Annotated in this window: 105 protein-coding genes, 4 tRNA genes, 1 other RNA gene and 2 pseudogenes (2 of these 112 cut by a window edge); 43 read left to right on the forward strand and 69 right to left on the reverse strand. The window is 59.7% G+C overall.

Features of this window, described 5'->3' with window-relative positions:
- Positions 1 to 774: the 5' portion of a hypothetical protein gene (locus tag PAB09_RS09120; protein ID WP_271033368.1), read on the reverse strand. It extends 99 nt beyond the left edge of the window; 774 of the gene's 873 nt are visible here — the first part of the coding sequence; its start codon is at positions 772 to 774; the stop codon falls past the left edge of the window.
- 160 nt (positions 775 to 934) lie between these two features.
- Between PAB09_RS09120 and PAB09_RS09125 the strand changes: the two genes are divergently transcribed.
- The 4 genes from PAB09_RS09125 to PAB09_RS09140 all read left to right on the forward strand — a co-directional run bounded on the left by PAB09_RS09125 (position 935) and on the right by PAB09_RS09140 (position 8,636).
- Positions 935 to 1,300, forward strand: coding sequence for a zinc ribbon domain-containing protein YjdM (locus tag PAB09_RS09125; RefSeq protein WP_271033369.1), 366 nt, complete (start codon positions 935 to 937; stop codon positions 1,298 to 1,300).
- A 149-nt stretch (positions 1,301 to 1,449) separates the two neighbouring features.
- Complete coding sequence (locus PAB09_RS09130; protein WP_271033370.1) at positions 1,450 to 2,334, forward strand: ADP-ribosylglycohydrolase family protein; 885 nt, start codon at positions 1,450 to 1,452, stop codon at positions 2,332 to 2,334.
- 180 nt (positions 2,335 to 2,514) lie between these two features.
- On the forward strand, positions 2,515 to 7,095 hold the full coding sequence (gene gltB, locus PAB09_RS09135) for a glutamate synthase large subunit (protein ID WP_271033371.1): 4,581 nt from the start codon (positions 2,515 to 2,517) through the stop codon (positions 7,093 to 7,095).
- Positions 7,095 to 8,636 (forward strand): glutamate synthase subunit beta, encoded by a 1,542-nt coding sequence (locus PAB09_RS09140; protein WP_271033372.1) that lies wholly within the window; start codon positions 7,095 to 7,097, stop codon positions 8,634 to 8,636. The genes gltB and PAB09_RS09140 overlap by 1 nt, the downstream gene beginning before the upstream one ends.
- A 375-nt stretch (positions 8,637 to 9,011) precedes the next feature.
- On the opposite strand, the gene PAB09_RS09145 is transcribed toward PAB09_RS09140, so the two are convergent.
- Positions 9,012 to 10,358, reverse strand: coding sequence for a Na+/H+ antiporter family protein (locus tag PAB09_RS09145; RefSeq protein WP_271033373.1), 1,347 nt, complete (start codon positions 10,356 to 10,358; stop codon positions 9,012 to 9,014).
- 198 nt (positions 10,359 to 10,556) lie between these two features.
- Here PAB09_RS09145 and PAB09_RS09150 point away from each other — a divergent pair, with 198 nt between their 5' ends.
- The 3 genes from PAB09_RS09150 (at position 10,557) to PAB09_RS09160 (ending at position 12,999) form a co-directional block, all read left to right on the forward strand.
- Positions 10,557 to 10,964, forward strand: a complete 408-nt coding sequence (locus PAB09_RS09150) for a VOC family protein (protein WP_271033374.1) — start codon at positions 10,557 to 10,559, stop codon at positions 10,962 to 10,964.
- 134 nt (positions 10,965 to 11,098) lie between these two features.
- Positions 11,099 to 11,737 carry a GntR family transcriptional regulator gene (locus PAB09_RS09155; protein WP_271033375.1) on the forward strand — a complete coding sequence of 213 codons (639 nt, stop codon included), beginning with the start codon at positions 11,099 to 11,101 and terminating at the stop codon, positions 11,735 to 11,737.
- On the forward strand, positions 11,734 to 12,999 hold the full coding sequence (locus tag PAB09_RS09160; RefSeq protein ID WP_442873663.1) for an MFS transporter: 1,266 nt from the start codon (positions 11,734 to 11,736) through the stop codon (positions 12,997 to 12,999). The genes PAB09_RS09155 and PAB09_RS09160 overlap by 4 nt, the downstream gene beginning before the upstream one ends.
- An 18-nt stretch (positions 13,000 to 13,017) precedes the next feature.
- Here PAB09_RS09160 and PAB09_RS09165 read toward each other — a convergent pair whose 3' ends face one another.
- From PAB09_RS09165 to thrC, 3 genes are read right to left on the reverse strand one after another with little or no spacing between them, the layout of a single operon-like run.
- Positions 13,018 to 13,554 carry an NUDIX hydrolase gene (locus tag PAB09_RS09165; RefSeq protein WP_271033376.1) on the reverse strand — a complete coding sequence of 179 codons (537 nt, stop codon included), beginning with the start codon at positions 13,552 to 13,554 and terminating at the stop codon, positions 13,018 to 13,020.
- The gene (locus tag PAB09_RS09170; RefSeq protein ID WP_271033377.1) at positions 13,554 to 13,694 is read right to left on the reverse strand and encodes a hypothetical protein; all 141 of its coding nucleotides are present in this window, start codon (positions 13,692 to 13,694) and stop codon (positions 13,554 to 13,556) included. Before PAB09_RS09170 ends, PAB09_RS09165 begins: the two co-directional genes overlap by 1 nt.
- Positions 13,695 to 13,728: 34 nt before the next feature.
- Positions 13,729 to 15,156, reverse strand: coding sequence for a threonine synthase (thrC, locus tag PAB09_RS09175; protein ID WP_271033378.1), 1,428 nt, complete (start codon positions 15,154 to 15,156; stop codon positions 13,729 to 13,731).
- 283 nt (positions 15,157 to 15,439) lie between these two features.
- Between thrC and PAB09_RS09180 the strand changes: the two genes are divergently transcribed.
- On the forward strand, positions 15,440 to 16,747 hold the full coding sequence (locus tag PAB09_RS09180) for an MFS transporter (protein ID WP_271033379.1): 1,308 nt from the start codon (positions 15,440 to 15,442) through the stop codon (positions 16,745 to 16,747).
- Between the two features lie 39 nt (positions 16,748 to 16,786).
- Here PAB09_RS09180 and PAB09_RS09185 read toward each other — a convergent pair whose 3' ends face one another.
- The 3 genes from PAB09_RS09185 to glnA all read right to left on the reverse strand — a co-directional run bounded on the left by PAB09_RS09185 (position 16,787) and on the right by glnA (position 21,764).
- Positions 16,787 to 17,104 (reverse strand): hypothetical protein, encoded by a 318-nt coding sequence (locus PAB09_RS09185; protein WP_271033380.1) that lies wholly within the window; start codon positions 17,102 to 17,104, stop codon positions 16,787 to 16,789.
- Between the two features lie 105 nt (positions 17,105 to 17,209).
- Positions 17,210 to 20,338: a bifunctional [glutamine synthetase] adenylyltransferase/[glutamine synthetase]-adenylyl-L-tyrosine phosphorylase gene (locus PAB09_RS09190; RefSeq protein WP_271033381.1), complete on the reverse strand. Its 3,129-nt coding sequence runs from the start codon at positions 20,336 to 20,338 to the stop codon at positions 17,210 to 17,212.
- Positions 20,339 to 20,423: 85 nt separating this feature from the next.
- The gene (gene glnA / locus PAB09_RS09195; RefSeq protein WP_271033382.1) at positions 20,424 to 21,764 is read right to left on the reverse strand and encodes a type I glutamate--ammonia ligase; all 1,341 of its coding nucleotides are present in this window, start codon (positions 21,762 to 21,764) and stop codon (positions 20,424 to 20,426) included.
- Between the two features lie 273 nt (positions 21,765 to 22,037).
- On the opposite strand from glnA, the gene PAB09_RS09200 reads away from it, so the two are divergent.
- Complete coding sequence (locus tag PAB09_RS09200; protein ID WP_271033383.1) at positions 22,038 to 23,741, forward strand: CYTH and CHAD domain-containing protein; 1,704 nt, start codon at positions 22,038 to 22,040, stop codon at positions 23,739 to 23,741.
- A 98-nt stretch (positions 23,742 to 23,839) separates the two neighbouring features.
- On the opposite strand, the gene PAB09_RS09205 is transcribed toward PAB09_RS09200, so the two are convergent.
- Positions 23,840 to 24,064 carry a hypothetical protein gene (locus PAB09_RS09205; RefSeq protein ID WP_271033384.1) on the reverse strand — a complete coding sequence of 75 codons (225 nt, stop codon included), beginning with the start codon at positions 24,062 to 24,064 and terminating at the stop codon, positions 23,840 to 23,842.
- Positions 24,065 to 24,255: 191 nt separating this feature from the next.
- Here PAB09_RS09205 and PAB09_RS09210 point away from each other — a divergent pair, with 191 nt between their 5' ends.
- Positions 24,256 to 25,473, forward strand: coding sequence for a galactokinase family protein (locus PAB09_RS09210; RefSeq protein ID WP_271033385.1), 1,218 nt, complete (start codon positions 24,256 to 24,258; stop codon positions 25,471 to 25,473).
- Between the two features lie 23 nt (positions 25,474 to 25,496).
- Here PAB09_RS09210 and PAB09_RS09215 read toward each other — a convergent pair whose 3' ends face one another.
- From PAB09_RS09215 to cobC, 6 genes are all read right to left on the reverse strand, one after another.
- Positions 25,497 to 26,906: an RNB domain-containing ribonuclease gene (locus PAB09_RS09215; RefSeq protein ID WP_271033386.1), complete on the reverse strand. Its 1,410-nt coding sequence runs from the start codon at positions 26,904 to 26,906 to the stop codon at positions 25,497 to 25,499.
- Positions 26,907 to 26,960: 54 nt separating this feature from the next.
- Positions 26,961 to 27,362, reverse strand: an RNA gene (gene rnpB, locus PAB09_RS09220) — RNase P RNA component class A.
- Positions 27,363 to 27,499: 137 nt separating this feature from the next.
- The gene (locus PAB09_RS09225) at positions 27,500 to 28,648 is read right to left on the reverse strand and encodes a bifunctional RNase H/acid phosphatase (protein WP_271033387.1); all 1,149 of its coding nucleotides are present in this window, start codon (positions 28,646 to 28,648) and stop codon (positions 27,500 to 27,502) included.
- 50 nt (positions 28,649 to 28,698) lie between these two features.
- The gene (locus tag PAB09_RS09230) at positions 28,699 to 29,418 is read right to left on the reverse strand and encodes a zinc ribbon domain-containing protein (RefSeq protein ID WP_271033388.1); all 720 of its coding nucleotides are present in this window, start codon (positions 29,416 to 29,418) and stop codon (positions 28,699 to 28,701) included.
- A gap of 117 nt (positions 29,419 to 29,535) precedes the next feature.
- Positions 29,536 to 30,660 carry a Nif3-like dinuclear metal center hexameric protein gene (locus PAB09_RS09235; protein ID WP_271035359.1) on the reverse strand — a complete coding sequence of 375 codons (1,125 nt, stop codon included), beginning with the start codon at positions 30,658 to 30,660 and terminating at the stop codon, positions 29,536 to 29,538.
- Between the two features lie 117 nt (positions 30,661 to 30,777).
- Positions 30,778 to 31,857 (reverse strand): Rv2231c family pyridoxal phosphate-dependent protein CobC, encoded by a 1,080-nt coding sequence (cobC, locus tag PAB09_RS09240; protein ID WP_271033389.1) that lies wholly within the window; start codon positions 31,855 to 31,857, stop codon positions 30,778 to 30,780.
- A 30-nt stretch (positions 31,858 to 31,887) separates the two neighbouring features.
- Between cobC and PAB09_RS09245 the strand changes: the two genes are divergently transcribed.
- The 3 genes from PAB09_RS09245 (at position 31,888) to PAB09_RS09255 (ending at position 34,018) form a co-directional block, all read left to right on the forward strand.
- A complete protein-coding gene (locus tag PAB09_RS09245) occupies positions 31,888 to 32,538 on the forward strand; it encodes an HAD hydrolase-like protein (protein WP_271033390.1) in 651 nt (216 codons plus the stop codon).
- Positions 32,522 to 33,019: a low molecular weight protein-tyrosine-phosphatase gene (locus tag PAB09_RS09250; protein ID WP_442873664.1), complete on the forward strand. Its 498-nt coding sequence runs from the start codon at positions 32,522 to 32,524 to the stop codon at positions 33,017 to 33,019. The genes PAB09_RS09245 and PAB09_RS09250 overlap by 17 nt, the downstream gene beginning before the upstream one ends.
- 63 nt (positions 33,020 to 33,082) lie before the next feature.
- Positions 33,083 to 34,018, forward strand: coding sequence for an SURF1 family cytochrome oxidase biogenesis protein (locus tag PAB09_RS09255; RefSeq protein WP_271033391.1), 936 nt, complete (start codon positions 33,083 to 33,085; stop codon positions 34,016 to 34,018).
- On the opposite strand, the gene cbiB is transcribed toward PAB09_RS09255, so the two are convergent.
- Entirely contained in the window at positions 33,997 to 34,902 is a 906-nt protein-coding gene (cbiB, locus tag PAB09_RS09260; RefSeq protein WP_271035361.1) for an adenosylcobinamide-phosphate synthase CbiB, read from the reverse strand. The two genes, PAB09_RS09255 and cbiB, sit on opposite strands and share 22 nt — an antisense overlap.
- A gap of 112 nt (positions 34,903 to 35,014) precedes the next feature.
- On the reverse strand, positions 35,015 to 36,295 hold the full coding sequence (locus tag PAB09_RS09265; RefSeq protein ID WP_271033392.1) for an alpha/beta hydrolase: 1,281 nt from the start codon (positions 36,293 to 36,295) through the stop codon (positions 35,015 to 35,017).
- 222 nt (positions 36,296 to 36,517) lie between these two features.
- On the opposite strand from PAB09_RS09265, the pseudogene PAB09_RS09270 reads away from it, so the two are divergent.
- Positions 36,518 to 36,928, forward strand: a pseudogene (locus PAB09_RS09270) (IS1249 family transposase); the annotation flags it as partial.
- A gap of 685 nt (positions 36,929 to 37,613) precedes the next feature.
- On the opposite strand, the gene PAB09_RS09275 reads toward PAB09_RS09270, so the two are convergent.
- From PAB09_RS09275 to PAB09_RS09335, 13 genes are all read right to left on the reverse strand, one after another.
- A complete protein-coding gene (locus tag PAB09_RS09275) occupies positions 37,614 to 38,285 on the reverse strand; it encodes a hypothetical protein (protein WP_271033393.1) in 672 nt (223 codons plus the stop codon).
- A 13-nt stretch (positions 38,286 to 38,298) separates the two neighbouring features.
- Positions 38,299 to 38,682: a DUF2190 domain-containing protein gene (locus PAB09_RS09280; RefSeq protein ID WP_271033394.1), complete on the reverse strand. Its 384-nt coding sequence runs from the start codon at positions 38,680 to 38,682 to the stop codon at positions 38,299 to 38,301.
- A gap of 12 nt (positions 38,683 to 38,694) precedes the next feature.
- A complete protein-coding gene (locus PAB09_RS09285) occupies positions 38,695 to 39,582 on the reverse strand; it encodes a major capsid protein (protein ID WP_271033395.1) in 888 nt (295 codons plus the stop codon).
- A 3-nt stretch (positions 39,583 to 39,585) separates the two neighbouring features.
- On the reverse strand, positions 39,586 to 39,816 hold the full coding sequence (locus tag PAB09_RS09290) for a hypothetical protein (RefSeq protein WP_271033396.1): 231 nt from the start codon (positions 39,814 to 39,816) through the stop codon (positions 39,586 to 39,588).
- Between the two features lie 4 nt (positions 39,817 to 39,820).
- On the reverse strand, positions 39,821 to 40,300 hold the full coding sequence (locus PAB09_RS09295) for a hypothetical protein (RefSeq protein WP_271033397.1): 480 nt from the start codon (positions 40,298 to 40,300) through the stop codon (positions 39,821 to 39,823).
- A complete protein-coding gene (locus tag PAB09_RS09300; RefSeq protein WP_271033398.1) occupies positions 40,269 to 40,637 on the reverse strand; it encodes a helix-turn-helix domain-containing protein in 369 nt (122 codons plus the stop codon). Before PAB09_RS09300 ends, PAB09_RS09295 begins: the two co-directional genes overlap by 32 nt.
- A complete protein-coding gene (locus PAB09_RS09305; protein WP_271033399.1) occupies positions 40,634 to 40,840 on the reverse strand; it encodes a hypothetical protein in 207 nt (68 codons plus the stop codon). The genes PAB09_RS09300 and PAB09_RS09305 overlap by 4 nt, the downstream gene beginning before the upstream one ends.
- Positions 40,841 to 40,852: 12 nt before the next feature.
- Complete coding sequence (locus PAB09_RS09310; RefSeq protein WP_271033400.1) at positions 40,853 to 42,880, reverse strand: AAA family ATPase; 2,028 nt, start codon at positions 42,878 to 42,880, stop codon at positions 40,853 to 40,855.
- Positions 42,881 to 43,091: 211 nt separating this feature from the next.
- Positions 43,092 to 43,328: a hypothetical protein gene (locus tag PAB09_RS09315; protein ID WP_271033401.1), complete on the reverse strand. Its 237-nt coding sequence runs from the start codon at positions 43,326 to 43,328 to the stop codon at positions 43,092 to 43,094.
- Between the two features lie 41 nt (positions 43,329 to 43,369).
- Positions 43,370 to 43,582, reverse strand: a complete 213-nt coding sequence (locus tag PAB09_RS09320) for a hypothetical protein (RefSeq protein WP_271033402.1) — start codon at positions 43,580 to 43,582, stop codon at positions 43,370 to 43,372.
- Positions 43,583 to 43,679: 97 nt separating this feature from the next.
- A complete protein-coding gene (locus PAB09_RS09325) occupies positions 43,680 to 44,411 on the reverse strand; it encodes a hypothetical protein (protein WP_271033403.1) in 732 nt (243 codons plus the stop codon).
- Between the two features lie 12 nt (positions 44,412 to 44,423).
- Positions 44,424 to 44,696, reverse strand: coding sequence for a hypothetical protein (locus PAB09_RS09330; protein ID WP_271033404.1), 273 nt, complete (start codon positions 44,694 to 44,696; stop codon positions 44,424 to 44,426).
- Between the two features lie 51 nt (positions 44,697 to 44,747).
- Positions 44,748 to 44,990, reverse strand: coding sequence for a helix-turn-helix transcriptional regulator (locus PAB09_RS09335; RefSeq protein ID WP_271033405.1), 243 nt, complete (start codon positions 44,988 to 44,990; stop codon positions 44,748 to 44,750).
- 182 nt (positions 44,991 to 45,172) lie between these two features.
- On the opposite strand from PAB09_RS09335, the gene PAB09_RS09340 reads away from it, so the two are divergent.
- The 3 genes and pseudogenes from PAB09_RS09340 to PAB09_RS09350 form a co-directional block, all read left to right on the forward strand.
- A complete protein-coding gene (locus tag PAB09_RS09340) occupies positions 45,173 to 45,769 on the forward strand; it encodes a helix-turn-helix domain-containing protein (protein ID WP_271033406.1) in 597 nt (198 codons plus the stop codon).
- Positions 45,738 to 46,625, forward strand: coding sequence for a tyrosine-type recombinase/integrase (locus tag PAB09_RS09345; RefSeq protein WP_271033407.1), 888 nt, complete (start codon positions 45,738 to 45,740; stop codon positions 46,623 to 46,625). The genes PAB09_RS09340 and PAB09_RS09345 overlap by 32 nt, the downstream gene beginning before the upstream one ends.
- Before the next feature lie 43 nt (positions 46,626 to 46,668).
- Positions 46,669 to 47,367 (forward strand): annotated as a pseudogene (locus tag PAB09_RS09350) (DDE-type integrase/transposase/recombinase); the annotation flags it as partial.
- A 101-nt stretch (positions 47,368 to 47,468) separates the two neighbouring features.
- Here the strand turns inward: PAB09_RS09350 and PAB09_RS09355 are convergent.
- Both PAB09_RS09355 and istA read right to left on the reverse strand, forming a co-directional pair.
- Positions 47,469 to 48,227 carry an ATP-binding protein gene (locus PAB09_RS09355; RefSeq protein ID WP_271033409.1) on the reverse strand — a complete coding sequence of 253 codons (759 nt, stop codon included), beginning with the start codon at positions 48,225 to 48,227 and terminating at the stop codon, positions 47,469 to 47,471.
- 16 nt (positions 48,228 to 48,243) lie between these two features.
- Entirely contained in the window at positions 48,244 to 49,851 is a 1,608-nt protein-coding gene (gene istA / locus PAB09_RS09360) for an IS21 family transposase (RefSeq protein ID WP_271033410.1), read from the reverse strand.
- Here istA and PAB09_RS09365 point away from each other — a divergent pair.
- The gene (locus tag PAB09_RS09365) at positions 49,829 to 50,782 is read left to right on the forward strand and encodes an integrase core domain-containing protein (RefSeq protein WP_271033411.1); all 954 of its coding nucleotides are present in this window, start codon (positions 49,829 to 49,831) and stop codon (positions 50,780 to 50,782) included. The two genes, istA and PAB09_RS09365, sit on opposite strands and share 23 nt — an antisense overlap.
- A gap of 138 nt (positions 50,783 to 50,920) precedes the next feature.
- Positions 50,921 to 51,286, forward strand: a complete 366-nt coding sequence (locus tag PAB09_RS09370; protein WP_271035362.1) for a tyrosine-type recombinase/integrase — start codon at positions 50,921 to 50,923, stop codon at positions 51,284 to 51,286.
- 36 nt (positions 51,287 to 51,322) lie between these two features.
- Here the strand turns inward: PAB09_RS09370 and PAB09_RS09375 are convergent.
- Positions 51,323 to 51,395, reverse strand: a tRNA-Val gene (locus tag PAB09_RS09375).
- 108 nt (positions 51,396 to 51,503) lie between these two features.
- Positions 51,504 to 51,938, reverse strand: a complete 435-nt coding sequence (locus PAB09_RS09380; protein ID WP_271033412.1) for a DUF3052 domain-containing protein — start codon at positions 51,936 to 51,938, stop codon at positions 51,504 to 51,506.
- Positions 51,939 to 52,336: 398 nt separating this feature from the next.
- Here PAB09_RS09380 and aceE point away from each other — a divergent pair, with 398 nt between their 5' ends.
- Positions 52,337 to 55,075 carry a pyruvate dehydrogenase (acetyl-transferring), homodimeric type gene (gene aceE / locus PAB09_RS09385; RefSeq protein ID WP_271033413.1) on the forward strand — a complete coding sequence of 913 codons (2,739 nt, stop codon included), beginning with the start codon at positions 52,337 to 52,339 and terminating at the stop codon, positions 55,073 to 55,075.
- Positions 55,076 to 55,131: 56 nt separating this feature from the next.
- On the opposite strand, the gene PAB09_RS09390 is transcribed toward aceE, so the two are convergent.
- A complete protein-coding gene (locus tag PAB09_RS09390) occupies positions 55,132 to 56,211 on the reverse strand; it encodes a glycosyltransferase (RefSeq protein ID WP_271033414.1) in 1,080 nt (359 codons plus the stop codon).
- Positions 56,212 to 56,368: 157 nt separating this feature from the next.
- Between PAB09_RS09390 and PAB09_RS09395 the strand changes: the two genes are divergently transcribed.
- Positions 56,369 to 57,574, forward strand: coding sequence for a hypothetical protein (locus tag PAB09_RS09395; protein ID WP_271033415.1), 1,206 nt, complete (start codon positions 56,369 to 56,371; stop codon positions 57,572 to 57,574).
- Here the strand turns inward: PAB09_RS09395 and PAB09_RS13360 are convergent.
- The 5 genes from PAB09_RS13360 to PAB09_RS09415 all read right to left on the reverse strand — a co-directional run bounded on the left by PAB09_RS13360 (position 57,571) and on the right by PAB09_RS09415 (position 63,381).
- The gene (locus tag PAB09_RS13360) at positions 57,571 to 57,777 is read right to left on the reverse strand and encodes a hypothetical protein (RefSeq protein ID WP_442873665.1); all 207 of its coding nucleotides are present in this window, start codon (positions 57,775 to 57,777) and stop codon (positions 57,571 to 57,573) included. The two genes, PAB09_RS09395 and PAB09_RS13360, sit on opposite strands and share 4 nt — an antisense overlap.
- A 369-nt stretch (positions 57,778 to 58,146) precedes the next feature.
- On the reverse strand, positions 58,147 to 59,505 hold the full coding sequence (locus PAB09_RS09400) for an alpha/beta hydrolase (protein ID WP_271033416.1): 1,359 nt from the start codon (positions 59,503 to 59,505) through the stop codon (positions 58,147 to 58,149).
- 155 nt (positions 59,506 to 59,660) lie between these two features.
- Entirely contained in the window at positions 59,661 to 60,791 is a 1,131-nt protein-coding gene (locus PAB09_RS09405) for a hypothetical protein (RefSeq protein WP_271033417.1), read from the reverse strand.
- A 33-nt stretch (positions 60,792 to 60,824) separates the two neighbouring features.
- The gene (locus tag PAB09_RS09410; protein WP_271033418.1) at positions 60,825 to 61,841 is read right to left on the reverse strand and encodes a glycosyltransferase; all 1,017 of its coding nucleotides are present in this window, start codon (positions 61,839 to 61,841) and stop codon (positions 60,825 to 60,827) included.
- A gap of 70 nt (positions 61,842 to 61,911) precedes the next feature.
- Complete coding sequence (locus tag PAB09_RS09415; protein WP_271033419.1) at positions 61,912 to 63,381, reverse strand: sugar transferase; 1,470 nt, start codon at positions 63,379 to 63,381, stop codon at positions 61,912 to 61,914.
- Positions 63,382 to 63,522: 141 nt separating this feature from the next.
- Between PAB09_RS09415 and PAB09_RS09420 the strand changes: the two genes are divergently transcribed.
- The 4 genes from PAB09_RS09420 to PAB09_RS09435 all read left to right on the forward strand — a co-directional run bounded on the left by PAB09_RS09420 (position 63,523) and on the right by PAB09_RS09435 (position 66,185).
- Positions 63,523 to 64,686, forward strand: coding sequence for a glycosyltransferase family 4 protein (locus PAB09_RS09420; RefSeq protein ID WP_271033420.1), 1,164 nt, complete (start codon positions 63,523 to 63,525; stop codon positions 64,684 to 64,686).
- A 19-nt stretch (positions 64,687 to 64,705) separates the two neighbouring features.
- The gene (locus tag PAB09_RS09425; RefSeq protein WP_271033421.1) at positions 64,706 to 65,038 is read left to right on the forward strand and encodes an acyl carrier protein; all 333 of its coding nucleotides are present in this window, start codon (positions 64,706 to 64,708) and stop codon (positions 65,036 to 65,038) included.
- Between the two features lie 706 nt (positions 65,039 to 65,744).
- A tRNA-Asn gene (locus PAB09_RS09430) sits at positions 65,745 to 65,817 on the forward strand.
- Positions 65,818 to 65,942: 125 nt separating this feature from the next.
- Positions 65,943 to 66,185 (forward strand): hypothetical protein, encoded by a 243-nt coding sequence (locus tag PAB09_RS09435; protein ID WP_271033422.1) that lies wholly within the window; start codon positions 65,943 to 65,945, stop codon positions 66,183 to 66,185.
- A 531-nt stretch (positions 66,186 to 66,716) separates the two neighbouring features.
- Here PAB09_RS09435 and dnaG read toward each other — a convergent pair.
- The 3 genes from dnaG to PAB09_RS09450 form a co-directional block, all read right to left on the reverse strand.
- On the reverse strand, positions 66,717 to 68,609 hold the full coding sequence (gene dnaG / locus PAB09_RS09440) for a DNA primase (protein ID WP_271035363.1): 1,893 nt from the start codon (positions 68,607 to 68,609) through the stop codon (positions 66,717 to 66,719).
- 70 nt (positions 68,610 to 68,679) lie between these two features.
- Positions 68,680 to 70,545, reverse strand: a complete 1,866-nt coding sequence (gene glmS / locus PAB09_RS09445) for a glutamine--fructose-6-phosphate transaminase (isomerizing) (RefSeq protein WP_271033423.1) — start codon at positions 70,543 to 70,545, stop codon at positions 68,680 to 68,682.
- Between the two features lie 192 nt (positions 70,546 to 70,737).
- Positions 70,738 to 70,810 (reverse strand) — tRNA-Asn (locus tag PAB09_RS09450).
- Positions 70,811 to 71,561: 751 nt separating this feature from the next.
- Between PAB09_RS09450 and PAB09_RS09455 the strand changes: the two genes are divergently transcribed.
- From PAB09_RS09455 to PAB09_RS09500, 10 genes are all read left to right on the forward strand, one after another.
- Positions 71,562 to 71,635 (forward strand) — tRNA-Ile (locus PAB09_RS09455).
- A 136-nt stretch (positions 71,636 to 71,771) separates the two neighbouring features.
- A complete protein-coding gene (locus PAB09_RS09460; protein ID WP_271033424.1) occupies positions 71,772 to 72,989 on the forward strand; it encodes a tyrosine-type recombinase/integrase in 1,218 nt (405 codons plus the stop codon).
- 381 nt (positions 72,990 to 73,370) lie between these two features.
- A complete protein-coding gene (locus PAB09_RS09465; protein ID WP_271033425.1) occupies positions 73,371 to 73,574 on the forward strand; it encodes a helix-turn-helix domain-containing protein in 204 nt (67 codons plus the stop codon).
- Between the two features lie 31 nt (positions 73,575 to 73,605).
- Positions 73,606 to 73,794, forward strand: a complete 189-nt coding sequence (locus PAB09_RS09470) for a helix-turn-helix domain-containing protein (RefSeq protein WP_271033426.1) — start codon at positions 73,606 to 73,608, stop codon at positions 73,792 to 73,794.
- A complete protein-coding gene (locus PAB09_RS09475) occupies positions 73,791 to 74,531 on the forward strand; it encodes a hypothetical protein (RefSeq protein ID WP_271033427.1) in 741 nt (246 codons plus the stop codon). Before PAB09_RS09470 ends, PAB09_RS09475 begins: the two co-directional genes overlap by 4 nt.
- Entirely contained in the window at positions 74,528 to 74,674 is a 147-nt protein-coding gene (locus tag PAB09_RS09480; RefSeq protein ID WP_271033428.1) for a hypothetical protein, read from the forward strand. The genes PAB09_RS09475 and PAB09_RS09480 overlap by 4 nt, the downstream gene beginning before the upstream one ends.
- A 333-nt stretch (positions 74,675 to 75,007) precedes the next feature.
- A complete protein-coding gene (locus PAB09_RS09485; protein WP_271033429.1) occupies positions 75,008 to 75,205 on the forward strand; it encodes a helix-turn-helix transcriptional regulator in 198 nt (65 codons plus the stop codon).
- A gap of 596 nt (positions 75,206 to 75,801) precedes the next feature.
- Positions 75,802 to 78,192 carry a DUF3987 domain-containing protein gene (locus tag PAB09_RS09490; RefSeq protein ID WP_271033430.1) on the forward strand — a complete coding sequence of 797 codons (2,391 nt, stop codon included), beginning with the start codon at positions 75,802 to 75,804 and terminating at the stop codon, positions 78,190 to 78,192.
- A gap of 456 nt (positions 78,193 to 78,648) precedes the next feature.
- Positions 78,649 to 79,146: a hypothetical protein gene (locus PAB09_RS09495; protein ID WP_271033431.1), complete on the forward strand. Its 498-nt coding sequence runs from the start codon at positions 78,649 to 78,651 to the stop codon at positions 79,144 to 79,146.
- A gap of 149 nt (positions 79,147 to 79,295) precedes the next feature.
- Positions 79,296 to 79,667 carry an NUMOD4 domain-containing protein gene (locus tag PAB09_RS09500; protein ID WP_271033432.1) on the forward strand — a complete coding sequence of 124 codons (372 nt, stop codon included), beginning with the start codon at positions 79,296 to 79,298 and terminating at the stop codon, positions 79,665 to 79,667.
- A gap of 67 nt (positions 79,668 to 79,734) precedes the next feature.
- Here the strand turns inward: PAB09_RS09500 and PAB09_RS09505 are convergent, their stop codons facing one another.
- The gene (locus tag PAB09_RS09505) at positions 79,735 to 80,250 is read right to left on the reverse strand and encodes an excalibur calcium-binding domain-containing protein (RefSeq protein WP_271033433.1); all 516 of its coding nucleotides are present in this window, start codon (positions 80,248 to 80,250) and stop codon (positions 79,735 to 79,737) included.
- A 462-nt stretch (positions 80,251 to 80,712) separates the two neighbouring features.
- Between PAB09_RS09505 and PAB09_RS09510 the strand changes: the two genes are divergently transcribed.
- Positions 80,713 to 81,183 (forward strand): ribonuclease domain-containing protein, encoded by a 471-nt coding sequence (locus PAB09_RS09510; RefSeq protein WP_271033434.1) that lies wholly within the window; start codon positions 80,713 to 80,715, stop codon positions 81,181 to 81,183.
- Position 81,184: 1 nt separating this feature from the next.
- A complete protein-coding gene (locus PAB09_RS09515) occupies positions 81,185 to 81,418 on the forward strand; it encodes a hypothetical protein (protein ID WP_271033435.1) in 234 nt (77 codons plus the stop codon).
- Between the two features lie 33 nt (positions 81,419 to 81,451).
- On the opposite strand, the gene PAB09_RS09520 is transcribed toward PAB09_RS09515, so the two are convergent.
- Positions 81,452 to 82,729, reverse strand: coding sequence for a deoxyguanosinetriphosphate triphosphohydrolase (locus PAB09_RS09520; protein ID WP_271033436.1), 1,278 nt, complete (start codon positions 82,727 to 82,729; stop codon positions 81,452 to 81,454).
- Positions 82,730 to 82,785: 56 nt separating this feature from the next.
- Positions 82,786 to 83,460, reverse strand: coding sequence for a YdcF family protein (locus PAB09_RS09525; protein ID WP_271033437.1), 675 nt, complete (start codon positions 83,458 to 83,460; stop codon positions 82,786 to 82,788).
- A 114-nt stretch (positions 83,461 to 83,574) separates the two neighbouring features.
- Between PAB09_RS09525 and PAB09_RS09530 the strand changes: the two genes are divergently transcribed.
- On the forward strand, positions 83,575 to 85,623 hold the full coding sequence (locus PAB09_RS09530; RefSeq protein WP_271033438.1) for a TPM domain-containing protein: 2,049 nt from the start codon (positions 83,575 to 83,577) through the stop codon (positions 85,621 to 85,623).
- Between the two features lie 5 nt (positions 85,624 to 85,628).
- Here PAB09_RS09530 and PAB09_RS09535 read toward each other — a convergent pair whose 3' ends face one another.
- The 3 genes from PAB09_RS09535 to PAB09_RS09545 are packed head-to-tail and all read right to left on the reverse strand — an operon-like array spanning position 85,629 to position 88,050.
- Positions 85,629 to 86,078, reverse strand: coding sequence for a hypothetical protein (locus PAB09_RS09535; protein WP_271033439.1), 450 nt, complete (start codon positions 86,076 to 86,078; stop codon positions 85,629 to 85,631).
- Positions 86,079 to 86,126: 48 nt separating this feature from the next.
- Positions 86,127 to 86,660: a hypothetical protein gene (locus tag PAB09_RS09540; RefSeq protein WP_271033440.1), complete on the reverse strand. Its 534-nt coding sequence runs from the start codon at positions 86,658 to 86,660 to the stop codon at positions 86,127 to 86,129.
- Positions 86,661 to 86,664: 4 nt separating this feature from the next.
- Positions 86,665 to 88,050, reverse strand: coding sequence for a glycine--tRNA ligase (locus tag PAB09_RS09545; RefSeq protein WP_271033441.1), 1,386 nt, complete (start codon positions 88,048 to 88,050; stop codon positions 86,665 to 86,667).
- A gap of 447 nt (positions 88,051 to 88,497) precedes the next feature.
- On the opposite strand from PAB09_RS09545, the gene PAB09_RS09550 reads away from it, so the two are divergent.
- Positions 88,498 to 88,869 (forward strand): ArsR/SmtB family transcription factor, encoded by a 372-nt coding sequence (locus tag PAB09_RS09550; protein ID WP_271033442.1) that lies wholly within the window; start codon positions 88,498 to 88,500, stop codon positions 88,867 to 88,869.
- Positions 88,870 to 89,303: 434 nt separating this feature from the next.
- Positions 89,304 to 89,732: a Fur family transcriptional regulator gene (locus PAB09_RS09555; RefSeq protein WP_271033443.1), complete on the forward strand. Its 429-nt coding sequence runs from the start codon at positions 89,304 to 89,306 to the stop codon at positions 89,730 to 89,732.
- Positions 89,733 to 89,896: 164 nt separating this feature from the next.
- On the opposite strand, the gene PAB09_RS09560 is transcribed toward PAB09_RS09555, so the two are convergent.
- The 15 genes from PAB09_RS09560 to PAB09_RS09630 form a co-directional block, all read right to left on the reverse strand.
- Complete coding sequence (locus PAB09_RS09560) at positions 89,897 to 91,000, reverse strand: VIT1/CCC1 transporter family protein (RefSeq protein WP_271033444.1); 1,104 nt, start codon at positions 90,998 to 91,000, stop codon at positions 89,897 to 89,899.
- 2 nt (positions 91,001 to 91,002) lie between these two features.
- Positions 91,003 to 91,737: an isoprenyl transferase gene (locus tag PAB09_RS09565; protein ID WP_271033445.1), complete on the reverse strand. Its 735-nt coding sequence runs from the start codon at positions 91,735 to 91,737 to the stop codon at positions 91,003 to 91,005.
- Between the two features lie 24 nt (positions 91,738 to 91,761).
- A complete protein-coding gene (recO, locus tag PAB09_RS09570; RefSeq protein ID WP_271033446.1) occupies positions 91,762 to 92,514 on the reverse strand; it encodes a DNA repair protein RecO in 753 nt (250 codons plus the stop codon).
- Position 92,515: 1 nt separating this feature from the next.
- Positions 92,516 to 93,433, reverse strand: a complete 918-nt coding sequence (gene era / locus PAB09_RS09575; protein WP_271035364.1) for a GTPase Era — start codon at positions 93,431 to 93,433, stop codon at positions 92,516 to 92,518.
- 75 nt (positions 93,434 to 93,508) lie between these two features.
- Positions 93,509 to 94,444 (reverse strand): NAD-dependent epimerase/dehydratase family protein, encoded by a 936-nt coding sequence (locus PAB09_RS09580; protein WP_271033447.1) that lies wholly within the window; start codon positions 94,442 to 94,444, stop codon positions 93,509 to 93,511.
- 105 nt (positions 94,445 to 94,549) lie between these two features.
- Entirely contained in the window at positions 94,550 to 95,401 is an 852-nt protein-coding gene (pdxY, locus tag PAB09_RS09585) for a pyridoxal kinase PdxY (protein ID WP_271033448.1), read from the reverse strand.
- Between the two features lie 83 nt (positions 95,402 to 95,484).
- Positions 95,485 to 96,807, reverse strand: a complete 1,323-nt coding sequence (locus PAB09_RS09590) for a hemolysin family protein (RefSeq protein ID WP_271033449.1) — start codon at positions 96,805 to 96,807, stop codon at positions 95,485 to 95,487.
- On the reverse strand, positions 96,804 to 97,370 hold the full coding sequence (gene ybeY / locus PAB09_RS09595) for an rRNA maturation RNase YbeY (protein ID WP_271033450.1): 567 nt from the start codon (positions 97,368 to 97,370) through the stop codon (positions 96,804 to 96,806). The genes PAB09_RS09590 and ybeY overlap by 4 nt, the downstream gene beginning before the upstream one ends.
- A 60-nt stretch (positions 97,371 to 97,430) precedes the next feature.
- Positions 97,431 to 98,435, reverse strand: coding sequence for a PhoH family protein (locus tag PAB09_RS09600; RefSeq protein ID WP_271033451.1), 1,005 nt, complete (start codon positions 98,433 to 98,435; stop codon positions 97,431 to 97,433).
- Between the two features lie 140 nt (positions 98,436 to 98,575).
- The gene (locus tag PAB09_RS09605; RefSeq protein WP_271033452.1) at positions 98,576 to 99,334 is read right to left on the reverse strand and encodes a 16S rRNA (uracil(1498)-N(3))-methyltransferase; all 759 of its coding nucleotides are present in this window, start codon (positions 99,332 to 99,334) and stop codon (positions 98,576 to 98,578) included.
- 51 nt (positions 99,335 to 99,385) lie between these two features.
- Positions 99,386 to 100,510 (reverse strand): molecular chaperone DnaJ, encoded by a 1,125-nt coding sequence (dnaJ, locus tag PAB09_RS09610; protein ID WP_271033453.1) that lies wholly within the window; start codon positions 100,508 to 100,510, stop codon positions 99,386 to 99,388.
- A 331-nt stretch (positions 100,511 to 100,841) separates the two neighbouring features.
- Positions 100,842 to 101,876 (reverse strand): heat-inducible transcriptional repressor HrcA, encoded by a 1,035-nt coding sequence (gene hrcA, locus PAB09_RS09615; protein WP_271033454.1) that lies wholly within the window; start codon positions 101,874 to 101,876, stop codon positions 100,842 to 100,844.
- A 124-nt stretch (positions 101,877 to 102,000) separates the two neighbouring features.
- Positions 102,001 to 103,176: a radical SAM family heme chaperone HemW gene (gene hemW / locus PAB09_RS09620; RefSeq protein WP_271033455.1), complete on the reverse strand. Its 1,176-nt coding sequence runs from the start codon at positions 103,174 to 103,176 to the stop codon at positions 102,001 to 102,003.
- Positions 103,176 to 103,862: a hypothetical protein gene (locus PAB09_RS09625; RefSeq protein ID WP_271033456.1), complete on the reverse strand. Its 687-nt coding sequence runs from the start codon at positions 103,860 to 103,862 to the stop codon at positions 103,176 to 103,178. Before PAB09_RS09625 ends, hemW begins: the two co-directional genes overlap by 1 nt.
- Before the next feature lie 130 nt (positions 103,863 to 103,992).
- Complete coding sequence (locus PAB09_RS09630) at positions 103,993 to 105,822, reverse strand: AMP-dependent synthetase/ligase (RefSeq protein WP_271033457.1); 1,830 nt, start codon at positions 105,820 to 105,822, stop codon at positions 103,993 to 103,995.
- A 644-nt stretch (positions 105,823 to 106,466) separates the two neighbouring features.
- On the opposite strand from PAB09_RS09630, the gene malQ reads away from it, so the two are divergent.
- Positions 106,467 to 108,602, forward strand: coding sequence for a 4-alpha-glucanotransferase (malQ, locus tag PAB09_RS09635; protein ID WP_271033458.1), 2,136 nt, complete (start codon positions 106,467 to 106,469; stop codon positions 108,600 to 108,602).
- A 96-nt stretch (positions 108,603 to 108,698) separates the two neighbouring features.
- On the opposite strand, the gene PAB09_RS09640 is transcribed toward malQ, so the two are convergent.
- From PAB09_RS09640 to PAB09_RS09650, 3 genes are all read right to left on the reverse strand, one after another.
- Entirely contained in the window at positions 108,699 to 108,839 is a 141-nt protein-coding gene (locus PAB09_RS09640; RefSeq protein WP_271033459.1) for a hypothetical protein, read from the reverse strand.
- 105 nt (positions 108,840 to 108,944) lie between these two features.
- Complete coding sequence (locus tag PAB09_RS09645) at positions 108,945 to 109,196, reverse strand: hypothetical protein (protein WP_271033460.1); 252 nt, start codon at positions 109,194 to 109,196, stop codon at positions 108,945 to 108,947.
- An 84-nt stretch (positions 109,197 to 109,280) separates the two neighbouring features.
- The gene (locus PAB09_RS09650) at positions 109,281 to 111,332 is read right to left on the reverse strand and encodes a M3 family metallopeptidase (RefSeq protein WP_271033461.1); all 2,052 of its coding nucleotides are present in this window, start codon (positions 111,330 to 111,332) and stop codon (positions 109,281 to 109,283) included.
- A gap of 139 nt (positions 111,333 to 111,471) precedes the next feature.
- Between PAB09_RS09650 and PAB09_RS09655 the strand changes: the two genes are divergently transcribed.
- Both PAB09_RS09655 and PAB09_RS09660 read left to right on the forward strand, forming a co-directional pair.
- Entirely contained in the window at positions 111,472 to 112,881 is a 1,410-nt protein-coding gene (locus PAB09_RS09655; protein ID WP_271033462.1) for a carboxylesterase family protein, read from the forward strand.
- 5 nt (positions 112,882 to 112,886) lie between these two features.
- A complete protein-coding gene (locus PAB09_RS09660; RefSeq protein ID WP_271033463.1) occupies positions 112,887 to 113,801 on the forward strand; it encodes a phosphotransferase in 915 nt (304 codons plus the stop codon).
- On the opposite strand, the gene idi is transcribed toward PAB09_RS09660, so the two are convergent.
- Together idi and PAB09_RS09670 are read right to left on the reverse strand one after the other, a co-directional pair.
- Positions 113,798 to 114,364, reverse strand: a complete 567-nt coding sequence (gene idi / locus PAB09_RS09665) for an isopentenyl-diphosphate Delta-isomerase (RefSeq protein WP_271033464.1) — start codon at positions 114,362 to 114,364, stop codon at positions 113,798 to 113,800. The two genes, PAB09_RS09660 and idi, sit on opposite strands and share 4 nt — an antisense overlap.
- A gap of 34 nt (positions 114,365 to 114,398) precedes the next feature.
- Positions 114,399 to 115,343, reverse strand: partial view of a hypothetical protein gene (locus PAB09_RS09670; RefSeq protein WP_271033465.1) — the 3' portion only. Its footprint extends 180 nt past the window's final position; 945 of the gene's 1,125 nt are visible here — the last part of the coding sequence; the start codon falls outside the window, past its right edge — the gene reads right to left on this strand; its stop codon occupies positions 114,399 to 114,401.

The following is a 115,343-nucleotide window of genomic DNA, read 5'->3' on the forward strand; positions in this document are numbered from 1 at the left end:
ATCTTCGCTGAGGTCGTCGGCGGAGCCTAGCGTGTAGGCCACGATGACGTAGCCGTTGGCAAAGCTTGCCGAAGAGTGAGCAGCGAGGTCATCGGACCAGCCGAATTTGGTGCCGACCACGCCGGGCAGCAAGGCAGTGCCATAGCTTTGGCGGTAGCCGTCGGCCGCGATCGGTGCCACGTTGGCCATGGCGTACATGAGTGGCTTGCTTGCCTCGTCATCGCGGATGAGGTGCAAGAACTTAGCGAGGTCGTTGGTGGTGGTGGTCACCTCACCCCAGTAACCGGAGTAGGCGGTCTCATCGAGGCCGAAGGCTTCGATGACGTCATCGATGGCAGTGGGGTATTCGGCATCGAGTTGATCGGCGATGGAGTCGTCGGAGTTTTCGATCATATCGACTACCAGGTCGGTGTCGTCCGGCTCATGGTGCAAGACCCAATAGGCCAGAAACAGCTTGGCCTGCGACAAGGCGGCGATGGGTTCATCGCTGCCCTCGGTGGTGGCGGTGCCGCCGTCGTCTTCGACAATGGTGATGATGGTGCGGGGGTCGGGTTCAGCCACGATGCGGGCGAGGTCGACCGGCTCAGGTTGGCTAAAAAGGCTCGGCGCGACCTCGCCGAAGGAGGAAGTGCTAACTGCGGCGGGAGTGCTTTCACGCTGCGCGGAGTTATCGGTGGTGGCAGCACAGCCTGTCAGCGCGATGGCTGCGGCAACGGCGAGCCCAACGAGCCGTGGACGTCGGAAAGCAAAGGCGCCGGTGGGGTGGTCGGTCATTCGTTCAAGCTTAGAGCGCAACCTTGCGTTTGAGGAAAAGAAAGCATGGGAAACCCTACTGGTTTGCTGGGACAACGGAATGAACCCGCCCTTCCGGCACGTTGCGGGAATTATCGTTGTCTGGCAGGTGCTGCGGCCGGTGGTCATCTACAGTGTTCGTATGACTGACACCAGTGCCACTGCCCTGCCAGCCTGCCCCGAGTGCGGCAGCGAGTTCACCTATGAAATGCCGCCACTTTTCGCGTGCCCGGAGTGCGGCCACGAATGGCCTCAGGAGGCGGCACCTGAGGAGGAATTCCTCATTACGGATGCGGTGGGCAATATCCTCAGTGAGGGCGACTCGGTCACTATCACTACCACCGTCAAGGTCAAGGGCGCCTCCCAGCCGCTCAAGGCAGGCACAAAGGTCCGCGGAATTCGACTCAATCCCGACAAGGGCACAGGTCCACACGATCACTGCATTGACTGTAAAATCGACGGCTTCGGGGCGATGAGCCTCAAGCCCGCGGTGGTCAAAAAGGCGTAGTCACCCCGGGGAGCATCTTTGCTCGCGATAGATCAATCTTGTGCAGCTGGCGGTGGTTTTCCGCCTCCGAGATCCATGAGTCCGCAGGTTGTGGCCGATTTCTCGATCGCCGAGGTTTTCGTGTCGCGTGGACTTATTAAGGTAAAGGCATGAGCGGATTACTCTCCCAAGAGGTCTACGACCGCGCCCTCGGCGCCTGGTACGGCCAGATTATCGGCGACAATCAGGGCGCCCATTTTGAATTCAAGGAACCGTCCCAAATTGACGTCAGCACGCTGCATACTATGCACGATGGTGGCTATTGGAAGCTGATCGCAGGCCAAGGCACAGATGACACCGAGATGGCCCTCGCCTTGGCTCGCAGCCTGCTGCGCCGCGGCGGCTTTGACAAGGACGATGTCCTCGCTTCTTACAAAAGGTGGGCACGAGATGCCTTCGACATCGGCGCGACGTGCAGTGCCGCTTTGCTTTCCGACGTCTACAGTCCCGAAAGCCAGGCCAACGGCGCGCTCATGCGGTCAAGCCCCATCGGCATTGCCTTTGAACCACAGGAGGCGGCCCGCATTGCCGCCCTCGATTGTGTGCTCACCCACATCCACCCCCACTGCGTGGAGCTCAATTCCCGCTATGCCCGCGCGCTGTCCACGCAGATCCGCCAGGGCATCGGTCGAATGGCGCTGGTCCAGTTGCTCGGCGGTGAGCGGGAGCTGCCCGAGGACTTTGTCACGCACATGGGCTTTGTGGACCTTGCCTTTGGTGTCACTGTCTTCGAGGTCGCCCACGCGCGAAGCTTCGAGCAGGGACTTTTAGACGTTATCGCCCGTGGCGGGGACACCGATACCAATGCCGCGATCGCGGGGGCGATGCTCGGTGCCCTCTTCGGAGCGGAGGCCATCCCGCTTGCCTGGCGTGAGGCGGTGGATCACGCTCGCCCGGGGCCTGCAACCTCGCACCCGCGCCCGGAGGAATATTGGACCTGTGACGCGCGCGAGCTTGCGTATGCGCTCGTGGAGCTTGAAACCGTGGCGTCGTAAAGCAAAAAAATGCACGCGGAGGGGACAACTATAGCGCCAAAGGCCGCGCCACAAAAGTGGGATATCTCACAGACCACCCCGTGAGTACCAAATTTTAGGCTGCCCTAACTTTACATATGAATAATAAACCTGTTGATTAATAGATAGATTCTAAGCACATCTGAAAGCGTGAGGGGATTTATGAAAAGACAGGGATTGTATAACCCGGGCTTCGAGCACGATGCCTGTGGTGTCGCTTTCGTCGCTGACATGTATGGTCGCGCCACGCGCGCAATGGTAGATAAGGCCCTCCAGGCTCTGGTCAACCTCGATCACCGCGGCGCCGCCGGTGCCGAAAAGAACACCGGTGACGGTGCGGGCATCTTGATTCAGATCCCAGACAAGTTCTACCGCGAGGTCGTCGACTTCGAGCTGCCCAAGGCCGGCTCCTACGCCACCGGCATCGCCTTCCTGCCACGCGCGCGCATGTCCATGCTCGACGCCAAGCGCGAGATCGAAGCCATCGCCGTCGAAGAGGGCGCAACCGTTTTGGGCTGGCGCAAGGTGCCCTGTCACTCCTCCATGCTGGGCGAGATGGCCAAGGAAGCCATGCCGCACTTCGAGCAGATCTTCCTCTCCGTCGAAGACGACAACGGACTAAAAAAGGACATCGACCTCGACCGGGTGATGTTCTTTATCCGCAAGCGCTGCGAGCGCGAGCTGGGAACCAAAAACGGCGAGGACACAGTGTACTTCCCATCGTTGTCCGCGCGCACCATCGTCTACAAGGGCATGCTGACCACCCCGCAGCTGTCCGAGTTCTATGAGGATCTTACCGACCCGCGCATGGAGACCGCCATCGCGCTGGTTCACTCTCGTTTCTCCACCAACACCTTCCCATCGTGGCCGCTGGCACACCCTTACCGCCTCGTGGCTCACAACGGAGAAATCAACACCGTCCTCGGCAACGAGAACTGGATGCACGCCCGCGAGGCACTCATCCAGTCCGAGAAGCTCGGCCCGCTCGACCGTGTGCTGCCGATCTGTACCCCATCCGGCTCCGACACCGCCCGCTTCGACGAAGCCTTGGAACTGTTGCACCTCGGTGGGCGATCCCTGCCGCATGCGGTCATGATGATGATCCCACAGGCCTGGGAGCACGCCGATAACATCGACCCGCAGCTGCGCGACTTCTATGAGTACCACTCCTGCCTCATGGAACCGTGGGACGGCCCGGCGGCCGTAGCCTTTACCGACGGCACCCTGGTCGGCGCCACCCTCGACCGCAACGGCCTGCGCCCGGGACGCATCTGGATCACCGACGACGGACTGGTCGTCATGGCCTCCGAGGCTGGCGTGCTCGACATCGACCCCGCGCACGTGGTCAAGCGCACCCGCGTGCAGCCGGGACGGATGTTCCTGGTGGACACCAAGGCCGGCCGCATCATCGAGGATGAGGAAATCAAGGCCGAGCTGGCAACCGCCCAGCCCTATGGTGAGTGGATCAAGGCCAACTTCGTCCACCTCGAGGACCTGCCGCAGACCAAGTACAACTACATGCCACACAATCGCGCCGTGCTGCGCCAGCGCGTCTTCGGCATCACCGAGGAAGACGTCGACCTCATCATCCAGCCGATGGCGCTCAACGCCGCCGAGGCCATCGGATCCATGGGCTCCGACACCCCGATCGCGGCGCTGTCCTCGCGCCCGCGCATGCTGTTCGACTTCTTCGCGCAGCGCTTCGCCCAGGTGACCAACCCACCGCTGGACTCCATCCGCGAGAAGCCGGTGACCTCCATGTTCACCCTGCTCGGCGCGCAGTCCGACGTGCTCAACCCCGATGCTGAGGCCGCACGCCGCATCCACCTGGATCGCCCGATCATCGACAACCACGAGCTGGCCACCCTCATCCACGCCAACGACGGCAACGATTGGGAAGCCTTCGGGGCCACCGTCATCTACGGCCTGTACCCCGTCGCCCACCACGGCAAGGGCATGCGCGAGGCCATCGCCCGCGTGCGCCGCGAGGTCTCCGAGGCCATCCGGGCGGGCAAGACGCTCATCGTCATCTCCGACCGCGAGTCCGACGAGCGCTACGCGCCGATCCCGTCGCTGCTGTTGACCTCCGCCATCCACCAACACCTGGTGGAGGAGCGCACCCGCACCCGCGCCTCGCTGGTCATCGAGTCCGGCGACGCCCGCGAGGTCCACCACCTGGCCATGCTGATTGCCTTCGGCGCCGATGCCATCAACCCCTACATGGCCTTCGAAACCATCGACGAGCTGCGCATGAAGGGCCAGCTCGGCGACCTGACGCTCGATGCCGCCTGCCGCAACTACATCAAGGCGGCCACCTCGGGCATCTTGAAGGTCATGGCCAAGATGGGTATCGCCACCGTCGCTTCCTACCGTGGCGCCCAGCTTGCCGACGTCACCGGCCTGCACCAGGACCTGCTCGACGAGTACTTCGGCTCCATCGTGTCCCCGATCTCCGGCATGGGCTTGGAAGACATCGCAGCCGATGTGGAGGCGCGCCACCGCCAGGCATTCTTGCCACGCCCGGAGGAATACGCCCACCGCGAGCTGGATCTTGGCGGCGAGTACAAGTGGCGCCGCGAGGGCGAGTACCACCTGTTTAACCCGGAGACCATCTTTAAGCTGCAGCACGCCACCCGCACGGGCCAGTACGCGATCTTCAAGGACTACACCCGCAAGGTCGACGATCAGTCCAAGCGCCTGGCCACCATCCGCGGCCTGTTTGAGTTCGCGCCGGATCGCCCGTCGATCTCCATCGACGAGGTCGAGTCGGTGGCCGACATCGTGCAGCGCTTCTCCACCGGCGCCATGTCCTACGGCTCCATCTCCGCCGAGGCCCACGAGACCCTGGCTATCGCGATGAACCGACTGAAGGGCATGTCCAACTCCGGTGAGGGTGGCGAGGACGCCCGCCGCTTCGACGTTGACCCCAACGGCGACTGGCGTCGCTCGGCCATCAAGCAGGTGGCCTCCGGCCGCTTCGGCGTGACCAGCAACTACCTCACCAACTGCACGGACATCCAGATCAAGATGGCCCAGGGTGCTAAGCCGGGTGAAGGTGGCCAGCTGCCGCCGAACAAGGTCTACCCGTGGATCGCCGAGGTGCGCATCACCACCCCGGGCGTGGGTCTCATCTCCCCGCCTCCGCACCACGACATCTACTCGATCGAGGACCTGGCACAGCTCATTCACGATCTGAAGAATGCCAACCCGGATGCCCGCATTCACGTCAAGCTCGTCGCCGAGCAGGGCGTGGGCACCGTCGCCGCCGGTGTCTCCAAGGCACACGCGGACGTCGTACTCATCTCCGGCCACGACGGCGGCACCGGTGCTTCGCCTTTGACCTCGCTCAAGCACGCCGGCGGCCCGTGGGAGCTGGGACTGGCCGAAACCCAGCAGACCCTGCTGCTCAACGGCCTGCGTGACCGCATCCGCGTCCAGTGCGACGGCCAGCTCAAGACCGGCCGGGACGTGGTTATCGCCGCCCTTTTGGGTGCCGAGGAGTTCGGCTTCGCCACCGCCCCGCTGGTGGTCGAGGGCTGCATCATGATGCGCGTGTGCCACCTGGACACCTGCCCGGTGGGCGTGGCAACCCAGAACCCGGAACTGCGCAAGAAGTTCACCGGCCGCGCCGAGCACGTGGTCAACTTCTTCACCTTCATCGCCCAGGAGGTCCGCGAATACCTGGCGGAGTTGGGCTTCCGCTCCATCGACGAGGCCGTCGGCCAGTCCCAGGTCCTGAAGATGACCGAGGCTGCCGCCACCGAGCGCGCCGGAAAGCTGGACCTGTCCCCGATCTTCGAACGCGTGGAGTCGAAGTTCTTCCGCAACCAGAACCTGCGCTGCACCAAGAAGCAGGAGCACGGCCTGGAAAACGCACTCGACAACCAGATCATCCGCGACACCCAGCTCACGATCGATGCCGCGGCGGCCAAGAACTCCGCCAACGCCCCGAGCTGGATGGCCGCAGGCGAGGACCCGCAGGTCAAGCTCTCCTACCCGATCACCAACGTCAACCGCTCGGTGGGTACCATGACCGGCTCGCGCGTCACCCGCGCTGCCGGCGGCAAGGGCCTTCCCAGCGACACCCTGCACCTGACGTTTACCGGCTCCGCGGGTAACTCCTTCGGTGCCTTCGTCCCCGCGGGCATGACCCTGGACCTGGTCGGCGACGCCAACGACTTCGTGGGCAAGGGCCTATCCGGCGGCCGCATCGTGGTGCGCCCGGATACCAATACCCCGGCTCAGCTCAAGGCGAACCCGGACATCATCGCCGGAAACGTGGTGGCCTTCGGCGCCACCAGCGGCGAGATGTACATCGCGGGTTCGGTCGGCGAGCGCTTCTGCGTTCGTAACTCCGGCGCCACGGTGGTCGTCGAGGGCATCGGCAACCACGGCTGCGAGTACATGACCGGCGGCACCGTCGCCATCCTCGGCGAGGTCGGCGACAACTTCGGCGCCGGCATGTCCGGCGGCGTGGCCTACATCGCCCCGCAGGACGGCCTGGAAAACAAGCTCAACCCGGACGTGGCAAACGGCATCGAGCCGTTGCTGCCGGAGGACGTCGATAAGCTCAAGGCGCTTTTTGCCGCTTTTGAACAACGCACCGGCAAGCCAGTCACCATCGACCCGACCCAGATGGTCAAGATCCTTCCTGCGCCTTATCGCAAGGTGCTCGACGTCATCGAGGTCGCAACCCGCGAGGGCCGCGACGTCAACGAAGCAATCATGGAGGCAGTGAACTAATGGCTGATCCACACGGTTTTCAGAAGTTTGACCGCGCAGAGCCCGCACACCGCCCGGTTCCGCTGCGCCTCATGGACTGGCGCGAGGTCTACGAAAAGGCCCCCGAGGGCCAGATCCAACAGCAGGCCACCCGCTGCATGGACTGCGGCGTGCCGTTTTGCCACGAGGGCTGCCCGCTGGGCAACATCATCCCCGAGTGGAACGACCTGGTGCGCCAGGACCGCTGGCGCGAGGCCTTCGACCGCCTGCACGCCACGAACAACTTCCCCGAGTTCACCGGCCGCCTGTGCCCCGCTCCCTGTGAGGGCGCCTGCGTGCTCGGCATTGCCGACGACGCGGTGACCATCAAGAATATCGAGCTGGCCATCGCCGAGCGCGGCTTCGAAGAGGGCTGGGTCGTACCCATCAAGCCGTCCCTGGACACCGGCATGCGCGTGGCCGTGGTCGGCTCCGGCCCAGCGGGTCTGGCCGCCGCCCAGCAGCTGACCCGCGCCGGCCACAACGTCACCGTCTTCGAGCGCGACGACCGCCTCGGCGGCCTCATGCGCTACGGCGTGCCCGAGTACAAGATGGAAAACAAGTGGATCGACCGTCGCCTGGAGCAGATGCGCGCCGAGGGCACGGAGTTCCGCGTGGGCGTTTCCCCCACCGCGGCCGATCTGAACAACTACGACGCCGTGGTGCTGGCCACCGGCACCCCGGTGCCGCGCGAGCTGCCCGTCGAGGGCCGTGAGCTCGAGGGCATCTACCCGGCGATGGACTACCTCAACCTGCAAAACCGCGTGTGCGAGGGCGACATGGAGGCCCCAGCGATCACCGCGCACGGCAAGAAGGTGGTCATCATCGGCGGCGGCGACACCGGCATCGACTGCTTCGGTACCGCGCTGCGCCAGGGCGCTACTTCGGTCACCCAGTTCGACATTCACGCCCGCGCCCCGCACTCGCGCGCCGCGTCGACCCCGTGGCCGATGTACCCTAAGATCTACCGCACCGCCACCGCCCACGAGGAGGGCGAGTACGTGGTCACCGGCAACGAGTCCGCCGCGGAGATCGAGGCGCTCGGCCTAGCCAAGCGCGCACCGGGTGACACTCTGGGCGAGCGCACCTACTCGGTCAACACCGTCTCCTTCCACGGCGAGAACGGCCACGTGACCAGCCTGCGCGGCAACGAGGTCAAGGTCGTTGACGGGCGCCGCGTGGCCATCGAGGACACCGACTTCGAGTTGGACGCCGACTTGGTGCTCTTGGCCCTTGGCTTCGCCGGTGCTGAGCGCGGTGGCGTGGTCCACGAGCTGGGAGTCGCCTTCGACGAGCGTGGCCGCATGGTCCGCGACGAGGCCTATCGAGCTCAGATCAAGCCGCTGTTCCCGAACTTCAAGCCGCGCGTCTACGTCGCCGGCGACAACGGCCGCGGCCAGTCGCTCATCGTCTGGGCCATCGCCGAGGGTCGCGCCTGCGCCGCCGCCGTCGACGCCGACCTCATGGGTGAGACCTCCCTTCCGGTCGCAGTCACCCCTGCGACCACGCCGCTTGGCATTTAGCTTGCCGACGCCCACGGTGTAGCACCCACCGGTACTAGGTGGCGATCGCGAAAGGCCCGGCTTCTGGCGACAACCTTCTTTGCGAGGAGGTCAACCGCTAGAAGCCGGGCCTTCTGTTGTGTCTTACTGAACTTTGGATCCTCCACGACGCTTGGCTTCACTTTTGTGGTCGAAAGGAGTCGGTCGAAAGGAACCAGTTTTCGGGCGGCGGCGAAAGGGGGCTCCTTTCGACCGACTCCTTTCGACCTTCAGATTCGAAGCACAACTAGGCAGCGTGATGGGACACCCGCTGTCACACTCACTTGGTCGCTAAAACTCACAAAGCCCGCAACCTTCACACGAAGGCGGCGGGCCACAATCTTTTGTGTTTGCTTGTTAGAGGACCATCGCTGCAACCCAGCCGGAGACGAGCAGCGGCAGGTTGTAGTGCAAGAAAGTGGGGATCACGGAGTCACGGATGTGATCGTGCTGACCGTCGGCGTTGAGACCTGCGGTGGGCCCGAGGGTGGAGTCCGAGGCGGGCGAGCCCGCGTCGCCAAGGGCGCCGGCCGCGCCGATAATGGCCACGGTGGCGGCTGGGCTAAAGCCCATCGCCATACACAGCGGCACGTAGATGGTGGTGATGATGGGCAAGGTGGAGAAACTGGAGCCGATGCCCATCGTAACCACGAGGCCGACGACGAGCATCACGGCGGCACCCGCGGCATGATTATCGCCGAACAGGTTGGCCGACGAATCCACCAGGGTTTCCACCTCACCGGTTGCGCTCATCACGGCGGCGAAGCCCTGCGCGGTGATCATGATGAAGCCGATGAGCGCCATCATCTTCATGCCGGCGCTAAAGACGTCGTCGGCCTCGCGCCAATTGACCGCACCGGTGAGCAAGAAGATGCCAAGTCCCACGAGGGCACCGATGAGCAGAGAGTCTGCTTCCGTTTCCTTGGCCTGCATGACAACCTGGACGACGAATGTCGCGATGATGGCCACCACTGCTACCCAGATCTTGTAGGCGGAGATCTCTGGCTCCTTGCCCGCGGTGATGGTGTAATTCTCATAGTCGCGTGGCTTGCGGTAGGAGAAGAACACGGCGATGAGGAGGCCGGCGACCATGCCCAGTGCCGGGATGCCCATCACCGTCATGATGTTGATGCCGGAGGTGTCCATGCCGGCCTTTTCGATGTTGCCGAGCAAGATGTCGTTCAAGAAGATCGAACCGAATCCCAGAGGAACCCACATGTAGGTGGTCACCAGGCCGAAGGTGAGCACACAGGCGACCAAGCGACGGTCGAGGCGCAGCTTGTTCATCACAGTCAACAGCGGCGGGATGATCAACGGAATGAAAGCGATGTGCACGGGGATGAGGTTTTGGCTCATGATGGACATCGCGAGGATACCGGCGATCATCAGCCATTTGGTCACATAGACCGCGCGCTGGTTGGCCACCTCGGATTCGTTGCCGATCTTTTTCATGATGAACTGGGCAAGCAGGGCAGGCAGGCCGGAGCTGGCCACCGCCATGGCGAATGCACCGAGTAGCGCATAGCTCAGCGCGATCTTCGCGCCGCCGGAGAGACCGTCTTGGAAGGCCACCATCGTGGCGTCAAGACCGATTCCGGACAACAGACCGCCCACGAGCGCGCCGATGAACAACGCGAGCACCACGTGGACCCTTAAGACAGACAGCACGAGCATCACGAGCACGGCGACCAAAACAGCATTCATGCTGCATAATTTACGGGACTACTCATGCTTTTAGTTAATGAGGTCGGGCATTTCCGCACTATGTCACACCCCTAGACGGAGCATGCATCCCTAGCGAACACATTTTCCTGCATAAACGCCCATGAAACTCACAGGTAATTGGTGACTTCGCGCCAGCTACGGGGCGTTCGGCGCACCGACACGCTGGTAATTAGCGAAATGCAATCTGATTTGACTCCCTACCTCATGTTTCGTGGTCAGGCCCGCGAGGCCATGGAATTCTACGCCGAGATTTTCGGTGGCGAGCTGAAAGTCATGACCTTCGGCGAGATGCCAAATATGCTGGCCGAGGTGGCAGACCTGGTCATGCACGCTGAGATGCACGTGGACGGAAAGAAGTTCCTCTTCGCCTCCGACGGCGCTGATTCCGAGGAGGCTGCCGCTAACAAGGGCACCCCGTTGTCGCTCACCGGCGGCACGGATACCGAGGTGGAGATCCGCGGCTATTGGCAGGCGCTGTCCGAGGGTGCGACCATCATCCAGCCGCTGGAGCAGTCGCCGTGGGGCGCTGCCTACGGTAGCCTCATCGACCGTTACGGCACCTCCTGGATGTTCAACATCGGCTAATTTTCCCCTCTCCTTTTTTAGGCAGTCTCCCCGTCGGGCGGCTACCTTTTGTTATCTCCACCACAGGGCGGGAATCCATTCCTATCGCTCACAAAAACTTCCCCCAGCCCCAATCTTGGATGCAAGATAGATACATGTTGCATCCAACACCTGCCGCCGAGCGCGCCTACGACCACGTCAAGCAGGCCATCATCACAGGCGACATCCGCGGAGGCGACATGCTATCCGAGGGCGAGGTGGCCACCAGCCTCGAGATGAGTCGCACCCCAGTACGCGAGGCCTTCCTCCGCCTCGAGGTCGAGGGATTCTTGACCCTCTACCCCAAGCGCGGCGCCTTGGTCACCCCGATCAGCGAGGCCGAGATCCGCGATGTCTACGATGCCCGCGCGCTCATCGACGCCCACGCCGCCGCCCACATCTGCGGCCTTAATGCGCCTGCGCGCACCGCGGTGGCTAAGGCGCTGACGGAGCTCGTCGGCAAGCAGAATGCAGCATTAGAGGAAGCCGACCTCGCCGAATACGCGCGGCTGGACGCCGAGTTCCACCAGGCGATCATGGATCACGGCGGCAATGCCATCCTGGCGCAGCTCGGCCGCAGCCTGCGCGAACGCCAGCAACGATTCACCGCCGCCGCCATCGGGCGCAACGTTACGACCGCGCAGGCGTTCGTGGCCTCCCACACCCGCCTCGTCGAGGCCTTGCGAGCAGGCGACCTAGCCGCTTACGACAAAGAAATCACCCAACACCTCAACCTTTCAAGGAATCAGCTATGAGCACGGCTCTAGCCACTCAAACGGAAACTCGCCCCGTCACCCGCACGTCCTGGCTCGCCGTGGCCGCCACGATGGTCGCGGTGGCCTGGGGTGGCAACGAATTTACTCCCCTGCTGGTCATGTACCGGGAGACCAGCCACTTTAGCCAAGTCACCGTCAACGGCCTGCTGGGGGCCTACGTGTTGGGGATTATCCCGGCGCTGTTGATAGGTGGCCCCATGTCGGATCGCATCGGCCGCAAGCCCATGCTGAGCCTGGCCGCGCCCCTGTCGCTGCTCGGCTCCCTCCTGCTCTCGCTGGCGCCGAATGAGCCGTTGGTCATCGCCCTCGGGCGTGTTTTGTGCGGCATGGCACTCGGCCTGGTGATGGCCGTGGGTTCGACCTGGGTGGCAGAGCTGACCGCCGCGGCCGGAGGCGACCCGGCTAAGGGCGCGCGCCGCGCCGCGTTGTGCCTGACCGCGGGCTTCCTCATCGGCGCGGGCCTTGCCAGCGTGCTCGCACAGTGGGGCCCGTGGCCGACCCACACCGCCTACCTCATCCACATGACGCTGACGATCGGCACCGCGATCTGGTTACGGGGTGTGCCGGAGACCCGCCAACCCGCCCGCGGCACGGTCGGGCGCACGATCTCGCTGCTGACCTTGGGCGAGCTCGCCGGGCTACTGAAGGTTCCAACGGCCGCTCACAAGCGCTTCCTGCGCGTGGTCGTTCCGGTTGCCCCGTGGGTTTTCGGCTGCGCGGGTGCTGCCTATGCCCTGCTGCCGCAGCTGTTGTCGGGGTCTGCGGGGGATGCGCCGATCGCCTTTTCGGGCCTGATGACCGTGGTGACCTTGGGCTGCGGCGCGCTCATCCAGATCGTGGGTAAGGCGATTGATACTAATCGCTCGGCGCGCGCGTCGGCGATCGCTATGGCAATCATCGCCGTGGGCGTGGCGCTGGCGTCGGTGGCCAGCCGCACGCTCGAGCTAGGCTTGGGCATCGCCGCGGCCGCCGTCATGGGCGCGGGCTATGGCCTGGCGCTGGTGGCAGGCCTATCGGAGGTCCAGCGCATCGCCGGTAAGGAGGATCTCGCGGGGCTTACGGCCGTGTACTATTCGGTCTCCTACCTGGGCTTTTTCATCCCGATGGCGTTTTCCGCGCTGAGCAAGGTGGTCAACTTCACCCACCTATTTGAGATCGGCACGGTGCTAGCGCTTTTGTGTCTGGCCGGCGTGGTCACGGCGTGGCGCGCTCACCTGCCCGGCGCGCGCCCTGCCTGCTAGTTTCTTGCTTGCCGACGCCTAACGGCGCCGGTCACGCTTCTGATAGCCCATACGCGGGCGGAAGCCCTCGGGGCGGCGCAGCTGGGCGACGCCGTCGCCGACCAGCAGTCTGAAGCGCGGTTTCATCGGCGGCATCTGCATGACCGAGAACCACCGGGCCTCGGTGTTTTCCCCGTCGCCTAACCCTGGGGTGGGATCGCCTATCACCGAGCAGCGGATGGCGGTGTCCATGTAGTTGGACACATCCCCGTTGTCATAGGTGACCGGTCCCACCTGCCCCACTCCCAACAGGGCCTCGACTTCGACGTCGAGGCCCGTCTCCTCTTTGACCTCGCGCACGGCGGCCACATGCGCCTCCTCGCCGGGGTCAATGATGCCGGTCACCGGGGTCCACTCGCCATTGTCGGCGCGGCGCACGAGCAGGACCTTGGGCACCTCGGTGATCGGGGCGCCGGCGGGGACGTCTTCTAAGACGATGGCGGTGACCCCGGGAAGCCACAGCTCGTCGTGGCCGATCTTCTCGCGCAGCTTGAGAATGAACTCTGGGGTGGCCACTACTGCTCGGCTTCCTTTTCTTCCTGTGCTGCGTCGTCTGACTTGGCGGCTGCTGCCTTTTGTTCCAGCAACTGCTTTGCGAAGGCCTCCGGGTCGAAGTCGGTGAAGTACTCCGGGCCTGCGAATTGCTCCTGTGCCATATTTTTGTCTCCCCTTCGGGCTGTTGTGAACCGTCTAGATGTGCTGCGCGATAAACGCCTTGACTACCTCGGCGTCGTTGGGCAGGTCGAAGACCTGGCGTGGGGCGTCCATGATGCCCGCGAAGCGCTCCGGGACTGGTGGCAGGTGCCCGGTGGCTTCCTTGATCGTGTCGGCGAACTTCACCGGCAGTGCGGTCTCGAGCACCACGATCGGGGTGTCCACCTTGTCGGCCCAGTCGCGGGCGACCTTGACGCCGTCGGCGGTGTGCGGGTCGATGAGCACGCCCAGGCGGGAATCGCAGTCGCGGATGGTGGCGATGCGGTCGGCGTGGGTGGACTTGCCCGAGCCGAAGCCGTAGCGGGCGGCTGCCTCGCCGAAGGCCGGGTCGTCGGCAAGCGAGAAGCCGCCCTGCTTGACCTGGGTGCCGAACAGGTCGGCGGTGCGCGCGGCGTCCCGGCCGAGCAGGTCGAAGATGAAGCGCTCAAAGTTGGAGGCGCGCGAGATGTCCATGGACGGCGAGGAGGTCTCGAAGGTGTCCGCGGAGCTGCGCACGCGGTAGTCGCCGGTGCGGAAGAACTCGTCGAGGACGTCGTTTTCGTTGGTGGCGACGATCAGGCGGTCAATGGGCAGGCCCATCTGCTTGGCGATGTGTCCGGCGCAAATGTCGCCGAAGTTGCCCGTGGGCACGCAGAAGCTGACCTTTTGGTCATTGGACTCGGTGACCTTGATCCACGAGGAGATGTAGTAGACCACCTGGGCCATCAGGCGCGCCCAGTTGATCGAGTTGACCGCGCCGATGCGGTTGTTCTTCTTAAACTCCGCGTCGGCGCTGACGGCCTTGACCACGTCCTGGCAGTCGTCGAAGACGCCGTCGAGGGCGATGTTGAAGATGTTGGGGTCGCTCAGGCCGAACATCTGAGCCTGCTGGAAGGGCGTCATGCGCCCTGCCGGGGTGAGCATGAACACGCTAATGCCCTCGCGCCCGCGCATGGCGTACTCGGCCGAGGAGCCGGTATCGCCCGAGGTAGCGCCGAGGATATTGAGCGTTTCGCCGCGGCGGCGCAGCTCGTATTCGAACAACTCGCCAAGCAGCTGCATGGCCATGTCCTTGAAGGCGGCCGTGGGGCCCTCGGACAGGTGCCCTAAGTAGATGCCGTCCTCCAGCTTGGTCACTGGAACGATCTCCTGCGAGGAGAACTTCGGGTAGGTGTAGGCGCGGGCGGTGATCGCCTCGATGTCCTCGGCGGGGATGTCGTCGATAAACAGCTTGAGCACCTCTGCGGCCAGCGCCGGGTAGCCGCCCTTGTCGAGGACGCCGCGCAGGCGGGTCAGGTCAGCGTCACCGAGCTGCGGATAAGACTCCGGCAGGTAGAGGCCGCCGTCTGGGGCGAGGCCGCCGAGCAGGATGTCGGTGAAGCGGGCAGGGGTCTTGTTTACATCGCGAGTTGAAATAAAGTGCACGCCGTCTACCCTAGCGCGAATGACCTCCGCGGCTCGACTTTATCCCCCGGTGACTTTTCGCATCCTTGCCACGACTTCCCCAGGCTTTCGCACCCCTGTACGCCCCTGCCCAGCCGGGCCGGGATGGACCGATCCGTGCCCGATGCCGAGGCCACCTCACGCGCCTGCCCCGGCTACATGCCACATCCACCTTGCGAACCCACCTCTGGCCCCACCTTTGAACACCCTGCAGCCCCCACCGTTAGCTAAGGCCGCAACAGCGCGGGGTCCTATTATTAATCGGGTGAAAAATGAGGCGAAATCATCCCAGGTGCCGTTTGGCAAGGCGGTAGCGCTGTGGGCCACCGCATGCGCTGTCTATATCGTGGCGATCACGGGACGAACCTCTTTCGGCGTGGCCGGGGTGGAGGCCATCGATCGCTTCCACATCGACGCCTCCAGGCTTGCGGTATTTACCTCGGTGCAGGTGGGTGTCTATGCCCTGGCGCAGGTCCCGGTGGGGATGCTCATCGATCGCCTCGGCGCGCGCAGGCTGCTGTTTTATGGCGCGTTGGTGATGGCGGCCGGACAGATGGTGTTGGGGCTGGCGCCTAGCTACGCGGTGGCCATTGCCGCACGCGTGTTGGTCGGGGCCGGCGATGCCACCGCCTTCTTGTCGGTGATGCGGCTGCTTCCGCTGCTGTTTCCCGTTCGGCGCACGCCCTTGTTTTCGCAGCTGACCGGCGGCATGGGCCAGATTGGGCAGTTTTTGTCGGCGGTGCCTCTTTTGCAGGCAGTTCATGCCTTTGGCTGGTCGTGGGCGTTCGTCGGCTTGGGCGCGGTCGGGGTGATCGTGGCCGCGGCGGGCTATGTTTTCCTTTCCGGTACCGACCAGGCGGCGTCGGCAAGCAAGAATGCAGGCGGCCGCGGCATGCTGGGTGCGGTGCGGCAGGTGCTTGCACGCCCGGTGGTGTGGCAGGCGGTGTTTATTCACTGGACGGCGATGATGCCGATTTCGCTGTTTTTGCTCATGTGGGGCGTGCCGATGATGCGCCTGGGCATGGGGCTGTCGACCGCGCAGATCGGCACGGTGCTCACGCTGGTCACGGTGGCCAGCGTTGCCGCAGGTCCCGTGCACGGGGTGATTTCGGCGCGCCTGGGCCTGCGCCGCGACGATGCGGCCGGCTGGTGTGCGCTTGCCATTTGCTTGACGACGCTCGCCTTCTTCGCTCCCCGCACCGCCCCCAGTGCCGCGTCAGGCGCCGGGCTGGGCGCTAGCCCGGCCGTTACGTCCGTGACCGTCATGCTCGTGGTGGTGGCATTTCTGACGCCTGCAGCCAACTATGGTTTCGATACCATCCGCGAGCGGGTGGATCACGCCGTGCTGGCCACGGCCACCGGGGTTGCCAACATGGGTGGTTTTACCGCCATCATGATCGCAGCGCAGCTGCTGGGCATCGGCCTCGATCACCTAGCCCCCGACGGTAACTACACGTGGGCGGATTTTCGCCAGGCCTGGCTTGCGGTGGGCCTGACATGGGGTATCGGCATGATCGGCTACCTTGCCAGCCGCCAAAAGGTGCGCGCCCGACGCCGCGGAAACCACGCCTAGGGCTTCCGGACCGGATGACGGCCGGGCGCAGTTGGTGTGTTAGCGACGCTTGTTGTTGAAGGCGTCGATGAAGGCCCCCATGACGGCATCCCCAAGCTTGGCGGTATCCACGTGGGCAAGGTTGCTTGCCGCGGCGCTTGCAGCGTGGCTCACTGCGGAGCTTACCGCGGATCCCGCGGTGCCAACTCCGGCTGCCCCGCTGCCAGACTGCGCCTCATCGATGCTGAAATGAAGGGTGGATCCTTCCACACGTCCCTGCGTGCTGCGATGGGCGCCGGCGGATTCCACGGCATCGACGAAGGCCAGGAGCTGACCGAAGGTGCAGTTATCCAGGTCGAGCGAGATGTGAACAGCCATGAGTTTTCTCCTTGAAGTATCGAGGGCGGCTTGCAAGCTTCAAGGCTAGGCGCACTGTGGCCCACCCCGCCTCGGGGATCACCCGGATTTTTCCACCCCTAGGGGTTACCTGCCCAACTCCGCGCTGGATTCGCCCCAGAAGACCTCATCGACCACCTTGCGGGCGCGCCTGGTGACCTTCAGGTAGTTGTCCAGGAACTCCTGGTACTCGCTGGGATCCCAGCCCGCGGCGCCGGCGACGGCGGCCAGCTGCTGGGCCTGGTGCGGGATCTGATCCATCCGCTTGCCGCGCACGAGCACGATCGCGTTGCGGGCCCGCGTCGCGGTGTTCCAAGCTTCCTCTAGGATATCGACCTGCTCGGCGGGGATGATCCCCTCCTCGCGGATGACGTGGAGCGTTTCGATCGTGGAGGTGTTGTGCAGGCCCGGGTACTCGTGGGCGTGCATCATGGTCAAAAGCTGCACCGTCCACTCGATGTCCGAGAGGCCACCGCGGCCGAGCTTGGTGTGGGTGTTGCGATCGGCGCCGCGCGGCAGGCGCTCGTTGTCCACGCGCGCCTTCATGCGGCGCACCTCGCGGATGGTCTTGTCGCTGATCCCGCCTGCCGGGTAGCGGTACTTATCAATCATGCGCAAGAAACGCTCGCCGAGATCGGGGTCGCCCGCGATCCAGGTGGCCCGCAGCAGCGCCTGGATTTCCCAGGACTCGCCCCAGCGCTGGTAGTACTGGTCATAGGACTCCAGGGTGCGCACCACCGCGCCCGAACGCCCCTCGGGGCGCAGGCCCAGGTCGACCTCCAGCGGCGGATCCCCGGTGGGCTTGGACAGCCGGGTGCGCATCCGATCGCAGACCTCAATAGCCCAGCGCACGGCGTCGTTTTCGGGCACGCCCTCAGCCGGGTCGCACACAAACATCACGTCCGCATCCGATCCGTAGCCCAGCTCCGCGCCGCCCAGGCGGCCCATGCCGATCACGGTGATCGCGGCGGGCGCGGTCTCCCCCAGCCCCTCGGCTGCGCGATCGCGCAGGGAGGTGGCGATTTCGGCATTGAGTGCCGCCTCGAGCACGGCGTCCCACACCGAGGACAGGCGCTTGCACACGTCGTGCACGCTGAGCATTCCCAATAGGTCCGCCGAGGCAATGCGCGAGAGCTCCGCCCGGCGCATCGAGCGGGCGACGTTGATGGCAAAGTCCGGGTCATCGTGGCGCCCGGCGGCGCGCACCAGCGAGGTGCAGGCCTGATCGAAGGGGGTTTCCAGGAGTTTGGGGCCGTGGGCGCCGTCGCCCAACAGCTTCACCGAGTCCGGCGCGGAGATGATGAGGTCGGCGGTGAAGGGCGAGTTACCCAAGATTCGCATGAGCCTTTTGCCCACGATGCCTTCGTCGCGCAGCATGCGCAGAAACCACGTGCGATCGCGGGCGGCGTCGGAAAGCTTGCGGTAGTTGAGCAGGCCCGCATCCGGGTCGGCGGTGCCCGAGAGCCACTCCATGAGCGTGGGCAGCAGCATTTCCTGGATCTTAGCCTTGCGGGAGGCGCCGGTGGCCAGCGCGGTGAGGTGTTCGACCGCGCGATCCGGGAAGCGGTAGCCGAGCGCCTGCAGCTGCAGCTTGGCGGCCTCCGGGGACAGCTTGAGGGTGTCCACGGACATCGAGACCACGGAGTTGAGCAGCGGCCGGTAGAACAGCTGATTGTGCAGCTGGGAGATCTGGATGCGCACCCGGCGCAGCTTCTCGCCCAGGACTTCGATGGAGCTGTGTCGTCCGTCGCCGCGGAAGCCGGCGGCATGGGCCAGCCAGCGCATGTTCTTCTCGTCCTCCGGCGCCGGCAGGGTGTGGGTGCGCTTGACTTTTTGCAGCTGGAGGCGGTGTTCGAGCATGCGCAGGAAGGCGTAGGCATCGATGAGCGCCTGCCCGTCCTCCCGGCCGACGTAGCCGCCCTCAACCAGGGCCTTCAGCGCGTCCACGGTGGCGAGCGTGCGCAGGGATTCGTCGGAACGCCCGTGGACGAGCTGGAGTAGCTGCACGGCGAACTCCACGTCGCGCAGGCCGCCCACGCCCAGTTTCAGCTCGCGCTCCTTGAGTGCCTTGGGCACGTTTTCCAGCACGCGTCGGCGCATGGCTTGGACGTCATCGACGAAGGACTCGCGCTGGCTGGCGGTCCACACCATGGGCTCGAGTAGGTTGCGGTAGTGCTTGCCCAGCGGGATCGAGCCGGTCATCGGCCGGCCCTTGAGCATGGCCTGGAATTCCCAGGTCTCCGCCCAGCGCTTGTAGTAGGTGATGTGCGATTCCACCGTGCGCACGAGCGCGCCGCGTTTGCCCTCCGGGCGCAGTGCGGCGTCGACCTCGAAGTAGCAGCGGCAGCCGATGCGGATGAATTCGCTGGCGAGGTGGGTGGCAGAAGGGCTGGCCGGTTCGGCGACGAAGATGACGTCCACGTCGGAGATGTAGTTGAGCTCGCGGGCGCCGCACTTGCCCATGGCGATGATGCCAAGCCGCGCGTCGACGGGATCGTCGCCGTAGGTGTTGCGCACCGCCACCGCCAGCGCGGCCGTCAGCGCTGCGTCGGCGAGGTCGGCCAGGGCATGGGTGACGGTGCTAAAGGGCACCTCGGGCTGTCCCTTGCGCCTGTCGTCGGCCGGGTAGGTTCCGGCAAGATCACAGGCGGCGATGCGCATGAGCAGGCTGCGGTAGGTGCGCCGCAAGAGTTGCTCGGCTTCAGCCCCGCCGATGCCGGCCCGGTAGGTTCCCACGCTATCAAGGCCAGGGCTTGCCGTATCCGGTTCGGTTACCGGTCCCGCCGCGTCCGGGGCGATGGCGAAGTCCGCAGGCACCGCCTCGACCACCCCGAGCAGCTCGGCGAGCATCTCCTCCACGGTGGGCAGGGGCAGGGTGAGCAGCTTCCATTGCTGGGGGTTGGCTGCCAGGTGGTCCCCGAGTACCGAGGAGGCTCCGAGCAGCGCGATGAGGCGCACCCTAAAAGCCAGGTCGGAGCGCATGCGGGCATCGATGTCCGCGTGGTTGCCGCCGGCGGCGTCGAGTCCCTGCATGAGCCGGATGAGGTTGTTGAGCGCCAGGTCGGCGTCGGCGGCGCCGGTTAATGCCCACAAAAGATCGATGGAGGATTCGTTCATCCAGCCAAGCCATTCGAGGTCGCTGGCGGCGTTGCGGCCGTGCAGGTTGAGCGCGGCCAACGTCGGCAAGGCGTTGCGGGTGGTGCGGGGATGCGGCATGAAAGCGGTTCCTTTGTGGTTGCTGCTTTGTGCTTAGCGACGGCCACAGGCCGGCCCTGGGTGGGCCACCCATGGCACGTGCCGGTTAGTACTCGAGGTTGTTGGCCAGTTCCCAGGGGGTGATCTGCTGCTGGTAGTCGTGCCACTCGCGCCACTTGTTGCGCAGGAAGAACTCGAAGACGTGCTCGCCGAGGATGTCGGCGACGAACTCGGAGCGTTCCATCTCGCGCAGCGCCTGATCCAAGCTGGAGGGCAGGTCTGCATAACCCATGGCCTTGCGCTCGCGGCGGGTGAGCAAGGCCAGATCCTCCTCGGCCGGATCCGGCAGCTCGTAGCCCTCGCGGATACCCCGCAGGCCTGCGCCGAGCAAGACCGCGATCGCCAGGTACGGGTTGCACGCCGAATCCGGGGAGCGCACCTCCACCCGGCGCGACTCAGCCTTGGCCATGCGGTAGGTGGGCACGCGCACGAGCGCGGAGCGGTTGGACGCGCCCCAGGTGGCGGCGGTGGGGGCCTCGTTGCCGAAGAGGATGCGCTTATAGGAGTTGGTCCACTGGTTGGTGATGGCGGAGAACTCGTTGGCGTGGGTCAAGATGCCGGCGATGAACTGCTTGGCGGTCTTGGACAGGGAATATTCGTCGTCGGGGTCGTGGAAGGCGTTGATATCGCCTTCGAATAGCGACATGTGGGTGTGCATGGCCGAGCCCGCGTGGTCCTTGAAGGGCTTGGGCATGAACGTGGCCCCTACCCCGTTGACCAGTGCCACCTGCTTCATGATGTGGCGGAAGGTCATGATGTTATCGGCCATGGTCAACGCGTCGGCGTGGCGAAGGTCGATCTCTTGCTGCCCGGGGGCTGTTTCGTGGTGGGAGAACTCCACCGGGATGCCCATGTCTTCCAGCGCGAGCATCGCCGAGCGGCGAAACTTCGGGGCGTCATTGTGGCTGGCCTGATCGAAGTAACCGCCGTTGTCGGTGGGGATGGGCGGCTGCCCATCGGTTTTGAGCGACTTGACGAGATAGAACTCGATCTCGGAGGAGACCATGCAGGAAAAGCCCTCGTCGGCGGCCTTTTGCACCTGACGGCGCAGCACCTGGCGCGGGTCGGAATAGAAGGGCTGGCCGTCCGGGTTGGAGATGTCGCAGAACATGCGCGCGGTGCGCAGGCGCGGCTCATCCTGGTCGAAGGGCAAAAGCTGGAACGTGGATGGGTCCGGCAAGGCGATGGTGTCAGACTCGGAGATGCGGGAAAAGCCCTCGATGGCGGATCCGTCGAAGCCGATGCCCTCCTCGAAGGCTGACTCGAGCTCCGCGGGAGCCACCGACACCGACTTGAGATAACCCAGGATGTCTGTAAACCAAAGGCGCACGAAGCGGATGTCTCTTTCTTCCACGGTGCGCAGTACGTAGTCCATCTGTGATTCCATAGCTTTAGATTACGTACCTTTGCCTACCCGGCGCTAACACAAGCAAGGTAAATCCAGCCCGGACTCAGCGTTGGGTTCCCCACGATGCGGAACACCATCCCCTTTAAGCCTTCGGCCACTGCCCCCATGATCGGTCACACCTGATGCCCACGGGCTACGCAAGACATTGTTCGGGGGCTACTGCCGGGGGTGGTAGCGCGCTTTATACCATGCGTTTTCATTACTTCCGACGCAGCTTCCCCGCGGGCGGGATTTAGCTGCTAGAACAAACGTATGGGCATTAATAAGCAACTGGAAGTCGAGTTGAAGTTTGAGGTTTCCCCGGAGGCTTCGGCTCCCCTCCTTGGGGCTGTGGAGCACGTCGTTTCCGTGGAACCGGAGCAGGTGCATCACCTCTCGGCGGTGTACTACGACACAGATGACCTGCGCCTGTCGCGCGCCAAGATTGCGCTTCGTCGTCGCACCGGCGGCAAGGACGAAGGCTGGCATATCAAGATGCCAGGGCAAGGAGGCCGCGTGGAGATTCAGGCCCCGCTCGATGCTTCGAAGTCCCCGGACAACGATCAGGTGCCCGAGGAGTTGATGGGGGCCATCCGCCACCTGGTGCGGGTCAAGCCGCTGCAGCCCATCGCCCGGGTGGACAATGAGCGCCACGAGGTCGTAGGCCTCGGCGTCGACGGTGAGCCGGTGGCCGAGCTGTGCGACGACCACGTCACCTCGTGGTCGTATCTGCCTGGCGGGGTGGAAAATAGTTGGCGCGAGTGGGAGGTGGAGGTCACCTCCCACGCCCAGGAGCTCGGCATCACCGAGGCGGTGCTGCGTTCTGCCCGCGGCATCATCGAAGCCGCCGGTGGGCGCGTATCCGATAGCCCGTCGAAGCTGGTCATGGCCTTGGGCGATTCGGTTGCCAATGTGAAGATCCCGGAGCCGGTTGCCACCTTGGACAAGGACAACCCGGCGGCGGCCGTGCTGGCCGCGCTCAAGCGCAATCGGGACAAGCTGCTCGAATATGATCCGCGGGTGCGCCGCGATGAGTTCGATTCGGTACATCAGATGCGCGTGGCCACCCGCGAGCTGCGCAGCCACATGCAGACCTTTGAGGGCATCCTCACGGGTGAGAAGTACCTTTCCTTGGAGGAGCACCTCAAGCAGCTGGCGGGCATTTTGGGTCAGGCCCGCGATGCGGAGGTGATCGCCGCGCGTTTCAAGGAGCTGTTGACCCTCGACGAGGCCTCCGTGCTCGATGACGCCACCCGCGCCCACCTGGAAGGCGACATGCAGCGCCAGTACGAGCTGGCGCACCGCAGGGTGGTGCGCACGCTGGATGATCCGCGCTACTGGCAGATGCTCGATGATCTCGACGACATCCTGGCCAACCCGCCGCTGGCCGAGCAGTCCGTCGACGACGCCGACACGCACGACACCGGCACTCCCGCGACCGGCGCAGCCGCCGCCGACGCCGCCGACGCCACCGACGCCACAGACGCCGTGCAGCCTGCCAATAAGGCCAAGCCGGCACAGAAGCGCTCCCCCGAGGAGATCCTGCTGGCTCACCTCAAGACTGCTTTCAAAAAGCTGCACGCACGCCACGAGCTGGCCACGGCCGGGCTGGGCGATTCCGAGTTGAGCCTGCATGCCAAGGAGGAGCGGTTCCACGATATCCGCAAGGCAGCCAAGAAGCTGCGCTACTCGGCGGAGGCGGTCGGCGATGCCACGAGCCTAAACACGAAGAAGCTGTACCAGGCCTGCAAGCAGATGCAGGAGGTACTGGGTGATTTCCAGGATGCGGTAACCGCCCGCGATAAGGTCACCCATTTCGCCGAGGCGGCCCGGCGCGCGGGCGAGGACACCTTTGGCTATGGTGTGGTCTACTCCATCGAGCACCACCAGGGTCTAGAAGCGCTGTCTCGCTATGACGACACCTATGAGGCCGTCACCAGTGCCTATAAGGCGCTGATCAAAAAGGCCGGGAAGTAGCCGGCACGAGTAAAGGGCGCCTCCTCCTCGATGACATCGCGAGGAGGAGGTGCCCTTTGGGTTTAACGCCCCGAGTATCGAGCGGTTGTCATTCGAGCCTATTTTTCCCAGTCGTCGCCGTCTTCCCACGTCGAATCGTAGGAGTCGGCGGCGTCGTTGCGGGCCTTGATGGTCTCGAGTGCGTGCTCGGCCTGCTCGCGGGTGGCGTAGGGGCCCATCCGGTTTTCGAAGCTGGAGACCTTTCCTTGCTCGACCTGCCCGGTCTTTTGGTTGTAGAACCAGGCGGTATCGCCCGCGTTGAAAGCGCCGGTGGATCGTGCCATGTTCTCTTCCTTTCCTTGTATCCCGGGGAGGTTTCCGGTTGGTGGTTGTGGCCGTGCGCAGGTGCCCATATGTTGAGCCCGCGCGGTTGCTTTTAAGCTTAGGCCAGTAAAGTAATAAGGCCATAAGCTTTTCCCGGCGTAGGCCGTTCGATGAGCCAATTGTGCCCCTAAAACCACCGAAGGATGATGTCATGCCGACTTGGCCACACCCGGAGTCACCGTGTCTTGCCCGTGCGGTTGCAGCCCACGAGGAGGCTTTCGGGGAGGTTACGGCCACGGCGAGCGCGCCCGCGACGTGGCTGCTGATCGGCGAGCACACCGATCACTTCGGCGGCATCGTGGTCGTCGGCATGCATGCGGCGCAGCTTGCCGTGGCGATCTCCCCTCGGGCGGATGCCACCTTCGTCGTCGATGAGCACACCATCGCCGAGGATTTCGCCGGCTACGATACCTCCCGCAGCACGGCTGAAGGCTTCGATGTTCACGAGCAGGCCCACGGTCCCGCCGAAAACGCGGCCGCGCGCCTTGCCGGGTTGGTGCATACGATGATGCACCGGCAGTTGGTTTCCCGGGAGACGGCCGGCTTTAACGTCACGATCGTCTCCGATATCCCCCGCCGCGCGGGCCTGGGCGAGCAGGTTGCGGCCGACGTGGCCGCCGCGCTCGCCTTCGCCGCGTCAGTCGAGGAGCTGGATTCGCCGCCGGTGCGCACGAAGCTTGCCGACGTGTGCTACCAGTCTTCGCAGGCGTTTTCCCCCACCCCTCAGGTCCGCGCCCGCTATGCCGCCGCGCTGCGCGGCCAGGCGGGCGCCCTGCAGGTGATTGACTATGCCGACGGCTCTATTACCCAGGCCCCGCAGCCGTTCGGCGAGGCAACCGGGCTAAGCGCCTTCGTGATCATCCCGCCGTCTGCCACCGCCTTCACCGGCGAGCTCGTGGCCGCCCGCGCGGCCTTCATTGACAAGGCCGCCGCGGCGTTTGGCGCAGAGTCTTTGCGTTTGCTTCCCGACGCCTCCACGCGCGTCATCGACTGGCTGCGCGCCGTCCACGAGGTGTTAGGCCCCGAGGAGGTCCCCTCGGTCGAGGAGGCCAGCGCGTGGATGCAGTTTATGGATCTCGAGATCGCGGCCGCTGCGAAGGCCACGGTGGCCTTGCGCTCCCGGAAGATCGCCGAGCTGGTGCCGCTGCTGCAGGCATCGAGCATAAACCTCGGGCCCCTCCTGGGCCTGGGACACGACACCGCGGCTGTACAGCAGCTGTGTCAGGTCCGCGGGGCGGTGCTCACCCGCGCCGCCGAGGCCGGCTCCTGCGGCAGCGTGATCGCGGTGGTACCGTCTCATCGCGCGGCCAATTTTGCCGCGGACCTGTCCGCCGACGGGCTCGGCGTGATAGCGCTAAGCGACGACTAAGACCCGCCCAAACCCCCTGGGGCCTAATCGGCGGGCCAGGCGAAAGCCACGTCGCGGCTGGCGACGTCGGCACGCACGAGGGTGACCACTGCCCCAGTGCCAACCGGTGGGGCGCCAACGCAAGTACCGAACACCGGTGGGTGCTCGATGAACACCCGCGCGGTGTTTTTCGCCTGCGCGGATTCCATCACCACCGCCTGGAAATTCTCGCCGCGCCACGGGGCCAGCACAACCGCCTCGGTGAGATCCAGGCAGGCGCGATCCACCAGCGCCGCTACCTGGGAGCTGGAATTCATGGTGGCCAGCACCTGGTCGAGGCCCTCACCAACCCACTCGGGCACCTCTTCCCCACTGCTCAAGGCTAGGCACACCTCTTGGCCGTAGCGGTCGATGAGCCTGCGCAGCGGCGCGGTCACGTGCGCGTAGTAGCCGCCCACGCCGGCATGCACCACGGGTTCTTGCCCCTCCCCGAGCTTTTGGTAGCCCGCCCCGCGCAGCAACTTCTTGGCCTCGCGCATGAGGGCCATCCCCCGCGGGGCGTCCGCATCGATGCTGGCCAGCAGCGCTGCCGCGTCATGCGTGCCGACGTTGTCCGGCACCGCAAACCCCAGCGCCGTGGCCGCCTTGCGAAACTGCACCAGCGCCCCATCATCGGCCGGGGCTAAGGTGCGCAGCACCCCCACGCCTGCCTGGGCCATCAGCTCCCCGGCACACATCCCCGCCAGCAGGGAAATCTCGGAGTTGTAGTCCATCGCCTTGACCCGCGGCTCCAGCTCGAGGCTGACCTGCCCGGACTCATCGCGCACGAGCGTTTGGCTGGGGGCACGCAGGTTGATCGCATTCCGGCGCAGCGCGCTGCGCGCCCGCAGCTGCCCCACCGTGGGTAGTAGGGCAATCGATGGGTGCGCGCGCCCGGAATCGACATCCCTTTGTACCCCCTCGTAGTCGAATCGTGCCCGCGAGCGGATCAGCGCCCGCTCGCAGCGAAAGTCCACGACTTCTGCCTGCTGGCCCAGCTCGATGGTCCACAGCACACACGGCCGATCCACCCCTGGCAACAGGCTTGCTTTGCCTTCGCTGATGTGGGCCGGATGCAGCCTGGCGGGGGTATCGGGCAGGTAGATCGTCTGCCCGCGCTTAAGCGACTCCTTACCCACGCGGCTGTCGGGGCTGACGAATGCCGCCACATCGGCGATCGCGTAGGAGACCCGGTACCCGGTGGGTGTTTTTTCGATGTGCAGCGCCTGGTCGAGGTCCATTGAGCCGGGCGGGTCGATGGTCACAAGTGCTAAGTCCCTGCGGTCGATGCGTGTGTCTGCGAGCCGATCGGCGAGCGCGGCCGCCTCTTGTTCGACCTCTGGGGCAAAGGCTACAGCCACGCCGAATTCTTCGGCGATGGCGTGGAAATCAAGGTCGGCGGCATACAGCTTCATGACCACCCATTGTCCCATGTAATTCCCGCTCGCGCAGCATAGTTCACGTGTGGGCGAATGAGCCACCCGATAAGCCGGATTCTGTACCGCGTCCGCGGCGGCGATCATCCATCTGGGTCAGCCATCGCTGACTGCCTCAAGCAGCTACCCGCGAACTCGGGCGAGCAGCCCTAGAATCGTTCGCGCGCACGCGCGAAATGCGCGTGCTTCTTGCCTTGCTCCCAGTGGGGTTTACCCAGCCACGACGGTCACCCGCCGTGCTGGTGCGCTCTTACCGCACCGTTTCACCCTTACCAGGAAATATCCTGGCGGTCTATTTTCTGTTGCACTTGCCCGCAGGTCACCCTGGGTTGCCGTTAGCAACCACTGCGCTCTGTGGAGTCCGGACTTTCCTCGGCCGAATGCCTGCACGCCAAATACGCCGATGCACGCGGCCGCGATCGCCTGGATGGCTCATTCGCGGGGACTAGCTTACCCCGTCCAATCGCGATATCGAAAAATTCTGCACTGCGCCATTTTCCGTAGACGCTTGTCGCCACGAGACGTGAAGTCCTTGGGTCTACCATCCCCACGTCCGCGACAGTGAAAAGCAGTTACCCTAAATGCGACGTATCATTCATCAATCGCACACACGTTGGCCCGTCCGCATAGAACTCCGCTATGGACAGTGAGGCGAGATCAAGGTGCATGCGATGGAAAACGCCGACGTTGGTGTCGAGTGCCACTCGGAGGATGGCCTTGATGGGGGTTACGTGGCTTACCAAAAGCACGGTCTTGCCTTCATATTGCTCGCGCAGCTCATCGAGGGTGTTCCGGACGCGGCGGAAAACCTGCTGCAAGGATTCCCCACCGGGGGGAGCAATCTTGGTGTCGGCGAGCCATGCTGAATGCAGCTCCGGATCGGCAGCATGAGCCTCGGCGAAAGTCAGGCCATCCCAGTCACCGAAGTTCATCTCGATGAGTCCGCGATTCGTTTCCACTGGCAGGCCGATCGCGTCCGCCACGGCCTGAGCGGTTTGCTGAGTCCGCTTCAAAGGTGATGCGACAATCGCTTCGATACCGCCGCTCGCGGACAGACGCTTCGCCGCAGCTTGTGCCTGCTTCTGCCCGAGATCGCTAAGAGCTGGATTGGAAAGCCCAGAGTACTGGCGTGCCGCCGACATCGGGGTTTGGCCGTGCCGTAGGAGCAGAAAACGAGTCGCTTGAGTCGTTGCGCCATTCCAGCTGGTGGCAGGCTTGTCGGCTGGGGCGGATTGTTTGTCTTCATCCGTGGCCTTCTTGGCAACGGGGAACGGGGAATACTCATCCAGAAACCCCACGGGCGCGCCCTTGGCAAGAGCGTCCATGGCCTTGTTCGCCAATTCGTCGGCGCGCGCGTTGTCGCTGCGGGGAACCCAGTGGTAGCTAATCGAATCAAACGCCTTGGCAACGTCGCGGCATTGCACCGCGAGCTCGCGCATATCGGGGTGCTTGATCTTCCACCGCCCTGACATCTGTTCCACCACGAGCTTGGAGTCCATGTTGACGGTGACCCGGCGCGCTCCTAATTCGCTGGCGCGGCGCAGGCCGTTGAGGAGGGCGTGGTACTCGGCAACGTTGTTAGTGGCTTTGCCCACTACGTAGGCCAGCTTTTCAATGACCATGCCGTCGGAACCGATGAGTACGGTTCCCGAGCCGGCAATGCCGGGATTGCCGCGGGAGCCGCCATCGGCCTCAATGGTGATTTCCTCAACGTTGCTCATAAATCGCTTCCTACCTGCGTTTCCCCACCTGAATTGTTCCTTTTAGCACCCTAGCTGCGGACGAGGAAGGTCCCACACTCCGGGCATTCTGGCATCTCGTCGACGGGCGTCTGGCGAATGATGGAAAGGTCGGCAGGGGGCAGCATGATGAAGCAGCCGCCGCACGAACGTCCATTGAACTTTGCCACGCCCACGCCGTTTTCGAGCCGACGGTCGTCGAAGAGAGCCAGCAGTGGGCTGGAGACCTTGGATCGCAGTTCATCGATGAGTGCCTCGCGGTCGGCCGCACTGGTAGCCGAGGAATCCGCCGCTACTTGAGCGGTGAGCGCCTCGATCTTCTTCTTGTGCTCCGTAACGCGTTGCTTGCTTAAGTCAGCGTTGTTTCGCAGGGCGTGGATCTCATTGTGTGCCTCCTGCAGCTCGCTCATGAGATCGGCGATGCGAGATTTAGCTGCGTACAGGTCATGTTCGAGATCTTTGCGTTGCTCGTTGTCGCTGGCAGCGCCGAGCTGAGCCTTGTCATCGGCGACGCGACGGCGCAACTTTCGCTCGTCTTCTTGAATGCGCAGGATTTCGAGCTCCATGTCATCGACGGCCATTTGGGCCGCGCCTGAGGCGGAGATCAGACGCTCAAGTTCCGCATTCGCGGCATCCAACTCGCGCTTGGCTGGACTGGAAGTAACGGTAGTGGTGGCGTTTTGAGCACGCAGGGTGGTGGCCAGTTCGAGTAGGACCTTTTGCTCTTCGATTGATACCTTCGGCGAGGTCACAGGTGTTTCCTTCCAGAAAATGTTGAGTTTTCGTAGTTGATGGGCGCCATCGATGCTGCGTTTAAAGGTGCCAAAGATGACGAATACGCGAAAATCTACATGCTACACCGCTAGGTGTTAGCTTTCCACGCTCCCTGTCCCAGGATCAGGGTGCGCCGACATGGTCCACGGGTCGGTTCGTGTCGGCAACACGGTAACTTCTACGCCGGCGAGCGCTCCCCGCAGCAATTCCGCAGCCTGCGCTGTCCACGGGTATTCACTAGCCCAGTGCGCCGTGTCCACGATGAACGGACCGCCGGCGCGCAGATGCTCGTCTACTGGATGATGCCGCAGGTCGGAGGTGACGTACACGTCGACACCGAGGCGGCTCACGGCCTCGAGGAAACTATCACCGGAGCCCGAGGATACCGCGATCTTTTCCACCAGCGCCTCTGGATCGCCCGCCGCGCGCACGCCCCAGACGGTCTCGGGCAGCGCATTTGCCACCTGTTGGACAAAGTCCTTGAACTTCATCGCTTTTGGAAGCATGCCTACTCGTCCCAAACCCGGCGCGGAGGCAAGGTCTTGTTTCACCTCGATCGATATCACGTCATAGGCTGGCTGTTCGTAAGGGTGCGAGTTCTCAATTGCTGCCGTAATTGCTTGCCGACGAGATCGTGGCGCCACAAATTCCACCCGCACTTCCGCCACTGTTTCCAGCTTTCCTACTGAACCAATGGCGGGATCTGCCCCTAGCCCTGGACGGAATTGGCCGGTGCCAGCAATTTCGAAGGCGCACTCGGTGTAGTCGCCGAGCGCTCCCCCACCGGCCTCAAACACCGCTTGCTTGACGCCCTCGAGTGCATCGTGCGGGACTTGGAGGCCCCATTTGTCAACACCTGCTGGTTTGGGGCTGATCGGGCGGCCTGAGGATATGCCGACCAATTCAGCGAGCTTGTCGTTGACTCCGGGACGGGCAGAATCGGCATTGGTGTGGGCGGCAAAAAGCGCCACGCCACCCCTGATGAGCGTGTGAATGACCTTGCCTTTTGGCGTGTGTGCCGCCACCGAACTCACCCCCCGCAGCAAAAGCGGATGATGAACGATGAGCATGTCCGCCCCCATAGCCACGGCTTGTTCGGCAACCTGCTGGGTGCAGTCCAAGGCGAGGGCGATACGTGACACTTCTTCTTCGGGATCACCGCAGATCAAACCTACTTTGTCCCAGCTTTCAGCCAAATACGGTGGGTATGCTTCATCCATCACCGCGATGACGTCGTCGACAGTGACGAAGGTGTTGGCATTATTCTTGCTCACGATTAATCTCCCCTACTTCTTGTCCAGCCCGCAACATGATCATCTCGTGGCTTCGCCACCATCTTATGGCAGGGCTTCGCCGGTTAATTCCGTTACCGTTTGCGCAACTGCTTCAAGAAGCTGCGCAACCTTGGGCGCTTCGCGCACGGCGAGGCGCCAATAGCTGGTGTCGAGGCCTGGAAAGGTATCGCAGCGGCGTATCGCAATTCCTTTTTCGAGCAGCCGTCTTCGAACCAATTCGGGGTCGAGGCCCAAAACGTTGGGGCGATACAGCAGATAAGGCGCGACCGAATCGCTTGCCTCAGTCCACCCAGCCTCACTGAGCATGGTCCGCATTGTTGAACGGTGGGCTGCCACCTCGTCGACGATATCTGGCAATAATTCTTTCGATCGACTCATGATTGCGCGGGCGGCGACTAATTGCAACGTTCCCATCGGCCAATGGCTTCGACCAAGGCGGGCTCGACAAATGAGCTCCGGATGCGCCACCATATACCCCACCCTGAGTCCTGCGACTGACCACGTCTTGGTAAGGCTTCGAAGCACGACGAGTCTGTCGTCGCCGTGAGCCACTAGGTCAATCGCGCTCAATTCCTCCCCTTTAACAACCACGTCGAGGAATGCCTCATCGACAACGAGAATCCGGTCACCGGCCCATCGCCGAAGCATGAGTGGTGAAAACACCTGCCCGGTCGGGTTGGTTGGGTTGCCGATCACCACGCTGTCGCACTTTCCGAGCGCCCCCAAACGGGAAAATGGGGGTTCGAGCACAAGTTGGCTCACGTCCATTCCGCGTTCGCGAAAAATGATCTCGGGCTCGCTGAAACCGGGGTGCACCACTGCCGGTGTCTTTATGCCCAGACCAGCAAACAAGGCAAAGCCTTCGGCAGCACCATTGGTGAGCATGACACACCGTGGATCCACCCCATGTTGTTCAGCGATGAGGGCTTCCACGGCGGCCAGCTCCTGGGCATCAGGGTAGGCCGCAAGCTGTGGGATTGCCGCGGTCAGCGCATCGATCACGAAACGGGGTGGCTCGTTGTCGAGCACGTTGACGGCAAAGTCTAACGCAGCGCCGCGGGCATCTTCATCGCCGTGGATTCTCCTATTCACGGGCTTCGATTCTAGACCCACATACGGCATTACACGTGCTGCCGTGCAAGACTGTAATTCATGAGCACCGTATTGCTTGTCGACGTTGACGGCACCCTGGTCAATTCGTGGCCGGGAGTCCGGCAGACGCTGGAAAAGACATTTGAAGAAATTGACTGGCCAATGCCGAGCGAAGATGTCATCGCTCGATTACCTGGTCCGCCTCTTGGGGTGACTTTTGCTTCCTATGGAATGAGCGGAGAATACCTGACCCACGCACTAGAGGTTTTCCGACACTATTACACCGAATCGGGCTGGCGAAATGCATCTCTTTTCCCCGGATGGAAAGAAGTGCTTCCCCAGTGGAAGGCCGCTGGCTACTCCATCAACACCGCAACAAGTAAGTCGATCGGTCACACAAAATCGATCATCGAGAACCTCGGCGTCCGCCCCTATTTCGATTTCCTTGGTGCTTCAGGCGATGACGGTTCGCGTGGCACAAAAGCAGAGGTGATTGAGTATGTTCTTGAATCGCAAAACTTAGACCCAGCGCGCGATCGTATTCTCATGATCGGAGATCGTAGCCACGATATTGAGGGGGCTGCGGAATTCGCTATCCCCACCGCCTTGGTCGGCTGGGGACACGGCAACCAGGCTGAATGGGATTCCGCCGACTTCTTTGCCCGTGATTTCAAGGACTTGGAAAGGATCGTTCGTGACTTCGCACGCTAATCCCAGCGCTACCGCTCAACTACACGTTACATTTGTGTGCACGGGAAACATCTGTCGTTCCCCGATGGGTGACGTCATCCTCAATAGCATCATCCAAGCCAAAGGGCTTGTTGACAGGGTCATCGTGGATTCCTGCGGCATCGGCGGATGGCACGTGGGCCAAAAAACTGACAAACGAGCTTTGGCAGAGCTCTCAAGTGCTGGCTTTGACGGCTCGCGGCACCGCGCCAGCCAGATCGATGAGCGAAAGGAGGAAGCAGATCTTCTTATCGCAATGGATGAAGGACACGTCCGTGACCTTGCACGCCTCGGTGTCCCGTCTTCGAGGATCCGGCTGTTGCGCAGCTTTGATCCCACAGCGACCGATAGCAACGTGGAGGATCCTTATTACGGCTCGGAGCGAGACTTTACAACGGCACGCACCCAAATCGAGCAGGCCATGCCTGGAATTCTGGAGTGGATCTACTCCCAACTGGATTAATACTTGCGCTGTAGGCGGGCTATCCTAATTACTTAGGCTTGGATGAAAGGTGCAAGGCTTCTGATGGCAACGAAAACACGCGGTGACGCGCCTAAGGCAGGATGGCGCCAATTTCTGACACCAGGATGGATTCTCACCGTACTGCTGGTGATTGCATTTTCTTATACTGCAATCACCGTGTTATCCCCTTGGCAGCTCAACAAGGACGATGCCATCGTCGCCCAAAACGAGCACGTGGACAGAGCATTCAAGGAAGACCCTCAAGATTTTGACCACGTATTTAACGCGGATGGTTCCATCAAGGAGGATCAGGAATGGATGCGCGTTGAGATCTCAGGCCACTTCCTTGCCGACAAAGAAGTGCTCCTCCGTATGCGCCCAGTTGATTCCACCCCCGCGTATCAATCCTTAACCCCGTTCCAAATCGATGGTGGCCCTATCATGCTGGTCAACCGAGGTTATGTTCCCACTACCGCCGGGGACAAGCCCAATATCCCTGCCGCTACCAGTGAGCAGATCACCATCACGGCCAATGCGAGGGTCAATGAAGCAATTCCATCGACGGCTCCCCTTAATGAGGATGGCTACGACCAAGTGTATGGAATCAACACCGAGCAAATCTCTGAACTCACCGGCCTTGATCTCGGTAAAGACTACATGCAGCTGACCTCCAGCAGTCCTGGCGTGCTTACTCCGATGCCCGTGCCAAAGCAAGACCGGGGCAACCACCTCTCCTACGGTTTCCAGTGGATCGCCTTCGGTATTATGGCTCCACTTGGCCTGGCGTATATGGCCTATTCCGAGGTTCGGGAACGACGGCGCGCACGCGCTGAAGCAGACGAAATGGATTCTGTGGAACAGCTCACTGAGGAGTCGGCTAAAAGCGTGGCTACCCCTGAGCCAAGCGAAGAAGATGAGCAAACTCTTCGTGAGAAGCAGCTCATGCGCTCGCGGTATGGGGATTCACATCCCAACCGCTATGCACGCAAGCGCCGATAAACAAAGTTACAGGCAATGGCGGTCAAAGCCATGCTGGCCTGGGTTCTTCTGCTCAGGCGAACCGCCTTCGGGATGGTGGAAGCGTCCGGTGCCGGTCCCCGGCCAAGAACCGGGCGCATTTCTATTCCATAGGAGTAGTGAGTCTTTCCGCCTAGTTGGACGCCGAGTGCTGCCGCAGCAGTTGCCTCCACCGGACCGGCGTTTGGACTTGGGTGTGCTGGGGCGTCCTCACGCCAGGCTCGAACTGCCTTTCCCCAATTCTCTCCAGAGGCGCAAACATGCATAATCGCTGTCAGACGAGCTGGCGCCCAAGCAAGCAGATCATCGAGCTTCGCCGCCGCCCACCCGAATTCTAGATATTTTTCGGACTTGTAGCCCACCATGGCGTCGAGCGTATTCACGGCCCTGTGCAGCACCACAGCAGGAGCCCCGAAGATCGCGTAGAAGATGGGTGCACTTGCTGCATCAGAGGTATTTTCGGCAAGGGACTCAACCGTGGCACGTGCGATTCCAGCGTCATCCAAAAGGCTTGGATCTCTGCTGCACAGCCACGGCACTAATTCACGGGCCCCGACCAAATCCCCGCTTTCCAGCCTTGCATGCATTCGCACACCGGTTTTTTCAAGCGTTGTACCGCCCAATAAGGTGGCGAGGGCTAACGCTAGGCTCGTTTGTGGGAATCGGCGGGAGGCAATGGCGCCAAACGCAACCGGTGGTGCTACGCACGCAACGACATATGCAACACCGGCCAACTTTGTTGGACGATACATATGTGATTCAACCAAGCTGGCGTACCTACCGAAGACCGCAACAGGGTGCCATTTTCCACCGGGGTCGCCGAGCATGCGATCAAGGACCAGCCCACAGGGAAGACCCCAGTGCAGGGTTGAGTTGCCGATTTTAGATAAATCCACGTCTCAACTATAGCCAGACGCAAAAAATAGTGGCCCTCCACGTTCTTCGTGGAGGGCCACTTTCGAAAAAAGATCGTAATAGTTACTCAGCCATGGCCGGGTAAACCCGTTCACCCAGAAGCTCCATGAATCGGTTAGACCCTTGGGTAAAAACTCCCCAGTTATGAGCGCCGGAGCTAGCATACTCAAATGTAGAAGGAATTCCTGCGGTATTCAGTGCTGCTTCAAGTCGATGAGCGCAGGATCCCGTTGCCCATTCGATGACTGCACCATTGAGGATGCGCGCGCCCCACTCCTTTGTCGACTCAGGAGCATAGTTCGGATCCAAATCCTGCACGCCCAACAATCCGCCAGCATTGAAGTTGTAGATCAGCTTTGTTCCTTCAAGAGCGCGAGCATTCACCAGCGAGTCGTTATAGCGATTGAATTCCCCGTTTGCCGGACCATACAGCTCCTCCACGGTTCCCAAGTCTCGCAGCACCGCCTGTTGCAAATTGCGTGTAAGGAATGACGATGATTCACCGCACCCCGAGATCCCACCAACGGCGTCATACAGACCAGGATTATGTTCGGCGAGGATGAAAACCGAGCCTCCGGACATCGACATTCCGACAATTGATCGTTGTCCGTTTGCCCCAATCGCAGTGTCTAGTGGATCAGGCAACTCCTTGGTCAGGAAAGTCTCCCACTGCTGTTTCCCCGATTCGACGTTAGAGTCGTCATACCAGTCCAGGTAATTCGAATTGGCGCCTTGTGCCGGCATCAGGAGATTAACGTTTATCTCGCGCGCACGATCAATCAGATCTGTGCCGATGAGGTAGCTACCATAGACGCCTCCCCCTAGACCGTCCAGCGCATAGACAACTGGCCTAGGGCTGGACTGATCTGGTGCCGGCACCCACACCAATGGGATGTCTCGCTCCATGGCTGTTGAGTAAGCGGAAATGTACTGAGCACCAGCGGCTTGAAGCTCTGCGTTGTTCTTGAACCACGTGGGATCTGGAATCTTGCCATTGAGATCGATGGTTGCTGGGGTGATCGTCTGCGGAGCACGTGGATCCTCATAGGGACCTTGGTTATCCAAATTGAAAATTGTGGAGCTCAGCGGACCTCGAAGGAAGACCATCCCGAGTTGGTTGACAATCTTCCAGAAAAAATCCGCAACAGTCCAGAACAATCCCCCCTCGGAAGAATTGGGGATGACGAATCCATCGTTTGCATCGATGGAACTACCTTCAGTCGATGCCTCCGGTGTAGCCGAAGCAACTTCGGATTCCGCGGCGTCATTTGTTGCGGTTGCCTCCGGCGTCGCAGTTTGAGTGGCCGTTGCAGGAGCAATCGGTGAAGCTTCTTGAGCTGACACCGCGAACCCACTTGACAGCGACAACACGCACGCTACGGCAACAACGGTGGATTTGAGGCCTCGGCGCCCATGCACAGGAGTCCTCCTCATTTAGCGTTCTTCTTTCTAGCCTAATGCCGAGGTCCAATTTCACGTCCATGCGTAAAACTCATGCCACCGCTTCAAGCGGTGCCGAGTGATGACTTTTGGATCCAGATATCCGTTTTAATCCGCGTGCGCTAAGCCTACAACTCACTCATGCACTTACACCGCAAGAAATGGCTCTTTACTTTCCTCCAACCCCCAAAAACCGCACTACAGCCCACGACATGGAAAGCCACGACCAACAGCCTCGAAGGCGGTATTAACGCGCAGCTAAAACTCCTGGCGCGCATACACCGAGGCAGGGGCGGGGAACGCCAACGAAGAATGATCGAATGGTGGCTGCACTCAAAAACGCAACTGCCTGACGATCCACTAGAAATCGCCAGGCAGCAACGCTTCGGCCAAGACGCACTCGCCAAAGTCACAGTCTTGACCCAACCAAACGAGAACCAAGCAAACCAGGAAACAGGCCGACCAGCTCTCTACGACAACGCTATCCCAACCGACTACCAACACAACATCGGCATACAAAAGGGCACCATCAGATAAACGCAAAAGTGTCCGGCCGACGACACACCGACCGGACACACATTTTGCTACTTAAGCCACTTAGAGTCCCCTCAGGGCGCCTTCCAGAAACACCAAAAAGGTCAAGGCTACTTCCCGTAGCACTTGACCCTTTTTCCGTGCGTCCTGAGGGGCTCGAACCCCCGACCTGCTGGGTGTAAATTAGCCTGTCCAGGCGTTTTTGAACGTTGGATAGGTTGATAACCGTTAATTAGTACAGGTCACGAGGTTGTTTACGTTGATAGTGTTTGCAGAAAATATTGCTTGTGTGTACTGCGTGTGTACTGCCCTGGATAAAAAGAGTCGGCACATGAATCACTTGAACCAATATTCCAAATTGGAAGCTGGAAACCAAAGTTGGCGCCGGTGACTGTTAGCACACCTAGGTTCAACCCACCACACCACGTAGGCACCCCCTGGTGGCCTCTAGGAACGCCTCAATGCCTCCCGCTGGCACAATCACCCACCCATGGGGAGAGAGAGAAGTTGACGGGCGCCAAGCAGGGAGGGGTCATTTACCCAACCCACTTAAGATTTTTAGGGGTACCTAAGGTGGGTGGTGTGGTGGGGAATCTTCATTATGATTGCACACAATTAGACGTTGTGTTGTGTCATAAAACACGTGTGACCTCCCGCTATGTGGCGAGAGGTCAACTTGTGTGGTGGGTTATCTTACCCAGCCTCGAACTTCTGGGTCGCCTTCTACTTCGTTCTCGAAGTTCGGGTCATATTCATAGCCAATCTCAAACCTGGGTATTTCCTGCGCCCGGTTGAGTGCTACGAGGGTGCGCTGCTTGTCCAAAAGGTAGCTCTGAATCCATTTTTCACGCAATCCTGGGGTGGCGCGTGAAAGTCGGATTGCTTGGTCGACTACCTGTTCTGCTTCCAGGCGGCGGGTCTGCTTTTTGGCACGTAACCCGATTTCGAGTGGTTCTTGCATGTGCTCCCACACGTCCTGGTCGACTACGACGTCGCCGGGGGTAGAGATCGCGCTGGAGAGTTGGGTTGCCCTGTTGGGGGCGGGGGACTTGAGGGTTACCGCATTTGTCATTTGCTCCCACACGTAGGCGTCGATGTGGGTGGCGCCTAAGGCCAGGGCGTTGGCCACTTCCCCTTCTTGGTCGGCGCTGGCAGGGTCGAGCAGTTCGGTAATCTTCGCCACGAGTTCGTCGGTAGTGGCTGTTTCAGCGTCCAGGCCGGTGATGGCACATAGGGTGTCCCACTGGTCGGGGCTTAGGGTGTAGCCGTCTTGTGTTGGGGTGTCGGTGGTTGGTTGGTCGATGGGGGTGGCGGCCATGTGGACGACTTCGCGCCCGTTGCGCCTGTTGAGTAGACCCATGGTGTTTCTCCTATCAGTATGTGAGGGATACGAGGGCGTCGTCGCCTGCGTCGGCGTTGTTGGCGGCGTAGCCAACGATCGCGGCCTGGTCGACTGCTTTCGTTGCTTTACCTGCTGTACCTACGGCGATGGGGTCACCTGCTACCAGTTGGGTTTCTGCTGTCACTGTGACGATACGACCGGCGCCCCTGGCTACACCTACCAGTGTGTTTGCGTCGGCGTCGTACTTGGCTACCCCTGCGGTTGGCTTACCGGCACCGGCGACACCTACGGTGATCAGGTCACGGGTCATTGCCCCGGCGTAGGCGAGAAACGTTTTACCGGTGACAGCGGTGGCGGCCACGGCGGTAAGGTCGGTTCCTGGGTTGAAGCGGTCGAGCATTTGGTTTGTGTACATGTGAGGTTCCCCTTATTCTGCGATTCCGGAAATCTTGGCGATGGCGGCGGGCATGGTGACACCGATCACGGGCATGGCGTAGCCCTGCACCCACGTCTGTCGGTGATGTTCGTCACGCCAGGTGGTGATGGTCAGTGGCTCCTCGTACCGCACGAAACCGGCTTTACCTGGGTCAACGAGGTAGGCGGCGGTGGTGTCAACATGGTTGGAGGTCAACAGTTCCAGGCCTAGGTCGGTGAGCATAGGGGCAAGGTCAGCGCCGTAGATCATGCGAAGGGTTGCCTTCGTGAGCGGGTTAACAATCGCCTTCGAGTAGGTAATGCCTAGGTCTTTGACCCCTGCTAGTGCGATGGCGTCGGCGAGGGCGGTCATGGGGCGCTGGGCTGGTGGGGTCACTGCAACGGGGTCGGCGAGGACTACCTCGTTCCAGGGCAAGGTGGCCACTACCTGGACGGCGTGGGTTTCGGCGGCCTCGATGGTTGCCATTGCCAGCCGGTTGAGTTTGCGGGTGATCGTGTTCGCCAAAGTTTGAACGTCGTTGTCGAAATCAACGGCCTGGTTGCGGCGGCGTGCCTCGTCCGAAACGGCGAACTTGCCACCGTAATCTTCGACTTTTGCCAGCTTGGCCTCGGGCTTTTCACGGTAGACGATCGCGTATTCGTCGCCGGGTTGCCGCTGCGCCACATCGTTTTTGGTGTAAAAGTTCTTTTCGGTGATTTCCGAGTAGATCACGGCGCCACCCTCAACTGGTTGCGCGTCGCTTGCGAAAACCGCGTCGATCAGCAAGTTCTTTGAGGCGACTTCGGCGACGCGCTCTTCGATGGTGGTTGGATTGTTCAGCGCCTGCTCAACGGAGATAACACCCTTATTGAGGTCGGCGGCTCCAGGGTAAAAGCCCATGGTTTACTCCTCTCCTTCGTTGGTGGTTGTGGTTTCATGTTCGGCCTGGGCGGTGATGTAGCCCAGTGTCCAGGCGGCGAGGAATGCTAGATTCTCGTAGGCGGGGACGTGGCCGTTAATGCCAGGCACCTTAGCTAGGGTGTGGGCGACTGGGCTGTCGCCGGGGTTGAGCTTCCGGTCAATGGGGAGTTGGCTCATGGTTTCCATGAAGCCGTGTTCAATGATTTGTGTCACAGTTTTAGCTCCTTTCCAGGAGGTCTTGGAGGGATTGAAGGTCGGTGACCGCTGGCCACGTTTCGCCAAGCAGGGCTAGGCCGGTGAGTGCACACCGGTAGGTGCGCCCCTGGTCACGAAGTCCGAAGTGAAGTTCAACACTTCGCTGGGGGTAGGCGGTGGCAATGTGGTCAGCCAGCCACCCCGGTAGGTTCTCGAGGTCACCTACGAGGGATTGACCCCGGTTAGCTAGGCGAAGGTTGGTGACCTGCCCAAGGTTGGGTGACCCGTCGAACTCACTGCTGGGGTTGAATCTGGGGTCTTGGTGCCCCAGTTTGATGGTTGGTGGTGGTAGGTGTTTTGAGGCGGCGACGATTGCTGCGAGGTCGGCGGTGGTGTAGCGGCGTCTGCCACCTACCGCACCTTGCCACACACCAGTGGTGAGCAGTTCGACGCCCTCAATGACGTTGCGATCAGTGGCGATAGTCGCGGAAGGTTTCGACATCGTCGCGGTTGAACCACCACTTGCCTTGCTGTTTCCAGCCGGGGAGGCGTTGTCTGCCCGCGAGGGTGCGGACGTTTCGAGTGGAACAACCCAGAATCTTTGCTGCGCTGGTGGCGTCGATCTGCTCATATTCAAGATTGTCTTCTTCGGCCTGGGGTGGGGGTTCCGGATTTCCGCAAATGGAAACAATTTCTCCGGCGAGCTTCATAATTCCAGGGTTGACCCGTTGCCCACGCCTTCGGCAAAAGTCCGCAAGGGCGAAGACTGTTTTGGCCAGGCGCCGGGCGTCGGCATAGGTCAAGGTCACGCCATGGCCCGGTAGGTGTGTGACGTTCACGCACCGCCTCCTTCTATCTGGTCGGCGATCTGGTTAATGAAGGCAATGGCGCGTCCTAGCTGCATTTCAATCCTGGTGCCATCGTCGAGGTGAAGAACAAGACGGCGGCCGGTGCTAGTGCCTGTCTGCACTTCTGTTGCGATGTGGGTTGTTACCCATTTCCGGTAGGGGGTGCATATGCGTGCGCGGATAAGTTGACTCATGGCGAAGGCTCCTTAAGGGCGGAAATATTTTTCGTTTCGGTAGATCAGTGCCCCGTCTTCAACGAGGGCGGCAAGAATGGTGCGTACCGTGTCCTGGTCGGCTGTTTTTGTGGGCACGCAACCGAGTAGCACTCTCTCGCTAAGCCCAACTTCGGTGCTGGTTGAGTCAACGAGGGCGTGCTTGATTTCTTCTTCCCGTGGGTGCGGAATGGGGGATACGGTGGGGGTAGTTGTGTCGCAAGTACTGTTCCCATAGTTGTCAAGTGGCGTAACTGTAGCGGGGGTAGTTTTCTTGCCGTGATCGCTCTTGAAAGATTCCAAAGGTGCCAAAGATTCCCGTTCGTGAATGTAGGAATCTTTGGAATCTTTGCTGGAATCTTTAAAAGTTGACCTAGTTTCGATACTCCATACCCAACCGGCACCACTACCCCCGGACTTTTTGGTTTCAACCCCAATTTTCTTGCGAGCTTTCTTTACTGCATTGTCAGTAAGCCCAGCGGATCGGGTCACTTTAAGGACATCAGAGACTGGAGCACTACCACCTTGGGAGGCCAGATAGTCGATAACAACAGCCTCAATTTCGCCCCGCTCACCTTGCCCGTCGCCGTCACCCTGCCGGTCGAGAAATTCGGTTGCCACCTCGTCGGTGAAATCTCCCCACACGAGCGCCCCCACGTCAGTGAGATCACCGTCATCAAGTTGCACGGGGCGTGATTCGATATGTGCACGCCTGGAGACAATGCCCGTTGCGAGATTCGCCTTCGTGTTGCTCACGATCAGGTGGCCGTCATCGTCAACGGCGGCGGATATCACGCTACGGGCGATCTGTGACCATGCGATCGACCCCAACAGTAGGCGTCCAGTGTCTTTGCCTTCGGCCTTACCGAAGTGAGCCAGCCCCAGCACAGTGATTTTGTGCTTGTCGGCGGCGGCTGCCAGTGGCTCCAGGAACTGTCGAACGTGGTCATCTTTGTAGCCGTCCAACTTGGAGTCCATGGCGGACTTTGCAGCGTCGAGTACAACAAATTCCACACCTTTTGCTGCTAGCGCCTCGAACAGTAAGGTGGTGTCTTGTGGTAGTTTCAGGTGCCCTTCGGTACCTTCGGCTGTTTCCACATCAATGAAAAACACCCTGTTGAGGTCGGCGCCTGCGGCCTGGAGGCGTGGTTTCACCGTGAAACTACGTGAGTCCTCGGTATTCAGGTAGGCGGCGTTCATGCCCCGGCGGGTAAATTCTGCTACCCACGAACACGCAATTGTTGACTTTCCGATACCTTCACGCCCTGCGAGCAGGGTAAGCATGTTTCGGGGTATCCACTGGTCGACCAACCAGTCGACTTTCTCCGTTTTCACGGAACAAGCTGGGGTTAGCACGATGGAACGGCGCCCCACACTGGGCTCAACCTCTACGAGTTCATCGAGGCCATACCCGGCGGCGACATGATCAGAAAGATCATTGCCCACTTTCGCGGCCATGACCGAGATCGACGCGGGCGGCATGTCCATTGCCTGGAGGTGGTTTTTCACCTTCGCGGCGCGAGTCATGCCCGGCTTGTCTTTGTCCTGGACGATAACCACGTCACGGCCTGCAAGCGGTGACCAATCGGCCTTACTAGGTGGCGTGCTGGCGCCCTGTGCCTGCGACACAGCGGGAACACCTAACACGTTGACGGCGGTGATGGCGTCCTTCTCACCCTCAACCAAGAGCACAGGGGTGTTAGGCCAGCGGTTGAGCGTTTCCTGGCCGTATAGGGCGGTGCCCTTCTTGTTGCCAGCCTGGGTGAAGGATTTCGCCCCTTCCTTCGTGAAGAACCTGGTGACACTTCGGCCATCGGGATATGTGTAGGTGGTGCGTGGTTGATCGTAGAGATCGGCGAACGTTAGCCCGAGTGCGTCGAGGACGTCGCCGGTATCGGCGTTGAAACTGTGAACGAGAACGGAGTCACCGGTGTAGGTTGCGGTGGTTCCTCGGTCTTCGGCGGAATGGTTGGGTGTTTGGAAACTAGCCCGCTTCCCCCGCTCCAGTTCCTTCCAGGCCAATCCGTGATTTTCTACTGCCTGCCGTAGTCGTTCGTATGAATTTAGACCGTTGCTTGGCAACTCCTTTACCCAGCCTTCCTTTGGTGTGCGACGTTTGACTATTCAGTTGTGCACTATTTAGTTGTTCCCGTTTCCGGTTGTGCGCGCCCTGGACTCGAACCAGGGTGTAGGCCGTTCGCGCTGCTGCTTCCCCTACCGGGGAGGCGTCATGTTACTGCTCTTCTTCGGCGCGCAGATAGTCGGTGATATCGGTCTTCACAAGCTGCTTCCACGCGGCGTCTGTGACATCGGACGCGAGACCGTGGACGTCGATATCCTCTTCGTCGAACCAGTCGGTGAAGACTTTGCGGATTGCAGATTCCAACGACTCACTCAAGGTGTAGCCATTGCGGTTGACTGCCCGCGCAAGATCGGGGATTGTGGTTGCACTGTAGATTCGATCGCTCATGATCAATGTCCTTTCAAAAGGTGGGAGATGGTTTTTGGGGGTTACTGGTCGAGGGCATGTTTTTCGACGATCGCCCAGAACTCTTCCGGTGTAAGCCCCCTGCGAAGACGATAGCCGTAGGTGATTCCCGCACCAACGGTTTCGAGTACTTCGTCGGCAATCGCCTCAACATCAAAGGCGTCCTCGTTTGGGGCGATGGTGCCGATGATCTCAACTTCGATTGCTTCACGGCGATTACTGTGGACGGCGTTCATGCCGCTACCTCCTCCTCGTTGGCACCTAGGTGCTCAATGGCGTAGGCCAGCAGAACCTGGTCGGCCTCTTCGAGTAGCCGGGTCACTTCGATGGCGTTCATGCTTGGCCACCTCGTTCGCGTGCCCACACGGCGCGCTCCTTCTCAATCCGGGACACGAGTAGGCGGGTGCCCTCCTCGAAGGACATGTTGTTGACCAGGCCGGCTACATCGTCGAGGTACCGGGCGAGGTCACCGTCCAGGGAATCAGCGCCGGCTACTTGGCCTCGAGAAATTACGCGGGCAAGTTCGTCGAACAGTTCAGCCTCAACGTCGGTGCTGTCGTCATCACTCCAGGTGGTGAGTCCGTGGCGGGCGAGTTCGGCCTGGTCAATGGCGACCATGGCGTCGACCAGGCGGCTGTAGTCGCGCCCATCACGCTTAGCGGCGATCAACTGGGTTTTCAGATCGAGGGCGCCGTAGACCTGCCCCATGGTGACTTCGCGGGCGATACGGTCTTTCGTGTCCTCCCACTCACGCTCTTCCTGCATGCGGCGTTGCTTTTCTTCCTCACGCATGCGGCGGGTGCGTTCAATCTCGCGGCAATCCTCGCAGATGGTGACGGTGATCTGACCAGCGGCGGCGCGGGCGACATCCTCGTCCGAAAGGGCGAACACTCGAGATCGGCGAGGCATTCGACTTCCGTCTTTCATGACGAACGATTCACCGGTGCTGTTTCGGTGGTCAATGAGGTGTAGACTTACTGGTTGCATGACATTCTCCTTTTTCTGGGTGGTGTTTCCCTCGTTGGACGTTGCCGCGTCCACGGGGGTTTTCTTCGTTCCTGGCATGGTGGTGCCCCTTCAAGGTCGGATGGTTTTGTGTGTGACCTGGCACATCATGAGTGCTTCCTCGATGTAATCGTCCACGTCGGCGCGCTCTAGCGAAATGCCGTCACTGTCCAGGTACTGGAGGACGCGGACGGCCTCGTATGCGTCCGAGAACACAATGATGGGCGTACCGAGCACGGACAGTGCAACCCAATCCTCTTCGACCACTCCGAGATAGTCGAACCCGGTGGTCACGACTGCGTTACTTAGCGTGAAAACATCCTTAGTTCGTTCAAGTGTTGCCACGGTTACGCTCCTATGCTGCATGTGAAGTGACGTCGGGGTTGAGGTAGTCGATCATGCGGCGTTGCCTCCCCCGCGTGCCGTTGATTCATACTGTTGTTCGATCCAAGCTTCCACATCTTCCTGCTTGTAGCGCACCGCCCGAGAACCAAGTTTGAAACTCTTTGGCCCCTGGTTGATGGATCGGTAGTAACGAAGGGTTGCGGCGGGAATTCCCGTCAACTCCTCTACTTGCTTCGTATCAAGAAACATCTCGTCCTCCAGATATTCCAGAATCGCACTTTGCGATTCCGTCATAACTGAAGATAGTCCACACAACCAATACAGTCAACCCATTAGCGCATAATTCGCTTTAGGAATGTTATTTATGCTGGTTGCGGTGATTATTCCAAAGTGGAATAGTGATTGCCATGGGAGATAATGACGCAATTCAACGTCACGTAGCTAACGTGATTAAGACTTGGCGAACCAAACGGGGCATGAGCCAAGCCGAACTTGCAGAAAAGCTAGAACTTCACCAATCAGCTATCGCAAAAATTGAGAATCTAGACCGAAAAGTAGATTTCACGACAGTCGTGAGAATTTCCGAAATCCTCAAAATACCCTGGGCGGAATTCAAAGCCGAAGTCCCGACTGAACCCGAAAGACTTAAGGACGCAACCTCTGGATACCTCACTAAAGTGAATCTTCTTTTCGGCGCCCTTGAGAACCTAGACAATGCGCGGGCGGATCTAGAGAACGCTACAAAGAACCTACGGCACCGCATAAACAAGGCAAACGAGCTAGGGGAATTCCCTGAAGAACCGGAAATGAAAGAAGTTCTCGACGGACTCAATAAATGTGAAGAAAATCTCAAGATATTGGCGCACGTCAAGAGCTTCCTTACGGCAATCTCATACGCAATTGATCCAGTTAGCCACCTAAGCCACGTTCTCGAAGGCACTCCTTACCCGTATCAACCAATAGAGACAATGGACCCCACCCCTCCTGATTTCGGGGAATTCGACCCCCACGAGCAAGAGCAACTTCTAAGGGAGTTTTTCAATGACCCAGCGCCGCAACCCTGGCAATTGTGAAGTAGAAGATCTTTGGTACAAGAAGGATAAGACTCCTTCCTCGAGGCACGGCGTAGGCAAGCGCTGGAGGGTGCGGTGGGTGGACTACGACGGACACCAGAAAACCAGATCATTCGACCGACAACAGGACGCAAAATCCTACAAAAAGCAAATCATCACCTCCATTACCACAGGTGACTACATCGACCGTAACAAAAGCCAAACAACCGTCTCAGAGGTCTATAAACGCTGGGAGCCGACACAGGTTCACGTAAAGGCCAAAACACGATATGACCGTCTATCACCTTGGAACATAGACGTAGAACCACGCTGGGGTGAGCGTGAAGTCGGTTCAATCCAAAAAAGCGAGGTTTCCGAATGGATTGGTGAGCTTCACGCCGCCGGGAAAAGCCCCTCAAAAATCGCACAAGTACTCGAAGTGCTCCGTCTGGTACTAGGTTTCGCGGTCGACGATGGTCTGATTAAGGCAAATCCGGCGCGGGGCGTGAAGACACCACGCAAAACAGAGCAGAGAAAGTTCTATCTGACCGTTCCACAGGTCGAGACAATAGCGAAGGGCTGTGGTGACCACGCCACCATGATTCGGGTGCTTGCCTACACCGGCCTACGATGGGGTGAATGTGCTGCACTCCGAGTAGAAGACGTAGACCTTGAGAAACGCCACCTATGGGTGCGCCACAATGATTCGCGTCCAGGTGGCAAACTCGTAGAAACCACGCCGAAGTCCCACGAACAACGATGGGTACCCTACCCCGATTTCATTCACAATGAACTAAAAGTGTCCTGTCTAGGGACTTTTTGGACGGGGAGTCCAGTTAGTTTTTGGACGGGGAGTCCATGGGGTTTGTGGACGTGATGTCTAACAGCTTTTTGGACGTGATTCGGGTTGGAATATTCAAATGGCTATTCCAACCCATATTCGTAAGAAGATCGCGGATTTCGATCCCGTCCGTGACGGTAAGACCATCACCAAGTTCTGCAAAGAAATCGGCGTGTCCCGGCAGACGTACAACAACATCAAACATCGCATCGCTGAACGCGGCCGGGCAGGAATTATCCCGGATTCCACAGCACCGAAGAATCCTGCCCGAAAGTTCGATGTCGAGCTACGCCAACTCGTCGTCCAGGCCCGCCAGGTACTGAAAGAAACTGGCCGCGACTATGGGCCGTGGTCGATCTACTACTACTTGCTGGATGACCTGCGGATGGAGAATCCTCCGCAGCGCTCGACGATTGCTTTGTGGCTTCACGAAGCCGGTGTTGTTGACGGGAATGCCCGCAAGCGCCCCAGAAGCTCATACAAACGGTTTGCCCGCGCAAAGGTCAACGAGTTGTGGCAGATTGATGGCTTCGTCTACCGCTTATTCGACACTGCGCATACCCAGATCACGATCTACCAGCTCATCGATGACGCCAGTCGTTTCGACCTCGGATCGCAAGCATTCAGCAGGCCTGAAAACGGTGTCGATGCACGCGCCACCTTGGCTGCAGCAATGGATTCTTATGGCTGTCCTCAGGAGGTGCTGTCCGATAACGGTGAGGCCTTCGCCACCTATCACCGGGGCCGACTATCGGACACCGAACGATGGCTAGTGTCAGATGCGGGTTTTTGGTACCGGTGTTCCGGAGACCCGGTACTGCCGGGTTCCGGGTAGTTGGTACCGGGGCCGGGCCGACCGAGTCGGCCTGGTTGTTTGCTTTATTCGTCCGGTTCTATTGGGGCGGTGGCCTTGCGCATGTCGAAGTCTCCGATACGGATTCGGTGGCCGTTGTTGAGGCGGCTAACGAGTGAATCGGCTCCGACTCTGTCTGGCAGTGTTTCAACCCAGTAGGCGGCGGCCGATTGGGAGGAGATAAGTGTCGGGAGCCGACCGTCGCGGTCGAATATGATCTTGGTTAGGTCTTCTTGCCCGCGCTGGTTGATGCTCATGGTCATAAAATCGTCGATGATAAGGACATCGACGTTGATCAGTTTCCGCATCTTATCGAGGTAGTTTTGGTCAGTCGGTGAGAAGACCGCGAGCATATCTACAAGTTGATCCAGCCGGTAATACGCCACGGAATATCCAGCCTTGCATGCGGCGATGCCGATGGCGCAGGCAATGTATGTCTTGCCTGTTCCCGTCGGTGCGAGGATGTGAATGTTGGTCGGGTTTTCCCGCCAGTTGGTCGCTGCGATCCGTTTCAGCTGGCGCATGTTGATGCCGCGTTGTTCTGCCCGGGTGACTTCAGCAAGGCTCGCATCCGGGTATCGGAATTTAGCCTGGGTGATAGCCTTGGCAATGTTGCGCTGTTGGCGTTGTGTGTAGGCTTCTTCGACTGCGGCGAGGAAGATATCTTCTGGTAGCGCATCCGCATAGGCCTCGTCGTTGACAACCTCGTAGAAGATGTCAGCGAAGGTTGATACGCGAAGCTTGCGCATTTTCGCCCGCACAATCTCGTCATCGATGCTGCTCATGATTTTTACACTCCTTCTAGTTTTCGTAGTGATCAGCAGGCCGGATAAAGACGGCATCGGCCACCTCGCCGGTAAGCGGGGTACTTGGGCGTGGTTGGCGCTTGGCCACAGGCTGTGTTTTTAGCCCTGGTGACCCGGGATGTTGTTGGACGTGGGCAATGTCAGTCTGGATGCGTTTGATCACTGCCATCGTGGGGGCCAGTTTCTTGTCTAAGACCTGCTGGCATGCAGGTTCCAGGGTGGCTTTGTTGTGCTTTTTGCCCAGGTTGGCCAGCACGTTGCGTGCCTGGATGAGTCCGCGGGGTACGGCGGCACTATTGCGGTCGAGGATCATCGCTATGACTGCGTGCGTTGCTGCCCCAAACGACGAGGCCCAGGCCAAAAGCTCATCACGGGTAAGCGCCTTGTGGCCTTCATCATCGCCACGCGGTGCATGCTGAGGGTTTGTGGAATACCGGTATTTAAATCCGTGAAGGCGCGTGTGTTCAGCAACAAGCTGCTCCCCGCTGAAGATGCTCACCAGTTGCGGGGTGAGCCTGACTGTTACCGATTCTCCTACCAGCTGAAATGGCACAGAGTAGTACTGATAGTCACAGGTGATGTGCCAATTACGATCGACTTTAAGCCGCTTATAAGACACTTCCGTAAACGGCGTCGGCGGAAGATCGCGCATCACTGGTGCCTCTTCTTTATCAAAGCGCATGCGCCGTGTTGAGCCATCAGGCCGCGTCATTGCGCTGTTGATATCGGCAAGCCGATCAGCGATCGCCTCATTAAGCTCATCAAGGCTATAGAAGACCTCGTCGTTGAAGTAACCCAGGATTTTGGTGTAGGCGATTTTCACGGCACGTTCTACTGCCGCTTTGTCGCGTGGCCTGCCGGGCCGAGTCGGCACGATCGTGACCCCGTAATAGTCAGCAAACGCTGCGTAGCGGTCAGTGACCATCCGATATGTAGAGGTCTTTTTCGGCCGATAAGTCGCCGTAGAAGCATTATCCGGCACGATGACCGCCGGTAATTTGCCAAGATAGTTCAACGCCTTAACATGGCACTCAATCCAAGCCAGCATCTTCTCATTCACAGCAGCAGTAACGTACATCAGTCCTGAGTACGGGCTGACCGCGACAAACAATGACGCCTTGAATGCGGTATCACCACTGGCCTGATCCACCACTGGCACTTTGTCACCGGCCCAGTCGACATAAAGCTCTTGCCCGGGCTCATGGGTGACGACTTCGACAAGATCATTAGCACGCAGAAATTCATTGAGCCCACTGCAAAACTGGGAGTACTGGTACTTTGCCTTATCCGTCGGACAAGGCTGCGACAAGTAGTCCATCCACAGCTTGTGCCTGGTCACGTGCTTCGTACTTTTCAGCTTGCGTGCAAGAGCATGAAAATCAGGCTGGTCGTAGGACATCGTCCGCTTACTCCGGCCATCACTGAATCGATCATCAAACCATCCCGGTGGGAGCTGACGGAAACGCTCTGGAGTTAGTACCTCATCGTTGATGACTTTCTTTGCGCGGGATACTTCTCGTCGTGAACATCCCAATGCGTGTGTGATCTGCGCGTAGCTAGCACCATCAAGGCACATCGCGATGATCTGTTTGAAGTTAGCCACAAGGACCGGCTCCTTCCAAGTAAAAGTTGACGCGACACCACCGGATTGCGGTGTCGCCAGCATCAACTATGAAAGAAAACCCCTTGCAGTACCAGATACGTGGAACACCGGTACCAACTACGCGGACTCGCGGTACCAACTACCCCGAATCGACAGGCTAGCGGGTTTGGGCGTGTGGTCTATTGCTGGATTCGCCCCACAAACCCAAGGTAAAGATGAACGATCTCATCAAACGATCTTCCGGTATCTCGATGCGCGCACACCCACAACAATCGAGCAAGTCCACAAGCTGTTGGTGGAGTATCGCAACTACTACAACACCAAGCGGCGCCACCAAGGCCTCAACCACGGCAAAATGCACATCACCCCTGCACAAGCCCGTGAGATCCTTGACCACGCTACCCCTCCCGCACAGCCTGTTGATCCAGATGTTTTATGGGCCAAAATCGCCACGTATTACCACAGCATGCACGGTGGTTTTCCCGCTGGAAGAGAAAACGCCTTGGACAAAGTGGCAGCTTCACCCAAGGCGCATAACCACGATAGTGAGCCAATCCATCAAGATTCACGCGCCATCGATGACTCCAGCGTAGCCGCCATCACCCCGGCGTCAAGTAATAGCTGGGGCATCCCCGACGAACTCTGGATCAACCGCAGTGGTGTTGTCACCATCCTCAAACACCGCTTGTACGTCGGCACTCGATGGAAAAACAGAATGCTCTACAGCCAAGTCAGCAACAATCACGCAGAGTTTTTCACCGCGCACGACGGTGAGCTTTTATTCTCCTTCCCACTTCCTATTACCTTGTTGCACCGACCGGCCGGAGGCCAGATCAACATCGGACACGTCGAAGGGATGTGGCACCGCCGCCCGCCAGAAATCAAACCGATCCTGTCGCGACCGCGGCCCTCGCGACGCAAAAAGCCATAGACCGCCCAACGCCTAAAACCTGTCCACAAACCCCTCGGACTCCCCGTCCACAAAGTGGCTAGACTCCCTGTCCAAAAAGTCTATGGACTCCGTGTCCAAAAACCCCATGGACATAACAACAATGAACTAAAAGAGGCTATGCAAGGGAAACTAGCAGACGATCGAGTATTTCAATCCTTAGAAGGTAAACCGCTAGATCCGGCGAACTTCAGCTACCGGGTCTACAGGCCACTTATTAAGTCCCTCAACAAGGAACAGGGATACCCGCTTGTCACGATTCACGACCTCCGACATACGGCTGCGTCATTGGCTGTGAGTTCCGGTGCAAACATCAAGAGTTTACAGCGAATGCTAGGCCACAAATCCGCTGCACTAACCCTAGACGTATATGCAGACCTGTTCGAGGAAGATCTGTCCGATGTGGCGCTAAAAATGGACGCTTTAATCCAATCGAGTCTGAAGTGTACTGAGAGTGTACCGGGAAACGAGGAAACCCCCTCCTGATTTCTCAAAAGGGGGTTTAACCTGCTGTTTTACCTGTGCGTCCTGAGGGGCTCGAACCCCCGACCTGCTGGGTGTAAACCAGCTGCTCTCCCAGCTGAGCTAAAGACGCGCTTCGTCAACGCTCGAATGCGTTGGACGATGTGCGATAGCTTAACACATGAGCAAGTACGTGCAAAACCAGTGGTTACATACGATCGCATAGCACGTGAATCTGAACTTACTTGCTTCGACTTGGAACCAGACAAGACCCCTGCCACAGGCCAAGGCGCTCAGCCTTTGTTTGGACGAGGCCGGCCAATTGCGCACTTTCAGCGATGAGGCCCGGCTCCAACGCACCTGGCTTGCCAGCACCCGGGGTCAGCAACCAGATGCGACCACCTTCAGCGAGCGGACGTACCGCGTCTACGAGCCCGTCAACGAGATCGCCGTCATCTTCGCGCCACCAGAGCAAGACAACGTCACAGATCTCGTCGGTGTCTTCGTCAAGCAGCTCGTCGTCGATGATATCTTCGATCGCTTCACTCAGCTCCGAGTAGCAATCCTCATCCCAGCCGACCTCTTGCACGGTCATCCCCTGGGACAGCCCCAAACGACGGGCATGTTCTGCAGCTTGAGCTACAGAGTTCTTCTCCTTCGATACTGAATTGTTCATCAGTAGGCACAATACCGCCTTATTCGCCGATTCTCTCCTTTTCATTCCTAGAAACTTCTCAATCACATTTCCCTACCCCACCAAAGGTGTGGAACACATCTGGTGGATACCCCATAAAACACACCGGAACCCAAGGTCATGCACCACCCAATTCCCCGCAAAGCAAACAGATCAAAACGTGAGCTTTCACCCGCAATCACCACACATTCGTGTGGCCAGACCAATACTCTTTGCCTGTTATTGCAGGTCAAAAGGATTCAGATGGCCACCGTTTAGTTTTAAAAACTCCCAACTGCATGTTGTAAGCCAAGTACACGTATTCTGGACTCATACGCGTGTGCGCGAACACAATGCTCGCGTGAATACATAACGTCCCACTAGAACCTTGGAGGTGTGGAATGGCTGACCCGATTTCCGGGAAGCTCGGCGATGACACCAATTTCGCGATGATCCGCGATGGTGTTGCGTCCTACCTGAATGACGCCGATCCAGAAGAGACCCGCGAATGGATCGAGTCTCTGGACGGGATGCTGGAGGAATCCAGCCCCGAACGCGCACGATTTATTATGCTCCGCCTTCTCGAGGTCGCCTCGGCTCGCCGTGTGGCCTTGCCGCCTCTGACTTCGACCGACTACGTCAACACCATCCCTACCTCCATGGAGCCGGAGTTTCCTGGCGACGAGGAAATTGAGAAGCGTTACCGACGCTGGATTCGTTGGAACGCCGCCATCATGGTTCACCGCGCCCAGCGCCCGGGCATCGGCGTTGGCGGGCACATTTCCACCTACGCAGGTGCCGCTCCACTCTATGAGGTCGGCTTCAACCACTTCTTCCGCGGCAAGGACCACCCAGGTGGTGGCGATCAAATCTTCTTCCAGGGCCACGCCTCACCGGGTATGTATGCCCGTGCCTTCCTTGAGGGCCGCCTGACTGAGGATGACCTGGACGGCTTCCGCCAAGAGGTCTCCCGCCCGCAGGGTGGTATTCCGTCTTACCCGCACCCGCACGGCATGAAGGACTTCTGGGAGTTCCCGACCGTCTCCATGGGCTTGGGCCCGATGGACGCCATCTACCAGGCGCGTTTCAACCGCTACCTTCACAACCGTGGCATCAAGGACACCTCCCAGCAGCACGTCTGGGCCTTCCTCGGTGACGGTGAGATGGACGAGCCGGAGTCCCGCGGTCTGATCCAGATGGCGGCGCTTAACAACCTGGACAACCTGACCTTTGTGGTCAATTGCAACCTGCAGCGCCTGGACGGACCAGTCCGTGGCAACACAAAGATCATCCAGGAGCTGGAGTCCTTCTTCCGCGGTGCCGGCTGGTCCGTCATCAAGGTCGTCTGGGGACGCGAGTGGGATGAGCTGTTTGCCGCCGATAAGGAAGGCGCGCTCGTCGAGCTGATGAACAACACCCCCGACGGTGACTTCCAGACCTTCAAGGCAAACGACGGCGCCTACGTCCGCGAGCACTTCTTCAACCGCGACCCGCGTACGGCAAAGCTCGTGGAGAACATGACCGACGAGGAGATCTGGCACCTGCGTCGTGGTGGCCACGATTACCGCAAGATTTACGCCGCCTTCAAGCGTGCGCTGGAGACGAAGGACCGCCCCACCGTCATCCTCGCCCACACGATTAAGGGCTACGGTCTGGGCCATAACTTCGAGGGCCGCAACGCGACCCACCAGATGAAGAAGCTCACCCTCGATGACCTCAAGCAGTTCCGCGACAAGCAAGGCATTCCGATTTCCGACGAGGAGCTGGAGAAGGATCCTTACCTGCCGCCCTACTATCACCCAGGCGAGGACTCGGAAGAGATCAAGTACCTCCAGGCACGCCGCAAGGAACTGGGCGGTTACCTCCCCGAGCGCCGCAGTGTCTATGAGCCGATCCAGGTTCCGGATATCGACAAGCTGCGCAGCATCCGCAAGGGTTCTGGCAAGCAAGAAGTCGCCACCACGATGGCCGTGGTACGTACCTTCAAGGAGCTCATGCGCGATAAGGAGCTGGGCAAGCGCCTGGTTCCGATCATCCCGGACGAGGCCCGTACCTTTGGCATGGACTCTTGGTTCCCCACGCTGAAGATCTACAACCCGCATGGCCAGAACTACGTTCCGGTCGACCATGACCTCATGCTCTCCTACCGCGAGGCTAAGGATGGACAGATCCTGCACGAGGGCATTAACGAGGCAGGATCGACGGCAGCCTTCATTGCAGCCGGCACGTCCTACGCAACTCACGGCGTGGCCATGATTCCGCTGTACATCTTCTACTCGATGTTCGGCTTCCAGCGCACTGGTGATTCCTTCTGGGCAGCCGGTGACCAGATGGCTCGTGGCTTCGTCCTCGGCGCCACCGCAGGTCGCACCACCCTGACCGGTGAAGGCCTTCAGCATATGGATGGCCACTCGCAGATCCTGGCGTCGACCAACCCTGCGGTTGTCTCCTACGATCCTGCCTTCTCTTATGAGATCGCGCACCTTGTCCGTGAGGGCATCGACCGCATGTACGGTCCTGGCCGCGGCGAGGACGTCATGTACTACCTGACGATCTACAACCAGCCTGTTCACCAGCCAGCCGAGCCGGAGAACCTCGATGTGGAGGGCCTGCACAAGGGCATCTACCTCTACGAGAAGGCAGAACCGGGCTTCGCCCACGAGGTGTCCCTGCTTGCTTCTGGCATCGGAATGCAGCAGGCGCTTCGCGCCAAGCAGTTGCTTGCCGACGATTACGGCATCGGCGCCAACATCTTCTCCGTCACATCGTGGGTAGAGCTTTCCCGCGATGGCAAGAAGAAGGCTTTAGAGCACCTTCGCCACCCGGAGACCCCAATGGAGGAGCCTTTCGCCACCACTCAGTTGAAGAAGGCCTCCGGCCCCTACATCGCCGTCTCCGACTTCGCCACGGACCTGCAGGAGCAGATCCGTGCTTATGTGCCGGGTGATTACACCACCCTCGGCGCGGACGGCTTCGGTTTCTCCGACACCCGCCCTGCCGCACGCCGCTACTTCAACATTGACGCCGAGTCTGTAACAGTAGCAGCACTCAACGGCCTCGTACGTGCAGGTGAGCTTGATGCATCTGTCGCTGCGGACGGAGCAAAGAAGTACAACCTCACCGATCCGACCAAGGCCTAAGCGCCCAACGCTGCAAGGCGGTGCCCATTCATCCTGGATGGGCACCGCCTTGCAGCCTATTCGTCGAAAAGCACCCGATGTGCTGCGGTATAGCCGTCTTCGATACCAAAAGTTGAATCAGGGGTCTTCCACGTGGGGTCATCAGCAAACTGCTCTATGACATCTGCCACCTCGCTAGGCGTAGCGTGAATGCTCACCACCCCATGCCCCAGCTCGCTGAGCCAATCGGCGATCCCGGTCTCAGTTGTGACAATCAGGCGATGCCCACAGGACAGCGCCTCAAGGTTGGAGCTTCCCACCTGCTCACGAGACCGAACCCCAGGCATGGACAATTGCACATGGCAACCTGTTGTGTCGAGGATATCGAAGACTTCCGTGCGAGTAGCCCCCTCGATGAAGGTGACCGTAGGTTGCGTCTGAGCCCATTGGCGGACCATCGGTGCGAGTTCGCCTACACCCGCGATGACCAGTGAAAGGTCCGCGCGTCGTTTCGCGATCTCCTCCCATGCCTTGAGCATGAGCTCAATCCCCTTCTCCGCCCGCAACGAACCCACAAACGCGAATTTCTTCCGATCCTTTGGAGCATCCCAACCTGGGCGAGGCAATGGGCGTGGAAGAACTGTTTCTGCGTTGTGGAAGTCCTTCTTGGTTGTCTCCACGTAGGTCTTCCTAGCCCCTGAGGTGCCGAACACAAACACATCCAGCATCCAGATATACGGAGCCGACACAAGCCTGGCCAACCGGGTTCGCACCGGTGCCGGAATTCTTTCCGGGAGCTTAAGGAGCTTTTCCGGGAGTGCGTTGTCGATGCAGTAGGTTCCGATGCGAGTGTGCTTCCTCTTGCGCAGATCACCCAGGCGAACACCTAGGAGGAAAGGTGCAGCAGTGGGGTATTGCCTAAACCAAAACGGCTCCGGCATGACCAACTCGTCCGCATCCAACGCAAGGCCTACGCGGAAGCTCTGCCAAGGCGAAGAGAGCCGATCTTGTTCGAATCCTCCGAAGTCCCGCGCTAGCTCTACCCCCTCCATGTACATCTGCTTGACCCAAAAGATCTCCAACGGAGCAAATTCAACCAAATTCTCAAGGAAATATGGTCGAAGCTCTGGTAGAAAAACCGCCCGCTTAATCGACATTGCTTCTGTTCCTTTTCTAAGAGTTTTCTCCCCTGGTACGCCCTCCCGTTCGAGTGAAAACTCATCACGGAGGACTGTTCCTTACTCAAGGTTAGATCGGCGCAAAGGAGAGGTAGTACATTGATGGGAGTCTACTGCGAAAAGAAGTTATAGGAACATGGTGAAAATCCCGGAACGTCTCAAGAATATGGGCGTGGCAATGTTTGGCCAAGGCCTCAACTTTATAGCCATGTTGTTGCCGGTGCTCGGCAAGGAGGCCGGCCAATTGGCCTATCTGATGTTTCCCCTCGCACTTGCGGCACTCCTTTTCAAGATTGGGTCCCTGTCTTTCCACGTTCGCTACCTGACCTTGAGTGACTCAAAGCGAGAAATAGGTACGGCGGTTTCCATGATGGGGCTCGTGGTAGTCTCCATCCTCACGGCCGCCGTAGGCACAGTTGTGTGGGCATGGTCCCCCCACTGGGGGCAAGTCTTGGTATGGTCAGGCCTCTTGACTTTTTCCCATGGCCTCTTCTACATGGCCGTGGCCGTGGTCATCACCGAGAAAAGGGAAGCCTTCTACGGAAGAGTCCGTCTTGTCTATGGAATCCTTAATTTCCTCCTGACGGCCATCGTCGTGTGGGTACTCCCGTTCCAAGCCGGTCTGATTATGGTTGCCTTCCTCATAACATTCGTTGCGGGGATATGGATGATTATGCGTTGCGAAAACAACCTCTTTGCACCTTTATGGAGAAGTGGCGGTCAATGTTTCCACGCGCAGGGAAGGCAATACGTTCGGGAAAGCACCCGCACGACAAGCGCAGTATTTATCTCAGACATTGGCTTCCAGATTCAGGGATTCCTCACTCCACTTATGGGAAGCTACCAAGAAGTCTGGGCCATCGTGGTCCGCCTGTCCGGTGGCTTCGGAACGGTCGGGCAACAAATCATCGCACCATTCTTTGAAACCAAGATGGCTGCTTCAATCCGGGATGATGACGTGCAAACGGCGGAATCCACGGCGCTAAAGGCCCAGATGACGGGAATTGCGCTGGCACTTGCCACTATCCCCATCCAAATCGGCGCCATCATTTTTGCGGTGGATGGCCCGATTGAGGACGCATCGCTCGTTTACATTTTCATCTCGATTTACGCTTTTGGACTCCTCGCAAGCTCCACGAATATCAAGGCTCCCTACATCCTGGGTCATGAGAAGGCAATGGTGGCGTGGTCAATTGTCCGATTCATCACCGAACTTCCGCTCCTCCTAACCCAGGGCTTAATCTTGCTCGCCTTGGTCTCGGGGGTCCAGATCGCGGTTGCAATCGCACTCGTCCCTTTGTCGATCAAGGCGAAGCAGCCACCAGCGAGCACGCATTTTTAGAGTGCTCGCGCAGGCACTCCAACTAGCGTCGCGCCCTCAATGTAGCAGGATTTTACGACCGTCGCATTGGCGCCAACCTTGATATTGTCTGCCAGACTAACTTTTCCAATTACTCTCGCGCCGGCGCCCAAAAGGACGTTATTCCCCAAAGTTGGAGCGGCTTCCCATTGTTCTCCTTGGAAGCTTCCAAAACCTATGGTCACTCCCTGGTTAAGCTAAAGCTTCTTCCCCGCTCTTACGCCTGGACCAATCACCACTCCTGTCGGGTGATGAAGAATAAGGCCTAGGCCAACCTCGTTCTCCCACGCTAGGTCGGCTCCGGTGAGCAGGTGGTTAATTTGTTTGATCACCGAGGCGCCAGGAGGAAACCGCTTGCCAACGCTTTGCGACGTACGATAAAGCACTACCGCAGCAATTTTGACGGGTCAACAGGCTTGAAATACCCTTCCCGAGCTTATTTGCCTCTGCATCCTGAAAAATGTCCATGTAAGTTCCTCTCATCCTTAGCAAACGGCGAACCGGTGTCCCGTCGAAACGCTTTAAATCCGCAGCTAGCTCATGATCTTAGTTGATCAGGAACTACTGGACGAGAATCCACTATTTGCATTCTTCGGGCAGACGCGTTGCTCAAGCATGTCCATGAACGCAGTCACGCCTTCATTGAAGGTACCCCACGAATGAGCACCTGAGTTGGAATAGGCAACGCGTGCGGGAATATTTTCCGCTGCGAGCTTCGACTGCAGACGGTGGTTACACAGGTTGGTGGCCCACTCGATAATGGCTCCGCTGGTGATCCGCGCCCTCCAGCCGTAGTCATCGACTGGGCGGAATCTCTCTGCAAAGTCCTCAGTTCCTAAAAAGCCACCCGAATTGAAAACGAAAATATTCTCCTGCTCCTTGAGCAGGGGCGAATTGATCAACGCATCATTGTATTTGGAATACCTTCCATTGCGGGGACCCAGCATCTGTTCGACGGTGCCCAAGTCCGCCACGTTTCTCGATTGACCCAACCGCGCAGGCCAGGAATCTACCTCTGCACACCCCGAGATAGATCCGACGGCATCATACATTCCGGGGTTATGTTCCGCATACAGCAGAGCGGTACCTCCGGATGCGGAGACACCAACGATTGCCCTTTGGTGGCTCGCACCTATCGCTTCTTCTAAAGCAAGCGGCAGTTCCTTCGTCAAAAAGGTCTCCCATTGCTGTTTTCCGCGGGCAATGTGGGAATCGTCATACCAATCCAGATAGTTGGAGTTCGCCCCTTCTGCAGGGGTGACAATGTTGATATTGAGATCACTTGCTAAATTGGTGATATCAGTCTGGGTCAAGACATTGGCGCCATCTTCCGCTCCGTCGCGCCCACTCAAAGCATAAAGCACTGGACGCGGGCTCGATTGATCGGAAGCGGGCACCCAGATCAATGGGATATCACGCCTCATTGAGTGGGAATAGGCAGAAATAAACTGGGGATTGTGTTTCTTGAGCTCAGTATCCCAGCTCCACCAGTCAGGAACCGGGACCTTGGCTTGAAGATTGATACCTGCCGCCTCAATTGTTTGTGGCTCCGATTCCCAGCGAGGATCCACAGGTTGTGGATCTTCGACGCTCGCCTCAAAAAGCTCAGAGCTTATAGGCATGTCCATAAATGTCACGCCAACTGCATCGATAATGGCCCGCACGACCCCAAGGGCACTGTCGAAAAACCCATAACTAGATAGCCAACTTGGCTGCACCTCATCATCATTGCTTGTGACAGGCGTTGGCTCGATCTCAAGTCCAGAAATTGAGCTCACGGAAGCATCGGTAGGTGCGCTAGAGGTAGTTTCGATGGTGTCGGCCGAAGCAATGGGATGAGCCATCAAGCACAAAGCGATTACCGCTGCACTTGCGTTTGCACCAGCCTTTTTCATTTTCAATGACAACGTCATCCCACTCCTTTCAGATACCGATGTCCCAATTCTTCAATCAATCATCGGTGATCAAGCCTTTTACACTAGACAAAACCCATCTTACTTTCATTGACTATGACAACTAAAACTATCCAGCTCACTGTATTTAAGAGCCCGAACGGATCGCACGCGAATTAGGCATCCTCTTTATTCGGCGCATCCGCCACCGTGAAACTCTGAAGCAAAAGGAGCATGGGAATCATAGGGACGAGGTGCCTTAGGGCAGAACCAAAATCCGGTTCAAAGACTCCTTGCACGATCAGGAACCCTGCCATGACCGCGAACGCTCGGCGTGCCCACACATCCCGTCCATGCAGCAACTTTACGTAACCGGCAAGGAAGCAAGTCCACAGTGTGGTCATAAGCAGTGCGGAAGCTACGTAGTATGGCTTGAGAAGGATGAGCAAAGGCACTGGCACTACTAGAAAAAATGTCGTTATCAGGTTGTTGAGCACTCCATCCAACGGAGTCCACACATGCACGTACTGTCGGATGATGGTCGCCGTCGATCCGTCATCTTGCCTCCATTGATTGACGGTGGTGCGAAAATGGTCACCGCCGTCGCCAGTGAATACAGCGATCACGATTGAAAGTCCGATGCTTGCTAGGGCAAGCAAGGAAACAAACACCCAAGGCTTTTCATACTGGAAGTGTTTTCCTCGCACGACGACTCCCGCTGGCGGAAATAGACGAACGACAGCATAAATTACCAAGAGAAGGGCCCAATAGTTTCTAAATTCAATAGCAACAATGAGGATAGCTGCACCAATTCCGATTTCGTACCACAGACCTCGCGGCAGCGCCAGCATCAATCCAACGAGCAGGGCTATCATGACCTCTTTAGTCAACTGACCGAGAAATACCCCATTAAGAAAAAAGGCTGCTGCGCATATGCCCAAGGTCCAAAAGTTAAGCTTCAGTCCCCCAGCGCGCCAAATGGCGAGGGCCAAGACAATGGTGCCCAGGACGACTCCAAAGATGGCAGCAATGGAGGGGTGATTAAGCATCCCGAAGACCCGGTAGAAGTCAGCGATCACAGCGAAGGAACCCTCGTCCCCCTTACGTTGATCAGGCGGAGTGTTGCCTACTTTGAGGATCGTGCCAGCATCATATCGGAACTCATCACTGAGAATACTTGGACTCAAGAGTGCTACGGCAATAGACAAAGCCAGCCCTATTATGATGAGTCCCCACTGCCAATGAGGTGACAACCTTTTCGATTCTCGAGCCAATGGATCAAATATAGGGCTTTCCTTTAATGTCATTTTCTTTCTTCCTTGGCCCTAGATGGTCTTTGTCTATCCAATTGCTAGTTGGTATGCCTTAGCCAATTGAATCGTCTGGGATGCCTCGTTGTATCGATCCCTGACGACGCTCCAATCAAACGCGCTCGGATTAGCGATTAGGGCACGGATTCCGCGGATCGCTTCCTCAGCGCCCTTAAACCTAGTACCTTCCGGGCATTCGAAAAGTGCTGGAATGTCAGACACAAGCGTTGGCACGCCCATTGCTAGTGATTCAAGTACCGCCATCGGGAAACCATCCCAGCGGGCCGTATGAAGCATCACAGACACCTTGCACAGCTCGTCCGGCACTTTCTCAGCCGGAGTCCAACCAACAACCGTAATTCCGTTTCTTTCTAGCCTGTCCCGCAATTCACTATCGCCATCTCCGATCCAGCGAACCTCGACACCTTGCAGGTCTTCAGTGTGGCGAAGCGCCTGTGCGATGGCGATGACCATCTCCGGATCGCGCTGGGGTGCAATCCTACCCAGCACAGCCACTGCCGGCTTCTCAGGCGCCTGCCAGCTAGGGAAGCTCGCAATGCGCTCTTCTGGCAACGCATTGGGAACACATATGTGCTTGCCTTGTGGCACAATTTCCTTCAACAGTTCCGATTCGTTGGTGGAACATCCAGCAAAGACAGTCGTCATCGGAGCGAGAGCCTTCTCAGCAATCCGGAAGACTTCTTTTTTCACTCCTGACACATCTTCGCGGACGAATGCCAAGCCATGGGGAGTGTAGACCACAGGAAACTGTTTCATCCCGGGGAACAAAGACGCCAGACGTACATACAGCCCGGCGAAACTCGAGTGGGCATGGATGATATCAGGATTGAGTTCCTTCGCCACTCGGACAACCTCGAGTACCGCACGTCGGTGGTCGTTTGGCAAGGATAGAACTTCTGAGAAAAGTCCGTCCGGGATCTCTACCATCCCCCCCGGCGAACGCCGAGCATTTGCTAACAACACATGCGTCTCATCCGGAAGATTCGAGGCATAGCCCATTGCTGCCGTCGCAACGCCACCAGACATGCATTCCGTTACATGAAGAATTTTCACTGTTCCCCGTCGCTTTCAGTAGTCCAATGCCCCATGGAAGAATCTAGTAGGCGCCTTCAGAGCGAAGAACCGCACCGAAAGTCTGGAAGAAGATCTTGGCGTCAAGCATCGGTGACCAGTTATCCACGTAATAAAGATCCAGCGCTTGAGCCTGCTGCGGCGTGAGATCGGAGCGGCCGCTCACCTGCCACAGACCCGTAATTCCTGGCCTGACTTCCAGACGCATGCGCATATCAATGTCATATTCGTTGACCTCTCGCTGTACCTGCGGACGCGGTCCAACGATACTCATCGTGCCATTCAAGGTATTGAAGAACTGGGGCAACTCGTCGATCGAATACTTGCGAATAAACTTTCCGACCTTGGTCACACGCGGGTCATCCTTCATCTTGAAGAGCAACGCGTCCCCACCTTGAGCCTCGATGAGTTGCTGAGCACGCTTATCGGCGTCGACCGCCATGGACCTAAACTTCCACACCATATAGGGCTGTCCATATATTCCAATGCGCTCGCTCTTGTAGAAGACTGGTCCGCGATCCTCCAGCTTGATCGCCAGTGCCGTGACAAGCATGATTGGGGAAATAACGATCAGGATCACGAGACTTAAGAAGACGTCCATCGCACGTTTGAGGTATCCGTTCGCAGCGTCGAAACGTGGCGGTTCGACATAGAGGATTGACCGCGACCCGATCCTTTCCGAGCTAATTCGCGTTCCTGAGGTTCCCTCAATCATCGGCTCAAGATAAAGGCGAATATTCTGATCTCGAAGGCTCCACATCAGTCTCCTCAAGTGCTTGTGCCCGAAATCATGCACAGAGGCCACCCAAATGGAATCGCATTCGAGAACCGATGCTGCATCAACGATGTCGTCGCCCAACTTAAAACCTTGGACCTTACAATTTGGCACTTCCGGCAAGGACCGAAGGTTAGCCGGATCGGTGACCAAAAGCGCCGTTACCTCATGGAATGGGAACTTGGTGGCAGGGTCATTTCCAAGAATCTCTTTGATATCTCTGACACGTCCCAAAAGTAAAAGCTTGGAGCGTTTCTTCCGACGCAGACTTTGGTTGATTTCCGAACTGAGAATCCTACCCACAATGAGCAGTACGCATCCAAGAGGAACACCGATCACCATCAACGGACGGATCACTTCTGGTTGCCGAGAAAGCGCCACCCAAAAGCCCAATACCGCCAGCAGCGTTACGGAAGCGACCACAACCGGCTGAACGGCCACCCGCTCGACTCGGGAATGAAATGAGTAGCCCTTTTGCGTCCAGATTAAGAAAATCCATCCGATAACTACCAGGCACAAGATTAAGAAGCGATGCCCTAACACAGCCCCTCGCATGGAAATAACGGTGGCGAACAACACAGCAATGAGGTCGATCAATAGGGTGACCCTGATAGTTTCCCAGCTACGCCGATTACGCCCAGCTCTGCTTGCCTTCCCACGGTCGGTAACCACGGTCGGCAACGGGTTAAAGCTTGGTTCCGAAGTGTTCTTCGCCTGCATGATTTCCTAGCGTCCAGATGTGTCGAGGGTTGATCAATTCTAAGCCGATTGGAGGTTCGTCCTTCAACTTGAGCGATCAAAATAAACTAATGACGATCAGTTCATTGAGGGAACGTTCCAACAAACCCTAAGATTACAGTTATGTCATCTCACGAAGGTACTTTTGCCCCCTCTGACCGAACCTTATGGATTCACTGGGGCCGAACCGGCGGCGGCCCTCGTTTCCTACTTGAACTGGTAGAAGGTGATCTGAAGGCCTCTCCGAGAGGCACGCAGTTCATCTCCTATAACCCAGATGCCGAAATCGGTGATCAGTTTCAACGTCTAGCAATTCCCCGGCTTAAAATAAGGACTTATAACTCGAAAATCGGCGTCATCCTAGGCCTGCCGCGGCTGCTCATCAATTCGATCCGGATGAATTGGTGGATTCGCAAGCACAAAATCCGTCGGGTCGTCGGCGTAATGGAAAGCGTCTATCAGTCTTTGTCTGTGCCGCTGTTTCTTCCTCGCAGCGTGGAATACATCGCCGGAATCCACGATGGGAAACATCACCCCGGCGAGTCGAGTGTTGTTCAGCGAATCGGTCGTAGGCTTGAGCTGTGGCGTGCCGATAAAGTGCTTGCTTTCTCTGAGGAGGTTGGCCGCATCTTGCGCGCTGAGGTGCCTAACAAACAAGTGCTCGTTGCAAGTCACCCTCCTTTTGGTGTTGAATCAGAGCTCCCCTCTCCCCGAAAATTCCCGGCTTCCCGGCCCATCATCATCGGGTTGTTTGGCAGGCTGCAAGAATACAAGGGCATCGATGTACTGCTCGAGGCCAATGAAATTTTGCACACGAAACCTAGTTTCGGCGACCTACCAGAAATTTCGGTTCGCATCGTGGGCAACGGCCCCGGCGAACGATTCAGGGACACCGCTATCGGCCGTTGGGCATCATGGGATACGCGTTGGATCCCCGAAGAGGAAGTCGATGGCATCGTTGCCGATTTCGACATTATGGCGCTGCCGTACACTGAGGCTAGCCAGTCAGGACCGGTGAGCCTTGCTCTAGCTCAAGCCATTCCATGCATCGCAACCCCCAAGGGTGCCTTGCCGACCCAGGTTGATGGATTTGGCATTGTGGCCAAAGACGCAAGCCCGGAAGCTGTCGCCCAGGCGATCTACGACCTAGTCACAGACCCCTCGCTGTACGAGCGGCTCTCCCAATCCGCAGTCAGCAAATTGTCGACCACGATGTTATGGGATGACCTAGCCACCTTCATCCGAAACGGTGGTGCGACCTCATCCCCAGCCCAGACCTCTAAGTAAAGTGCGGTAGCTATCCCCCATGCCATCACTTCAAGACCTTCTAGCTCAACAGAGTCCGAGCAATGAGTCGAGGGAGTCAAATGACATTTCCACACTCACACGCCTCACCAAAATCCTCGCCCTCATTCTCGGCGCCGACAGTGAAGCTATTCAGGTAGATGCTCCGCTGTCAGACCTTGGCGCAACGTCCCTCGATATCATCGAGTTAGCCGTTCGCATTGAAATGGAATTCAAGATCCACACGGAGGAGACTTTCTTCCATGAAGAACCACTCTCCACGACGCTAAATGAAGTTGCCGCCCTTATCGACGCTAGGCAACTTCCGCAAACTGGCGACGATTCAGCCAACTAATGTCAAAGTCACACCGGAGGCGATCCAGCGATTGTGCGAGCAGTTGAATTTCCTCCGCCGTGCCATTGAGGACTTGCCGGCAATTGACGCACCCAGGCATAATTGCACTTCGCTCCCAGCGTGTGCAAGGCGCGCAATCCAATAAATCGACCATTCCAACGGAGTCCATCGGCTCGCTAACAAGGCTCTCTAGCATCGCCTTTTCTACCAGGGGCCTCCTCTCCCTCGGCAAATCGTCAATCTGCAATACGAAGACGTGTTGTCCTCCCATGAGCTCATCTCCTGCTGTTTTTTCTTGTTTAACAAGACGAGGTTCGTCTTCCCCAACGCCCTCAACTATTCAGCAGTAGAAGCGACTTCGAGTTTCCTTGCTCCCCTTGCATTCTTCAACCCTCAACATTGGCTTTTACCCCTTTTTATAAAAGCTCTAGTTTAACTTGAGCTTTTTGCCCATTTTTCTAATTCACGTTGAGGCCGCTAACCCACAGTCGAGAACCCGGGTTACGCTAGGCCTCACTTCGACTGGTCTCCAACGCCGTAGTAGCCCCTTGATGCTAATCCCCAAAGTCGAGTTGCCAGTAAAGTCGCGTTCGAATGAACAAGGGTCACTCAATTTGGCCAATACTTTAATTCCATTCAAAATAACCTTTAGCCTTGCGATTTTTAATCTTTACAACACTTTGATAAGTTATCTGAGGTAAGCCATTCCGCCATAGCTCAGTTGGCAGAGCATTCGACTGTTAATCGAAGGGTCACTGGTTCGAGCCCAGTTGGCGGAGCACTCGAGAGAGGAGTCCAGAAAGGGCTCCTCTTTATTTCATTTTCCGTTTCTCCTCAATGCAAATAGCACAGGGGACGATGTAGAGTAATTTGTAACCTTAAGACTCAGAGTGAGGGGGCTTTCATGATTCAATTCGTCGTTGGTGCTGCCGCAGGGTACGTATTTGGCACGAAAGCTGGTCGCGAGAGATTTGAACAACTCAAAAAGGGATATCAAACTACGATGAGCTCCCCTGTCGTCAAATCAGCGGTTATGAGCGCGCGACGCGCTGTCGCAAACAAGATCGCCCCTGAACCCCGGTTAAAAGTTGTCAAGAATCTAGGCTCAAACAGCACAATCCAAGAGATTCTCGAACCTGAGAACTAGACCACCGGATATAGCCTTACGATATTTCTCCGTTACCTGCGGAAATTAACCCTTTAGAAGCGAGAATATCTCCAGTTTTCGAAGCCACGAAAAGGCTTCCATGGTCTGCTTTTGGTGGAATTTCACTTGCACCATAGCCCCAGCGATTGTCGATCAATCGAATGCCAAACTGCTTCGAAGCTCGGATCGGCGCGGATTCTATTCCATGAGCGGCTGAATTCTAATCCGAGTAATCATCGCGATACACGCTGCGATCTGGAAATGAGACCACCGTCAGCCAGCGTATTCGGAACATTTCATGCTGTTAAAACTAGGGAAGTACACGCGGAACCCCGCTACGCAGTCCACATTGGATGCGAAACTTTTACAGTACCAGCAGTGGCTAATGTGGTCGAGGCAATTTCACCACCGAGACCGCGTGGCTGGGGCAGATTCTGGACCTGCCCGTCCCATCCCAGCGCAATGCGAACGACAGCACATCCTCAGTTTGATTCATACTTTAATGGGATCTGCTCCGGCAAGAAACTTGCTCTAGTTAAAGGCCTCTGCCAAAAGTTGCTTCCTTCGCCTTTCCAACTGAATTAGACTTGAAAACAATTCATTGTAAGCCCTCCGGTCGTTTTCTGGACGCATTCGTTCCATCGTCGATTTCAGTTTCGCGATTTCAGAGCCGACCTTCCGCTCTTCAAGCCTAGCGAGAGTCCTGCCGAGATGTTGGATTGAGTCTCCTCCTTCCAATCGAATTGGCTCGACGGCAAGTTCTGAAAGCGTGGCTTGTCCAACTTGGCTTACGACTGCGCCTTGTATTTCAGAAATCCACTCAATCCCCTCATGTTGTCCTTCTACTCCCCCTCTCAAAGTGATTGCCTCGCGGATCTCCCGATATACCGCATTCGAAAAATACTCAGAACCGTACGAATCCAATGCACCTGCAATTTCCGGCAGCTGAATCGCCAATTTGAGGGACTCTCGCTCAGGCCACAACATTGGGTTGTTCCGGTCAGGCATCTCCGCTACGCGTTGAGCAATCTTTAAGTTCTGTTCCCTATTATCCGTGCTGAAGCTATTCGCATCTTTAAGCCCATCCAGTCCCTGCGAGGCTTTTTGCACCTCATTCAAGACATCCTGTGGGTCTAGCCATCCGACCCAGCCCGCCACCAAACGCCCATATTCCGACTGAAGGGGCTTATCCTTTATCGAGGCGACTACTGGCGCTACACGGCGCAATGCCTGCAGTCTTCCTTCCGCTGTATCTAGGTTATATTCGGATAGGAGCGTGCGGATCACGAATTCAGACATGGGGATCCGCTTCGCTACCAAGTCGCGGAGAGCTCCATCGCCTCGTTGAAGTCTAAGGTCACATGGGTCAAGTCCATCTGGTGCAACACTTACATAGGACTGACCGGTAAATTTCTGATCGCCTTCAAAGGCCCTGAGTGCGGCCTTCTGTCCCGCTTCATCGCCATCAAAGGTATAGATGATTTCCCCCCGAAAATAGTTATCATCCAACATGAGCCTGCGAACCAACTTCAAATGATCATCCCCGAAAGCAGTGCCACACGCTGCTACAGCAGTGGTAACCCCAGCTGCATGCATGGCCATTACATCTGTATAGCCTTCTACAACGACTGCTTGATGGCGTGATGAAATTTCTCTTTTGGCCTTATCAAGTCCGAAAAGAATCTTTGACTTTTTATAAAGCAAAGTCTCAGGAGTATTCATATACTTGCCGAGGTTATCATCGTCAAAAAGCTTTCTTGCGCCAAACCCGATTACGACACCAGAGATGTCTTTGATCGGCCAAATCAATCGGCGATGGAAACGGTCGATTGGTCCCCGTCTGCCCATTTTCGAAAGCCCTGCAGCCTCCAGTTCCTCAAATGTAAATCCACGACGCAACAAGTTTTTGGTGAGGGTGTCCCAACCCTCAGGCGCAAATCCACACTCAAAAGACTTAATAAAGTCCCTCGTGAAACCGCGTTGCAGGAGGAAATCTCGCGCTCTAGCAGCACCCCTAGTCTCTAGCTGCTCCTGGTAGAACGAGTGAGCCAATTTGTTGGCTTCGATCAGACGCTTCCGCAGACCAGGCTGCTGTTTGGACTGATTGGTGCTGCTTCCTTGATAATTGATTTGATAACCAATAATGTCCGCACACATCTCCACCGCTTCTGGAAAACTGACGTGCTCAACCTCCATTAGAAACTTGAAGACATCGCCACCGATTCCCGTTGAGAAACAGTGAAAATAGCCGTGGTTTGGCCGCACGTGAAACGAGGGGGTTTTTTCATCCTTAAAAGGGCTCAGCCCCTTTAAGGAATCCGCACCTGCTGGCCTAAGTTGAACATACTCCCCTACGACATCTTCAATTGGCGTTTGTTCTCGAATTGCCTGAATGTCACTCTCTGGGATTCGCCCTTTAGCCATACCCACCACAATAGCAAGCACGAAAAACGCCCCACAAAACAACGTAGGGCGCTATCTTCTTTTTCAACGACTACTCAACAGTGACGGACTTTGCTAAGTTTCGAGGCTGATCAACATCGAATCCCTTTGCTGTCGCTACAGCACAGGCAAAGATCTGTAAAGGAACAGTCGCCAATAAGGGCTGGAGCAGTGTAGGACATTCTGGGATCCGTATCACGTGATTGGCAAACTGCTCAACGGCTGCGTCGCCCTCCTCAGCAATCACGATAGTGATAGCTCCGCGAGCGCGGATTTCCTGAATGTTAGAAACAACTTTTGCGTGAAGTGCATTTCGCCCTTTCGGCGACGGGACGATAACAAAGACTGGCTGTCCCTCTTCAACCAAAGCAATGGGCCCGTGCTTGAGCTCGCCCGCAGCAAATCCTTCCGCATGAAGATACGCGATTTCTTTGAGCTTAAGGGCACCTTCCAATGCAACGGGGAATCCAACATGCCGCCCGAGGAACAAAACAGAGCCGGCATCTTTCATCTCGCGACCAAGCTTCTTGACTGCCTCTTCTTGGTCAATGACTGTTTGAATCTTCTCAGGCATCTTCCGCAGTTCATCGACAATCGCTCGTATCTCGTCAGCAAACTTGTTGCCACGTAGTTGCGCAAGATAAAGACCTAAAAGGTAAGAAGCGGTTATCTGAGCCAAGAATGCCTTGGTAGATGCCACCGCAATCTCTGGCCCTGCATGTGTATACAGGTTTGCATCAGCTTCACGCGGAATTGAGGAGCCTCGGGTGTTGCAGATCGCAACGACTTTAGCTCCTTGTTCACGAGCGTGACGGACAGCCATGAGGGTATCCATCGTTTCACCCGACTGAGAGAGTGCCACCACCAAAGTACGCTCATTGACGATAGGATCCCGATAACGGAATTCATGAGCGAGTTCGACCTCTGTCGGGATTCTGCACCAATGCTCAATAGCGTACCGCGCGACCTGGCCAGCATAAGCAGCCGTACCGCAAGCAATCACGATGATCTTGTCCACGCTTCGTAGCACCGACTCATCAATGTTTACTTCATCGAGCGTGAGCTTTCCTTCCTCATCGAATCGGCCGATGAGGGTGTCTCGAACTGCATCTGGCTGGTCATGGATTTCCTTATCCATGAAGGAGGAAAAGCCACCTTTTTCTGCAGCTGTAGCATCCCATTCCACTACGAACTCTTTGCCCAATGCTGGCTGACCGGCGAAGTCAATGACAGAATAACCTTCAGGGGTAAGTGTTACGACTTGTCCATTTCCAATTTCGACGGCATTCTTGGTGTAGTCAATGAAACCTGACACATCCGAGCTGAGGTAGTTTTCCCCTTCACCCAAGCCGATCACCAAAGGAGAATTGAAACGGGAAGCCACGATCCTATCTGGCAAGTCACGTTGGATTGCGAGTAGCGTAAAGGCTCCATCGAGTCGATTGCTAGTTAATCGCATCGCCTCCGTTAGGTCGCCTTTTGCCTCGTTCTTGAAAACATCTGCTAGCAACGCAGCAGCCACCTCAGTGTCTGTGTCAGAGACGAACTGGTAGCCCCTCTTTTCGAGGAAACTTTTTAACTCAACAAAATTCTCAATAATACCGTTATGCACTACTGCAATGTTCCCGCCATCGACCAAGTGGGGATGCGCATTGGCGTCCGTGGGGCCGCCATGAGTTGCCCAACGAGTGTGTCCAATTCCCACCTTGGACGCCGGCAATGGAGCCGATCTAATTGCGTCAACTAGTGTGGAAACCTTTCCTGCTTTTTTGCGCAGTTGGATGTTTCCGTCAGCGAGCACAGCAACGCCAGCAGAATCATAGCCTCGATATTCGAGCCTCTTAAGCCCCTCAATGACCACGTCAGAAGCATCATGGCCAGAATCGGCACAGCCGACATATCCAACAATTCCACACATGCGAAAAATCCTTAAATCTCTACATCCAAGCAGGTTCGTATCCGAAATTCGCGGTTACCCTGGACAACTTTACCCAAGTCACAGCAAACCACCTAGTGCCCCTGTTTGAGCCATCGTTTCCTAGTAGTGTTTTCACCAAGGGGAGGGTACAAAAACCAAAAACCCACCTTTCACTAAAGGTGGGTTAAGAAGCTCCGCCAACTGGGCTCGAACCAGTGACCCTTCGATTAACAGTCGAATGCTCTGCCAACTGAGCTATGGCGGATTACGCTATCTCCTAGCAGCGATCACTATATATGTCCCTCCATCCTCCATGCAAATCACGAGGCCTTGCCCACAATCGGCTGCGTACTTCCCAGAAAGGTTCGTGACAGCCCATGCTGCTGGCAGCACAGATGAGACGACGTCGTCCCATTCAAACCATGGAATCTCCAATATCGATGGATATCGGTTAGAATTTCCTGAGAATCTCAACGAATTCAAAGTTCTATGTTTGACCCAGCGAGACGACCCACGAGAATTTCGGATTGTCCTTTACGCCACCATGGGATTCGCGACTACAACAATGATCGGAGGAGTCGGTTTAACACTTCAGAACACCCCCCCCCGGGAGGATATGCCGGTGACGATTTCTGCTCTGAGATTGCAACGCTGACCGTTGATAAAGGCGCGAATTCCGGGGGCGACAACCCGCTGTAGTCCCCGTGCATCATCAATGCACTCTAGAGATCGTTCATAGTCTCCCAATCGGATCATGCTATCGACGTCACGCGCCAATTTGCCACCGCCCCACTTCAAGAGCTTTGCATTTAAACTGGGGCGTAGATTTAATTTCTGGGTAAGTTTTCTCAGATAGTTGGTTGGCTCTCCTAGTGCGAGCACTACGTTGGATCTGAGCAAAGCTGCCAGAGGCTTTAGCGGAATCATCACTCCCCGATCTTCGATCGGTGCGCCTGACACGAATAGGTAGTTCCGATGATGTAAACTGATGGAGTTCTAGCGCTAGCTGCGCAAGAGGGGCTATAGCTCAGTCGGTTAGAGCTGCGGACTCATAATCCGTTGGTCCCGGGTTCGAGCCCCGGTGGCCCCACACTTACCCCCACTTTCCAGTTCGGAGAGCGGGGGTTTTGCCTGCTTAAAGGGCGTTTCAGTAATATTGGGTCAGCGACAGGAACCGACACAGAGCGACAGTTTTAGACCTCTCCAGACCAGAAACGAGACCAGACATGGCACCCCGGAAATTCGGCACCGTGCGACAGACCGGCGAAGGCAAGTGGTCAGCCCGGTATCAGTACGCGGGCAAGAAGTACTCCAGCCCGGAACCGTTCCTCAAGGAGAGCCACGCTGCCGCCTGGCTGGAGAAGGAGCGGGGGTTAATCCGCGATGGAGACTGGACCCCGCCGTCTGACCGTGCGGAGGCGAAGAAGGTAGCCACCCTGACTGTGGCTGAGTTGGTGGACCTCTGGTTGCAGGGTGATTTCAAAGAGTCCACGGTTCAGAGTCACCGCCGTAAATTGAACTCCCGCGTGCTGAGGGAGAGTTTCGACGGTTTCGACTCGCTGGCGGACGTTCCGGTGGTCGAGGTGGACCGGAAGCGGATTCAGTTGTGGTGGTCTCAGGTCATCACCTGTTGGCCTGAACAGAAGTCCACGAACTCCAGCGCCTATAAGAGGCTGCATACCGCGTTTGAACACGCGGTTCACGAGTTGGAGATCATCTCCGACAACCCGGTCAAGGTGAAGGGTGCGAGTCGAGTACCGCGCTCACAGAACCGGGATAGGCCGTTGATCTCGCTGGCGGAAGCGAAGGCGCTGGCGGAAAACACCTCGCCCCGGCTGCGGGTGGGGGTCCTGGTGCTGCTGTGGTCGGGTCTGCGTATCGGTGAGTTGCTGGAGCTGCGGAGGAAAGATCTCGTCGGTCTGGCGAAGAAGGATGAGCCGGTCACGGTCAAGGTTCGCCGCAATGTCCAGCGGATGACCGACACTGTGACGAAAAAGCAGGTGATGGTTTCCCTGTCCACTCCGAAGACGGAGGCAGGTAACCGGGACATTGTTCTACCGTCCAGCGTCTCAGAAGCGCTGCGGGAGCACGCGCGGGAGTTCATGGCCTCCGGCGCTGAAGCCCTGGTGATTACTACGCAGACCGGAGCACAGATGATGGATACCAACTTTCGTAACCGATTCAACCGAGCGGCTGAGTTGGCCGGTAGGCCGGACATCACCCCGCACGACTGCCGGAGGTTCTACAGCACCCGCTTAGTCTCCCCGGACCACGAGAGCGGGCGAGGTGCCCCAGTGTCGCTGGAAGAAGCGCGGCGGCTCATGGGTCACGAGACGATCGAGCAACTGATGGAATACCAGAGAGCGGCAGACGGCTATGAAAACCGCGCTGCGGAGGCTCTGGAAGAAGCACTAACCCGCGCTGGGAGCGAAAAAGATGACTGACTCAATTGACTCTGACGTAATCAAGGCCACCGCCATCACAACCTATCGCTGCTGGCGCGGTTGTCTGCTGGGCTACGCCTCCAAGGTGCCGGGGTGGGGTGTGGTCTTCTCTCATCGCCTGCACGGAGAGTGGAGAGCCACGCAAGTTCCGTGGGAGGAACCTCTCTTCTGCGGGTGCCCGCACGTCAAGGGCATTCTCCCGATATCAGATCGCCCTCAAGGCAAGGTGTTACTGACACAGAATGACGTGCGGACTCAGTCGCCCCGGAATTGACATAGGGGAGGAGGTGACGTAGGATACACGACACTAATTCATCTTGTCGCCTCTCGTCGAGGCCGAACCAAAAACCACGTGAGACCGGTTTCTCTGAGGAGAAGACTGTGTCTGACGTGGTTTCTGACGTTTTAGATGAGCCGTGGGTCAGTGTGAAAACTGCCGCTGACCACTTTGAACTGTCTACCCGCACCGTTGAGCGCATGATCGCCGCTGGCAAGGTGCCGGTCTTGAGAATCGGTCGCGCTAATCGTGTGCGGCTCTCAGACGTGCTTTCCGCTGGTCAATTGATCCCTGCGGTCGCTCAATAACCTGTCATTAAAAGTATGATAAGGTAAGACTATGAATATAGATCAACCTATGTATACGACTAATGAGTTGGCGGACCTGCTGGGTATGCGGCCCCAATCAATCACCAACTGGCGTAGCCGTGGCAAAGGCCCGAATTTCGTCTATCTCGGAGACGGCCCGCGCCCTGCGGTCCGCTACACCCGAGAGGCCATCGAAGAGTTCCTGAAGGAGCGCAAGTGAGTAATTTGATCGAAACCGCCAAGGCACAGTGTGTCCGTCCTGCCGAGTTGTGGGAGACCGCCACCGAGCAGGACGGCGCTATTCTCATCGACCCCACGGCGGCTGAGACGTGGAACGACCGGGAAGTCTTCAACGACAATAGACGGAGACTGAAGGACATCGGCTGGCGCTCTGAGTACGTCGCCCCCGCCTGGAGATTTACGCCCCCGGCACCGAAGAGAGGGCCGCTAAAGCCCGGCGCTTCCGTGATTGAGCGGGCCGAGTTCCTTCTTGTCGCACCCCGTGCCGACTGGAACCGTGCGATAGCGGACAACGACGGTCGCACTCTCCGGTTCTACGCTGACCGTAACCCTTTCCTCAATAAGCCGATTATCGAAGACCTCTCCCGCCTGGCGGCTGCCGGGTGGTCGGTAGGCTCTGTGGTCGGCCCTAGGGGCGTTGAAGCGTTCGTAGCCACCGCCCCGCTAGAGAAGGCCGCGCCACGTAGCGTCCGAGAGGCGCTAGGTCAGGTCTCAGGCTCCCGCAACACCTACTGGACCACCGAGGCGGTCGAGGAAGGCCGGACGCTGGTGTTCGACACCTCTGCCGGTTGTTCCACGGGTGCCCTGAATGAAGCGCGGGCCGCTGCTAACCGGGTCCGTGCTAGCGGCTGGGTGGTCTCCACCGTGGCGAAGGTCGGGAAGGATCCTCACCGCCTGGAGTTCACCGCACCGCGAGGTCTGGTGATCGACAAGTGAGAGCACCGGAAGGCCTGAGCCGTTACCTCCGAGAGGGCGACAAAGACCGCGACAAGACAGGGCGGTTCTCGGAAGGGTCTGGTCTGGCCCGCTATCTCCCGGAGGCCCGGCGCGCCGGGTCCGAGGACGACACCAAGAAGTAGAAAAACCCTCACACCTACACGGATGTGGGGGTTGTTTTCTGCCGAAAATAGGGCCTCAGAGTGAACAGAAGGTCACGAAATGAACGTTAGGTTAACAGAAGGTCACGAAATGATAACGAAGGTTACATGTGTCGAAAACGTATAGTGCCGTCTATGGCTATCCAGCACGGCGTGTCGCGGCCTTAAACGCCACCTAGGGGAAAATCGCTACCACAGAAAGTCGAAACATACCAAGCGGTACGCGGAAAACAAGGGAAGCGATATGATATACTAATGAAAGTCAACACGCAAGACCACGTATCCCCGAACGGGGGTAAGGAAGGAAGACACACCATGACCACGAACAGGATGCTCACGGCAGCACAGGCTGCGGAGCGCATAGGAGTTACCACCCGCACGCTGTTCACCTATCGGAAGGAAGGCACCGGACCTACCTATGTGCGCTACAGCGCCAAGACCGTCAAGTACCCGGAGAACGAACTGAACGAGTGGATCGCCGCCCGCACCGTGAAGGCGGGGGGTGGGTTCTAATGAAGAGTTTCAACCTGAACCGGGATCTCGGAATTGAGGTCGTTAAGGAACTGGAGCCGGTAAGAAAGTACGAACTGGAACTACTGGCCCATATCGCAAACTGCCTAGCCGTTGTACCGGGTATGGCAGACACGGTAGACCGCATCTCAATGAGGGTCGCATGATCTCAATTACCGCCCTGGGGCTAGTCGTCGCCCTCATGGCTTGGAATTCGTGGCTGGACTTTAAGAAGTACCGTCTCGAACTCGAACACGGATTTTGAGCCGATTTAACGGCCTCAATTCCCCAGAACGACCATATACCCATTTAAACCCTGTGAGGCCGTGAGAATGGCACACAGGCTCTGATTTACGGCACAGGAAAACCCCCGCTGTGAGGCCGTACTCAGAACAGCGGAGGCTGTCTAATCATCATACCTAAAGAGCGCTCCGGCGCTCAATTCAATTGCAGTACAGCCTGACCCCGATTAGTCGGCATCAATTCAAGATTGAAGTCAGGCACCGCGATTCCATCCCGGAATGCGAAAACCCCCTGAGGAACCAACTCAGGGGGCAATTCACCACAAAATCCCAACCACGGGAGAAAGAAGAACCAACATGAATGATAATAGCACAAACGCGCAGGATGTCAAGGGTATTCCGCCCTTTGTTGCCGAGTACATTCGCAAGGGCTGGGAGGTGCCGGTCCCGCTTCCGCAGGGAGCGAAGTACCCGCCGAGAGCCGGCATGACCGGACGAATTGCACGACTGACTCAGGACGAGATCCGCGCCCATTGGAAGGGCGTTTCTGGATCTTCTAACGTCGGTCTGCGTATGCAGGTGGCCGGTGACTACGATGTCCTGTCAATCGATGTTGACCAGTACGAGAAGAAGCACGGCAAGGACAACCTTGTCGAACTCATGGAGATCCTCGGAGATCTCCCGCTCCACGAGTGGCCCCGCTCTACCCGCCGAGGCGTGGACGCTGACTCCGCACAGTTCTTCGTCCTAGTGCCGAAGGGTCTGGAATTCCGCGCCAAGGTATGTGCCGACGTTGACGTGGTTCAATTCACTCACCGCTACTCGGCTGTCTGGCCGTCTGTTGTGGAGGGTGAGCAGTACAAGTGGTACATCGGAGACGAAGAGGTCGAGATCCCCAACGTCAAGGATCTCCCGGTCCTGCCGGAGAACTGGGTGGACTACCTGAAGCGAGACTCCCTCCGGTACGCCGATGCCCCCGCCGCTCCCTCTCGTGGCTACGAGGACGCGCTGAAGTGGCTGGAGAGCCGCGTGTACCCCGGTGAGGGCGATAACGTCTCTGAGATCGACTGGGAGGACGTGGGCGGTCGCCATGACGCTATGCGCAGCGAGATGTGGTCCCTTCTCTGCGGAGCGGTCTTCGAGGGCCGCGCCGGGCTGCTGTCTGATCTCGAAACTCTCCGGTCCGCCTTCTTGGACGCTACCAACGGTGCACCGGAGCGGGTGAGCGCTTACGAGAGAGCGTTGATCAATGGCGTGGCGAAGATTGAGGGTGCCATCACCTCTGGTATGCGTCCGGACCGCAACTGGCTGGAGATGAAGGGTATTCCGAACTTCGGAGACCTTCTCGCGAGACAGGCTGAGGCCTACCTGGCGGAGATGATCGAGGAGGAGAAGACCACCGAGAGCCTAGAGGACCGTCGTGCTGCCGCTGTGGCTGCTGTCGAGGCTTCAGCGCCGGAAGACTATTGGCAGACACAGCCCGTTCTCGCTGAGATCGCCCACTACGCCACCCGCGCATCCGTGGATAAGTACTCCCTGCTGTTCCGCGTGCTGACCTACCTGTCCGCCGAGATGCCGCCCACGGTCTACCTGGAGGACATGGATCAGCCGTTGACGCTGTACTCCGCTGTCATCGCTGAGTCCGGAGCGGGCAAAGGTGTGCTGGATACTCTCGCGGACGCTCTGGTCGGTCAGCGACTCCACAACGGTGATAAGGTCATCCGCCCCGGCACCGGCAACCTTCACACGCTGCTGACCGCACTGGGTGACTTCACCCGTCCGGAGACGAAGAAGAACGAGGATGGCACCGAGGAGCCGCTGCCCATGAAAAAGCACCGGATGCTGATTCAGGGCAACGAATTGGCCGCGTGGGCAGAGATGCAGGGGAACGCAGAGTGGGCCGGAGCGATGGCGGACGTCTTCGACGGTCGAGGCGACTACGAGGTCCGCAACACGGCGAACTGTTACCACTTCGGAGTGGACCAGCACTCTCTCGCGGTGATCTTATCTGTTCAGCCAGACGCCGCCCGGTACTTGTTCGCTTCTACCGGTCGAGGTCTGCCAGGCCGCTTCCTGATTTCCGCTCTCCCGCCACAGCCCCGCGTGTTGCCGGAGGACTTCGACCCGTGGGATCTGGACTGTGACGTCGAGGTGGACACCTTCGACCCCGCCCGCGACGTAGATCGGCTGAAGATCAACTCTCGTTTCTTCACCGAGACCGGCCCGTTCCACCTCTCCGATGACGCGCGGAAGGTGAACGCCCGACTGAAACGAGCGTGGGACGAAGAGCGCGGAGAGTACAAGCAACTGCGTGCGGAGAAGATCTTCTCTCAGATCCCTAAGGTCAAGTTGCGTGTCGCTGTCCTGCTGACCGTTCTGCTGGATCTCGGAGCAGGCCGCGAGGTTCCGCTGGAGGCCCTGCGGATGGCGGATTTCCTGCTGCGGGTCTCCGTCGAGAACACCCGTTACGCCCGCGCTCTGGCTGAGACCGAGGAACGCCGGGGTAACGCCGCTGTGGCCGCTGAGCGTAAGCGGGCGGACGCGGATGCAGACCTGACAGTTGCGAAGGAGAACGTCTTGAGCGTCATCGACAGGTCCAAGAACGGACGAGCCGGTCTCGCAACCATGAACCAGCGTAAGAAGGCCACTGCCGATCACCACTCCGCTGCAATTGCTGAATTGGTCGCTGAGGGTGTGCTGGAGGCTGTCGAGAGTGCCGGTAGACCGGCCGCTTATCAGCGTGTGTGATGTATCGGAGTGTATCGGGAGGTGCCGATACACTCCCCGATACACTGCCTGACCTGGGTAATACACGCGATACATGTATCGGGACACCCCCGGTGTATCGGGGTCTTAATACACGGCTACATACAATCTGAACCCCCCTATATAAAATTATCTTCTTCTTTATATATAAGGGTTTTCGGGGCCGATACACCCCCCCCCTCCCGATACATGTATCGAGTGTATTACCCAGGTCAGCCGGTGTATCGGCAGGTGTATCGGGGTGATGTATCGGCACTCTCCCCCGTCTATCTGGCGGCCTACCTCTGGCAGACCCCCTCTCTGTGCTGGCGGTGGCTACCCCCTCCCTCTCCTGGCGGATGTGTCCCCCCCCTACTGACGCGCTGGGTCTGCGTGCGGTGGCCGGAGATCTACAGTGAGGCAAGAAGGATATCGTGCGAGAAGAGAGGGAACGGTTGTATGGAAGTGGCGGCGCTCATCGTGTCGATCGTGGCACTAATTGTGTCCGGTGTCAGTGTGGGGTGGAACGCCTATGCCTGGATCAGTAGTGGCGCGCGGTTGAAGGTGGAGGTCTCCAACGCCGTCACTGCTGGACCGTACGGCACGCACCGTTTCCTGGGGATCGACGTTGCTAATAGGGGAAGGCTAGAGACGACAATTAGCGCGATTGATTTTCCCCTGGCGGATAAGCGGACCCTTGTGCTGTTTCCGCAAGCGTTCATAATGAACCACCCGCCGAAGACTCTCGCTCCGGGGGCCTCGGAGGCGTTTTTGATTCCTGACTCAGAACTAGTGCCGCTGCTGATTGACGAGAAGGTTGAAGTGGAGAGCATGAAAGTTCGGGTCAGGACCGGCCACGGAGATTTTGTCGAGAGTCTGCCGAAGGCGGTTGCATCCCGATTGGTTTCTGAGATCGAGAAGCATAAGGCCGAGAATGAGGGTCGGGAGACAGAGTAGTTGCAAGTCGCCGTGAGACTGCTGTACACCCCCCGGTGCCTGTGCACCCCCGGGGGGACACCCCCGGGGGCCTGATTAGAGCGCCCCTACGGTGCTGCTCTTTGTTCTCCACGATAGTTCGGGGAAGTCCATGGTATACCCTATTAAATATGATTATCTTTAAGGCAATTGACGGTTATCCCCGGTACGAGGTCTCGAACACGGGGCAGGTTCGACGAGTGGAAGACGGCTCTCTGCTGGAGGGCGGGCTTAGTTCCCAGGGCTACCCGAAAGTGAAGTTGACCAACGAGGACGGAGACCGACGAAACGAGAATGTCCATGTCCTCATGGCGCGTGCTTTCTACGGCGAGATCCCCGGAGCAAGGATTGTCCACCTCAACGGCTGCAAGACCGACAACCGGCTAGGCAACCTTCATCCGCAGATATCAGACCTAATCCTGGCTCAACGGGCCTTCCAGCGAGCGCTGAGAGTGCGCAGAGCGCTCAGATCACGCGCTGTGCGCCACGGAGACGGCCCGTGAGCCTTCAGGGGTGCTCCAGTCTCACCTACCCCTGTTCAACGCTTCTGAGAGGGCCGTTTTTCAAGAACTAGTTCTCGCAGGCCACGCCGTCCCCGTCGCGGTCCAACTTCCTGCTATATCCGGGAGATCCGGCGTAGAGCGGTGCCGCACCCGCAGCACGAACTGCGGCGCAGTTTGCGTAGTAAGTTGCCGCCGGAGCCGGAGCCGGAGCCGGAGCCGGACCCGGAGCGGGCGGAGGAGCGTCCACGTCAGCGCCAATTCCAGCACCAGCGCCCGCCCCGGCGAAACCGCGCATGACCGTATCGGGTGCCGGTTCAGGTTCCGGCGCGGCCTCAGGTGTCACTTCTTCGGTTGTCGTTTCCGCAGGTTCGGCGGTGGTGGTCACAGTCTCGGTCACGGTAGTGGTCTTGGTGACCGTCGAGGCCGACTCGGTGACGGTCACGGTGGAGGCGACACCTGCTTCCCCGTCGTCGGAGCCGCAGGCTGAAGCGAGGCCGAAAATGAGCAAGAGGGAACCGCCGACGATCGCGAGAGGCTTAACGCGGCCGCGTGCGTTAGCGCCGGTGGGAGAGGGGGTGGACATGGGCAATCCAATCAACGAAGGAGGGTGAAGCTGCAAGAAGGATAGCAACTGACTGGCACCTTCGCACCGGAAACAGGTTCCGGGGGCACTACCTGGGGGTGCCCACCACGAGACCGTGGTCGTCGCTGTTCACGAAGACATCCAGCGCGGCGTGGGCCATCTCGTCCGCGAGGGCCTGGCGGTCGAATTGAGCCGGGAGTGGTAGGCGTTCAATCTCGGAGAGGCTGGTGGTAGAGTAGACCTCAACAGGACAGGTCTACAACGCAAACGCGGGGGTAGAGACCAGAAACCAGACCAGGGGCTGCGTGAGGCCAGACAGGTACCCCCTCTGACCTGCGCCGGAGGTGAAATGAGTTGGGCACCCGGTGGCCCCACCAGTTTTTGTTAAGGCTGATTTGGCGGTCATTTCATGGAGCGAAATGACCGCCTTGGCATAAAGGGACGAAGCACATAGGAATTCGTGTGGGAAACACTCCATCTCATCGTTCTCTCCCAGTTGCAATCTGTAGTGCACTTGTTATTGTTATCGCCGCATATTTCGGATTTAGTCTAGGAGATGACTCATCAGAAACATCCAGTGGTACCTCAAGTGCTGCACTTCTAAGATCATCGCTCACACCAGCGAGCGATGAGGAGAACTGTCCTCTGGAATCCTTACCCACTGAAACGGAGGACGTGGTGGGCGACATTCTTGCGGGTGGTCCTTTCGAATACCCGGACAACGACGGTGTGCTCTTCGGTAACTACGAAGGTGTCCTTCCCAAGGAATCTCGTAACTACTACCGGGAGTACACCGTGGACACCCCGGGGCTCAACCACCGCGGCGAGCGTCGAATCGTCACCGGCGGAGGCACGGAGACGGATCCCGAGGTGTGGTACTACACGGACGATCACTACGAGACGTTCTGTCTCATCCCCGATGCGGAGGACTGACATGGACATCCTCATCACCACGCCGCTCCACAACCGTCGCGGCTTTTACACAGCTCTGTCCGCGCGGCTGTGCCCGGATGAAAGCCCCATCACCAACGCAGACGCACTAGCCGATGTGCTGAGAAGCAACCACGTCGAGCATGTCGTAGCTAGCGACTGGCAACTCGACCTACGCGAGGAACTCGTCTTGCTGGCGGTGTTCAAAGACCTTGGAATCTCGTTGCGCTTTGCCTAATGTCGGGTCGCCGGTGTGGTTGTGAAGGAAGGATTAGTCGAGGAATCCAGTCAGGTCCGCACTGCGCTTAGCAACTCGTTCTAGCCGGGACTCGGTCATCGAAGCGATCTGATCGATGATGACGCGCTGACGCGCCGCATCGTCGTTTGCTTCCCTCCACCAATGAGCAAACATGGGATCCAGGCTGCCCGGCGCGCCGGCAACGAGATAGTCGAAGACACGGATCATGCGCTCACGCTGCCGGTCCTGGCGTGAGACATGAATGGGATCGTCCATCACGTAGAGGACGGCGACGGTCTTGAGCAAGGTGACCTCCGCGAGCACCTGCTGCGGGACGAGGAGCTCACCGTGGGTGCGCCCAAAGCTCGCCTCGGGCGAATCCGGGTCCGGGCGGGTGGCCTCTATCACCGCTCCGACATAGCGGCCCACGAGGGTCGAGGTCATGCGCTTGAGGCCGACAAGCCCGCGCAGGGAACCGTCGAAATCGATATTGGCGTTGACCACCTCAAGGTTGCGCAGGCGGTCAGCTGCTTCCATGAGAGCATCCGGGCTACCGCCGAACGCAAGGGAGCCCTTCTGGGCCAGTTGGGCCAGCTCCACGAGGTCCCACAACACGCCAAGGTTGATGCGCCCGGAGAGGATCCCGTCCTCCACATCGTGGACGGAATAAGCGATGTCATCTGCGAAATCCATCGTTTGGGCCTCCATGGAGGGCAGCGCGTCACCATGGCCGGCGCGCAGCCACGTCAACACGGCGGCATCCTCGTCATAGCAGCCATACTTCTTGTTGGTCGTGCCGTCCAGATTGGTGCGGGTGCGCGGATATTTGACGGCGGCGTCGAGCGCCGCGCGGGTGAGGTTAAGTCCAAAGCTCACCCCCTGCTCGTCGATGACCTTGGGCTCCAGCTTGGTTAATATGCGTAGGGTTTGTGCATTACCCTCGAACCCGCCGCAGTCCGCGGCGAGTTCGTTGAGCGTCTTTTCACCATTGTGCCCATAGGGCGGATGCCCGATGTCGTGGGTCAGTCCCGCCATCTCACAAAGGTCGGGGTCGAGGCCAAGGCCAGCGCCGATCCCGCGGGCGATCTGGGCAACCTCCAGTGAATGGGTAAGGCGGGTACGCGGCGTGTCCCCGTCGCGCGGGCCGACGACCTGGGTCTTATCCGCGAGGCGGCGCAGGGCCGCCGAGTGGAGGACGCGGGCTCGATCGCGGGCGAAGGGGCCGCGCTCATCGCTGTGGGCGACCAATTGAGCGCCTTTGGAAGGCTCCGGTAGGCGGCGTTGTGCGTCGAAGGCCGTGTACTCATACATGAATCCCATTGTGCCAGCTCCCAGTCCCTGGTCCGGGGATGCACCGCGCGGACGCGCTAGTGACGGCGCAGAAACTCTACCCTGCGTCCGCGCGACGGGCGCAGGCGGATCTCAACTTCACGAAGCAGATCCTCCACCACCTCCGCGCGCTCCCCCGCGATGGCGCGGGCGGCCAGTGCCAGCAGGCCGCCGCATTCGTGCATAAGCGTTAGCGCCCAGGCCTTGCTGGGGAAGGTGGAGGGCGTGTACGGCGTCCCCGTGGCCACGGCGCGGATGCCGAGAGTCCGGGCGAGCAGCTGCGCGCGCAGGACATGGTTGGGGTCGGTGACAAGGAGGACACTCTTATCCGGGAACCGCTGGCCTAATGCTTCGAGCGAGCTGCGAGTGTCGTTGCCCTCAGATAGCTCCGTGATCAGGTGCGGTTCCACATGTGCGGCGATGAGGTACTGGCCTCCCACGTGGGCTTCGGTGAAGCGATCCCCCGGTAGGTTGGCACCGAGGGTCACCACTTGCTGGGTCTGTTGCTGCTCCCAGAGTTCGGCTGCCCAGCGCAGGCGGGCCGCGAACTGCTTGGAGGGAACGCCGTCATACTGCGCGGTCCCCAGCACCGCGATCACGTCAAAATTGCCCCACCGGTTTTTCGGACGCCAATGGCCCCGCACGAGGATGGCCGCGGGAAGCGCCAGCGGGACTAAAGCAAGGCCCAGAATGCTACTGATAAATCGACGCATGGCTCCAGTGTGCCAAAGTATCCGGCTGTGGGTGCGAGTATGCGAGTCGCGGAGTTTCCAGGGATTCCTCCGCACACCGCTCTAGGGCATTCAAAGCCCGCTAGAGTTGTAGGCATGAATATGCCGCAGTCTCATCTGTCTCGTCGTCTGATGGCCGCCACGGGTATCGCCGCCAGTGTATTTGTTGGCGGGGGATCTCCCCTCCTCGGCGCGGGGCTAGCTGGCGCCGACGAGGTGGCCGTGCTGGCAGAGGCGCCCGAGCGCTATACCGCGTCGGTGAACGACTACACCGGCACCCTCACCCCAGCGCAGATCGATGAGATTACGGCAGCGGTCAAAGATACCGAAAGTCAGCTGCGCCTCAAGCTGTATGTCATCTACGTCAACGATTTCAATGACATCACCCCTGAAGTGTGGACTGCCCAGGCGCTTCGTGCCAACGGTGATGCCAACGCAGCGATTTACGCCGTGAGCATCGGTACCCGCGAATTCGGCGTGCAGACCGGCGATGACTGGCCAGCAGGAACCGTTGATGCCATGTACGACGCCGCCTTCGACAAGCTCATCAACGATGACTGGGCAGGCTCTGCGGTCGCCGTGGCCCAGGCCGCCGTAAACCCGTCGGCAACAACCACCTCGACCACAACCAGCAAGGATGGTTCTGGCGCCGCGTGGTTGGGCGCGGGTGCTGCTGGCGTCGCCGTCGCAGGCGGTGGCGTGTGGGCATATAGCAGGCGAAAGACTAAGAAGGACACCGAAGAGGCCGTAGCAGCCGGGCGAGAAATTGCCCCGGGTAAAACGGGCGAGCTGATGGAGTTGCCGTTGCCGGCACTTGAGCAGCTGGCACAAGAAGAACTGGTATCTACTGACGAGTCCATCCGCAGCGCGAAAGAAGAGCTGGATATTGCCGTAGCGGAATTCGGCGCCGAACGCACCCGGTCATTTACCCGGGCGATGAATCACTCATCCACCACCCTGCAGAAGGCCTTCGGGCTCAAGCAGCGGCTAGACTCGGGCAAGATTCGTGATGCCAACGAGCGTCGCAGCATGCTCGTCGAGATCATCTCCTCGTGCGGGCAGGCAGACGATGCACTTGACGCCGAGGCCGCCTCCTTCGCACAGATGCGCAACCTCCTGGTCAACGCGTCGGCAACCTTGGATCGGCTCACCCAGTCCACAGTGGATCTGCGCACTCGTATGCCGCAGGTCGCCGCTACGCTGGCCTCACTTCAGACCCACTACTCCGAACAGATGTTGGCATCCATCGTGCACAACCCACAGATGGCGAACGTGAGTCTTGAGGAAGCCGAGAAGCTCATTTCCCAGGGGCGCGCGCTGGCCGCGCAACCTGCAGGCCAGCAAGGAGGCCTCGTCGATATCATACGGCAGGCCGAGAATGCCGTCACCAAGGCAGACATGCTTCTTGCCGGCGTCGAAAACGCACAGGGCACCATCTCTACCGCGATAAACGGTCTGCCCGCGCTCATCAAGGAGGTCGAGGATGAGATCACCGAGGCCCTGCAGCTTCGGGAAAAGGGGCGCGCACAAAACACCGCCTCCGATTGGAACACCCTCGATTCAACCGTTGCTACCGCCCGCGCTGCCTTGGAGGCGGCGCGTACACACGGCCACAGCGATCCGCTGGGGCAGTGGACCGCGCTTACCGATGCGGATTCACACCTCGATGACGTGCTCGACACTGTTCGCGAGCAAACAAGCGACCATGCGCGCCAGCTCCAGGTTTTCGATCACCAGCTGTCCGCAGCGCAGTCTTCTATCCAGGCGGCAAGTGACTTTATTTCCACCCGTGGCCGCGTCATCGGGTCTGGGGCGCGCACCAAGCTGGCAGAGTCCCAGAATCTTCACGCCCAGGCCTTGCAGCAACGCAACCAGGACACGAGGCTAGCCACCAACTACGCTCGTCAGGCTACAGGCGCGGCGCAGCAGGCGCTGAGGCTTGCCCAGAATGATGTCGACGATTACCAGCGCAGGCAGCGCAATAATTCATCCCGGAGCAATACTGGCGCCATTATCACCGGCATGGTTCTCAATGAGATCCTCAGCGGCGGAGGATTTGGTGGCAGTGGCGGATTCGGCGGAGGCGGATTTGGTGGCGGCAGCCACGGCGGCGGCGGTGGCGGATTCAGGGGCGGGCGCTTCTAGCCTCTTTAGGCTCGAAGGTTGTGTATCGGAAGATCTACCAGCAGGCATCCGAAGCTGAGGAAAACGATGTCTTCCAAGGGGGTGTCATCCTCGCGCACCCGCATGACCAGCCGGCCGCTCGCGAGTGCCGTGACATAGGCGATGATCTCGCCGTTTCCATCAACGATCTTTCGCTGTTTGCGCCACACATTAGTTCGCTCCAGCGTGTAGTGCCTGCCCACGCAATCGGCGATCAGACGTTGCACCGTAAATGAATCCTTGCGCAAGGTATAGACGCTGCCGTCGGCGGCCGTCGCGCGGAGGCGAAAGCCTAAGTTGGTTCCGAGGCTGGATTCCACCAACAAACGCTTCTCACGGATGTGGAGCACGTCAGCGCTGATCGTTGCCAGAATCTCGCCGCGATCGGTGCAAAAATTATCACCCACCCACGTGAGCGTGGTAGGAAACTTATCCATAGCTTCCTACCTTACCGCCAAGTGTGGGTGGGTGATTTCTCCGTTAGATCACAACGCGAAAAGGATGATGATCGGCGTGAGGATCAGCAGGCTGACGGTGAGGATCAACGTCGAGGAGTTCATCCGTGACTCCAAAACGCGCCGGGAAACTAGCGACATGAAGACCTGCTCGTTGAAGGTGAGCTCGTTGCCGGGTTCAAACTCCGTAATCGACGTGCGCACACCATTGTTGCCGCCGGAAAACTGGCCGAGCTTGTTATCATTCTCGTCGACGTAAACCCAGTCATTCTTTTGCTCGTTTTCTGCCACGACGGGGCTATTGAGCATCAGCTCGATGCGCTTGGCACGGGAAAACTTCTTCTCCCCTGCCTCAGCGACATAGACCTTGGCGTCGGGCAGCACGGCCGTCAGCGTGGTATCGGTAGCAGTGATCTTCCACGTGTGGCCTTCGACGTCGATCTCAAACTCTTCGCGCGGCCACGACTGTGGGGCATCGAGGACTACGGACCCCTGGTCGTCGGAAAGCGAAACAAGGCGAAGATCACCTTGGGCGCGGCGATTGTCCCACTTCGAGTACAGCATCGACTCAGCAACCGATCAGGCGGGCAGCGAGGTAGGACTGCAGGTCCTCGAGCTTCACGCGCTCCTGAGCCATCGTGTCACGCTCGCGCACGGTGACCGCCCCGTCCTCGAGGGTGTCGAAGTCGACGGTCACGCAGAAAGGCGTGCCGATCTCATCCTGGCGGCGGTAGCGGCGACCGATAGCACCGGAGGTATCGTAGTCGATGTTCCAGAACTGGCGCAGCTGGGCCGCGAGCTCCTGGGCCTTGTCCGTTAAAGGCTCCTTCTTAGACAGCGGAAGCACGGCCACCTTGACCGGCGACAGGCGGTAATCCAGCTTGAGGACAACGCGCTTGTCCACGCCGCCCTTGGCGTTCGGTGCCTCATCCTCGTGGTAAGCGTCGACGAGGAAGGCCATCATGGAGCGGCCCAGGCCGGCGGCCGGCTCGACGACATACGGAATCCAGCGCTCGCCGGTCTCCTGATCGAAGTAGCTCAAGTCCTCGCCGGAGCCCTCCGAGTGGACACGCAGGTCGTAATCGGTACGGTTGGCGATACCCTCGAGCTCGCCCCACTTGGAGTTGAGGAAGTTGAAGGCGTACTCGATGTCCACCGTGCGCTTGGAGTAGTGGGACAGCTTCTCCTTCGGGTGCTCATAGAGGCGAAGGTTGTCCGGATTGACACCCAGATCGATATACCACTGGTGGCGGGCATCAATCCAATACTGATGCCATTCCTCATCGGTGCCCGGCTTGACGAAGAACTCCATCTCCATCTGCTCGAACTCGCGGGTGCGGAAGATGAAATTACCCGGTGTGATCTCATTGCGGAAGGACTTACCGATGTTGGCGATGCCAAACGGCGGCTTCATGCGCGCGGAAGTCATCACGTTCTTGAAGTTGACGAAGATGCCCTGTGCGGTCTCTGGACGCAGGTAGTGCAGGCCCTCCTCATCATCGACGGGCCCCAAGAAGGTCTTGAGCAGACCAGAGAAAGCCTTCGGCTCGGTCCAGGCGCCCGGCTGGCCGGTCTCCGGATCGTTGATATCCGCCAGGCCATTGACCGGCGGATGACCATGCTTTTCCTCATAGGCCTCGAGCAGATGATCCGCGCGATAGCGCTTATGGGTGTGCAGCGACTCCACCAGCGGATCGGTGAAGACCTCAACGTGGCCGGAGGAGACCCACGTCTGACGAGGCAGGATAACGGAGGTATCCACGCCAACGACGTCTGGACGAGAGGTGACCATAGCGCGCCACCACTGGCGCTTGATGTTTTCCTTCAGCTCCACGCCGAGTGGGCCATAGTCCCATGCCGAGCGGGTACCGCCGTAGATCTCACCGCAGGGATAAACCAAGCCGCGGCGCTTACAAAGATTGACGACGGTGTCGATGACGTTGTTCGAAGCCATAAGGTTCAGAACACTCCTTTTAAGGTATCGGTCTTACGCACCGCTGGCTGCGATGCCCAAAAGTCATGCCTCACAACTGCCGAGTCCGCAGACTTATTCAGATCAGTTCGGCGTAAATTGACTAATCGTCATTCGTTCTCGGCAGGAAACATTCCACTCATTCTAACCTGAGCCCCGGAAATGGTGCTTCTTGACCAGGAATCTCACAACCCAATGCAAAGGTTTGCAATTCAGCAAATTACCCCCCTAATCGGGCAGAAATTTGCACCCGGTGCGATTTTTTCACCCGCAATTTTTCAGTAAGAGATAGGGGCAGGGCACAATGTAGGTGAATGGTTCAGTAGTTTTTTCACACGCCCGAAACACTGATCCCCAAACTCCATTTGATTCATTCAAAAAGACTTATTGCACGTCACACCATATTTCGTTGACTGAAAGGAGCATTAGGTGCAAAATCTACAAACCCCACGCAAGGCAGTCGACGATCTGAAACCTAGCGAACTAAACCCTACAGACTCATTAGACATTTTCAATATTACATACGATCGCGTTACCCCCGTTTTTCATGCCTTCGCATCAACGATCCGACTTCAGATCATCCTCTTACTTGCACAGCGAAAACACTACGTCTACGAGCTCGTCGACACACTCGGCTCGAGTCAGCCACTCATTAGCCAACACCTCAAAGTCCTCAAAAACGCCGGCATCATCACCTCCGTACGTACCGGGCGCCAGGTGCAATACGAACTGGTCACCCCGGACGTAACCAAGCTTCTCGACGAAGCGCTCAAACTTGAAAAGCTACTAGCCAATACCTAAGCAACCAAGCAACCAAGCCCCATAATCACTTGCCCCAACATTTTGGGTGCCCAGCCATCGCCATCACTTGAAGGCTGGACATTTTGTTATATTCATCACCTTGAATCAGGTTTGTGACAGCGTGCTTAAGGGTTCAGCTTCCCGGTTCATGGTGCGTGACCTGCTTCATTAAGATTGAGTAAGTGTAATCGTTGTGCGACGGCACAAAGGGTGGGCTTACATGGCACCTGAGGAAATTAATCCACATTGCATCTGTTGATGTAAGAATTATAACGATTCTATTTCTTCAAGACTCACAGCCAATTGCCAAGCAATTTGCAGGCCGCCGTCAAGAGTCTGTTCTAGCGTGGCCTACAGTTGAATACATTTCCACAATGCGGCCTCCGCAAAATCCGGAAGTGTATGGAACTACCTACTTTTTGAAAGGACACTGAATGTCTTCCACGGTCGATCGGACGGTGCCAAAGCTCGGCGTACGCAGCACCCGCCAGCGCACTGCCGTCGTCAACGTCCTGCGCGACTTGGAGAATTTTGCCTCCGCAAAGACAATTCACCAAGAGCTAACCAACCGTGACCTGCGCGTTGGACTCACTACCGTTTACCGCACCCTACAGTCCCTGACCGAGATCAATGCGGTAGACGTCCTCCACATGTCCAATGGAGAGACCCTCTACCGCCACTGCCTCACCGAGGAGCATCACCACCACTTGGTGTGCACCAACTGCGGAAAGACTGTCGAGATCGACGGCGGCCCAGTAGAGAAGTGGGCCAAGGAAGTGGCTTCCGAGCATGGATTTAGCCTCACCGGACACGAGGCCGAGGTTTTCGGTCTCTGCTCCGAATGCGCAGCAAACAAGTCCTAAACATTATTCAATTACGGGCGGCAAACGAATTGCTATTCGTTTGCCGCCCGTAATCAATTTAAATGGAATTAATACAATTCCGTGAAAAATTGCACCGGTGCATTTTTTCGGAAAGATATCGGTTTATTTCCAAAAATTGGAAATACTCGTTCTGATTTTTCGCATCACGACGTGGCAACGCCAAAAAGGCTTCCCAAACCAAAGGTGACGCCCGCGGCACCCAAACCGATAAGCAGCTGCCTGAGCGCGCGCCGCAACGGTGGCTTGCCGGACAGGATTCCCGTGATCGACCCCGTGACCATCAAGGCCACGCCAACGAGGATCAATGCCACGATCCCCGCGATGAACGTCGGCAGGCCGAAAATGAAAGGGATGATGGGAACCAAGGCCCCTGTTCCAAAGCACAGGAAAGAAGAAATTGCCGCGGTCCACGCTGCGGATTGCGATTCTTGGGTCCTCGTCGCCCCGGCGTCTAAAACTTCACGCGGTACTTTTGAGTGGGATTCGATCTGATCAAAGACCTTCGCGGCCTGTAATTCTGCCTCGACCTCACTCATCCCGCGCGCCCGATACACTAACGCAAGCTCATTAGCGTCAACGTCGAGAAGCGCAACGGCTTGGTCTGCCTTCGGATGCGGGCTTGAAGCCTCAAGCAACTCGGACTGGCTCTTGACCGAGATGAATTCACCCGCGCCCATGGACAAGGCCCCGGATAACAATCCCGAAATGCCTGTGATGAGCACGATATGCGGTTCGACCCCTGATGCCATCACCCCGAGAACGAGGGCGAGGTTGGATACGAGACCGTCGTTGGCGCCGAACACGGCGGCGCGGAAACCGCCGCTCATCTGTTCCCTGCCGCGGGCGGCGAGGCCACGGACGACCTCTGCGTGGATGGCCTCGTCAGCCTTCATCTGCTCGGTGGCATCCTCATCGTCCGCATAGGGGCTGCGCGACTCGGCGGTTTGCATCATCGCCAGCGCGAACACGGTACCGAAATTCCGCGCGAGAAACCCGAGCCACCGCGTCTTGAGGCTCGGGGACTTGGGGAAGCCTACATTGTCGCCCAGCAGGGTTCGCCAGTGCTCCTCGTGGCGTTGCTCCGCTTCTGCGACCGCCAAGAGTATTTCACGTTCCTCCCCTTGCCTGTGGCGGGCGAGTTCGCGGTACACGGCCGCCTCCGCCCGCTCATTGGCCAGGTACTGCTGCCAGCGCCGAATCTGCTTATGCGTCGGCTCTGGGTGGACGGGCGGAGGCGTATCAACCATGATTACTTCGTTCCTCCGAACCGTCGATCGCGGCGGGCGTACTCCTCCACCGCGTCGAAGAGGTCCTGCGGAGTGTAATCCGGGAATAGTTTATTCTGGAAGACCATCTCCGCGTAGGCCGACTGCCAGATGAGAAAGTTGGAGGTTCGCTTCTCGCCCGAGGGGCGCAGGAAGAGATCTACGTCGGGCATGAGCGGGTCATAGAGGAACTGACCAAAGTTCTGCTCCGTGATGTCCTCAGGGCGTAGCTTCCCACTTTGCACCTGCTTGGCAAGGTTGCGTACTCCGTCAACGATTTCAGCGCGGCCGCCGTAGTTGACGCACATGTTCAAGGTCAACCTGGTGTTGTTCTTGGTCTTTTCCTCTGCGGCCTGAAGTTCTCGGATAACGCTGCGCCACAACCTAGGCCTGCGCCCGGACCAGTGAACGCGAACGCCCCACTCGTGCAGCTGATCCGTCTGGCGATGGATGACATCGCGGTTGAAACCCATGAGAAAGCGCACCTCGTCGGCCGAGCGGCGCCAGTTTTCCGTGGAGAATGCGTAGGCCGACAGATAGGGCACTCCCATGGCAATGCAGGCCTGCACCATGTCCATGAGCACCGCTTCGCCGCGCTTGTGCCCCTCCGTGCGCTTGAGGCCACGCTCCTGGGCCCACCGACCATTACCGTCCATGACAAGCGCAATGTGGGTGGGCAGAAATTCTGCTGGGATATTGGGGGGCACAAGATTAGTCACAGATTTCATTGTGCCATTAGTTGCCTAAAACGACGCCATTCTCCCCGATCTCGTCGCCTGATTGAGCACATTGAGACTGGCGAGCTTCTTTTCCAACTGCCACTGAACAAAGGAACGCACAAGCTTGTGCGCCATCGCCACCCGCTGTGGTGTGGCGATGGCGCTGGTATCCCCTCCGTGCTGCCATAACCACGCTAGGTGCAAGACCTCCGGATCAACCTCCACTGCCCCCGGTGGGCGACAATGCACACATACCGCGCCCCCTGCTGCCGCGTGGTAAGCATGATGGGGGCCTGCCTGCCCACACTGCGCGCAGGCGAAGAAGCTGGGAGCCCAGCCGGCCAGCTCGAGAGCCTGGAGAAAATACGTGTCCATGACGATCTGCGGCTGCGGGTCGATCCGGAGCCTCGAGAGCGCATCGACGGTGAGGTCATAGAGTGCTTCCTCCTCGGTGGCGGTGCTGAGCTTTTCTACGACCTCCATGACAGCGGAGGCACAGGCGTAGCGTTCAAAGTCATCGATGATACCGGAGGCGAAGAAGTTGATGGTCTCCACCTTCGCGATGCTGGCGAGGTTGCGCCCCGGGTACAAGGTGACGTCTATTTCCACAAAAGGCTCAAGCCGCGACCCAAAGCGGCTTTTGCCCCGACGCACGCCTTTGGCCACGCCTCGGATCAGTCCCCTACCGCGGGTGAGTAAGACCACGATGCGGTCGGCCTCTCCGAAGTCGTAGCTTCTTACGACTAGGGCGCGTTCGAAGATGGATTCCCTGGCCACACTAGAAGCCCAACCGCCCGAGCTGCTTGGGATCGGACTGCCAGTTCTTCAATACCTTAATACGCAGGTCCAAGTACACATTCTGCCCTAATAGCTCGATCAGGCCGGGGCGGGCGTTGTGGATGATGCGCCCCAGGCGGCGACCGTCCTTGCCGATGAGGATTGATTTTTGACCCGGGCGTTCGACATAGATGACGGCATGGACGTCGAGAACCCCCTCGCGCTCTTCGTTGGGCAGAATCTCATCAATTTGGACGGCCACCGAGTGGGGCAGCTCATCCTTGAGCCCCTTCAACGCCGCCTCACGGATGAGCTCGGCCATGCGGGTTTCTGTGTCGTCGTCGGTGAGGTGATCATCTGGGTAGAACTTTGGCCCCTCCGGAAGCTGGGAGACGATCACATCAAGCAAAACATCACGCTGCTCCCCGGTCACCGCGGAAACCGGAACGACCTCGGACTCCCCGCCTAAGAGCTCGTGCAGTGCCATCAGCTGTGCTGCCACCTGGTCGCGCGAGGCCTTGTCCACCTTGGTCACGATGCCGAGAATTGGGGTCTTTGGTGACACCTTCTTCACCGCGTCGAGGATCCAGCGGTCACCGGGGCCGATTTTCTCGTCGGCCGGGATGGTGATGCCGATGAGGTCCATGTCCGCGTAGGTGTCTTTGACGACCTCATTGAGCCGCTCGCCTAACAGCGTGCGCGGTCGGTGCAGGCCGGGGGTGTCAACCACGATGATCTGGGCATCCGGACGGTGCACGATGCCCCGGATAGGATGGCGCGTGGTTTCCGGCTGATCGGCGGTGATGGCGATCTTTTGGCCAACGAGCGCGTTGGTGAGTGTGGATTTGCCAGTGTTGGGGCGTCCGACAAAGGAAATGAATCCAGAGCGGAAGCCTTCGGGGGTTTCGGTGTAAGACAACACCTACTCCAATCTTGGGTGAGACGATCGCTGCCTGTGTGCAGGCAGACCTAGTTTCCCCAATCTTAGCCCGCCTTACTTGTTGCGGAAGAACTCCACCGTCTTGGCCACGCCTTCTTCCACCGTGACCTCAGGGGTCCAGCCCAAAACCTCACGCGCCCGGTCGAAGGTCAAAGCAGAGCGCGGCACGTCACCGAGACGCGCTGGGGCAAACTCCGGGTTGTCTGCGGCCTTGGCGTAACGTGCCACCAAAGTATGCAGCTCCCGGTCGGAGGTCTCCACGGAGGTGCCGATGTTAAAGCGCATGCCGTTGCCCTTCTCACCCGAGGCAAGGTAGAAGGCGCGCACGACGTCGCCGACGTAGACGTAGTCGCGGGTGTTAGTGCCGCCGCCGAATACCTTGGTGGGCTTGCCGTGCAGGAGGTTCTCCGAGAAGATCGCCACCACCCCGGCCTCACCGTGGGGGTTTTGGCGCGGACCGTACACGTTCGACGGCGCGATGAAGCTGCACTCGAGGCCGTAGAGGTGGCGGAAGGTGTTGAGATAGATCTCGCCAGCCATCTTCGAGGCTGCGTATGGCGAGTGCGGATCAACCGGAATCTGCTCGGATACTGGGAAGTCCTCCGGCACGCCGTAGATAGATCCACCAGAAGAAGTGTGGACGATGCGACGCACGCCGTTTTTTCGGGCTGCCTCGGCAAGCCTGATGGTGGCCACGATATTGACCTCAGCGTCATGAACAGGATCCGCCACTGACTTGCGCACGTCTATTTGTGCGGCGAGATGGAAAATCACCTCTGGCTTGGATGCTGCCACGATCGCGTCCAGATCCGCGGTGGTGATATCTGCCTCCACGAAGTCAACCTTGCCTGAGTCAAGGGCCTGGGCGAGGTTGTCCAAGCTGCCGGAGGAGAGATCATCGAGCACGGTTACCGAATGTCCCTTGTCTACCAAGAGGTCGACGAGGTTGGATCCGATAAAGCCGGCGCCGCCGGTAACCAATGCATGCATGAAAAATACTCTCTCTCGACAATTGAAGGGCAACTGAAAAAAGTTCAACCCCAAGCCACAACAGTTTTTGCTCTGCCATGAGGTTAATCAAAAAGGTTAGGCTGCTTAGGCAATCTTTTCTACCGCAAACTCCAGCGTCGGGTGCGCGAAGGCCTCCTGAGATTCCACCACAAGCAGCTCGCGGGAATCGGCTTTGAAGGTGTTGTCGATGACGGCGAAGACGCTGGAGGCGGTGTGCGCGAGCGCGTTGGCGGCGTCGAGGTCGCGGATGTAGTGGCCGGTAAACAGCGCGGCGGTCACATCGCCGGATCCGTTGCGCTTGAAATCCAGGAACGGGGTCTGCACGATCCAGGCGCCCTCATCGTTGACGGCGATCATCTCCACCGTGTTTTCCGGGCGATCCGCGCGCAGCACGGAGGTCACCAACACCGTGCTCGGCCCCATCTTCCGGGCGGCCTCAGCGGCCTTGAGCGTACTCGGAATGTCCTGGCATTCCACGCCGGTCAAATAGCCCAGCTCAAACTGGTTCGGGGTGATGATATCGGCCACCGGGACCACGCGGTCACGCAGCAGCGGTGGGATGAGGTCGGAGACGAAGCAGCCGGACTTGGCGTTACCCATCACCGGGTCGCAGGCGTACACTGCCTTCGGGTTGGCGACCTTGACCTTCTCAACGGTCTCAATGATCACATCGGCGATGTCCGAACCGCCCTGGTAACCGGACAAGATGGCATCGATTTTTGGCAGCGCGCCGCGGGCCTCAACCCCAGCAATGACGTCGCGAACCTGATCGGCAGGGATCAGTTGTCCACCCCACTGGCCGTAGCCGGTGTGGTTGGAGAAGTTCACGGTGTGAACGGGCCATACTTCGTGGCCGATGCGCTGCAGCGGAAATACCGCCGCGGAGTTTCCAACGTGTCCATAGGTGACATGAGACTGGATGGAGAGAATGTTCATGCACATATTGTGCGCTATGAGCGCGCGAGTTCCTTAACTAGACCCCCGAATAGGACATTGCGATAGGTATCCGGAACCAACCCCTAGGATTGATCACCCGCGGGCGCGGTGCCATTGAGCGTGACCACCACGCTGCCCACCCGGATGCGCCCGCGCCGATCCCGGCCGCCCTCAGCGCGCAGCGTGAGGCCGGCAATCTCCACCTCGGTGCCGGGCAGGGGAACGCGCCCCATCACGTAGGCGATGAGCCCGCCGACGGTATCAACCTGGTCGCTGACCTCCTCCTCGAATTCGATGTCGACGCCGTGGTCGTCGGCAATGCGCTCCACCAGGTCATCGAGGCTTAGACGCGAGACCACGCGGTAGGAGGACTCGTCTATTTGCTCGATTGGGGCGACCTCGCGCTCGTCGTACTCGTCGGCGATCTCGCCCACGATTTCCTCGAGGATGTCCTCGATGGAGATCAGGCCTGCGATGCCGCCGTATTCGTCGACAAGCATGGCGATGTGGTTGCGGTCGGTCTGCATCTCGTGCAAGAGCGCGTCCAAGTTCTTCGAGTCCGGGACGAAAGTGGCCGGGCGCATGACCTCGTCCACCGTCACGCTGCGGCCGCCGTCGGTTGCGTAATAGGTGCGCTGCACCAAATCCTTGAGGTAGACGATGCCCACCACGTCGTCGACGGTCTCGCCGATCACGGGGATGCGGGAATGACCAGAGCGCACGCACAAGCTGGTGGCCTGGCCCGCCGTCTTGCCGGACTCGATCCACACCATCTCCGGGCGCGGCACCATGACCGAGCGCGCGGTAGTCGAGGCGAGGTCGAAGACCGACTGGATCATGCGGCGCTCCTCGATCTCCACCACGCCGTGTTCCTGGGCGATGTCGACCATTTCCCTAAGCTCCACCTCGGTGGAATAGGGGCCGTCGGCAAAGCCCGGCCCGGGGGCGATGATGTTGCCGATGCGGATGAGCAGCTTCGAAATCGGGCCCAACACCTTCGCAAAGGCCGACAGCCAGAAGGCGGAGCTCAGCGAGATCGTATACGGGTTCTTGCGCCCCACCGTGCGGGAGAAGACGCCGATGACGGTGTAGGTGATAAGCGCAACGCCCAAGATCGCCGCGGCCAGTGCGAGCGCATGGTCGTCGATAAGCGAATAGGCGAGCACGCCGGCATACACGGCCGCGGTGACATCCAGCAACGTCCGCACCAGCACCAGAGGGTTGATGTGCTCGGCGCGGCGGTCAAGTACGCGCAGCAAGGTCTTCGCGGCGGGCTTTTCTTCCTCCTTGACCATGTTTTCCACTCGCGCCCGCGAGATGGAACTCACCGCCGCCTCCACTGTGCCAAACAGGCCGGACAATAACAAGGCCGCGGCGATGACCACGGTGGCTATGACGGGGCTCAACTTTCGCCCTCAACCAGCTTGTCCAGCTCGGCGCGCTCGGCCGCCGAGGGGAACGCACCCGGGCCGGTGGGCTTCGGCTGGTAGCTCACGCCGCGTTTCTCACAGTCGGCGTACCAATCGCGCAGCAGCTCGTTTTGCAGGGCGAACATCTCCTGCTCGTCCTTGGGCTCGATATGGTCATAGCCCAATAGGTGCAAGCACCCATGGGTGGTCAACAAGGCCAGCTCGTGGCCTAAGTCGTGGCCTGCCTTCGCGGCCTGCTTGTCAGCAAACTCCGGGCACAAGATGATGTCGCCGAGCATCGCAGGGCCAGGCGCCGGGGCATCCGGGCGCCCCGTGCCCGGGGTGAGCTCGTCCATGGGAAAGCTCATCACGTCGGTGGGGCCTTCCAGGTCCATCCAGCGCACGTGCAGATCGCTCATCGTGTCCACGTCCACGATGGAGATCGTCAACTCCGCGTCCGGGTTGATGTCCATCTCGCCGAGCACGAAGCTGGCGACGTCAATCAGTTCTTCCTCGTTGACGCCGTCATAGCCGGACTCGTTGACCACTTCAATGCTCATTGCGGTTCCCTTCAATAACCCTTCAATAACGCTGTGTGGATCTAGAAACAATCATGCTTACTAGACGTTGTTGAGGTTGAGATCCATCGCCCGCTGCTCGCGGCGGCGCTCAACGTCTTCCTCGTATTCGTCATAGGCCTCCACGATGCGGCCGACCAGCTGGTGGCGCACCACGTCCTCGCTCGACAGCTCGGCGAAGTGAACCCCCTCCACCCCGCGCAGGATCTGGCGCACCAACCGCAGGCCGGACTTTTGCCCACCGGGCAGATCCACCTGGGTGATATCGCCGGTGACCACCATCTTCGAGCCGAAGCCCAGGCGGGTCAAGAACATCTTCATCTGCGCCGGGGTGGTGTTTTGGGCCTCGTCCAAGATCACGAAGGCGTCGTTGAGGGTGCGGCCGCGCATGTATGCCAGAGGGGCAACCTCCACGATGCCCGCCTCCATCAGCTTCGGGATGATCTCGGGATCAACCATGTCGCGCAGCGCATCGTGCAGCGGGCGCAGGTAGGGGTCGATCTTGTCGTTGAGCGTGCCCGGCAAGAATCCCAGCTTCTCGCCCGCCTCCACCGCGGGGCGGGTCAAGATGATGCGGCTGACCTGCTTGGACTGTAGGGCTTGGACGGCCTTGGCCATGGCCAGGTAGGTCTTGCCCGAGCCGGCAGGACCCAGCCCGAAGGTGATGGTGTTCTCGTCGATCGCGTCGACGTACTCGCGCTGGCCGTAGGTCTTCGGGCGCACCGCCTTGCCCTTTCGGCGGATGATGTCCCCGCCCAAGGCCGCGGCCACCGACATCGGCGCCTCCACCGTCACCATGCCTACCGCATGCTTGACGGAGTCCGGGGAGATGACGTGACCGCGCCGCGCGATCGACTGCAGCTCCTTGAGCACCTTGACCGCACGTGCTACCTCGTGGTCCGCGCCGGTGAGGGTGACCAGGGTGCCACGGACGAAGATGTCACAATCGAGGAGGTTGTCAAGCACCTTGAGGTTTTCGTCATTGATCCCCAAGACGGTCTGGGAATACAGCGGGTCAAGTTCGACGGTGCGGCTGGTTATGTTCATCACTGCTTTCTAAAAAAATGTGCGGGCACACGTTCTAAGCGAAGCGCTCACTGTGTACCCCACGCGTGCCGCCACCGCTTGGGAGGTGGCGCGTTGGTGCAAGTCCTGTGAAGTTATTTTCTCAACAGCTATCTTAAGGCCTACCAGCGGTTCGTGCGCACGCCGATGGCGGCCAAGGCCACCATGCCTGCCGACGCGGTGCGCAGCACCTCCGGGCCGAGCTTGACCGCGCGCGCCCCGAGGCGCTGGAAGGTGGCCACTTCCTGCTCACTGAGCCCGCCTTCCGGGCCGATGATCACACAGATCTTCCCGTCGAGTTCCACCTCGCGCATGGGGGTGGCGGCCTCTTCGTGCAAAACCAGCACATGATCAAATTCGGCTAAACGCTCGGCCAGCTCCGCGGTGGACACCGGCCCTGTGATCTCCGGCACGCGGGATCGCCGGGACTGCTTGGCCGCGGCAATAGCCGCCTGACGCCACTTGCTGATCCCCTTTTCCCGCTTGGCGCCCTGCCACTTGGCCACGCACCGGCTAGCCTCCCACGCATAGATGGCATCGGCGCCAGCCTGGGTGAGCAAGTCCACCGCCAGCTCGGAGCGCTCGGACTTCGGCAGCGCCTGCGCCACCGTCACCGTTACCTCCGGCACAGGCTCGTCCACGCGGTCGATGACCTCCACCTCGAGGCTGTCCTTCCCGCCGGTGGCAACTACCCGGGCGTGGGCGCGCTGGCCGTGGCCGTTGGCCACGATGAGCTCATCGCCTTCCTTCAGGCGCACCACCGCGACCGCGTGCTTGGCCTCAGGACCGGTGATGCGCATGCGCTGGCCTGGACCCGCAAGCTCGGGAAACTGCCCGCGCAACACGGCGTCATAGTCGGCGAGGAATACGGGCAAGGACATGGTGGCGCTACTACCTTCGAAGATCGGCTAGGGGATGGGGGCTAGTTAACACTAGCGGCGGAAGCGGTTGCGGATGCGGCCGAACAGGCCCTCTCCGTGATCGTCTTCGCGGCGCACGCCGGTGGTCTCCCCGCCGTGCTCGCGTAGCTTTTCTAAGAGCTCGCGCTGCTTGTCGCTGAGGTTGGTGGGAACACCCACCTCGACATGGGCGTACAGGTCACCCTGTCCCTCGCTGCGCAGCCGCGGCATGCCCTTGTCCTCCACCCGAATGGCCGCGCCCGGCTGGGTGCCCTCCGGGACGGTGACGGTAATGGTCTCCCCGTCGAGCGCCTCGACGTCGAAGTCCACGCCCAAGGCGGCATCAACCATCGGAACCTCGACGTTAAAGTGCAGGTCATCGCCCTCACGGATGAAGACCGGGTGGCGGTCGACAGTCACTTCCACGTAGAGATCGCCGGCCGGCCCACCGCCGTGGCCGACCTCGCCCTGGCCTGCCATGCGGATGCGCATCCCGTCGTTAATGCCGGCCGGGATCTTGACCTTGAGGTCGCGGCGGGCCGGGATGCGGCCGTCGCCGCCACACTTCTCGCAGGGATCCGGGATGACCTCGCCGGTGCCCTCGCAGGTGCGGCAGGTGGTGGTGGTCATCACGTTGCCCAAGAAGGAGCGCTGAATCTGCTGGATGTGGCCGGAGCCGTTGCACACGCTACAGGTCACCGGCTTGCCGTTAGACTTCGATCCGGTACCGGTGCAGACATCGCAGATGATCGCGGTGTCGATGGTGACATCCTTGGTCACGCCGCTGAAGGCATCCTCGAGGCTAATGCGGATGCGCAGCAGCGCATCCGAGCCCGGCTGCACGCGCGAACGCGGGCCTTGGGTGCCACCGCCGCCGAAGAAGGCATCGAAGATGTCGCCGAAGCCACCGCTAAACCCGCCACCGGGGGTCCCGCCGCCCTGAGCCATGGGGTCGCCGCCGGCGTCGACGATGCGGCGCTTGTCCGGATCCAGCAGGACCTCCTGGGCGATCGAGATCTCGCTAAACTTCTCCGCCGCTTCCTCGGAGTCATTGACGTCCGGGTGGTACTTGCGGGCGAGCCTGCGGTAGGCCTTCTTAATCTCGTTGTCGGAGGCGTCCCTGTCTACGCCCAAGATTCCGTAATAGTCACGAGCCACGATGTGCTACTTTCTTCCTTCGATTCTCTTCCGCTGGTACTTGTGGTACTTGGTCACGCGTGCCGGTTTAGGGGCATATCCGGCACCGTTAGCAGACGGCGACCGTGAGTGCTAAGAATCCCATGATAGCCCCTTGCCCCACACTGACCGCAATTGACGGCACAATCAATGCCATGCGGGCTCCCCTCCGGTCGCAAAGGGACTGGGCACCATGGGTGAAGCGTGTGTCGCGTGGATAGGTGGGCCGCTTTTTATGCCGAAGCTGCGGAGTCACATGGTGCATGCACTGTGTCTTTTTGCGCCTAGACCCCATTGCTCCAGTGACCGCGTGCTACTGCCCACCTAATACCCGGCCAACGTATTGTGCAACGGCTAAGACCTTCGACATTGTTCCCGAATAGTCCAAATAGGTAGGCCCCACCACTCCCAGCCCGCCCAGGGTTGCCCCCTGCGAGCCATAGCCGGTGGCCACCACCGAGGCCTGGGAGAGCTGATCGTCGCCGGATTCCTCGCCGATGAGCACGCTCACATGCCCCAAATCCTGCACGTTGGCCAGCAGCTTGAGCACCACCACCTGCTCTTCGAGCGCCTCGAGCAAGGTGGGCAAGTCCTTGGCCACCCTCGAGAGATTCGACGCCCCAGCCAAGATGAGGCGATCGTTGGGCTGTTCCACCAAGGTCTCGATGAGCACCGTGGCGCAGCGCAGCACGTGACCCTGGATGTCCGCATCCACGGCAATGCCGGAGTGGGCGGGGTCGGCCAATTCCGCGAGCGCCACCGAGGCGTCGGGTAAGGTCTTGCCGTCGAGTGCCCGATTGAGCACCTCCTTGAGCCTGCCCACCTGCTCGGGCTCGCAGACCTGGTCGAGTTCCACGTTGCGCTGGTCAACGCGCCCGTTGTCGGTAATCAGCACCAGCAACAGGCGCACCGGGGATAGCAGCACCACCTCGCAGTGCTTGACCCGGCTGACCTTGAGATTGGGCAGCTGCACCACCGCCGCCTGCCGGGTGAGCTGGGACAACAGCTGCACGCTGCGGCGCAACACGTCCTCGAGGTCCACCCCGCCCTCGAGGAACTTCAAGATGGCGGTGCGCTCGGCCACCGAGAGCGGCTTGACCTCGTCGAGGGAGTCCACGAACAGCCGGTAGGCCTTCTGGGTGGGGATGCGCCCGGAGCTTGCATGCTGGCTGACGATGTAGCCGCCGGCCTCTAAGGCCGCCATGTCATTGCGGATGGTCGCCGAGGAAACGTTGAGCTTGTGCCGCTCGAGAAGCGCCTTGGATCCGACCGGCTCCTGCAGGGAAATATAATCCGCCACGATCGCGCGCAGCACTTCCTGCCTGCGCTCATGCGTTGCCCCGGACATGTCCGCTCCTTCCCTTCTGCCCCCGGCTCAAAACCTACGACCGCCTTGCAGCTCGTGGCCATCGCGGCGAGGGGCTGTTGCTTGCTCGCCTCGGTGCCCACCATAGCGCACCCGGCACACGTGCCTATTCAGGGTCGAAGAGAATGTCGGCGATGATGCCGTCGGCAAGCAGCCTCTTATCGTCGGCAAGCATAATACGACCGTGCGCCTGGCGCACAAGGCCAAGACGAGAAAGCCTCAACGAAACGGCGCGCTCGCGCGGGGAAAGCACGGCTTCGTCGACGCCCTCTTTCAGGCGCAGGCCCAGCATGAGCTTTTCCTCGTGGCGCTGATCCGCGCTTAAGGTCTCGGTGTCCTTGATCGGCAACACCCCGGTGGCGATGGTCTTGGTATAGGTTGCCGGGTGCTTGACGTTAAAGAAGCGGCGCTCGCCCAGGTGGGAATGCGCGCCAGGTCCCGCGCCCCACCAGTCGGCGTCGCGCCAATAGCGCAGGTTATGCTCGCACTGCCCGCCCGGGCGCGCCCAGTTGGAGACCTCGTACCAATCGAAACCGGCCTCGCGGAGTGCGGCGTCGATCATCCAATAGCGATCGGCGTAGACGTCTTCCTCGGGTGCGGGCAATTCACCGGTGCGCACCTTGCGCGCCATGCGGGTGCCGTCCTCGACGATCAGCGAGTAGGCGCTGACGTGATCCACACCGGTTTCTAGTACCTTTTCCAAGGTCAGGCGCACGTCGTCATCGGTTTCGGTGGGAGTGCCGTAGATCATGTCCAGATTGACGTGCTCGAAAAATTGCCCCGCCTGACGCGCCGCGTCGAAGGCACGCCCGGGCGTGTGCGCGCGTTCAAGCACCTTGAGCACGCTTGCCGACGCCGACTGCATCCCGAGCGAGACGCGGGTAAACCCCGCGCGGGCTAAAGCCTCGAAAAACTCCGGGCTCGTGGACTCCGGATTGGCCTCGGTGGTCACCTCCGCACCGGGGGCGATCCCCGTGGTGTTTTGGATCGCGCGAAGGACGCGGGCGAGCCCGTCCGCACCGATCATCGAGGGCGTGCCGCCGCCGATGAACACGGTTTCCGCCGGCCGGGTATCGCCCTGGCTGGCCCGCGAGGCGGCGGCCAGCTCCAGTTCTTTTTCCAGAGCATCCAGATAGGCTGCGGGGCTTGCCGGGTTCGGTGCCGCCTGTGCCACGGTGGGTGAAGCCGGCAAGGACAGCTCCGCCGGAGTGTAGGTATTAAAGTCGCAATACCCGCAACGCGAGGCGCAAAACGGGACGTGGATATACACCGAGAAAGTCATCAGGAGGCGTCCGCACCTGCCGACTGCTTCGCGCGCAACTTCTCCCGCACCCGTGCCACCACCGCGTCCACGCGGGCGCGCTCATTCAAAAACTGTGGCGGATGCGCCCCGCGCATCGTGCGGCAAAAACCGGGGTGCTCGTGCGCCACCGAATCCAGCCACGCCTGCGCCGCCTGCGTGATGGCCTCCTTGGTGCGCGCATACATAAGCGGGAGGTTGAGGGCGTTGAGGTCGCGGGCAGCACGCTCGGTCTCCGAGAGCTCCCACTCGACCACATGGGCCAGGTATTCCCGGATGAGCTCGGTGCGGGCCTCCAAAGCCTGGGTCAGCTCGCCCACCATCACCGGGGTGCGCGAGATGGGAAAACGCTCACGCAGGTTGGAGGTGGTGATCAACACCGGGCGCGGGGTCTCCTTCGACCCGGCAGGCGCGGCCACCGTTCCCGAGGCCACCCCGGACACCAGCGCCTGGCGCAGTCCGGCGAGCTCGGAGCACACGGCGCGGGCGTCCCGGCGCGCATCGTCGATGATCTCCTCGAACTCCGCGAGGCAGTCCTCGACGAGCTCGGAGTCCCAGTCGGCGACGGCCTCGGCGAGGTTTTCGATGTAGGTGGCCACCTCATCACCGATGTTAAAGATCTCTTGGGTGAGCTGTCGGTGCCGCAGCTTGGCATCGTTGACGAGCACGTAAGCCCCTCCCTTTGTGCATGATCGTCCAGGCGCGATTCCTGTGCATTCCTCTTGTGACGATTGCCCACTTTAGAGCAAACGGCGCGCCCTGAAATGAGGGCGCGCCGGTGGAAGAGAAATTCGTGTCTTAGCGCTTGTAGATCTGTGCGATTTCTTCCGCGTAGCGCAGCGCCACGACGTTGCGCTTGACCTTCATCGTCGGGGTAAGCTCATCGGCTTCCTCGGTCAGGTCGCGGTCGAGGATGTAGAACTTCTTAATCGCCTCGGCATGCGACACGGTGGCGTTGACGGCATTGACGGCGTCCTGAATTTCGGCGCGCAGCACCGGATCCGCGGCCATCTCGCGCACGGTGCGCGACTCCGGGATGTTGTGGGTAAGCTTCCAGCGCTTGAGCGCGTCCTCGTCCAGGGTCAACAGCAGGCCGATGAAGGGCTTGCCGTCGCCGACCACCATGGCCTGGCTGATCATCGGGTGCGAGCGCAGCGCGTCTTCCATCGGCCCCGGGGAGACGTTCTTGCCGCCGGCGGTGACGATGAGATCCTTCTTGCGGCCGGTGATCACCAGGTGGCCGGAGTCGAGGATCTCGCCGAGGTCGCCGGTGTTAAACCAGCCGTCCTGGAAGGCCTTCTCCGTGGCCTCGGGGTTGTTCCAGTAGCCGTCGAAGACCGTGAGCCCCTTGACCAGGATCTCACCGTCGTCGTTGATGCGGAAGGAATCACCGCCCACGGGCCGGCCCACGGTGCCGATCCTCTGGGGTTCGAAGTCCACCGCCGCTGCCGCAGTGGTTTCGGTAAGGCCGTAGCCTTCGTAGACCGGGGTGCCCACGCCGCGGAAGAAGTGCATGAGCTCGGGGCTGATCGCCGAGCCGCCGGAGATGGCGTAATGGACCGAATCGCCCATGGCGGCGCGGATCTTGGAGTAAACCAACTTGTCGTAGGCCTTGTGCTTGAGCTTTAGCGCGCGCGAGGGGCCTTCGGCGGTATCGAGCGCGCGGGAGTACTCGATGGCGACCTTCTCCGCACGCTTGAACGCTGCCTCGCGGACCGGACCGGACTCGTGCGCGTTGGCGGCGGCGCCGTTGCGCACCTTCTCGAACACGCGCGGCACGCCCAGGATGAGGTTCGGGCGGGCGCGCTGGAATTCCACCGACAGCGAGGAGAAGTCCGACCAGTGCGACTGGGTGGCACCGGAGATGACGATCGCCAGCGAGACCGCGCGCGAGAACACGTGCGCCAGCGGCAGGAAGGTCAGCACGCGGTTGCCGGGCACGGCGATGGCACCAATCGGGTGGGTGATCACGGCCTGGGCCTCGGCGTACCAGTTGGCGTGGGTCAGGCGGCAGCCCTTGGGGCGGCCGGTGGTGCCGGAGGTATACACCAGGGAGGCCAGGTCAGCGGAGCGGGTGGCCTCGATGCGCTCGTGGACGGCGGCATCGCTAATGCCGCGGCCTTCGAACTTCAGCGTCTCGATGGCCGAGGAGTTGATCTCGAGGATGCGGCGCAGCTTGGAGGTGGATCCGTGCAGCTGCGGGGTGCCGTCCTCCCTCAGCACGAGGTGCTTCATCAGGTCGGTGTGGTCGCGGGTCTCGGTGATGGCGAAAACGGCGCCGGAGTCCTCGATGATCCACTCGATCTGACGCAGCGAGGACGAGCCGTAGATCGGCACGCTAACCGCACCGGCCGCCCAGATGGCGAAGTCGAGCAGGGACCACTCGTAGCGGGTCTCGGACAGCAGCGCGATGCGATCGCCTTGCTGCACGCCGGCGTTGATGAAGCCCTTGGCTACCTCGAAGACCTCGTCAACAAATTCCTTGGCGGTGACGTTGACCCACTCATAGTTCTTTGGGCGGGTAAACAATACGCCGTAGGGGCGAATGGCTGCCTGGTGCAGCAGGGCGGTCAGACAGGTGTCTTTTTCTCCCACCGTGTACAGCGGCTCGGTGGTTACTTCCTGCATGGTCATCAAAACTCCTTTTTCGGTTGCTGTTAAACGTTGTCTCGCCAGTTTCGGTGGCTGGCAGTGTGGGTTTCGTTCAGTTGTGGTCTAGGGATGGCGACACGCCCACCGCGTGCGCTGTGCATGAACCGCCATCTATGTGTCCTAACTCTCGTCCATCGCAGGCCTTTCGTCCTTATCGGACTCCCAAGGTGTGGGGCTTTGTCAAGCCCAGCGGGTAAAGCTGGTACCCCGACCTCGACTTTTGCGCCTTCGACGCCGGGTGTGGTGGCGCTTCATAGCAGAAAAGTTGACCGTGGAAGATCGTTTCTCATGAATCATAGTTGTGAACTAGGCCATAGTTGGCCAACTTTCGGAGAAAAATTTACTTTCCTAGCTTTGCATAGATTTTTCCCTGCAGAGGTGAGGAAACCCTCAAATTGATCGATTGGCAAACTTTTCACATTCATAGTTTCCGCCTCTTAAGGGCGGATTTTGCACCCGAATCCACACAAACAAAGGTGTGGGAATAATTACGCTTTCCCAGCTAATGATCGACAAAATCCAAGTACGCAGGAGTTTATTGGCCCGAATGGATCCTTCATACGCTGTTCGCCTCATGATTTAGCAGGACTTAAGCCTTTTCACATGGCACAATGGCGGATGTGTCTTATCAAGAAATCCTCCGCGAACTAGCCAGCGCGCATGCGATCGCCACCGGCTACACCGGATACGGCGGCCACTATGTCGACGCCAGTGACGAAACCCTCATCAAGATCCTGCGCGCCTACGGCGTCGATCTTGGCCCCAACGAGTGGCCGGATGAGCACCAGCTCGGCACCGCGCTGCAGCGTCGCCGCGACGAGCTATTTACCCGCCCGCTGCCCTTGTCCATCGTGGCAACCGAGGGCGATGGCTTCGTGTTCAACGTCCACGTCCACGACGGCGCCCCCGCGCAACTCGTCATCGCCCTCGAAGACGGCGGAACCGCCATCCCCACCCAGGTTGATAACTGGGAGCCCCCACGCACCATCGACGGCGTCACGTGGGGCGAGGCCTCCTTCGCCTTGCCGACGAACCTGCCCACCGGCTGGCACACCATCACCTTGACCTCCGATACGCTCTCGGCCACCGCCGCGGTGATCGTCACCCCGCGCAGGTTACACACCACCGACGAGTATGTCGCCCACCCCGTCCACGGCGTGATGGCCCAGATCTACTCGGTGCGCAGCGAAGGCTCCTGGGGCATGGGAGACTTCCACGACCTCGGCGAGCTCGCACACACGCTGGCCACCGAGGCCGGCGCGGACTTCCTGCTGATCAACCCCATGCACGCCGCCGAGCCTTTCCCGCCCGTGGAGGATTCCCCGTACCTGCCCACCACGCGCCGGTTTAGCAACCCGATCTACATTCGCGTCGAGGACATCCCCGAGCTTGCTAGCTTGCCTGCCGACGTTCGGGCTGAGGTCGCAGAGATCGCCAGCGAGTTCCAGCCGCTCAACCGCTCCAACGAGATCATCGAACGCAACCCGATCTTCGCTGCCAAGCTGCAGGTCCTGCGCGAGATCTTCCACGCCGGGCGCACCCCTTCCCGCGAGGCCGCATTCCAGGCCTTCGTCGAGCGCGAGGGCAAGGGCTTGGTCGACTTCGCCACCTGGTGTGCCACGCAAGAATTGACCGCCGCCCCGCAGGAGGCCCACGCCGTCCCCGAGGATCCAGCCTTGGTAGCCGAGTTCTACATGTGGCTGCAGTTTATCTGCGACGAGCAGCTTGCCGCGGCCCAGAAGAAGGCCGTTGACGCCGGCATGAAGATCGGCATCATGGCCGACTTGGCCGTCGGTGTCCATCCCGGCGGCGCCGACGCCGCAACCATGGCCGATGTCCTAGCCCCTGAGGCTTCGGTGGGTGCCCCGCCGGACAACTACAACCAGCAGGGCCAAGACTGGTCCCAGCCGCCGTGGCATCCCGAGCGCCTGGCCGAGCAGGGCTACCGCCCCTGGCGCGACCTGCTACGCACCGTGCTGCGCCACTCCGGCGGCATCCGCGTCGACCACATCCTGGGCCTGTTCCGCCTGTATTGGATCCCCCGCATGCAGTCGCCGACCACCGGCACCTACGTCAACTATGATTACAACGCGCTGGTGGGCATCCTCGCACTCGAGGCCGAGCGCGCCGGCGCCGTGGTCATCGGCGAGGATCTAGGCACCTTCGAGCCGTGGGTGCAGGAGGTCTTGGCCTCCCGCGGCATCATGGGCACCTCCATCCTGTGGTTCGAGTCCTCCCCCAACGGGCCTGGCCCGCGCTACAAGGAGGAATACCGCCCGGCCGCACTGAGCTCCGTGACCACCCACGATTTGCCGCCTACCGCGGGCTACCTCGAGGGCGAGCACATCGAGCTGCGCGAGAAGCTGGGGCTGTTGGAGGATCCAGCGGCAGAAAACGCCATCGACCTCGGCTGGCAGGCGGAGATCCTCAACCGCGTGCGCGAGCAGGGTGAGTTCGAGGGATTGAACCTGCCAGGCGATGACTTCCAGGGCAAGCCTCGCAACCAGCGCGGTGCCACCGAGGACCTCATCGTTGCGCTGCACCGCTTCATCGCGCACACCCCGTCCGCGTTGACCTGCACCTCGCTGGTGGATATGGTCGCCGACAAGCGCGCGCAGAACCAGCCGGGCACGGTGCGCGAGCAATACCCGAACTGGTGCATCCCGCTGTGCGATGCCACCGGCGAGGCTGTGCTCATCGAGGATCTCGGCCAGGCCGAGCTCTTCCGCCGCGTCGCCGACGCCTCCAGGAGATAGATCACCGGGCTGTCGTCGTGGCTCGTGAAAAGGCACCACTTCCCATCTGGAAGTGGTGCCCAAAAACTCACTGCAGCTTTGACTCTACCTGCCTTACTACAGCAGCGAGACCATCCACGCCACCACCAATAAAATCAGCAGCAGGTAGAGCGACTGCGTCACCCTTGACTGGGGGTATTTGCGCTTGTTGCGGGGCAACTGTTGATCTTGTTTGCGCAGTTCTTCCGGGTTTGCCATGAGGGTCGGGCCTTCTTTACTTCACGAACTATCGACAACTGTCGGCACTGTCAGCTACCCCAAACCGCGGAGGGACGTGGGGGTGCCTGCGGGTGACACGCTGTTTCAACTATTTGTTTTCTCTTGCTCACCGCCGCCAGTGGGCTCGTGGGCGTTTCCTCCCACTCTAGCCCCATGTGGGCGAAAAGCCCGCACAAGCACAGCTCCGGCCACGTCCACCACGCGTAACCACACCACCGCCAGCACCCCGCATAAGGGGATCATCACCACCATGACGATGGGTGCCTGCAGCCACAAAGGCGCCGAGGTCAGAAACTGCCCCACGGCATCGACAATCCCGACGATAGGTTCTGGCACCACTTCCTCCTTCACTCTGATCCCTTGCCTGCCGTTTCAGGGCACGAGGCCTGCTCATCTTCAGGCCCCGCCGGCCACGGTCGCCTAGATAGCCCCGGCCAGCCCACGGCGGCGCAGCAGGGCGCGGATGTCCTTGTCGCGGCCGCGCAGCGCGGCAAAGGCCTCCCCGTAGTCGCGAGATCCGCCGCGGGAGAGCACCAGGTCCCGGAACCTCGTTCCGGCAGCCCGCGCCGCCGCCGGCGAGGATCCCAGCCCCGCCGCCTCCACCTGGCGGAACCAGTCGAAGCCGTCGGCGTCTAAAACCTCCGCCCACAGGTAGGAGTAGTAGCCCGCCGCGTAGCCGCCGGCGAAGATGTGATTGAAGTAGGTGGAGCGATAGCGCGGGGCAAGCCCTGCTACCACCAATCCTGCGTCTTCCAGCGCTCGCGCGGCAAAGGTCTCGATGTCGGCTGCGGTAAGCTCTGCTGCTTCCTCGCAGCTGAGAGAATGCCAGGCTAAGTCGATGATGGCGGCGCCCAGATATTCGGCGGTGGCAAAGCCCTGCCCGAACTGGCGGGCACGCTCGATCGCGTCGAGCAGCTCCTGCGGGATCGGCTCACCGGTTTCCACGTGGAAGGCATAGTTGCGCACCACCGCCGGGTCCAGCGCCCAGTTTTCGTTGATCTGGGAGGGAAACTCCACGTAGTCGCGCGGGACGTTGGTGCCCGAGAAACTCGGGTAGCGCACCGCGGACAACAGCCCGTGCAGGGCGTGGCCGAACTCGTGGAAGACGGTGCGCAGCTCGTCGAGGCTCAATAATGGCTGCGATCCGTCGGCGGGTTTGGACAGGCCCATGACGTTGACTACCACCGGCTTGGTCCCCAGCAGCTCCGACTGGTCGACAAATGAGCTCATCCACGCCCCGCCGCGCTTGGAGGGCCTGCCGAAGTAGTCGGTGATAAACAAGCCGATGGCCCCCTTTTCGGTGCCTGACTCATCCTCGCGCACCTCCCACACGTCAACGCCCTCGGCGTAGCCGCGCAGGTCTTCGCGCTTTTTCACGGTGATGCCATACAGCCTGCGCGCGGCAAAAAACACGCCCTTTTCCAGCACTTGGTCCAGCGGGAAATACTTGGCCAGTTCGGCCTCGTCAAGGTCGAAGTCGCGGGCGCGCACCTTGGATTCCCAATAGGGCCAGTCGGCGCCACCGACCTCGCCGCCGGCCGCCTCGACCAGCAGCTTGTGCTCGTTTTCGGCATTTTGGCTTGCCGACGGCGCCAGGTCGTACAACAGCTTGCGCGCCGCCTGCGCCGTTAGCGCCGTTTCTTCCGCGATGACGTAGTCGGCATGGGTGTCATAGCCTAAAAGGCGGGCGCGCTCGGCGCGCAACTGCGCCATTTCCACGACAACTTCGGCGTTGGTGTCTTGGCCTCGCTTCTGGCTGGCCTCGTATAACTTCGCCCGCGCCTCCGGTTTTTCCAGCACCGATTGCAGGGACTGCACGCTTGGCAGCTCCAAGGGGATCACGTAGCCGGTCCTGCCCAGCGCGGCGGCATCTGCGGCCGCGGCCTCAATGCGGGCGGGGTCAAGCCCTGCCAGCTCCTCCGGAGAATCAAAGCCCACCGCTAGGGCCTTGGTGCTGGCGAGCAGGTTGCGGCCGAAGGCGTCGGAAAGCACCGATAGCCGTGCGTTGATCTCCTTCAAGCGCTGCATCTGCTTATCATCTAAACCCGCGCCGCGGCGGGCGAAGGTACGCAGAAGGTAGGCGTGCAGGCGCTGGGATTCCTCATCATCTGGTGCCGTAGCCTGCTTGATGCGCTCGAATAGCTTTTTGTTGAGGTAGAGCGCATCCGCATGCGCGGCCAGCAGTGGGGCAACGGTGGCGGCGATCTCCTCCATCTCCTCGTCCGCATCCGTGCCCAGGAGGTTGTAAAACACCGCGGCCACCCGCTCGAGGTCCCTGCCGGAACGCTCCCAGGCCTCGACCGTGTTCTCCCAGTTCGGCGGCTGTGGGTTAGCCACGATAGCGTCGATCTCGGCACGCTGGCGGGCCATCGCCTCGTGGAAGGCCGGCAGGTAATGGGCCTTGTCGATGGCCGCGAAGTCCGGCAGCTCGAAAGGCAGGGGCGAGGGGCTCAGTAGTGGATTGGAGGTCATGCCCGCCAATATTACCGCCCGCACGGGCTGCCAGGGTCAGCGATGACCGCCCTGCGGGTATTGGCACGCACGCCACCGCGGTGGCGTTTTCAACGAAACGTGGCTCACGATGGCGGAGGCGATTGCTAGGCTTAGCCTCATGACAGTGCCCGGCCACCACGCACCAGCTTATGAAATCAACCCCGGCGGCACCTATCAGGGGCGCCTGCTTGCGGCAACGCCCGGCGATGATTCCGCAGGCCTCAACGCCGATGCAAAAGCGCAGGCACCGGGTGATTCCCAATCATTTTCCTCCCGCGTGCACTACCCGGAGATCACCTACGCGCTGCTGCCCGATCGGCTCGGCCCCGCGAAACTCCAACCGCGCCCGCGCGGGCTTGTCGATGCCGTCCATCAGCCTCCTGCACCGGTGTCCACCGCCAACGAGCTGCGCTTGAGCATCACCACTCCCGCCGGCGTGCGGCCAGGCGATGACCTGCCCGTGGTGGCATTCATCCACGGTGGTGGCTACGAATGGGGCGCACGCGACGAGCCTTGGTTCGACGGCGCCGGGTTCGCCCGCGACAACATCATCACCGTCTCCGTCTCCTACCGGCTCGGCGTCGACGGCTTCCTCCCCTTCCACGACGATATCCCGTACCACTACCGCGGCATCGACGACTGCAACACCGCCCTCGACTGGATCCAGAAGAACATCGAGGACTTCGGCGGCGACCCCACCAACGTCACCCTCATGGGCCAATCCGCCGGCGCCGGCATCTGCCTGTGGCTTGCGCGCCGCGACCATTACCGCGGCGCCTTCCGGCGCGTGTGGGCGATGTCGCCCGGGTTCCCGCGCACCCCTCTTGCCCGCCGCAAGTGGCTGCTGCGCGCCATCGCCGGCCCGGTAACCCGGAAAAACTTCCACTCACTTGGGATTGCGGGGCGCGCTGCCGTATTCAAGAAATTCCGGCGCTTCGTGGCAACCGACCTGCCACTGGGGCCTTACCCCTATTCCCCCGACGAGCTTGCCGACGTCGACCTGGTGATCACCTGCACCGGCCAGGAGTTCCACCGTCATGGCTTCGCGCGCAAGCTCGACGCCTCCGCCATAAGCTGGCTGCTGCGCCCGGTGTTCGCCGCTCACCTGGGAGCCCGGATTGGCTACCGCGCGGCACCCCCAAAGTTCTTCGGGCAGTTGATCACCGATTCACTGTTTACCCAGCTGGTAGCCACAACCGCCGAGGCCAGGCCGAATACCTGGGTCGTGCTGTATGAGGGCACCGACGAGCGTCCCGCGCTGCACTGCTGCGACCTTCCGTTGATTTTTGGCAACTACGAGCTGATCAAGAACACGCCGTGGGATCTGCTGCACGAGCCCAGCCCCGCACTGCTTGAAAAGTGCCATCGCCGCGCGGTGGACTTCGCCCGCGCGGCCACCCCCGCCTGGCCTGCCTACGGCCGGGAGCGGCAGGTACTTTCGGTGGACATCAACTCCGGCGAGCAGGCGCTGCGCACGGATCCATTCGCGCGCACCCGCCGCTACTTCACGCACGTCACAAGCAGGTAACCTCCATGTCTGATTTCTCACTGACCACCGGCAACCACCTCGACATCATCCGCGCGATTGCCGCCGGGCACGACGTTGCCGGCTTGGATGTTCACGGCGATCTCGGCTCGGCTGCCTCAAGCATCCGCCCCATCACCGGCGAGCAGACCAACTTTTCCTACATCGTCGATGAGAAGACGATCTGGAAGTTCTACGCCACCCGCGCCCACGGCATCGGCCAAGAGGTCCGCATCGGCCGGGTGTTGGATACGTTCGTTCCCCCGCTTGTTGGCTACCTCACGCACAATGGCGACACCGTCTGCGTGGTCACCGGCTTCATTCCCGACGCCACCGACCTGTGGCAACTGCGCGAGGATCCGGCACTTGCTGCCCACGTGCCCGCGCTCGGTGACAGCCTCGGGGTGATCCATAGGTCCTTGGCCACGGCTTTTGGCACCAACGAGATTACCGGCCTGGAACTTGCCACGCGCCTGCGCGCCCGCCTGGAGGGCTTTGCCCGCACCACGGCGCTGCTTGATCCCTACCTCCCCGCCGCCCGCGAGGCCTATGCGCAACTAGACACCATCGCCTCCATCAGCGTTCAGGAGATCCACGGCGACCTGCACCTCGGCCAAATCTTGCTTGCCGACGATCACCTCTACTACCTCGATTTTGAGGGCGAACCCGGCGCGAGCATCGGCGTGTGGGATTCCCCGCTGCGCGACATCGCCGGTCTTGCCCGCAGTTTCCACTATGCGGGGCTCAGTTTCGATGAGGCGACCTTCCTGCCCGCCTATGAGCAGGCAACCGGGTCCCAGGTGGATGCGGCCGTGCTGCGCGCATTTGTTATCGACCGCTTTTGTTATGAGGTGGTCTATGAGCTCACCCACCGCCCCACCTGGGTTGATAAGCCCCTTTCCTCGGCGAGGTTGGTGTTCTAAGCTCGCGCGGCGATTTCGTTCAGTTTCTCGCGCAGCTGCGGGTGGGCGAGCTGGTCGACCATCCAGGGGCTAAACGCGAAAGGCGCGGCATCGACAGCGGTAAAGAATTCGCGCGGCTGGACCCACGCCATCTGATCTATTTCCTCGGTCTCCGGTGTGAGCACGCTGTCTGTGGCAAGACGTGCGACGAACACTGGGCAGATCTCCCATTCGACGATGCCGTGGGAGTCGACCGCGCGGTAGCGAAAGTCCGGCAGCACCATCTCTAGGTTTACGAGATTTCCCGGATCCACGCCGATCTCGTGGGGCACACGCCTTGCGGCTGCTTGCTGGGCAGTCTCGCCTGGGGCAAGGTGCCCGCAGGCCGAGTTGGTCCATACCCCCGGCCAAGTTTTCTTCTCCAGGGCCCTGCGGGTAATTAGAAGGTTGCCCTCGGTGTCAACGACGTAGCAGGAAAATGCAAGATGAAGCGGGGTGTTTTCGGTATGCACCTCTGATTTGAGGGCGGTACCGATGGGGTTTCCCGCCTCATCTGCTAGTACGACGAGCTCTGCTGTGGCCATGCGATAAGCCTAGCCCACAGTCCACCTTTCGCTGCTATCCGCGCACCCATGCCCCGATGACCCCGGGCACCGCCGGGGTGGATTTCCCCAGCAGCGCACTGACGTTGTCATCGCCTTCGATCGCCGTGGTCAGCCTGCGCATCTTTTCCTTCTTGGATTCACCGGCTCCGGCACCTGCCATAGGCATGCCTCCCATCACGGCGCCCGGCCCACGCCCTGCACTTGCCGATTGTGCGGTCGCTGCTACCGCACCTCCCGGCGCGCCTGCCACTGTTGGCGCGGCGCCGACACGCCCACCGGCGCCGGTTGCCCCGCTCACATTGCCAGCCCCACCGAGGCCACCAGCGGCAATCCGCCCTACTCCGGCAACTCCTGGTGTTGCTCCCCCGTCGCCCCGGCCTGCGTAGTTGGCCGCTCCCATTGCACCGCGTCCAGGAGTTCCTCCACCGTTTCCTGTGGTGCCACCAGTACCACCAAACGCCGTGGCCCCCGGTAAACCACCAAAACCGCCGCGCGTTCCCATGGTACTAACCGGGGCCATGCCCATTCCGCCTGCCGTACCCATGCGGTCGGTGCTTGCGATGGGGGTTGTCACTCCACCAACGCCTGCCGGTGTGGTGCCCAAACGCGTTGGGTTCAAAGCTGCTGCACCGCCAAAGTTCGGGCCAGCGCCGATGGCACCCACACTTCCGGCACCGATCGCCCCGCTTCCTGCCGCCTGCGATCCCAGACCGGCGGTGTTTATCACTCCACCTGTGCCAATTCCTGGTGACATCGTTCCGAGCCCACCTGCCGATGCCGCATGGGTGCTCATTGAACCCGTGTCAATGGATTGCAACGCCGTAACCTCACTGTTGATCGCCGCAAACTCCCCCGGATCCGCCACGCCGGCGCCCGCTCCAGTACCCCCCTGCATCCCAGCCGCATTGAGCCCAGATGTGGACAGCTTTCCATTGCCCGCAACCTGGTTCATCCCCGT

The sequence above is a fragment of the Corynebacterium sp. SCR221107 genome, from assembly GCF_027886475.1.
Lineage (GTDB): Bacteria > Actinomycetota > Actinomycetes > Mycobacteriales > Mycobacteriaceae > Corynebacterium.

Coding starts and splice junctions, on each gene's coding strand:
- hrcA (WP_271033454.1), bottom strand. CDS start 101,876: ATGTCCGGGGCAACGCATGAGCGCAGGCAGGAAGTGCTGCGCGCGATC.
- PAB09_RS09200 (WP_271033383.1), top strand. CDS start 22,038: ATGGGCATTAATAAGCAACTGGAAGTCGAGTTGAAGTTTGAGGTTTCC.
- PAB09_RS09130 (WP_271033370.1), top strand. CDS start 1,450: ATGAGCGGATTACTCTCCCAAGAGGTCTACGACCGCGCCCTCGGCGCC.
- PAB09_RS09415 (WP_271033419.1), bottom strand. CDS start 63,381: ATGCAGGCGAAGAACACTTCGGAACCAAGCTTTAACCCGTTGCCGACC.
- PAB09_RS09515 (WP_271033435.1), top strand. CDS start 81,185: ATGGACATCCTCATCACCACGCCGCTCCACAACCGTCGCGGCTTTTAC.
- PAB09_RS09425 (WP_271033421.1), top strand. CDS start 64,706: ATGCCATCACTTCAAGACCTTCTAGCTCAACAGAGTCCGAGCAATGAG.
- PAB09_RS09560 (WP_271033444.1), bottom strand. CDS start 91,000: ATGGTTGATACGCCTCCGCCCGTCCACCCAGAGCCGACGCATAAGCAG.
- PAB09_RS09325 (WP_271033403.1), bottom strand. CDS start 44,411: ATGCCAGGAACGAAGAAAACCCCCGTGGACGCGGCAACGTCCAACGAG.
- PAB09_RS09295 (WP_271033397.1), bottom strand. CDS start 40,300: ATGTCGAAACCTTCCGCGACTATCGCCACTGATCGCAACGTCATTGAG.
- PAB09_RS09190 (WP_271033381.1), bottom strand. CDS start 20,338: ATGCCGCATCCCCGCACCACCCGCAACGCCTTGCCGACGTTGGCCGCG.
- idi (WP_271033464.1), bottom strand. CDS start 114,364: ATGGCCACAGCAGAGCTCGTCGTACTAGCAGATGAGGCGGGAAACCCC.
- PAB09_RS09380 (WP_271033412.1), bottom strand. CDS start 51,938: ATGAACAATTCAGTATCGAAGGAGAAGAACTCTGTAGCTCAAGCTGCA.
- glnA (WP_271033382.1), bottom strand. CDS start 21,764: ATGGAATCACAGATGGACTACGTACTGCGCACCGTGGAAGAAAGAGAC.
- PAB09_RS09495 (WP_271033431.1), top strand. CDS start 78,649: ATGGAAGTGGCGGCGCTCATCGTGTCGATCGTGGCACTAATTGTGTCC.
- PAB09_RS09140 (WP_271033372.1), top strand. CDS start 7,095: ATGGCTGATCCACACGGTTTTCAGAAGTTTGACCGCGCAGAGCCCGCA.
- PAB09_RS09335 (WP_271033405.1), bottom strand. CDS start 44,990: ATGACGGAATCGCAAAGTGCGATTCTGGAATATCTGGAGGACGAGATG.
- pdxY (WP_271033448.1), bottom strand. CDS start 95,401: ATGAACATTCTCTCCATCCAGTCTCATGTCACCTATGGACACGTTGGA.
- PAB09_RS09420 (WP_271033420.1), top strand. CDS start 63,523: ATGTCATCTCACGAAGGTACTTTTGCCCCCTCTGACCGAACCTTATGG.
- PAB09_RS09435 (WP_271033422.1), top strand. CDS start 65,943: ATGATTCAATTCGTCGTTGGTGCTGCCGCAGGGTACGTATTTGGCACG.
- PAB09_RS09580 (WP_271033447.1), bottom strand. CDS start 94,444: ATGCATGCATTGGTTACCGGCGGCGCCGGCTTTATCGGATCCAACCTC.
- PAB09_RS09540 (WP_271033440.1), bottom strand. CDS start 86,660: ATGCTGTACTCGAAGTGGGACAATCGCCGCGCCCAAGGTGATCTTCGC.
- hemW (WP_271033455.1), bottom strand. CDS start 103,176: ATGACTTTCTCGGTGTATATCCACGTCCCGTTTTGCGCCTCGCGTTGC.
- PAB09_RS09210 (WP_271033385.1), top strand. CDS start 24,256: ATGCCGACTTGGCCACACCCGGAGTCACCGTGTCTTGCCCGTGCGGTT.
- PAB09_RS09215 (WP_271033386.1), bottom strand. CDS start 26,906: ATGAAGCTGTATGCCGCCGACCTTGATTTCCACGCCATCGCCGAAGAA.
- PAB09_RS09535 (WP_271033439.1), bottom strand. CDS start 86,078: ATGGATAAGTTTCCTACCACGCTCACGTGGGTGGGTGATAATTTTTGC.
- PAB09_RS09650 (WP_271033461.1), bottom strand. CDS start 111,332: ATGACCTCCAATCCACTACTGAGCCCCTCGCCCCTGCCTTTCGAGCTG.
- PAB09_RS09525 (WP_271033437.1), bottom strand. CDS start 83,460: ATGCGTCGATTTATCAGTAGCATTCTGGGCCTTGCTTTAGTCCCGCTG.
- PAB09_RS09390 (WP_271033414.1), bottom strand. CDS start 56,211: ATGTCGATTAAGCGGGCGGTTTTTCTACCAGAGCTTCGACCATATTTC.
- PAB09_RS09275 (WP_271033393.1), bottom strand. CDS start 38,285: ATGGGTCTACTCAACAGGCGCAACGGGCGCGAAGTCGTCCACATGGCC.
- PAB09_RS09170 (WP_271033377.1), bottom strand. CDS start 13,694: ATGGCACAGGAGCAATTCGCAGGCCCGGAGTACTTCACCGACTTCGAC.
- PAB09_RS09235 (WP_271035359.1), bottom strand. CDS start 30,660: ATGGATGAAGCATACCCACCGTATTTGGCTGAAAGCTGGGACAAAGTA.
- PAB09_RS09155 (WP_271033375.1), top strand. CDS start 11,099: ATGTTGCATCCAACACCTGCCGCCGAGCGCGCCTACGACCACGTCAAG.
- PAB09_RS09505 (WP_271033433.1), bottom strand. CDS start 80,250: ATGTCCACCCCCTCTCCCACCGGCGCTAACGCACGCGGCCGCGTTAAG.
- PAB09_RS09640 (WP_271033459.1), bottom strand. CDS start 108,839: ATGGCAAACCCGGAAGAACTGCGCAAACAAGATCAACAGTTGCCCCGC.
- PAB09_RS09520 (WP_271033436.1), bottom strand. CDS start 82,729: ATGTATGAGTACACGGCCTTCGACGCACAACGCCGCCTACCGGAGCCT.
- PAB09_RS09150 (WP_271033374.1), top strand. CDS start 10,557: ATGCAATCTGATTTGACTCCCTACCTCATGTTTCGTGGTCAGGCCCGC.
- glmS (WP_271033423.1), bottom strand. CDS start 70,545: ATGTGTGGAATTGTTGGATATGTCGGCTGTGCCGATTCTGGCCATGAT.
- PAB09_RS09365 (WP_271033411.1), top strand. CDS start 49,829: ATGATCTGTTTGAAGTTAGCCACAAGGACCGGCTCCTTCCAAGTAAAA.
- PAB09_RS09660 (WP_271033463.1), top strand. CDS start 112,887: ATGTCTGATTTCTCACTGACCACCGGCAACCACCTCGACATCATCCGC.
- PAB09_RS09285 (WP_271033395.1), bottom strand. CDS start 39,582: ATGGGCTTTTACCCTGGAGCCGCCGACCTCAATAAGGGTGTTATCTCC.
- PAB09_RS09600 (WP_271033451.1), bottom strand. CDS start 98,435: ATGAACATAACCAGCCGCACCGTCGAACTTGACCCGCTGTATTCCCAG.
- PAB09_RS09205 (WP_271033384.1), bottom strand. CDS start 24,064: ATGGCACGATCCACCGGCGCTTTCAACGCGGGCGATACCGCCTGGTTC.
- PAB09_RS09545 (WP_271033441.1), bottom strand. CDS start 88,050: ATGGCTTCGAACAACGTCATCGACACCGTCGTCAATCTTTGTAAGCGC.
- PAB09_RS09605 (WP_271033452.1), bottom strand. CDS start 99,334: ATGTCCTTGCCCGTATTCCTCGCCGACTATGACGCCGTGTTGCGCGGG.
- PAB09_RS09255 (WP_271033391.1), top strand. CDS start 33,083: ATGGCAACGAAAACACGCGGTGACGCGCCTAAGGCAGGATGGCGCCAA.
- PAB09_RS09555 (WP_271033443.1), top strand. CDS start 89,304: ATGTCTTCCACGGTCGATCGGACGGTGCCAAAGCTCGGCGTACGCAGC.
- PAB09_RS09500 (WP_271033432.1), top strand. CDS start 79,296: ATGATTATCTTTAAGGCAATTGACGGTTATCCCCGGTACGAGGTCTCG.
- aceE (WP_271033413.1), top strand. CDS start 52,337: ATGGCTGACCCGATTTCCGGGAAGCTCGGCGATGACACCAATTTCGCG.
- PAB09_RS09460 (WP_271033424.1), top strand. CDS start 71,772: ATGGCACCCCGGAAATTCGGCACCGTGCGACAGACCGGCGAAGGCAAG.
- PAB09_RS09340 (WP_271033406.1), top strand. CDS start 45,173: ATGAGCCAAGCCGAACTTGCAGAAAAGCTAGAACTTCACCAATCAGCT.
- PAB09_RS09225 (WP_271033387.1), bottom strand. CDS start 28,648: ATGAGCAACGTTGAGGAAATCACCATTGAGGCCGATGGCGGCTCCCGC.
- PAB09_RS09490 (WP_271033430.1), top strand. CDS start 75,802: ATGAATGATAATAGCACAAACGCGCAGGATGTCAAGGGTATTCCGCCC.
- PAB09_RS09370 (WP_271035362.1), top strand. CDS start 50,921: ATGCAAGGGAAACTAGCAGACGATCGAGTATTTCAATCCTTAGAAGGT.
- PAB09_RS09485 (WP_271033429.1), top strand. CDS start 75,008: ATGACCACGAACAGGATGCTCACGGCAGCACAGGCTGCGGAGCGCATA.
- PAB09_RS09145 (WP_271033373.1), bottom strand. CDS start 10,358: ATGAATGCTGTTTTGGTCGCCGTGCTCGTGATGCTCGTGCTGTCTGTC.
- PAB09_RS09410 (WP_271033418.1), bottom strand. CDS start 61,841: ATGTCTGGTGGCGTTGCGACGGCAGCAATGGGCTATGCCTCGAATCTT.
- ybeY (WP_271033450.1), bottom strand. CDS start 97,370: ATGAGCATTGAAGTGGTCAACGAGTCCGGCTATGACGGCGTCAACGAG.
- PAB09_RS09655 (WP_271033462.1), top strand. CDS start 111,472: ATGACAGTGCCCGGCCACCACGCACCAGCTTATGAAATCAACCCCGGC.
- PAB09_RS09280 (WP_271033394.1), bottom strand. CDS start 38,682: ATGTACACAAACCAAATGCTCGACCGCTTCAACCCAGGAACCGACCTT.
- PAB09_RS09160 (WP_442873663.1), top strand. CDS start 11,734: ATGAGCACGGCTCTAGCCACTCAAACGGAAACTCGCCCCGTCACCCGC.
- dnaG (WP_271035363.1), bottom strand. CDS start 68,609: ATGGCTAAAGGGCGAATCCCAGAGAGTGACATTCAGGCAATTCGAGAA.
- PAB09_RS09355 (WP_271033409.1), bottom strand. CDS start 48,227: ATGAGCAGCATCGATGACGAGATTGTGCGGGCGAAAATGCGCAAGCTT.
- PAB09_RS09470 (WP_271033426.1), top strand. CDS start 73,606: ATGAATATAGATCAACCTATGTATACGACTAATGAGTTGGCGGACCTG.
- gltB (WP_271033371.1), top strand. CDS start 2,515: ATGAAAAGACAGGGATTGTATAACCCGGGCTTCGAGCACGATGCCTGT.
- PAB09_RS09405 (WP_271033417.1), bottom strand. CDS start 60,791: ATGACATTAAAGGAAAGCCCTATATTTGATCCATTGGCTCGAGAATCG.
- PAB09_RS09345 (WP_271033407.1), top strand. CDS start 45,738: ATGACCCAGCGCCGCAACCCTGGCAATTGTGAAGTAGAAGATCTTTGG.
- cobC (WP_271033389.1), bottom strand. CDS start 31,857: ATGCCGTATGTGGGTCTAGAATCGAAGCCCGTGAATAGGAGAATCCAC.
- PAB09_RS09630 (WP_271033457.1), bottom strand. CDS start 105,822: ATGCAGGAAGTAACCACCGAGCCGCTGTACACGGTGGGAGAAAAAGAC.
- PAB09_RS09395 (WP_271033415.1), top strand. CDS start 56,369: ATGGTGAAAATCCCGGAACGTCTCAAGAATATGGGCGTGGCAATGTTT.
- PAB09_RS09245 (WP_271033390.1), top strand. CDS start 31,888: ATGAGCACCGTATTGCTTGTCGACGTTGACGGCACCCTGGTCAATTCG.
- PAB09_RS09530 (WP_271033438.1), top strand. CDS start 83,575: ATGAATATGCCGCAGTCTCATCTGTCTCGTCGTCTGATGGCCGCCACG.
- PAB09_RS09320 (WP_271033402.1), bottom strand. CDS start 43,582: ATGAACGCCGTCCACAGTAATCGCCGTGAAGCAATCGAAGTTGAGATC.
- PAB09_RS09305 (WP_271033399.1), bottom strand. CDS start 40,840: ATGAGTCAACTTATCCGCGCACGCATATGCACCCCCTACCGGAAATGG.
- PAB09_RS09315 (WP_271033401.1), bottom strand. CDS start 43,328: ATGAGCGATCGAATCTACAGTGCAACCACAATCCCCGATCTTGCGCGG.
- PAB09_RS09400 (WP_271033416.1), bottom strand. CDS start 59,505: ATGACGTTGTCATTGAAAATGAAAAAGGCTGGTGCAAACGCAAGTGCA.
- PAB09_RS09125 (WP_271033369.1), top strand. CDS start 935: ATGACTGACACCAGTGCCACTGCCCTGCCAGCCTGCCCCGAGTGCGGC.
- PAB09_RS09185 (WP_271033380.1), bottom strand. CDS start 17,104: ATGGCTGTTCACATCTCGCTCGACCTGGATAACTGCACCTTCGGTCAG.